Below are 100,167 nucleotides of genomic sequence, written 5' to 3'. Positions count from 1 at the left end.
TCTGCTTTACTCCGTGTGCCTGAGCCGAGGGAAGGGGTCCTTCACGCGCCGTAGGTACACCCTTGGCCAGAACGACCCCAATCACTCACGACTTGAACAGGTAATCTTCCACCGGAAAACTCCCCGCCTCCTTGATGGCATTCAGCGTCGAGGACGGGCGGAGCAGGGTCGCCTCCCCGTGCGGGTTGAAGTAGTAGCTGTTCGCCGGGGCGCAGTTCCCGAGTGTGAAGATCGAGTCGCCGAGGCGTTCGGTCATCCGGTCAAGGAACGCGTCGTTGGCCTCCTGCGTGACCTCGAAACCGGTCGCGCCACGCCGCCGCATCGCGCCGAAGAGCCGGTCCATATGCCGCATCTGCGTCTCGATAGTGGTGAAGTAGGACAGCCCAGAGTAGGAATACGGGCTGTTGAGTGAGATGAAGTTGGGGAACTTCGGAATCGCGACGCCTTCGTAGGCCTGGAACCGGCTTTCCCGCCACCACTTCCCGAGATCGCGTCCGTCGCGCCCGATGATCTCGATCGCCGGAAAGTTGGCTTCCCACAGATCGAATCCGGTCGCCAGCACCAAGACGTCGATGTCCCGCCGCTCGCCGTCGGTGGTCTCGATCCCGGTCTCGTCGATCTTCGCGATGGACGTCGTCTCCAGCCGCACGTGGTCCTTGGTGAACGCCGGGTAGTACTCGTTGGAGAACGTCGGGCGCTTGCAGCCGAAGGAGTAGCGCGGCGTCAAGGCGGCACGCAGTCCCGGATCACGCACCTGACGGCGCAAATGCGCTTGGCACCACAGCCTTCCCAGCCGGTTCGCCAGCGGCAGCTGCTTGTAGTGCAGCACGCCGGTCACCATCATCAGTTCCAGCAGTGCGGTCCCGGTGAGCCGGGCGGCCCGCTGCGTGAGCGGGATCGCGGCGAACGCGCGCCGGACCGCCTTGGGCACCGGGAAGTCCAGTTTCGGGCTGACCCAGATCGGGGTCCGCTGGTACACGGTGAGTTCCCGGGCGACCTTCGTGATCTCGGGGATCAACTGCACCGCCGTCGCGCCGGTGCCGATCACCGCCACCCGCTTGCCCGCGAGGTCGTAGCCGTCGTCCCAGGCGGTGGTGTGGATGACCTTGCCGCCGAAGGTGTCGATCCCGGCGATGTCGGGTTTCTTGGGCTGGGAAAGGAATCCGGTCGCGGTGAGGAGGTACTTCGCGGTGACAGGACCATCTCCGGCGCGGGACACCGTCCAGTGCGCGTTCACCTCGTCCCAGACAGCGCCGGTGACGACGGTGCCGAAACGCATGTAGCGCCGCAGCCGGTACTTGTCCGCGACATGCTCCGCGTAGCGCTTGAGTTCCGCGCCCGGGGCGAACAGCCGCGACCAATGCGGGTTCGGCTCGAACGAGTACGAGTAGGTCGCCGACGGGATGTCGACGGCCAGCCCGGGATAGCGGTTCACATGCCAGGTGCCGCCGAGATCGGACTCGCGTTCGAGGATCAGCAGGTTGTCGTAGCCGAGCCGGTTCAGCTGGATCGCCGCGCCCATCCCGCCGAAACCGGCTCCGACGACGACGGCGTCGTACTGCGCGTTCATGCCTTTTCCTCCCGGTGGGTGTCCTGGTCGAGACGGGCGCGGTAGGCCGCGCGATCCGGTGAATCGGGGCGAAGGGCCCGGTCGTCCCGCATCAGGCGGCGGAACGCGTTGAGCGCGGGTTCGGGTGTCACGGCCGCGATGTTCGCGAGCGTGCCGACGTAACCGGGCACGGCGATCTCCGCGGCACGTGTGTGGACGGAAGCCACGACGGCGTCGGCGATCCGGCCCGGTTTCACCTTCGGGATCGGCCGCATGTCCAGCCCCGACGCGAGTGCGGTGTCGACCGCCGACGGCAGCACGGCGGAGACGCTGACGCCGTGCGGCGCGTACTCCAGCCGCGTCGCCGCGGTCAGCCCGACGACGGCGAACTTGCTGGCGTTGTAGATCGCGAGGCCCTTGACGGGGAACTTCCCGGCCAGCGACGCGACGTTGACGACATGGCCGCGGCCACGCTCCAGCATGCCGGGCAGGGCCAGCCGCATCCCGTGGACGACGCCGAACACGTTGACCTCCATGGTCGCCCGGTTCAGCGCGTCGGAGAGATCGAGGAAACCGCCGTTGGGCATGATCCCAGCGTTGTTGACCAGTACCGAGAGCGGCCCGTTCGCCTGTTCCGCGTCGCCGAGGAAGGCGGCGAAGGAGGCCTGATCGGCGACGTCGAGATGATGCGCCGTCCCGCCGATGTCCGAGGCGGTGCGTTTGGCCGCTTCGAGGTCGAGGTCGCCAATGGACACGCGGGCGCCGCGGGCGGCCATGCGTTCCGCGGTCGCGCGGCCGATGCCCTGCCCGGCGCCGGTGATCGCGACATGCGCCCCGTCGAGGTCGAGGACCGGGTACTTGCTCATGCGCGTACTCCCTCTCGTTCGAAGGCACCGGCGACCAGGTCCGGCGCCGTCCTCAGCGCGGTGGCGAGCACCTGCTCCCGCCGCCGTCCGTCCATGAAGTTCGCGCCCATTGCGGCGAGGTCGGCCACGCCCGGTTCGATCCGGACCACCCGGACGCCCGCCGCGCGCAGCCGTCGCGTCTCGTCGTCCACACGTCGCGTCATCGCCGTCCGCAACAGCCGTTCCAGCCGGGTCAGGCCTCGCGCGGGTGCCCCGCCTTCGCTGCTCATCGGCGCGATCAGGACGACCTCGCCGACGTCGTGCCCGAGAAGCAGGTCGGCCGACGTCGGGGACACGGTTCCGCCGTCGAGCAGCGGACGTCCGTCCACAACGGACGGCGGGAACCAGCCGGGGATAGCCCACGACGCGGCGATCGCGTCACCGAGCCGGGCGGGTGGCGCGTCCAAGGAACCCAGCGCGACCCGGCCGCCCGCCGGATCCGTGGCCACCAGCCAGGTCGCGGCATGCGGCACCCAGCCGTCGGGCGCCAGCGCGTCGCCGAGATCGCGGAGCCAGCGCGCGTTTCCCCTGCCACGCGGAAGAAGCCCCGCCAGACCAGCCGTCACGTCGACATCCCGGCGCAACGCGGCCCGGACGAGCTTCGCGGCGGGCCACCGCGGATACGGCACCGGCGGGAACCGGTTCGGCACCCGCCGGACGTGCGCGGCGACGACGGGATCGCCCTCGGGCGTCCCGGCCAGCGCGCCGAAGATCGCCTTCGCCGAGATCCCCGCGCCGAGCATGGCCACCGCTTCGGCGCCAGCCGAGGTCCCGACCAGGACGTCCGCCGTGCGCGGGTCCCAGCCCGCCTTGGCGTGCAGCGCGTCGAGGACCGCGGCGGTCCAGGCGAACCCCAGGGTGCCGCCGCAGCCGAGCACCAACGCCCTTGCGGAATGACGTGTCATTTCCGGAACGGTATGTCATTTGAACGGTCCGGGCAATAAGCTGACCGGCATGACGACGGAGACCCCGGTCAGCAGGGCCGCACGGAAGAAGCAGGAACTACGGCGCGAGATCGTCGAGACCGCGTTCGACTGCTTCGCCGAACGCGGCTACCACGCGACCGGTATCGCCGACATCGCCGCGCGGCTGGGCATCGGGCACGGCACCTTCTACCGGTACTTCCAGAACAAGCGGGACATCGTCGACCACGTCATCACCGACCTGGTCGAGAAGGTGGTCGCCTCCCTCGCCGCGGACAACGCGCCGGACGCGGTCAGCAGCCTGGCCGAGTACCGCAGGCAGAGTGCGCGGATCGGTGACGCGCTCGCCCGGATCTTCGGCAGCGACCCGCGGATGGCCCGCTTCCTGCTGCTCGAAGCGGCCGGTATCGACGCCGAGATGCGGGAACGTGTGCTGGACTTCCACGAGACCGCCGCGGACTTGACCGCCGGCTACCTCCACCACGGGGTCCGGCTCGGCTACCTGCACGCGGATCTGGACGTCGACGCGACCGCGCGGGCGATCAACGGGATGATCCTCGCGTCGGTCATCTCCGGGCTGCGTGACCCGTCACCGGATGGGCAGGCGGCGATGAGCAGGGCTGTCCGCCGCGTCATGTACGACGGGATAGCGACCCCTCGGTAAGGAACCGGCCGGCCGGTCCGGTTGCGACGCACCAGTAAGCGGGGACCCGGCGAAACTGGTGGCCGGATTCCATGGAACCGCCCCCGGCTCCAGGGGTCTAGCAACGAAAACGCAGACTCGCACCGACGAAAACGAACGTCAGCGCTCACGCAGGGTGTGGCTGGGCGACTCGCCGAAGGCCTGGCGGTAGTGCGCGCTGAACCGGCTGCCGTCGAGGAATCCCCAGTTCGCCGCGACACGGGTGACCGTCGTGCCGTCGCCGGGTCCGCCGTCGCGGAGTTCGGCCCGGACCCGGTCCAGCCGGATCCGGCGCAGATAGGCCATCGGCGTGGTGTCCAGATGCCGCCGGAACGCCAGCTGCAGGGCACGCACCGAAACCCGGCAGGCGCGGGCGATGTCGGCCACGCCGAGGTCGAGGTCCGGATTCGCCTCCATGAACGCGATCCCGCGGCGCACGGCCTCCGGGGCGGCGTCCCGGCGATCGCGGGGACGGTCGTGACCAGCGGCCGCGGTGAAGGTGTCCAGCGCCACAGCGGCCATCAGCCGCCCGGCCGTGCCGAGCACCAGTGGGCCGTGCGCCACCCCCGATTCGGAAAAGAGCCCGGTGACGTACTCGACCGTCTGCCGCCATCGTCGTGCCTTCTCCGCGCTCACCGGCTCGTAGCGCAACCGCTCGATCACGCGGCCGTCCTGGGCCGGATCGATCCCGGAGAACAACGACAGGTCGATACCCGTGATCTGCAGACGCGCGCCGTGCAACCCCGTCCGGTAGCCCTGGCCGGGGTGCGGGCCGACGAAGACGTCACCGGGGACCAGCCTGCGGTCGCTGATGCCGTCGTCGATCTCCAGTTCGCCGCCCAGCACACGCAGCAGCACCAGCCTTCCCAGCGGCTGGACGACGATCTCCGTGGTCAACGTGTTGTGCATGACGTCGAGATGCACGTCCCCGAGGTCGCAGCGGTTGTGCTCGAAACGGTAGTTCTCGACGGTCCCCCGCACCCGCAACCGGTTGTCGCGATACGCCTCGGCGATCAGGGCATGTGCTTGTTCCGGATCGGTGGTCGCGAATTCCGTCACCATCGGCTCGTGCACTCCGACCACGCCTCCTTTCCGTTCGCCTTAACGAAAAGTCCGCCCTCCGGAACGGTACCGCCGTCGGGCGGGCACAACCAGGGCGACTCGGCGTCATCCGGGTGGCCGTTATCATCATCCCGGTTCCGTGACGAGCGAACAGGAGAAGGATGACCACTTTTCCCCGTACCGGCCACGCCGTCGCCGCCGACGGCACCCGGCTGGCCTACCAGTGGCACGGCACGGACAGGCCACTCGTGCTGCTCGCCGGGCAGGCGAACGACCACACCTGGTGGAACCGCACGCGGGGAGATTTCCCGAGCACGATCACCATGGACTACCGAGGCACCGGGGACAGCGACGCACCCGACGTCGCCTATTCCACAACGGGTTTCGCGGCCGACGTGATCGCCGTCCTCGACGACCTCGGCGTCGACGAAGCCGACGTCTACGGCACCTCCATGGGCGGCCGCGTCGCACAATGGGTCGCCGCGCGGTATCCGGAGCGGGTTCGGCGGCTCGTCCTCGGCTGCACCTCCCCCGGCGGCACGCACGGCATCGAACGGACGAACGAGGTCCGGCTCGCACTCGCCCAAAGGCATTCGAGCGAAGCGCGGGAAGCCTTGGAAGACATGATGTACACACCCGCGTGGCGCGCCGCGAACCCCGGTCCGTACACCGTTCTCGGCGCCCACGGGATGCCGCCGCACGCCGTTCGCGGGCATCTGGTGGCGAGCAATGGTCACGATGCCTGGGACGCTCTTCCGCGGATCACGGCGCCGACGCTGGTTCTTCATGGTGACGATGACGTGCTGGCTCCACCGGGGAACGCGCCTTTGCTGGCCGGGCGGATTCCCGGAGCGCGAGTGCGGGTTTTCAATGGGGCTCGACATGCTTATTTTGACGAGTGCCGGCCGGAGTCGAGCGCTGTGGTGATGGAGTTCTTGGGTTAGGGTTGGGCGGCTTGTAGAGGTCGGAAGGGCGGGGCGGCCGCGTCGGCAGCCCAGTGGATCTTGGTCGTCAGCCCTCCCCCCGCAGGGCCATGGAAGACCGCGCATGAGCGGTTGCGGAAGTGGACCGCGGACGGGACGTGGGATCGGATCCTGGAGCACGTGATCGTCAAGGACGACTCGTTGGGGACGTTGGAGAACAACGTCGCGTTGGCGGGGAATGCCTCGGGCGCTCCCGGGGACTGACCACCAAGCTCCACTTGGCCGTCGACGCGGCGGGCCCGCCGTTCCGGAACCTCGACGTGGACGGACAGAAAGTACGGGTCGCGCGGGTGCTCGCAGATAAGGCCTACCGCGCCGAAATAATCCTTCACCTCCAATGAAGATCCCCAGGACACACTCCAGTCGGGCTCGTTGCGTTTCCTCTTCGTGGCAATTCGCTGACAGTCGGAACTTTGGCTCAACTGTCCGGGATTTCGGATTTCTTTTCCGAAGCAAGATCTCAGGTCCGGTTTCTGTCGGTGGTCGGCGGTAGGTTGGTCGCGTGAACAACTCACAGGCAACCATTGCCACCCTCAAGGAAATCATCGATCCGACTCACATGAAGGAGCTCAATGCCTCACTCAATTCCTTGGGCGCCAACGACTGCATGCTCGTCGCGCAGGAAGTCACCTCCGCGCTCGCGCGACTTGAAGCCGCCCGGTACCGGGCCTTGTCGCGGTTGAGCGAGTTACGTGGCGGCGTACGCAGTGTCATACAAGAGGTCGCCCTTGCTCTGTCCCTTGTGGACGGTATCGCTGGTTCCCTCGTCGCGACCGGTGCGGCGCTGACATCGCGACTGCCGCGAACGTTGTCGTTGCTGGACCGCGGTTCTCTGAGCGGTTTCTCCGCACAGAAGGTCGCCGAGGCGACGGCCTGGCTCTCCGATGAGGACTCACTGACGGCCGACGAGGTGCTGGAGTCGCGGTTGTCGGGCAAGAACAGCACTCAGGTGCGCAAGGCCGCGAGCTATGCCGCGGCCAGGACCGACCCGGCCGGGGCCGCTCGGCGGACTACCCAACGTCGCGAAGGCCGTCGATTGTCTGTCGTGCAAGGAGATTCGGGGGTCGCCTCGATCGAGGTCATCGATGGACAGGTCGAGAAGGTCACCGCGGCGTGGGAGCGAATCAACCGAGAGGCCCGGACCCTTCGAGACGGAGGTGACTCGCGGACGATGGATCAGCTTCGCGCCGACATCGCCTTGGATTTGTTACTCGGCGGCAAAGGTGGTGCGACAGAACGAGCCGAGGTTTTCCTCTACATGGACATGTTCACCTACCTGGGGCTTAACGACGATCCGGTGAAGATGGCCGGACACGGCCACCTCCCCGCCGCATTGGGCCGCCACATCGCCACCGGGCCGAACACAGTTCTACGGCGGATCATCACCGACCCTTTGAGCGGTCAGGTCCAGGATCTGGGGCGGACCCGGTATCGCCCGGATGCGGCGACAGCCGAGTTCGTCCGAGTGCGTGATCGCGAGTGCCGAAGACCCGGCTGCGGTAGCGCCGCCCAATCCTGCGAACTGGATCATTCGATCCCCTGGCAGTTCCAGGGCGAAACCAACGTCGCCGATCTGGTCACCTACTGCAAGCGAGACCACCGGCTGAAGGACGAACCGGGGTGGACCTATCACCTCGAACCGGACGGCACCTTGAGAATCACGACGCCGACCGGACAGACCTACCTCAGCGAGCCGCCGCCGCTGCACGGCCCTCGATCGGAACCGCCTTTCTGACCGCATTGCCGCGAAACGGCGACGGGTCCGGAGTTGGAGATCCTGCCGCCGCGCCCGACCTAGCATCATCAGCACAACAATGGGAGCGGGCGTCGATCCGCCGGCAACTCACCATCGGTCCTGAGCGCGAAAGGCCCGCAGCGTGGGTGAGCCGTGCAACGGCGGCAATCGCTCAACCCGCCGGAGAGAATTCCGGGTCAAGCAGCCCCTCAGTACCGTTCTCGAGCTGCTTGGCGATATCCGTCGACCGGGGAAGCATGGTCCCTTCGTACGCCGCGACGCCCTCGGCGATCGTGGTGGAACCGGCCAGTGCGAGGGCGAGTTCGCTGGCGTCGAGCATGGCCAGGTTGACGCCGACCCCGAGTGGCGGCATGAGGTGGGCGGCGTCGCCGAGCAGAGTGACATGGGGCGAGTGCTCCCACGTATGCGGCACGGGCAGGACGTACAGGGGGCGATCGACGTAGGGGCCGTCGTTGTCGGTGATCATCCGGAGCATCAGTGGCGACCATGCCGAGAAGGCGTCGAGCAGCCGGGCGCGGACGTCCGCGGTGTCGCCGGCGCCGATCCAGTCCGCGGGCAGGCGCTGGATGAGGTAGACGCGGATGTGGTCACCGCTGTTGCGCTGGGCGAACAGGCAGCGGTCGCCGTCGGCGGCGGTGGCACTGCCCTGGCCGACGAGGGCGGCGAGGTCGGGGTGCGCGTTCTCGACGTCGTCGAACCAGGCCTCCAGGAAGGTGATCCCGGCGTAGTACGGCACGGCGGCCGACACCGCCGGGCGGACTCGCGACCACGCGCCGTCGGCACCGATGACGAGGTCCGTCTCGACGGTCGTCCCGTCGGTGAAGTGCAACCGGCCCGAGTCGTCGGCCTTCGCCAGGGTGCGGCCCCATTGCACGGTGCCCGGCTCCAGCGAGTCGAGCAGCAGGCCGCGTAGCCGGCCTCGGTCGATTTCGGGTTTGAAGAGTTCGTCCTCGGCTGGGATGTGGTGCACCAGGATCTGTCCGGCCAGGTCCAGTTTGCGCATCTCCTGCCCCTCCGGACGGGCCAGCGCGAGGAACTCGTCGAGCAGACCGGCTTCGCGCAGGGCGAGCTGTCCGTCGTCGGCGTGCAGGTCGAGGGTGCCGCCCTGGTCGCGTGCCCGGGGGTGCGGGTCACGGTCGTAGACGGTCACGGGGATGCCGTGCTTCTGCAGGATGCGGGCGCAGGTGAGGCCACCGGGGCCGGCTCCGATGATGCTGATCCGGGAAGTCATGAACCCATAAAAGCAGAACGAGTAAAAAAGTGCAATGAGTCAACTTAGTGACCATGGCAACCCATGCGGTAGAGTGCGCTCATGGAGACACCAGGCCGCCGTGAACGCAAGAAGGCGGCGACGCGGCAAGCGCTCGCGGACGCCGCGCTGAAGTTGTTCCTGGAGCGGGGCTACGACCAGGTGAGCATCCGGGACATCGCCGAGGAGGCCGACGTCTCCACCACAACGCTGTTCAAGCACTTCCCCGGCAAGGAGGCGCTGGTCTTCGATCAGGACCAGGACCGGGAGGCGCTCTTCATCGCCGTGGTGCGGCAACGCCGTGAAGGGCAGAGCGTCGTCGACGCGTTGCGCGAGCACGTCCTCGACGGCTGGCTCAAGCTCGCGGACCATCCACAGATGGCCGAATACACCGATCTGGTGAACTCGACCCCGGCCCTGCAGACCTACGGGGAACGCATGTGGACCCGGCACACCGCGGCGCTCAGCGCGGCCATCGCCGAAGACGCGGGCGTGGCCCCCGACAACATCTCCTGCCAAGCACTCGCCCGGTTCGTGCTGGACATTCCCGCACTCACCCGGGGCAGGCCGGAACCGCGAAAGGCCGTCGAGGAGATCTTCGACCTCCTCACCCACGGCTGGCGCATGCCCTAGATGGTTGATTCCGTGATAGGAGGCTGGGCCACTCCAACCAGGGGGTCCTGACTAGTTACCCTCATTGCCACTCACGACTCCTGGACCGACTCGCTCGCGGGGGTGTCGCGAAAGGCACTCACGACCCCACGTGCCCAAGGGCGGCCGCGGTGTCTTCAAGGCCCCCTTTGAGACGTTGATCGTCTCAAAGGAGGCCTTCAGGACATGCCCGCGACCAAGGACGGCTGCCAGGTATGGGTCCGGGTGGTCGTGGACGGCACGATTCCGTGAAAATCACGTGAAGCTCTGCGAAGCGCTGTAGCTGCCGTATGTCACGACCGTGGCTCGCACCGAAGGGGCGTGACGATACGGTCAATCGGACAATTCGGCACAACTGGTGTCCCTTTGGACAGTCAAGGGAAGGGTTCCTTCGCGGGGTTGCACTCACGCGATCTTCACGGAATCACTCATCTAGTGGTCGGTTCGGAAGTCCTTCGGGGTCTCGACGGCCCAGCTTCCCGCTGGACGTACGACCGCAAGGCCCGAGTACAACCCGGTACGAGAACCTTCCGGCCGCACGCCCAGCGGAAACCTGGATCCGCCGATACCCACGAAAGACTTCCGAAACCAACCACTTAGTCTTCGTCGCGTAGACGCGAAGCACGCAGCGAACCCGGATGCGCCTTGGCGGCGGGATCATCGCGGGTCTTGAGCAGGCTCGCGACCGTCACCACGACGAGAATGCCGATGATCACCGCGAGGCTGACCGGCGTCGAGATCTCGGGGACGCTGTCGTCGATGTCCACATGCGCCCAATGCAGGATCAGCTTGATCCCGATGAACCCGAGGATCACCGCGAGCCCGGCCGACAGGTACACGAGCCTGTCGAGCAGGCCCTTCACCAGGAAGTACAGCGCACGCAGGCCCAGCAGGGCGAAGGCGTTGGCGGCGAAGACGAGGTACGGCTCGTCGGTGACGCCGAAGACCGCCGGGATCGAGTCCAGCGCGAACAGCAGGTCGATCCCGCCGATGGCGAGCAGCACGACCACCAGTGGCGTGCCGACCCGCTTGCCTTCGAGCCGGGTGAACAGCTTCCCGCCGTCATACTCCTTCGACAGCGGCAGCAGGCGACGCGCGGTCCGCACCACCACGTTGTTCTCGATGTCCGGATCCTCGTCGCGATGCCGGAACAACTGGATCCCGGTGTAGATCAGCAGCAACCCGAACAGCAGGAACATGAAGGAGAACAACGAAAGCAGTGTCGCGCCGAGCGCGATGAAGATCGCGCGCATGATCAGCGCGACGACGATCCCGAACGTGAGCACTTTGTGCTGGTGCTCCTCGGGCACGGCGAAGGTGCTCATGATGATCACGAAGACGAAGAGGTTGTCGACCGACAGGCTCTTCTCCACGATGTAACCCGCGAAGTACTGCTGCCCGAAGTCGCCGCCGTGCGCCAGCGTCAGCCAGACACCGAAAGCCACCGCGACCAGGATGTAGCCGATCGACCAGGCCACCGCCTCGCCGAAGCCGACCTTGTGCGGCCGCACGGCCGCGATGACGAGATCGAGTGCCAGCAGCCCGAGCACCAGTCCGATCGTGACGGTCCAGGTGAGGCCATCGATCTGGAGCATCCGCGCCCTGTCTTTCTTTCGACGGCAGGTGCGCTGATCCTAAGTGGTTGGTTTCGGAAGTGCTTCGTGAGTCTCGGCGGTTCCAGGTTGCCGCTGGGCGTGCGGCCGGAAGGTCCTCGTACCGGGTTGTACTCGGGCCTTTCGGCCGTACGTCCAGCGGGAAGCTGGGCCGTCGAGACCCCGAAGGACTTTCGAAACCGACCACTAAGTGCGGTTTCCCCGGTCCGCATTCGCATGACCCGGCGACGCTTCCAGCAGTTCCGCCAGGACGGTCTTGAGCAGCGGATGCTCCGCGCTCCCCCGCCGGACCGCGGCGAATACGCGACGCAGTGGCGGTTCACCCCGCAAAGGTACGGCGACGGCGCCGGGCACGGCGGTGAAAGCGTTACGCGGCACCAAAGCCACGCCTTCGCCCGCGGCGACGAGGGTGGTGATCGCGTGGAAGTCGTCGGAGACGTGCCGGATCTCCGGATTGGCGCACGCGATCATCAGCACGTCGCGGCAAGGGTTTCCCGGCTTCGGCGCGATCCAGTCGCCGTCGGCGAGTTCGTCGAGGTCCACATCGGACGCTTCCGCCAGCCGGTGCCCGGTGGGCAGCACGACGTCGAAAGGCTCCACGTAGAGCGGGAAGCGGGTGAGCCTGCTTTCATCCGTTCGTGGTGAAAGCCGGTACTCCTCGGTGATCGCCAGATCGATCTCGCCGTCGAGCAGCAGCGGGATACTCGCATGCCCTTCGACGTCCTGCACCCGGACCGAAACCCCGGGCGAGCCGGCACGCAACGCGGCGATCGCGGGGGCGACCACCATGATGATCGCCGACGCGAAACTCGCCAGCCGCACCTGCCCCTGTACCCCGGAATCGAGCGCCGCCAGGGTGGCCCGCGCCCGTTCCAGTTCGGCGGCGACGGCGTTCGCGTGCACCACCATGAGTTCACCGGCGGGGGTCAGCGAAACCCGTCTGCCCCGGCGGCGAAGCAGTTGCTGGCCGCACTCGGCTTCGAGTGCGGCCAGCTGCTGGGAGACCGCGGACGGCGTCAGGTGCAGTGCCTGGCCCGCCGCCGTCACGGTGCCGTGGTCGGCGAGGGCGCGCAGTACCCGCAGCCGTCGCGGATCGATCATCCCTCCATCATGGACCTTGCCGTCACGAAGGCGTCGACCGCACGGTTGACGTCCTCGGCCGAATGGGCCGCCGACATCTGCGTCCGGATCCGTGCCTTACCGTGCGGAACCACCGGGTACGAGAAGCCGACGACGTAGATCCCCTGCTCCAGCAGCAGATCCGCCAGTTTGCCCGCCTTGGCGGCGTCGCCGATCATCACCGGGATGATGGGGTGCTCACCGGGCAGCAGGTCGAAGCCCGCCTCGGTCATCCGGCGGCGGAACAGCTCGGTGTTGGCCCGCAGCCTCCTCAGCAGCTCGCTCGACTCGCCAAGCAGCTCCAGCGTGGCCACCGCGGCGGCGGTGATCGACGGCGCCAGCGAGTTCGAGAACAGGTACGGCCGGGAGCGCTGACGCAGCATCTCGACGATCTCCGCGCGGCCGGAGGTGTAGCCACCGCTCGCGCCGCCCAGCGCCTTGCCGAGGGTGCCGGTCAGCACGTCGACCTTGTCCTGCACGCCGAACAGCTCCGGGGTGCCGCGGCCGGTCGGGCCGGTGAAGCCGACGGCGTGCGAATCGTCCACCATCACCAGCGCGTCGTAACGCTCGGCCAGCGCGCAGATCTCGTCGAGCGGCGCGAGGTAACCGTCCATCGAGAACACGCCGTCGGTGGCGATCATCCGGTATCGCGCGCCGGACGCCTCCTTCAGCCGTGCCTCCAGGTCCGCGACGTCGCGGTTGCGGTAGCGCATCCGCTTCGCCTTGCACAGCCGGACGCCGTCGATGATCGACGCGTGGTTGAGCTCGTCGGAGATGATGACGTCCTGGTCGGTCAGCAGTGTCTCGAACAGGCCGGCGTTGGCGTCGAAGCACGAGCTGTAGAGGATCGTGTCCTCGGTGCCGAGGAACTCCGAGAGCTTCGCCTCCAGTTCCTTGTGCGGCTGCTGCGTCCCGCAGATGAACCGCACCGACGCCATCCCGAAGCCCCAGCGGTCCAAGGCCTCTTGCGCGGCCTTGATCAGCACCGGGTGGTCGGCGAGGCCGAGATAGTTGTTCGCGCAGAAGTTGAGCACGTCACCTTCGGCGACGCTGACCGAAGCCCGTTGCGGCCCCTGGATCACCCGCTCGCCCTTGTACAACCCGGCTTCCCGGATCTCGGCGAGCCCGGCCTTGAGGTCGTCGCGCATCGCGCCGTACATCAGTTCTCCGTCCAATCCAGAATGACCTTGCCGCAACGGCCTTCCCTTGCCGTCGCGAACGCCTTCGCGTGCTCCTTGTACCCGAACCGGTGGGTGATCACCGGCGAGATGTCCAGGCCCGCCTGCAGCAGCACCGACATCGAATACCAGGTCTCGAACATCTCGCGGCCGTAAATCCCCTTGATCTGGATCATCTTCAGCACGACGGCGGCGATGTCCACCGAGACGTCGGAGGCGGGCAGGCCGAGCAGCGCGACGCGGCCGCCGTGGGACATGTTCGCGATCATGTCGCGCAAGGCCTCTGGCCGTCCGCTCATCTCCATGCCGACGTCGAAGCCCTCGGCCATGCCGAGCCGTTCCTGCGCGTCGGCGATGGTCGACGACGAGACGTCCAGCGCGAGGTCGACGCCGACCTTGCGGGCCAGTTCGAGGCGGTGCTCGCTGACGTCGGTGACGACGACGTTGCGCGCGCCGGCGTGGCGGGCGATCGCGGCGGCCATGATGCCGATCGGGCCGGCGCCGGTGACCAGCACGTCCTCGCCGATGACGGGGAACGAGAGCGCGGTGTGCACGGCGTTGCCGAGCGGGTCGAAGATCGCGGCGATGTCGAGGTCGACGTTGGTGCGGTGCACCCAGGCGTTCGTCTCCGGCAGGACGACGTACTGCGCGAACGCGCCGTCGACGTGCACGCCGAGGCCCTTGGTCCGGGCGCACAGGTGACGCCGTCCGGCCTTGCAGTTGCGGCAGCCGCCGCAGACCAGGTGTCCCTCGCCGCTGACCAGGTCACCCACCTTCACCGTGGTCACCGACCGGCCGATCTCGACCACCTCGCCGACGAACTCGTGCCCGATGACCAGCGGCGCCGCGATGGTGCGTGCCGCCCAGTCGTCCCATGAGTCGATGTGCAGATCGGTGCCGCAAATCCCTGCCCGCAGCACGCGGACGGCGACGTCGCCGGGCCCGACGGCCGGGTCCGGCACGTCGGTGAGTTCAAGCCCTGGTGCTCGGTCGGCTTTGACCAATGCCTTCATGGCGCGAAGTCTGGCCTCCGAGGCCTGTGCGGTCCATCGCGAGTTTCTGAAATCCCTCGTTAGCGTGTCTTCACAAGCGCGGCCACCCCTTCGAGCAGCCGGGCCAGCCCGAAGGCGTACGCGTGCTCAGGGTTGTGGGCACCGTTGTGCGCCTCCCCCGCCGACTGGCCGACACGGGCGGCGAGCGGGAAGCGTTCGGGGTCGAAGACCTCGGCGAGCGCCGGGCCCGCCTTCGCCCACCACTGTTCGTCGTCCATCCCGGTGCGGCGGATCGCGCGATCGGCTTCGATCCGGCGGCGCGCGGTCCCCTGGACGTGGTCGTGCACCAGCGTGAGCACGGAATCCATCTCGACGTCGGTGAGGCCGAGGCCGTCGACGACGGCGAGTTCGCGTTCGTACTTCGCGATCGACCGCGGCCCGAGCGGCGGACGGCCGGTGAACACCTGCAGCAGCCACGGATGCCGCAGGCAGAGGTCCCAGTTCACCCGCGCGACCTCGCGCAACCCGTCCACCCAATCGTGCTCGCCGGGTTCGCCGAGTTCCCGCACCGCCTCTCCGTAGACCTTGTCGAGCATCGCTTCGAGCAGTTCCTCACGGGACGCGATGTAGGTGTAGAGCGACATCGTGCCGACGCCGAGGGATTCCGCGACCCGGCGCATGGACAACGTCGCGAGATCCTGGTCGCCGTCGGCGATCTCGACGGCGGCGGCGATGACCTGTTCGCTGGTCAACGTGTGTTTCGGCCCACGCCGCGGTAGCTGCCGGGTGCCCCACAACGTGGCGATCGTCCGAGCCGGATCGCTGCCGTTGATCTCCGTCATGGCGCCATCATAGGCGACTTACTCCGTAACCCGTACGAAGTTTGTGCTATCCTTCTCCGTATGCCATACGAAGAAGCGGCGCTCGAAGCCGTCGACCTGCGCAAGCGGTATCGGGACAAGGTGGCGCTGGACGGGTTCGGGCTCACCGTCGCGGCGGGCACGGTGTGCGGCCTGCTCGGGCCGAACGGCGCCGGGAAGACCACGGCCGTGCGGATCCTGAGCACCCTGTCGCGCCCGGACAGCGGGACGGCCCGCGTCGCGGGACACGACGTGCTCGCCGATCCCCGGTCGGTGCGATACCGGATCGGCCTGGTCGGGCAGAACGCGTCGGTGGACGAAATCCTTACCGGCCGCCAGAACCTCGTGCTGTTCGCGAGGCTCTACCACATGAAGGCCGCGGCGGCGAAACGCCGGGCGGACGAACTCCTCGAACGGTTCGACCTCACCGAAGCCGCGGGAAAACCCGTCGCCGCGTACTCCGGCGGGATGCGACGCCGGCTGGACCTGGCGACCAGCCTGATCCTCTCACCGCCGGTGCTGTTCCTCGACGAACCGACCACCGGACTCGACCCGCGCGCCCGCATCGAGGTCTGGGCGTCGATCAAGAATCTGGTCGGCTCCGGCACGACCGTGCTGCTGACCACGCAATACCTGGAGGAGGCGGATCAACTGGCCGATCAGATCGCGGTCATCGACGCGGGCCGCGTCGTCGCGGCGGGCACGCCGGACGAACTCAAGGCGAAGGTCGGGCCCGACCGCGTCGAAACGATCACCCGCAAACCCACCCTCGACGAGGTCTTTCTGCACCTCACCGGACACGCCACGACCACCGGGGAGCCCGTATGACCGCGATCATGGACACCACCGCCCTCACCGGCCGCATCCTGCTGCACTGGCGGCAACGGCCCGGCTCGATCCTGGTCGGGTTCCTGTTCCCCGTCCTGATGGTGCTGATGTTCGGCTACCTCTTCGGCGGCGCCATGGCCGTTCCCGACGGGGACTACCTGGACTTCCTCATCCCCGGCATGCTCGCGATGACGATGCTGTTCGGGCTGGAGGCGATGGTCGTGGCCGTCACCACGGACACCGCGAAAGGCGTCACCGAACGGATCCGCGCCATGCCGGTCACCACGACCGCGATCCTCGCCGGACGCGGCGTCGCCGATCTGCTCAACGCCGTCGTCGGTCTCGCGGTCATGGTGGTGACCGGCTTGCTGGTGGGGTGGACACCGGAACGCGGCCTCCTGCCGTCACTGGCCGCGTTCGGCTTGCTGCTGTGGCTGCGATTCGCCTTCACGTGGGTCGGCATCTACCTCGGTTTGCTGCTGAAGACGCCGGAGTCGGCCGTCGCCGTGCAGATCCTGGTCTGGCCCGTCGGTTTCCTTTCGAGCGCGTTCGTTTCGCCGTCGACCATGCCGGGCTGGCTCGGCGCGATCAGCACCTGGAATCCCTTGTCCGCCACCGCGACCGCGATCCGGGACCTGTTCGGCAACCCCACCTGGGGCGCCACCGACTGGGCGAGCACGCATTCCGTCACGCTCGCCCTGCTCTGGCCCGCCGTGCTCACGGCGATCTTCCTGCCACTGTCCGCTAGGCGGTACCGCGCGCTGAGCCGGTGAGCTCGGCGGCCGCGGGGACTCCGGGAACGCGGACCGAGACGAAGTCGGGCCGCGGCACGAGTTCGAAGCCGATCGACAGGTACAGGCGGATGGCCGAGGTGTTGGCCGCCGCCGCGTGCATCATCGGGCGCTCGCCGCGCTCCCGGATCCCCGCCGCCACCGCGCGGATCAGGCGGGTCGCGAGTCCCTGGCCGCGATACGCGGGATCGGTGCAGACGGCGCTGATCTCGGTCCAGCCGGGCGGGTGCAGCCGCTCCCCCGCCATCGCGATCAACGCACCGCCACGCCGGATTCCGAGGTATGTCCCCAATTCGATGGTCCGCGGGCGGAACGGTCCCGGTTTGGTCCGCTCGACGAGGTCGAGCATCTCCGGCACGTCGCCGGGCCCCAGCCGGACGGCTTCGGCGTCTTCGCCTGCTTCGAGCGCGACGTCGACCAGCCGGACCCCGGCGATCCTGCCGTGGACCTCCCAGCCCGCCGGGACGGGCAGGGAGTTGTGGACGGTGACCGTTTCGCCCGGACCCGCCAAAGCCGCGACGTCGTCCCAGACGCCGTCGTCCGGTTCGGGTGGCAGGGCGAAGAAGGGAGCGACATCGACCGGATAGCGCAACACCTGGCCGGCGCGTTCGGCGAAACGCGCGTGCGGACCGGTCAGCGATGCCCACACGGGGTCGTCGAAAGGAGTGACCATGACGGCTGCGACATCGCCGGGCGGGTTTTCATTCCCGCTCCCACATCCTGAACACACGTGCGCGACACCGGGTCGGCCGATCACTCTCGAAGGACCGAGGGCGTGCCTGGCAATGACATCCCGGACTTCCGGTGGCCCGGTGCGCTCGGGGTCGAACTCGACGGCGACGGCGCGCATCCGGCGGCGGGTCTCGGCGGCGTACGTGGCCACGCGGACCAACCGGATCGGCCTCGGCGCGACAGCGCACGTGACCACGACCGAGCCGCCGCCTCGGCCTGAGCGATCAGTCACCGAAGACGCCCGGTTCGTGCCTGCGCGACCTCGGAAAAGTGCTGAGTCCTCCGAAGTGATGACGCGGACCCGCGCCGCTTCGAAGATCCTTTCCCTGTGACAGGAAAAACCGGCATCCGGCCGGATGCCGCCCGGGGAATTCTCATCGGCGGGCTCGTGGTGTTCATCGCCGCGCCCGCGCTGCTGCTGGTGACCGGGCACGACACGATCAAGCCGTCCTCGGATTCGGAGAGCGGGCTTTCCCTTTGGGGTGCCCTGATTCCCGTACTGGCCGGACTGCTGCTGGTGCGGGGGATCCCGCCCAAGGCACCCGTACTGCTCCCCGAAACGACCGACCGGCGTGGACTGGGCAGACAGGCGACGGCCTTGGTACTCATCGCCTTCGGCTGGCCGCTGGCGTTGTTCCTGGTGGCCGCGGCGGGATATCAGGCACTGGTCCGTGACGTCTGGGCGCTCGCCAAACCACTCGTGTTCCTGGTGCTTCCACTGGTTCTTCTGCGAACCCTGCGCGACCGGGGAGAACCGGATCCCTTCCGGCTGCGGGCCGCGTGGTGGCCCCGGCGGAGCCGGCAATGGCTCGCGCCGATCCCGGCGGTGCTCGTCTTCGGCTGGCTGTACGTCCTGAGCCCGCTCGCCCCGCCGCTGCCGAGCACCGAGGACTACCCGGATCCGGTGTACCTGGCGGTGGGCGCGACGCTGACCTTCTTCACCGCGAACGTGCTCGAAGAGGTCTTCTTCCGCGGCATGCTGCAAACCCGGCTGGAGGCGCTTTTCGGCCGGTGGCCCGGGATCCTGCTGGCGTCGCTGCTGTTCGCCTGGCTGCATCTCGCCACCCACGGCCAGTCGGGCTCGCCGTGGTCCGGGCTCCCGCTGACCCTCGGCGCGATCGTGGTGTTCCAAGGGATGTTCGGGGTGTTCACCGGCTACCTGTGGTCGCGCTACCGCAACCTGGTGGCGCCGATCGCCGCGCATACGGCGATGAACACCTTGCCACTACTGCTGATGTGACGAGGCGGCCGGTCTTCCTCGGGGGGAAGACCGGCCGCCACAGTGGTTCGGTGCTTACGGGGTTCGGTGCTTACGCGCCGATGGTCGCCGCGTCGATGACGAACCGGTAGCGCACGTCGCTGTGCTCGACCCGGTCGTAGGCCACGTTCACCTGGTCGGCCGAGATCGTCTCGATCTCCGCGCCGATCCCGTGCTCGGCGCAGAAGTCGAGCATCTCCTGGGTCTCGGCGATACCGCCGATCATCGAACCGGCGAGCACCTTGTTTCCGCCGAGCAGCGAGAAAGCGTTGTAGGACAGCGGTTCGCCGGGTGCGCCGACGTTCACCATCGCGCCGCCGACACGCAGCATGCCGAGGTAGGAGTCGACGGGCAGTGTCGCCGAAACGGTGTTGATGATCAGGTCGAAGCGGCCGCGCAGCGTCTGGAACGTCGACGGGTCACCGGTGGCGAAGTAGTCCTTCGCGCCCAGCTTCAGGCCGTCTTCCTGCTTCTTGAGGCTCTGGCTGAGCACGGTGACGTCGGCGCCCATGGCGACCGCGATCTTGACCGCCATATGCCCGAGCCCGCCGAGGCCGACGACCGCGACCTTCTTGCCCGGTCCGGCGCCCCACCGGTTCAGCGGGGAGTAGGTGGTGATGCCCGCGCACAGCAGCGGCGCGGCGACGTCGAGGCCGATCCCCTCCGGGATGCGGCAGACGAACCCGTCCTTCACCACGACCTGGCGGCTGTAGCCGCCGTAGGTGTTCTCGCCGTCGAAGCCGACACCGTTGTAGGTCTGGACATTGCCCTTGAGGCAGAACTGCTCGGTGCCCGCGAGGCAGTATTCGCACTCACCACAGGAATCGACCATGCAGCCGACCCCGACGCGGTCCCCTACCCGGTACTTCGTGACATCGGCGCCGACCGCGGCGACGACGCCGGCGATCTCATGCCCTGGCACCATCGGGAAGATCGCGCTGCCCCAATCCTCTTTCACCTGGTGGATGTCGCTGTGGCAGATCCCCGCGTACGCGATGTCGATCAGGACGTCGTCCGGGCGCAGGTCGCGACGCTCGATCGTCGTCGGCGACAGGGCGGCACCCGGGGACGGCGCGGCGATGGCGTGCGTGGTCGTCGTCATGAAACCCTCCGAGATACTGTGAGACCATGTAAGAGGTCACTTACAACCAGCGTGAGAGGGCTCTTACATATTCCGCGACCGGGACGGTGTGATCCACGACATGGGCGGCAAGTACCACCACGGCGACCTCCGCGCCGAGCTCGTGCGGGTCTCCCTCGACCTGATCGCCGAACAGGGACTGGGCACGTTCTCCGTCGCCGAGGTCGCCAGGCGCGCGAAGGTCAGCCCCGGCGCGCCCTACCGGCACTTTCCCGACAAGGAAAGCCTGATGGCGGCGATCGCGGCCGCCGTCGCGGGCCAACTGGCCGACAGGGTGCACGACGCCATCGAAAGCGAGGACGATCCTGTCACCGCACTCGCCGCGGCCGCCGGCGCGTATACGGCGTACCTGATCGAACGCCGTGCCGGGATGAACATCATCTACTCGGACGGCCTGCAGGGACCGGAGCATGCGGCGCTGCATGAGCAGACCCGGCGCCTGACCGACCAGTTCGTCCTGCTCTGCCTGACCGTCGCCGACCGGCCGCAGGTCGGGCTCGAACTGATGGAGCAGTTGTTCACCCAGGCACACGGCTACGGCACGTTCTATCTCGACGGCGTCTTCACGAAGCAGGGCTACTCCACGGAAGTCGTCGTCCGGAAGTCGGTCGAGGCCGCCCGCGCCGCCATCGAAGGCCGCACGAAAATGTGACGTAATTCACGTCCGATTTGTCCGATTACCGGGGCTCCCCGCGCCGCCAGGATGCAAGGCGCAATCCACTCAAAAGCGAGGAGAAGCGCGTGAGCATCGGGCAAGACGTCGGATCGTGGCGGGAACTGGGCCGCCATACGAGCACCGCGGTGGTACTGGCGGGTGGGGTGCTCGTCGGCGCGATCACCATCTACGTGGCGGCGAGCCTCCTGCCGACGGCGATCCAGGACATCGGCGGACGGCCGCTGTACGCCTGGACCATGACGGCGTTCCTGGTCGCCCAGGTCGTCGCGACCATGCTGGTGGGCCGGGCCCTTTCCCGGTTCGGGGGCAAGGGTTCCTACCTGCTCGGGTTCGGCGTCTTCGCCGCCGGGTCGGTGCTGTGCGCGGTGAGCCCGTCGATGCCGGTCCTGCTGATCGGGCGCGGGGTACAGGGGCTCGGCGCCGGTCTGCTGACCGGTTTGGGTTTCGCGCTGATCCATTCGGCGTTGCCACCCCGGCTGTGGAGCCGGGGAAGCGCGCTGATCTCCGCGATGTTCGGGGTCGGCAACTTCGCGGGCCCGGCGCTCGGCGGGTTCTCGGCCCAATTCGGTTCGTGGCGATCGGCGTTCGCCGTCCTGGCCGTGGCGGCCACCGCGCTGGCGGTCTTCGTGCCGCGGGCACTCCCCCGCGGTGAACGCCCGGCGGAGGCGCCGCCTGTTCCGGTCGTGTCGTTGTCGCTGGTCGTCGGCGCCGCCGGAGCGGTGAGCGTTGCCGGGATCCTCTCGGACGCCGTCGCGATGGCGGCCTTCATCGCACTGGGTCTCGCACTCGTGGCCGCGTTCCTGGTGACGGAGAAACGCGCGGCGGCGAGCGTGCTGCCCGGGTCGGTGTACCGGCCGGGTTCGAGGCTGCGGTGGATCTATCTGACCATCATGGTCCTGGCTTCCGGCGTCGCCGTGGAGACGTTCCTGCCCTTGTTCGGGCAGCGGCTGGGCGGGCTTCCGCCCGCGGCGGCGGGATTCTTCGCCGCCGCCCTGTCACTGGGCTGGTCGGTGAGCCAGCTCGTCAGCGCGTCGGCCAAGAAGGTCCGGCGGCTCGTGCTCGCCGGACCGGCCTGCCTCGCGACCGGGTTCGTCCTGCTGGGTCTGCTGCAGACCGGACAACCGTCGCTGCCGGTCGTTCTCGCCTGGCTGCCGGTGCTCTTCTTCGGTGGCATGGGAATCGGCATCGCGATGCCCCATCTGTCCGTCGCGGCGATGACTTCCGCGCCGGACGGTGAGGGCGGGAAGGCCGCGGCCGCGATCGCGACGATCCTGACGATGTCGACCGCGTTCGGCGCGGCGGTCGCCGGCCTGCTGGTCAATCTCGGCGGGTCTTCGGTGGTCACGTCGGCACGGTGGCTGCTGTTCGGCTTCGCCACCATCTCCGCACTCGGCCTGCTCACCGCGCGCCGCGCGGCCTGAGTCCGGTCAGTCCCGGGAGTGCTCTCCGCGTACCCGCGGGAGCGCTTCCGGGCAACCGCCATCACAGCGGATATGTGCCCAGACGATCTTCCCGCCGCGCACCGGTTCACGCCGGACACCCCACTGCACGGCCACCCCGTCGACGACCAGTAGCCCGCGTCCCCGTGGATCTTCGATCTGGGAAAGGCGAGCCCGTGGCTGTTCGATGCTGACGTCGAAGACCTCGATGCGGACCGCGCAGGGCAATACCCCGCGCCACAGCTGGATGTGACGTGCGCCACCGCCGTGGACATAAGCGTTGCCGACGAGTTCCGTTGCCGCGAGCAGGACGTCGTCGCGGTGACCCTCACCGAGATCGGGAAGGCATCTGACCACCCAGGCACGCATGTCCGGCAACGCCCGCGGCGTCGTGGCCCGCAGGTCCAATACCCAGGTTCCCGGAACCGGATGCTCCGCGATACCGACCATGGAGACATCCCTCCCCTCGCACGCCCTCTCTGCTGAAGTCGCACGAGTGGGTTACCCAGAACGCCCGTCGATCAACCCGCCGGTAGCCGTGGCGACCCGGCACGGACGTCCACGGGCCGGGCAGACCGGCTGAGGCGCCGCAAGCGTTTCATCGGGATTTCATGGCGCCGCCCTACGGTTCCGGGCACGGCTCCGCACCGGCGGACCGGTGGTCCACGAGGAGGCGTGCATGAGCCCGGCGAGCCGGACTCCGTACAACACGATGGTGCCGCGGGACGACCCGCCGAGTCCCGGTGAACTCGCCGGGGTCGTCGGCCCCGGCTGGAGCTGGGCGGCGTTCCACCAGCCGTGGGCCACCGGCCGCCCGTCGCCCAAGTACCGGTGGACGCTTTTCGGGACCGCCGCCGAGGCTGTCGGCGACCTCCGTCGCTGTTTCGACGACGGCAGCGCCGGTTCGCGCGGCGCCCTGTGTTCTTCGGTGCTGCGGCAGCGCGGGGCGCCACGGGAACTAGTGCTGTGCGACGGCGCGGACTGGGCGTACGCCGTCCATGAGGTCCGCGGCGCGGTGCACGTCACCGACGCCGGTGACGCCTACTTCGCGCGCTGGCGGACGAGCATGGAAGGACACCGGTTCACCATCATCAACGCCGGCGTGCCGACCGTCTGGTGAGGTCCAGACCTTCCAGGGCGAGCGTGCGCTGGACGGAATCGCCGTCGGATCCGATCGTGGTGAGCACCCATTCGAACTGCTCCCGCGCGCCCACCGGGTCGCCTGCCGAAAGGTGGACGCGGCCGAGCCGGTTGCGGATCTCGGACTCCATCCCGACGATGGTCTCCTCGGTGACCGCCGTCAGCGCCAGCCGCTGGAGGTCGAAGGCCTTGTCGAGGTTCCCGAGTTCGAGTTCGGCGGTGCCAAGCCGGGCAAGGGTGGTCGCCACCAGCAGGCCGTCCGTGGTCTCCTCGGCCAGTTCGGAAGCACGCCGGAGGTCGAGGGCGGCCTCGGCGAACCTGCCGATCTCAAGCCGGACCGTACCGCTGTGGCACAGCACCCGCGCCAGCATCCCCGCGCTGCCGATCTCCTCGCCCAGTTCGCGGGCACGGCCGAGATGAAGCAGCGCCTCCTCGTGGTCGCCGTTCAGATAAGCCAGATAACCGAGCGCGGACAACGCCCGCTCGGCGAGCCAGCGGTCCCCGACCTCGTCGGCCAGTGCCATCACCCGCCGCATCCCGGCGATCGCGGCGTCGTGCCGTCCGGCGATGAGATCCGCCATGGTGAGGCCGCCCAGCGCCCGCGCCTCCATGCCGCGATCGCCGGAGGACTGACCGGCAAGCAGTGCATCGTCGAACCAGCCGCGCGCCCGATCCAGCTGCCCCTGCATGGCGTAGGCGTAGCCGAGGCAGAACCGCAATGACGAGACCATTCGCTCGTCGGCGGCCTGTTCGGCCAGTGGCAGCGCGACCTGCAGCGCCGTCCGGGATTCGTGGTACCGCTGCTGCCGGGCGAGGTAGTCGACCAGCGCTTCGGCGATCGCGCACGCACTGCCGTCCATGCCGTTCTCGGCCGCTTGGGTGACCACTTCCGGCAGGTCACCCACGGCGTCCAGCCAGGCGGAAGCGTCGCGTTGCCCGGTGAACGGCCCGCCATCGGGCTCGACCGGGAATCGCGCGACACCCCATTCGCTCGCGCGGCGCGCGGCGCTCAGGTACAGGCCGTACACCCGTTCCCGCGCCGCCTCGACGACGTCGGCGGGTTCCTGTCCGGCCAGGCGTCGCGCGTAGACCGCGACCAGATCGTGCAACCGGTAGCGGCCGCTCGCCGGTTCTTGCAGGAGACTGGCGTCGACGAGGCTTTCCAGATGACGTTCGGCTTCGGCGGGCGAGCAGTCCAGCAGGGCGGCCACCGAAAGCCGGTCGAACTCGGGTGTCGGCGACAGCCCCAGCATGCCGAAGCTACGTTGTTCCGCGGGCTTGAGCTGGTCGTATGACAGGCGTAGCGCCACTTCGACGCTGCGGTCCTCGGCGGTGAGTTCGCCGAGCCGCCGCTCGTCGTCCGACATCCGGTCCACCAGATCCTTGAACGTCCACATCGGACGGTTCTGCAACCGGGCGCCGGCGATCCGCAGTGCGAGCGGCAGCCGTCCGCACAGCCCGGCGAGCGCCCGCACGGCGAACCGCTCCCCCTCCGCCCTCGGTGTCCCCACGATCCGGCCGAGCAGCCGTTCCGCGGCTTCAAGCCCCAGCGCGCCAAGGGAAACGCGGCGGTCGGCGTCCAAACCGGACAGACGACGGCGGCTGGTCACCAGCACCCGGCTCCCCGGCCCGGCAGGCAGCAGCGGCCGCACCTGGCCTGCCGATTCGGCGTTGTCGAGCACCACCAGCAACCGCAGCTGGGCGGTCGCCGCGCGCCACGACGCGGCCAGTTCGTCGAGATCGTCCGGCATGGCGCCGTCTTCGACGCCGACCGCGCGCAGCAACCGCCGCAACGCGCGTTCCGGGGTCACCGGCTCGCGGCCTTCGGTGTACCCGTGCAGATCCACGAACAACGCACCGTCCGGATAGGACTCCCGGAGCAGATGGGCCGCCCGTACGGCGAGCGTGGTCTTGCCCGCTCCCGGAACCCCGTCGACGGCGTCGACCGAGACCGTCTCGGCGGAAGAGACTTCGGCGAGCAGCGCGAGTTCGCGGTCCCTGCCTTCGAGTTCGCCGCCGGTGGCGGGCAGTTCGTTGCGGATCCGGCGCGGCGTCTCCCGGCGCTGGGCGACACCGGGCAGCACGTCTTCCCCCCGCAGCACCGCGTCCTGCACCTGCCGCATTTCCTCGCCCGGTTCGACGCCGAGTTGCTCCACCAGCCGCTCGCGGACGTCGGTGAACACCTCCAGTGCCTCCGCCTGGCGCCCGCCGCCGTAGAGGGCGCGCATGAGCAGCGCGGCCAGCGGTTCGCTCGGCGGATCGGCGGACACCAGCGCCGAAAGCTCCCCGATCACTTCGTCGAACCGGCCGAGTTTCAGCTGTGCCCGCAGTTTCCGGCTCAGCAGCAGCAGCCTGCGTTCCTCCAGACGCCGTCGCTCGCCCTGCACGAACGCGCCGGGCAGCCCGGTCAACGGCTCGCCGTGGAAGAGCCCGAGCGCGCAGGCGAAGGTGTCCACCGCGGTGACGAGGTCACCGGACTCCTCCGCTGCGGCTGCTTCGGCGGCGACCTCTTCGAGCCTCGTCACGTCCAGCCGCACGTCACCACTGGCGAACCGGTAGCCACCCCGGTCGGACACGATCACCGAATCGCGGGGCCGCTGCCCGGAGGTGTCAAGGCACTGCCGCAGCCGCCGGACGTAGACCGGCAGCACGTTCGACTCCGGCGGCCGCTCCCACAGCCCGTCGGTGAGTTCGTACTGGCTGACCGTCACGTCCGGGCGCAGCAGCAGCGCGGCCAGCACCGCCTGCTGCCGGAGCGGACCGAGGTCCAGCCGGGTCTCCCCCTGCCAGGCCCGCAACGGGCCGAGCACCTCGAACCGAAGCCGCGAATCCGGCATGGTCCCCTCACCCCCCCTCATAGTCCCCCCAACCCCCCTCATCGTCGTCCCCCCGTCGTTTCGCATGGCTAACCCGGCACCACGATCCCGTTGTCGAACGCGTAGACGATCGCGGCCGCCCTGTCCCGGAGCTGGAGCTTGGTGAAGATCCGGCCGATATGGCTTTTCACGGTCACCTCCGAAATCACCAGCGCCGCGGCGATCTCGGCGTTCGTCAGCCCGCGGCCGATCGCGCGGAGCACGTCTTGTTCCCTCGGTGTCAGCAGTTCGGGTGAGCGGCCCCCGCTGCCGGTCCCGGCGGCCTGCCGGTAGGCGGCGAGCACGCGGGCGGTGACCCCGGGATCGAGCCAGGCGTCACCGGCTGCCACCGCACGCACGGCCCGGATCAGGTCCTCGGCCGGGGAGTCCTTGAGCACGTAGCCCGCGGCACCCGCCCGCAGCGCGTCGGCCAGCAGGCTGTCGTCGTCGAACGTGGTCAGCGCGAGCACCGGCGGGTGACCGCCGGACAGCCGCAGCCGCCTGGTCGCTTCGACGCCCCCGACGTTCTTCATCCGCAGGTCCATCACGACGACGTCGGCCTCGTGCGCGGCCAGCGCGGCAGGCACCTCGGAGCCGTCACCGCATTCGCCCGCGATGACGAACCCGTCGCGGCGCCGCAGGATGCGCCGTAGCCCGGAGCGGGCGAGCTCCTGGTCGTCGACCAGCAGCACCCGGATCTCCTCCGCGGCGGTCACGACCGCACCATCCGCGATCCCGGCACGGTGACCTCCACGATCCACTGCCGTCCCTGCGGCCCGGCGCTGAGCACGGCACCGAGCTGGGTCGCCCTGGCTGCCATCCCCGCCAGCCCCGACCCGTCCTCGGACAAGTGCCTGACCGCGCCGGGAAGGCTGTTGCTCACGGTCAGCTTCGCGCCGGAAGACCCTGCGTGCAGCCAGACCTCGGCGGTGGCGCCGGGAGCGTGTTTGACGACGTTGACGAGTGACTCCTGCACGATCCGGTAGAGACCCAATCCTTCCGAAGCGCCGACGCGGGCGAGATCGCCGTCGTGGGTGTAGCGCACCTCCAGCCCGGCGACGCGGGTGCGCTCGACCAGCGTGGCGATATCCTCCACGCCCGGCAGCGGACTGCTCCCCGAGGGTGCGTCGGCGAGAAGGCCGACCGTGCGGCGGACGTCGGCCATCGCGGACCGGCCAACCTGCTCGGCCTCGGTGAGTGCCTCGATCGCCTCGTCGACGTCGCGATCCTGCTGGAGTGCGCGCCTGGCCCCGGTCAGATGCAGAAGCGTGATACTGAGCGAATGCCCGACGATGTCGTGCACCTCGCGGGCGATGCGCTGCCGCTCGGCCAGCAACGCCTTGTCCCTGGCGGCGTCACGGTTGCCGCGTTCGGCGTCCAGCGCCCGGGTGTACCAGCGGACCACGAGCCCGCCGCTGAGGCCGAGCAGGATCGAGACCATGTACACCGGCCCGCCGATCAGCCCGCCCCAGTTCCCCGCCACGATCAGTACCGCCTCGGCCGCGACGGTGACGACGGCGATCCCCATCGTCGTACGCAGGACACTGCCCGCTTCGGTGGCCGCGACCAGCAGCAGCAACGGCGCGAAATCCGGGAGCGCGGGCTCGATGAGCAGGACCGAGGCCGCACCGATCAGCGCCGCCATCCGCACCCACGGCACCACCCAGCCGGTGAAGACCCAGACCAGCGGTGTGGCGAGCGCGAACAGCCCGGCCAGCGCGATCGGCTTCGGCGGCAGGAGTGCGTCCCGCTGCACCAGCGCGACCACGGCGAACACGAGGCTCAGCAGGGTCGAGCACGACGGCACCCACCAAGGCAGCGTCAACCCGGCCCGGGTGAGACTGACCTGCACCCGCGCCCGGAACCGGTCGCGCACGATCTCCAGCACGACCTCAGCCTAGGAAGTACCCCGGCGCGCGTCATCGTGCGGCGGGCGGCACCGGTCTCCGCCCACGGTAGGAGGCCGGTGAGCACGGGCCGATGAAATCCGGATGAAACGACGGTGGCTCATCCCTGGCTGAGCCCGGCCCACTTCAGCTTCTCCTGCTCGCGCTTGGGCAGACCGGCGACGACGAGGTCGTAGGAGTCCTCGATCATCTCCCGGACGAAGTCGCCGGTCAGCGAGCCGTCCAGTTCGACGGTGTTCCAGTGCTGCTTGTTCAGGTGATAGCCGGGGGTGATCGCCGGATGCTCGGACCGCAGCCGGACCGCCAGTTCGGGGTCGCATTTGAGGCTGATCCGCAGCGGTTTCGCCTTGAGCGGGCTGAGCGCGAAAACCTTGCCCGCCACCTTGAACACGCTGGTGCCCTCGTCGAAGGGGAACTCCACACGGGCGCCGGGGAATCCAAGGCAGATCTTCTCGAGAGCGGCGGGCTTCATGGCGATCAGCCTAACCGCCGGGTCGGACAGAAACCTGTCCTGTCCTGCGCATTGACCGGCTGTCGGTGATTCACCGACGATGGAGGGAATCATGCCGACTGGGTGGAGGCAAGACTGACATGCGTGTGAAGAACCTTGTGGTGGCGGGGATCCTGTTACTGGGCGTGGTGCCGGGTGCCGCCGCGGCGGCTCCGGTGAGCCAGGTGGAGAGCGCCGGGACGAACGGCTGGGTCGGTACTTGGGCGGCGGCACCCGCGGCCGGGGTCGCCGGGACCGGCAACGGCTATCCGAACTTCTCGATCCGCAACATCGTGCACACCAGCGCCGGCGGACGCGAGGTGCGCGTGCGGCTGTCCAACGCGTTCGGCGGCACCCCGGTGCTGTTCGGGCGGGTCACCGTCGCGGTCGCCGCCGGCCCGGACACCGCACAGGCGGTCCCCGGAACGATGCGCACGCTGACCTTCGGCGGCGACAAGGAGGTCACCGTCCCGCCGGGAGCCGACATCGTCAGCGACGGCGCCGCGCTGTCCGTGCCGAGGGACGGCGATCTGCTGGTGACCACGTACACGCCGACGCCGTCCGGGCCGGTCACCTACCACCCGCTCACCATGCAGAACTCCTACTTCACCCGCGACGGCGACAAAGCCGCCGACGAGTCCGCGGCGGCGTTCCCGGAGAAGACCACGGTGTGGCATTACGTGTCCGGAGTGGACGTCCGCGGGCCGGGGCTGCAGGGCAGCGTCGTGGCGATCGGCGACTCGATCACCGACGGCGCCGTCTCGACCTGGGGCGCCAACCTGCGCTGGCCCGATCAGCTCGCCGACAAGATCAGCGCGCGCATGGGGGTGCTCAACGCCGGGATCAGCGGCAACCGGCTGCTGCTCGACGGCGGCACCTACGGCGTGAACGCGCTCGCGCGGCTCGATCGCGACGTGCTCAACCAGTCCGGAGTGCGGACGGCGATCGTGTTCGAGGGCATCAACGATATCCAGCAGACCCCGCACCAGGCCGATCCGGACAAGATCATCTCGGCGCTCAAGCAGATCGCGACGAGGGCGCACGACCGCGGTCTGCGAGTGCTCGGCGCGACGATCACGCCGTGGAAGGGCTGGGGGTCCTATACCCCTGAGCTGGAGGAGACCCGGCAGGCGGTCAACCGGTTCATCCGGAGCAGCAGGCTCTTCGATGGGTTCATCGACTTCGACGCGGTGATCCGCGATCCCGCCGATCCGCGGCGGATCAAGCCCGAGTACGACTCCGGCGATCACCTTCACCCCGGCGACAAGGGATTCACGGCCATGGCCGACGCCGTCCCGCTTCACCGGCTGAAGTAGCGATATTGAGGGCTGCGCGAGACCGTCGGGTGGGGCACGATGGGCTGATGGCGATCAGGAATGGCTAGCGGCGACAGCGGTACCCGCGCGACGGCTCGATTGGTCCGGTTCGCCGAGCACGACGCACGCGCGGAAGCGCTCCGGGCTCAGCTGGCGGACCTCCACGGCACGATCCGGCTGGCGAAGCGGACGTCGAACCTGTTCCGGTCACGGGCCGCGACGAGCACACCGGGCCTGGACGTCTCGGGGTTCACGCACGTGCTCGACGTCGATCCGCTGGCGCGGACGGCCGACGTCGAAGGCATGGTCACCTACGAGCAGCTGGTGGACGCGACCCTGCCCCACGGGCTGATGCCGCTGGTCGTACCGCAGCTCAAGACGATCACGCTGGGTGGCGCTGTCACCGGGCTCGGCATCGAGTCGTCGTCGTTCCGCAACGGTCTCGTGCACGAATCGGTGCTGGAGATGGAATTGCTCACCGGCGACGGCCGGATCGTCGTCGCCGGGCCGGACAACGAGCACAGCGACCTGTTCCACGGCTTCCCCAATTCGTACGGGACGCTCGGCTACGCGCTGCGGCTGAAGATCGAGCTGGAGCCGGTCAAGCCGTACGTGCGGCTCGACCATGTCCGGTACGACAACACCGAGGAGTACTTCGCGGCGCTCGACGAGGTCTGTCGCGAAGGGTCGGCCGACTTCGTGGACGGGACGGTCTTCGGGCCGGGCGAGCAGTATCTGACCTTGGGTACGTTCACCACTTCCGCGCCCGTGACCAGCGATTACACCTGGCTCGACATTTACTACAAGTCGATCCGCGAACGCGCGACCGACTTCCTGAGCGTGCGGGACTACCTGTGGCGCTGGGATACGGACTGGTTCTGGTGCTCACGCGCGTTCGGCGTGCAGAGCAGGCTCCCCCGGCTGCTGCTGGGCCGGAAGCTGCTCCGGTCGTCGTTCTACTGGAAACTGGTGGCGCTCGACCGCCGGACCGGGTTCGCCGCGAAGCTCCTCAAGCTGCGCGGGCTCCCTCCGGAAGAGACCGTCGTCCAGGACATCGAGGTGCCGCTGTCGCGTGCCGCGGAGTTCCTGGACTTCTTCCGCCGCGAGATCCCGATCAGCCCGATCTGGGTCTGCCCGCTGAAGCAACGACCGGGCGGCCTGAACTCGCCACTGTACGAAATGGACCCCGAGACGCTCTACGTCAACTTCGGGTTCTGGTCCGCGGTGCCACTGGACCCAGGCGAGGAACCCGATACACACAATCGGCTGATCGAGGCCGAAGTGACCCGACTCGGCGGGCGAAAATCGCTGTACTCCGACAGCTTCTATGAGGAAGAAGAGTTCTGGCGGCTGTACAACGGTGACGCCTACCGCAAACTGAAGACGGCATACGACCCGGACGGCCGCCTGCTCGATCTGTACGCGAAATGCGTGCGGCGGCGGTGATCCGGTCCGGGAAGAGTAGAGAGACGAACATGACTGAGACGACGCCCGTCGGGAAGATCTTCGAGCGGTTGCTCGGTCCGAGCGCCGAAGTGTCCATTACCGCTTACGACGGCAGCACGAGTGGTCCGGCCGACGCCCCGGTGTCGATCCAGGTGCGCTCACCGCTGGCGCTGACGTACCTGATGTCGTCACCGGGAGACCTCGGGCTGGCACGCGCCTATGTCGCAGGCACCCTCGATGTGGACGGTGACCTGTATTCGGCGCTGCGCGCACTGGTGGCGCAGGTCGACCAGCTCAGCTCCGCGGACCGTTTGTGGCTGCTGCGGAAACTCGGCCGCACACATCTGCGCCGCGTCGCCCCACCCGCCGAGGAACTGCCGAGCCGCTTCAAACGCGGCCTCGACGGGCTGCGGCATTCCAAGGCGCGGGACAGCAGCGCGATCGCGAACCACTACGACGTCTCGAACCGGTTCTACGAACTGGTTCTCGGCCCGTCGATGGCCTACACGTGCGCTGCCTATCCGTCCGCCGACGCCTCGCTGGAAGAGGCGCAGGCACACAAATTCGACCTGGTGTGCCGGAAACTCGACCTCAAACCGGGGATGCGGCTGCTGGACGTCGGCTGTGGCTGGGGCGGGATGGTCGAGCACGCTGTCGCGCACTACGGCGTCGAGGCGCTGGGCGTCACCCTCTCGCGTGAACAAGCGCAGTGGGCGCAGAAGGACATCGTCACCAAGGGCCTCGCGGACCGCGCCGAGGTGCGGCACCTCGACTACCGCGACGTCACCGAAACCGATTTCGACGCGGTGTCGTCGATCGGGCTCACCGAACATATCGGCGCCCGGAACCTGCCGTCGTACTTCCGTTTCCTCGCCGGGAAACTGAAGCCGCACGGGCGGCTGCTGAACCACTGCATCACCAATCCGGACAGGTCGGTGGCGCACCGTTCGCGCGGGTTCATCGACCGGTACGTGTTCCCCGACGGCGAACTGGAATCCGTCGGCGAGATCGCCACCGCGATGCACGACAGCGGGCTGGAGGTGCGGCACTCGGAGAACCTCCGCGAGCACTACGCCACCACCCTCGGCGCCTGGTGCGCCAACCTCGACGAGAACTGGGACGAGGCCGTCGCCGAGGCGGGCGCCGGGCGGAGCCGGGTCTGGGCGCTGTACATGGCCGCGTGCCGGCTCGCCTTCGAGCGGCGGGAGATCGAACTGCACCAGGTGCTCGGGGTCAAGGTCGGACCGGACGGGGACTCGGGGATGCCGTTGCGGCCGGATTGGGGTGTCTAGCGGTCAGGCCCTAGTGACGGAAGGCTTCGGCGAGCCACCACGAACCGCCGTCGTCGGCGATCTTGGCGTCGATGACGAGTGGCGCGTCCCGTGGCCCGCCGAGCCATTCCGGCACGGCGGCCAGGTCCTCGGCTGACCGCACGGTGATCCCGGTGCAGCCGAAGCCCCGGCCGATCGCCGCGATGTCGGTGTCGGGGAACCGGACCGTGGTCATGTCGGCGTCGCCGAAGTGGTGGATCTCAGCGCCGTACGCAGCGTCGTTGTAGACGATGACGACGAGCGGGATTTTCAGGCGCACGGCGGTTTCCAGCTCGGAGAGGGCCAGGTGGAAACCGCCGTCGCCGACGCCGAGTACCGGTAGACGGCCGGGCTGGGCCAAGGCCGCCCCGATCGCCGTGCCGAGGCCGAGCCCGATGCTCTGGAACGCTTGAGTGAAGCAGAATCCGTTCTCGTCGGGGACGGACAGGTACGCGCTCGGGTAGCCCATGAAGTTGCCTGAGTCGACCGAGACGACTCGTTCCGACGGCAGGATCTCGTCGAGACGGCGGCTGAGTGTGCGGGGATCGATCCGTCCGCCGCCGGAGAGGTCGTTATACGGGACGTCGTTCCACCTTGTCGTGGAGATTCGTGGTCTCTCGGCGTGGTGGCCGCGCCTGCTGAGTTCAGCGTGGACGTCGGCGGCGGTGCTGCCGACGTCACCGACGACGCCGAGGTCGATCGGCCGGTGCGCGCCGAGTGCGGCCTCGTCGACGTCGACCTGGGCAAGGCGAACGTCGGGGCCGAGGAGCCTGCCGTGGCGGGTGGTCCACCCGTTCAGCGCACAACCCCAGCCGACCACGAGGTCGGCGCCGCCGATGAGGTCCGCCGCTCGTGGCGACGAGAAGCCACCCGAGATCCCGATCGAGAAGGGATCATCGTGGAAGAGGCCGTGTGCCACTGCCGAGGTCGCCAGCAGCGCACCGGAGACCTCGGCCAGTTCGCGAAGAGCGGCCGAGCTCGCCCGTGCGCCGCGTCCGGCGACGAACACCGGCCGCTTTGCTTCGGCGAGAAGGCCGGCAAGTTCCGAGACGGCTTCGGCGGCGGGCCGGATCGGCGCCGGACCGGCGATTTTCGGTACCGGCGCGGCCTCCGGTGCCTGCTGGGCCTGGACGTCGAGCGGAAGGTTGAGCAGGACGGTCCGGCGCTGCCGCACTGCCGTCCGGTAGGCGCGAACGGTGTCCGCGACCGCGGTGAGCGCGCTGTGGATCCGCTCGGGCACGGCGCCGACAGCCGTGGCCAGTGCGTCTTGATCGACGCGAAAGTTGGACAGCACGGCTGAAGCGGCGGTGTCCGCGGCCAGCACGATCATCGGCGTGCGGCTCTTCGCGGCTTCGGTGATCCCGGTGATCGCGTTGGTCAGGCCGCAGCCCTGATGGACACTCAGCACCGAGACGCGGCCGCTCATCCGCGCGTACGCGTCGGCCATACTCGCCGCGCCACCCTCGTGTCGTGCGGCGACGAACCGGACCCCGCCCGCCCGCAACGCGTTGGTGGCCTCGAAGTTACCGCTGCCCACGACGCCGAACGCCGCACCCGCACCGAGTTCGGCGAGGGTGCGGCCGACCAGTTCCGCGACGTTCATCCCCGTTCGACCAGCGCGTACACCCGGGCGGGGCTACCGGACCCGCCGACGATCGGAAGCGGGCTGACCACCAGCAACACGCCGGTGGGTGGGAGACTTGCCAGGTTCTGAAGCTGGGTCAAGCCGTGCTTTCCAGCACCCAGAAGGAGTTCGTGGCACGGGAACATCGGCTCCAGAGCAGGAGCCTGTCCCGCGTCGGTGCCCACGGTCTCCACCCCGAACCCGGTGATGGGCGCCTCCTCCGCGAGCCAGCGGGCGCAGTCCGCCGAGACTCCCGGCGTATGCGGGCCGTTCTCGTCGTTGTTGAGGAAGGCTTCCTGGTCGTGTGACCGGACGTCCCAGCCCGTCCGGTAGAGCAACCAGCCGCCGTCGGGCAACGGCCCGTGCTCACGCTCCCACTCGCGGACGTCGTCGATGGACAGCAGGAAATCCGGATCCTCGGCCGCACGGGCCGACGCGTCGAACACCACCGCCGGCGCGACCAGCGTCCGCAGCGGCACCTGCGAGACGTCGTGACCGTCCTTTCCGGACACCCAGTGCACCGGGACGTCGAGGTGGGTGCCGGTGTGCTCGCCGGTGTGGATGTTGTTCCAGTACCAGCGCGGACCACGCTCGTCGTAGCGGCTGATCTCCTCCAGACCGAACGGGATCGTGTTGGCGAACGGCTCCGGCAACTGGAGGATCGGCGTGCTCGCGCTCAACGGCGCGGTGAGGTCGACGACCTCGATCGCGCCGGTGGTGATCGCGGAACTCAGCTGGGCCAACAACGGCATGCCTGCCTCCCGGTGCGACTGGTGTGTCCGCGATCACCTTAGGCGAGTTCCGGGGCTCAAGTACTGGCGCCGTGCTCGCCTGAGGTACAGGAAGGCCCCCTTCCTTGCGCCTAGGTACAGGAAGGGGGCCTTCATGTACTTACGGAAGGTGTGAAGGTCGAGTTCCCTCGGTCGCCTGCCCTCACCCTTCCAACATCGCCAGGTCCAGGCCCTGCAACCGGTCCCGGTCGGCGACGACGTCGATCTCGGTGATCTTCCCGTCCTCGAACGTGAACGCGAGCACCACCGAAGGACGTCCTTCGTCGGCCATCACGAGGCCGACGCCGCCGTTCACCAGGGCGAGTTGCGTGATCTGGGCTCGCACGGAGGCCGCGGCCGCGCCGCGAGCCACCACACCGGCGCCCTGGAGGAAGATCGGCGTGGGTGAAGGGCCGGCGGCCTTGTCTGCGCGCAGGACGACGTCGGGGTGGAGTAGTTCGAGGAGCGCTTCGAAGTCGCCGCCCCTGGCCGCGGCCAGATAGGCGTCGACGACCTGGCGGCGTCGGGCGAGGTCCGGTTCCGTGGCGGCGGAGCGGCCTTGCACCCGGCGGCGGGCGCGGCTCGCGAGTTGTCGCGCGGCGGCCGGGGTGCGGTCGATCAGCGGAGCGATGTCGTCGAACGGCACGGCGAACATGTCGTGCAGGACGAACGCGAGCCGTTCGGCGGGCGCCAGCGTTTCCAGTACTACCAGCATCGCGAGTCCGATCGAGTCGGTGAGAACGGCATCGCGGGCTGGATCGGCGGAGGAGTCGACGGGCTCGGAGGCCACGGCGTCGAGCGGCTCCTCCCGCCGGTGGTCGCGGGAGCGGAGCACGTTCAGGCAGACCCGCGCCACCACGGTGGTCAGCCAGCCGCCGAGGTTCTCGATCTCCCCCGCGTCGGTCCGGTTGAGCCGCAACCACGTGTCCTGGACGGCGTCTTCGGCCTCACTGGCCGAACCCAGCATCCGGTAGGCCACCGCACGCAGCCGCGTCCGGTGCTCTTCGAACCGTTCCGCCAGCCGATCCCGCTCGTCCACCGCACTCCTCGTTCCCGCAGAACCCCCGGGTATATCTAACGACCTCCGGCGTGCCGGGCCCCGTCCGGGCGGGAGTCCATGTCAGACTCCCGGGCGATGTACACCCCGTCCGATCTCGCCGACCTGCTCGAATGCGAGCACCGCAGCGTCCTGAACCAGGCGCTGGCCGCCGATCTTCCGGGGGCGCCCCGGCCGGGCTCGGGGCCGGATCAGCTGGCGGTCACGCACGGGCGCGCGCACGAAGCCGCGACGCTGGACAAGCTGCGCGGCGAGAAGAGCGCCGTCGTCGAGATCGACGAACGCGACCCCGTCGTCGCGGCGAAGGCCACCGAAGAAGCCCTGCGCGCCGGTGCCCCGGTGATCTACCAGGCCGTCTTCCACGACGGCGAGTTCTCCGGCCGCGCAGACTTCCTGATGCGGGACGACGAAGGCCGCTACGAGGTTTACGACACGAAGCTGGCCAGGCACGCGAAGCCCGCGGCGGTGGTCCAGCTGACCGCGTACGCCGACGCCCTGCGCCGCGCCGGGTGGCCGTCCGGACCTCGAATGCACCTGTTGCTGGGCGACCACACCACCCGCTCGTTCCGCGTCGACGACTTCCTGCCGCTGGTGGACCGGCTTCGCGCCCGGCTGCGGGACCGGCCGCCCACGCTACCCGTTCCGCTCTGGGCCGACGAACGCCCCGCTTGCGGCGGCTGCTCCTACGCCCAGCACTGCGCGAGCGCCCGCGAGGCCGACCGTGACCTTTCGCTCGTCGCGGGCATGCGCGGGGACCAGCGGCGCAAATTCGTCACCGCCGGGCTCGGCACCATCGACGCGCTCGCCGAGGCCACGCCGGAAGACCGGCCGCGCGACATCTCGGTGACGTCGTTCACCACGTTGCGCGCGCAGGCCGCGATTCAGGTCCGCCAGGACGCCACCGGCGAGATCGCCTACGAGGTCATCGATCCGGACGCGCTGGCCGCACTGCCGCCGTCCGCGCCCGGCGACGTCTTCTTCGACATGGAAGGCGATCCGTACGCGCTGGCGGGCGAGGGGCTCGAATACCTTTTCGGCGCTGTCACGGCTGAGGAAAGCACGCTGTTCACGCCGTTTTGGGCGCACAACCGGGCACAGGAGAAGCGGGCCTTCGAGGACTTCGTCGACTTCGCCACCGAAAGGCTCGCGGAACATCCCGGTTCGCACATCTATCACTACGCCCCGTACGAGGTCACCGCGATCAAACGGCTCGCGGCCGTGCACGGGACCCGCGAGGACGCCGTCGACCACCTGCTGCGCAGTGGCGGACTCGTTGACCTGTATGCCGTGGTGCGTAAGGCACTCCGGGTCTCGCAGCGGTCGTACTCCATCAAGTATCTCGAACCGCTGTACATGCCCGAGGCCCGCGACGGCGAGGTGAAGACGGCCGTTTCGAGCATCGAGGCCTACGAGGAATACCTGACGCTCAGCGCTTCCGGCGAGACCGAGCACGCGGATGAAGTGCTGCGCGGGATCAGCGACTACAACGAATACGACTGCGTCTCGACGCTGCGGTTGTTCGAGTTCCTGCACAAAGTCCGTGCCGAGAAAGGGATCGCGCTCGCGGAGCCACCGGAAGAGTCCGATGTGGACGCTCTGCTGCGCGAGACCGAAGAGGACGTCGCCGCGCAGAAACGTGCCGAACGCGCGGCGCGGCTGGCCGCTTTGGTCGATCCGCTGCTGGACGGCCTGCCCGACGATCCGGCCGAGTTCACCGGCGAGGATCGCGCCCGCGCGCTGCTGGCCGCGTCCGTCGGTTACCACCGCCGCGAGACGAATCCGGCGTGGTGGGAGTACTTCCGCCAGCTCGCCGCCCCGCTCGGCGATCTGGAGACCGACAACGCCTGCACCGTCCCGATCGCACTGGAAGCCGGGGAGTGGGTGCCGCCCTCGGGCCGCGTCCGCAAAGCCAAACGATCGCTGGTGCTCCGCTGTGACCCGGACCGGCCACATCCCTTCGCGCCCGGCGACGACGTCCGCCTGCGCTACGGGGCCGCCGCGCGGGACGCCAAGGTCGTCTCCGCCACCGCCGTCGAACTGACCCTGGAGGAGAGCAGCGCCCCCGACGAGACCACCGCCGACCGGCCGGTCGCGGTCCTGCCCGGCAGTCCGGTGCGCCCCTCCCCCAAGGACGACGCCGTCGCGGACCTCGCCCGGCTCGTCGTCGACGCGCTGCCGGTGCTTCCCGCTCACCCCGGCGTCGACCTGCTCCGCCGCACGACGCCCCGGCTGCGCGACGACCAGACCCTGCCTGAACCAGGCGCCGACCTGGTGAACACCGTGATCGACGCGGTCGAGAAGCTGGACGGCTCCGCTCTGGCCGTCCAGGGACCGCCGGGCGCGGGCAAGACCTACCTCGCGGGCAGGCTGATCGCGAAGCTCGTCCGCGCGGGCAAGACGATCGCGGTCACGTCGACCAGTCACAAGGCTGTCGAGAACGTACTCTCGGCCGCGCTGAAGAACGCGCCGGATCTGCCGTGCGCGAAACGGGCCAAGCGGACGCCGGATCCGGCAGCGCCCTGGGAGCAGCCGAAGACCAACCCCGCGCTGGTGAAATGGCGTGAGGAGCACGACACCGGACATCTGGTCGGCGGTACCGCGTGGACGTTCGCGAACGCCGCGATCCGCGAAGAGCCGTTCGACCTGCTGATCATCGACGAAGCAGGCCAGTTCGCCCTCGCCGACGCGCTCGCGGTGTCGATGTGCGCCAAGAACCTCCTGTTGCTGGGCGATCCACAGCAGTTGCCGCAGGTCGTACAGGGCACGCATCCCGCCGGCGCCGAGGCCTCCGCGCTCGGGCATCTGATCGGCGAGGCCGACATCATCCCGGCCGAACTCGGCTACTTCCTCGACGAAACCCGCCGGATGCACCCGGCCGTCTGCACGCCGGTTTCGCGGCTGTCCTACGCGGGGCGCCTGCACTCGCATCCGTCGGCGGCCGAGCGCGCGATCGACGGTGTCGAGGCGGGCCTGTACCTCGCCGAGGTCGACCACCACGGCAACACGACACGGTCCGTCGAGGAGGCGGACGCCGTCACTGCCCTGGTCGGCGAGCTCCACGGCCGCGCCTGGACCGACCACGGCGAGCCCCGGCCGCTCGCCGACGAGGACATCCTGGTCGTCGCGCCGTACAACCTGCAGGCCCGCGTCGTCGCGCGTGCACTGGACCAGGCCGGGTATCCCGGCGTCCGGGTGGGCACGGTCGACCGGTTCCAGGGACAGGAGGCGCCGGTGGTGATCACCACGATGACCTCGTCGTCGGCGATCGATCTGCCCCGTGGGCTGGACTTCCTGCTCTCCCGCAACCGCCTGAACGTGGCGCTCTCGCGGGCGCAGGCTTTGGCCGTCGTGGTCTGCTCGCCGCGGCTGGTGGAGGCCGACATCCGCACGGTCGACCAGATGCGCCTGGTCTCGGGAATGCTCGGATTGATGACCGAAGCCGTGCCTTGGCGACCACGCTGAGCCCATGGACTACGTCGGCCAGGTGCCCGCCCCGCCGCTCGATCACGAACCCCGACGAACAGATTCGCCAGACACGCCCTAGGCCGCTCGTCGAGGCTATGGTCGAAGGGAGCACGAAGGACGGAGCAGACGTTGAGCGAGAACAGTCCGGAAAAGAACCCGGCGGTGATCGACGCCGAGATCGTCGAGGAGGCCCCTTCGGCCCCCGTCGAGGTCCCGGACCCGGACTACAGCGAATCCGGGGTGCCCTCGTTCGATCACGTGCGCGACCGGATCGAGCAGCGGTACACGACGTCGCTGGGCTCGACCGAGCTCGCCGGGATCGGTGGCAAGGAGGACGTGGCCTCCCTGGACAAGAAGATCGCCGACCGGGACAAGGCCGCGAAGGACAAGCTGGCCGAGATTCGCCGCGCCATGCGGGAGCAGTGAGCGGCTAGGGCGTGTCTGGCAAATCTGTTCGATGGGGTTCGCGCCCAGGCGGTCCCCATCGAACAGATTTGCCAGACACGCCCTAGCCCAGTGCTTCGAGGGCGGCTGCCGTCCAGTGCGGCGAACCCGCCTTGACGGCGATGGCGTACGCCTGCCGGTAGTGCCCGGCGGCCTCCTCGTGACGGCCGAGGGCGGCGGCCAGGTCGCCGAGGTGGTGCGCGACCGGCCGGAGGGTGAGCATCCCGCTGCCTGCCCCGGCGATCTCACCGGCGGCGGGCAGGAGTTCGGCGTAGAGGCGTTCCATCGTCGCCCGGTCACCGAGGTCGATCGCGACGACGGCACGCAGGCAGGTCCGGGCTTCGTACAGCAGGTCGCGGGGCGGGTCCTCGATCAGCGGTATCGCTTCCGGCGGCAGCCCACGCTGGATCCGGTCGCAGCACAGGGCGAGCGCGAGGATCCCGTTGTCCACTCCGGACATCGCGGTCCCGGCGAGCCCGGCCGCCGCGGTGCGGTAGGCGGCCTCCCCGCCGGCGCCGGTCATCGCGGTGCGCGTCGCGCGATACCACCGGGTGAACACGCCGACGAGCGGATTGCCGTGTTCGTCGCCGAGTTCGTCCGCCGACGCGGCGTGCCGATCCGCGGCGGCGAAGTCCGCGAGAGCGCTCTTCGCCTGCATGAGCACCAGATGCCCGAGGATCTCGAAGGTCACCAACCCATGGCGTGCGGCCAGATCGACGAGTTCCGCACCGATTTCGGCCCGTAGCGGCGCCAGTCCGGCGCGCTCGAAGGACTGCAGGAACCGGGCGTTGAGCGCGAACGCCAGCAACGCCGGGTCGCCGAGCCGTCGCGCGAGTGCTTCGGCTTCCCGCGACGCTTCCCTGGCGCGTTCCCCGCCCGCGTTCCGCAGTTCGACCGCGAGTGTGGCCAGCAACCGGCATCGTTCGGCCACCCGATCGGCCGGCAACGCGGTGAGGGTCCGTTCGACGGCGTCCGCGATCCGGGTGGCGAGCGCGGGGTCGTCGCTCTCGGTCCAGAGCGCGGGGACGTCGAAGGCACCGATCACCCGCGCGGTCAGGACGGGATCGGCCTGCTTTTCGGCCAGTTCCAGCGCTTCGGCCCGGTGCAGCCGGGCCTGGCCGAGGCCACCCGACACGGCCGACGCGCGTGCCTTGCCCATGATCAGCTCCAGCCGCGTTTCGACGCCGTCCGCTCCGGACCGGTCGTATGCGGTGAGCGCGGCCTCCCAGAGCCGAGCGGCTTCGCTTGCGGCGAAACGACTTTCGGCTTGTTCGGCGGCGGCACGCGCGTAATGCGCGGCACGGTCGGCGTGTGCTTCGGAGAGCACGAAATGGTGCGCCAAGGCGTCGATGTCGTCCGGACGCAGGCTTTCCAGCGCTTCGGCGATCTTGCCGTGTTCGCGGGCCCGGCGGGAGCGGGAAAGGTCGTGGTAGAGCGTGTCCCGCACGAGAGCGTGCGCGAACCGGAAGCGGCGGGGCGCGGGTTCGGTCAGGAAACCATGCCGGGCGGCGATTTCGACCGCGTCCAGCGCGGCTTCCCCGGCGACGGCTTCCAGTAACTCCAGCTCGACGTCGGTGCCGATCACCGCTGCCCGCCGCACCACGTCCCGGGCGGCCTCCGGCAGGCCATGGACCCGGTGGCGGACGACGTCGCGGACGCCCGGTGGCACCGCGTCCAGTGCGGCGGCGCCCTCGGCGGCCAGCAGACGGGCGAGTTCCCGGACGAAGAAGGCATTCCCGCCGCTGCGGCGGTGGATCACCGCGGCGGTCCGCTGGTCGACGTCCTCGCCGGTCGTCGCGTGGACCAGTGCCGCGACTTCGGCCGGTGCCAGTCCGCCGAGGTAAATCCGCACCGGTTCGCCGCGTGCGGCCCGGCCGAGGAAACCGGCCAGTGGCAGGGGAAGGTCGGTGGCCCGGTAGGTCGCGACGATCAGGATCGGCCCGCCGACCGGCTCGGCGAGTACCGACGTCAGCAACGCCAGCGTCTCCTCCCCCGCCCACTGAAGATCGTCGAGTACCAGCAGGAGCGGCGTGGCGGCGACCAGGTAGGACGTGACGGCCTGATGCCATCGCCACCGAGCCGTCGCCTGGTCCTCGGTGGGCGCGGGGCCGTATCCGGCGTCCGCCAGCGTGGTCAGGATCCGGCTCCATGCCCAGGCGGGCGGCAGGCCCTCGTCGTCGGGGTTGTTCCCCCAGGCCGTGGTCCAGCCGCGTGCGGCGAGCCGGGCGGTGCACGCCTCCGCGAGCGCGGTCTTCCCCACGCCGGGATCGCCCGAGATCAGCACCAGCCCGGACCGGGTCGCGGCTTCCTCCAGCGTTGCCAGTTCCACGTCGCGCCCGACCAGCGGCCGCGCGGCCGGTTTCGGCGCGGAAGGCGCCAGCCGGGGTGCCTGCGCGAGGATGCCGGCCTCCAGTTCACGCAGGCCCGCACCCGGGTCGACACCGAGTTCGTCGGCCAGCGTCCGCCGTGCGGTGCTGAGCACGGCCAGCGCGTCACCCTGACGGCCGGAGCGATAGAGCGCGAGTGCCAGCAGCCGGGAACCGTTCTCGCGCAACGGATACTCACGCACCTGGGGTGCCAGGCCGGGCACCGCCTCGGCCGCCCGGCCCAAGGCAAGGAGCGCCTCGGCACGGAGTTCCCGTGCGAGCAGACGAAGTTCCTTCAACCGGACGACTTCGCCACGCGCCCAGCCCTCCTCGGCGAATTCGGCATACGCGGGCCCACGCCACAGAGCGAGCGCTTCGTCCACTTGCGACAGTGCGGTATCCGGCCGATGGGTGTCGATCAGCGCCCGGCATGCGGTGACAGCGTCCTCGAAGTCCCAGGCGTCGACGGAGTCCGCGCGCAAGGCGTAGCCGCGGGCGACCGTGACGAGCAGCCGCGCGGGTTCGCGGGGCGCGCGGTCCGGCTCCAGCGCCCGGCGCAAGGCACCCACGAAGGTCTGGACGGCGCCGACCGCTCCCTCGGGTGGCCGCTCCCAGAGGTCGTCGACCAGGCATTCCACCGGCACGACGCGGCCACGGGCGATCAGCAGCCTCGCCAGCACCGCGCGGTGCCGCGGGCCCTTGAGCGCGACGTCGCCGCGTTCGTCCCCGGCCACGAGCGGGCCGAGCACCCCGAACCGCATCGCCACCTCCTGGACCGACTGACAGCGATCATCGTGCCCGGCCCGCTCAGCAGGCGCTGACCGGGCGCTGATTCGGGCCGGGAACGCTGGTGACGACCTCGAAACGAGCGGAAAGGCACTCATGCGCATCACCGGATTCGACTACCAGCGCGTCCCCGTGGCGGACGGCGTGGCACTGAACGTGGCCGTCGGCGGGACCGGCAGCCCGATCGTGCTGCTGCACGGCTTCCCCGAGACGCACCTCATGTGGCGGCACGTAGCGGCGGATCTGGCGGCCGACCACACCGTACTCTGCCCTGACCTGCGGGGATACGGTGCGAGCGACAAGCCTGCGGACACCGGCTCGACGTACTCGAAGCGTTCGATGGCGGCCGACGTCGTCGCCGTCGCGAAAGCCTTCGGCCACGACCGGTTCGCCCTCGCCGGACACGACCGCGGCGCGCTGGTCGCGCTGCGGGCCGGACTCGACCACCCGGACGCGGTGAGCCAGCTCGCGATCCTCGACGTGCTGCCGACACTGGACATGTGGGACGTACTGCACGGCGCCAGCGCGGCCGTGGGCTTCCACCTCTACCTGATGGCGCAGCCGCCCGGCCTGCCGGAACAGCTGATCGGCGCCGCACCCGACGCGTTCTTCGGCCACTTCCTCGACGCCTGGATCCAGCGGGGTGACGCGATCCCCGCCGACGTCCGGGCGGCGTACCTGGAGGCGTCGCGGAACGCGGTGACGTCGATCGTCGCCGACTACCGCGCGTCCGCCGGTATCGACGTCGAGCACGACGCGGCGGACCGCGCCGCGGGCAACCGGCTCGCCATGCCGCTGACCGTCCTCCAGCAGGACTGGGGCGCGGCACTCGGCTACGACGCCGTCGCGCTCTGGGAGGCGTGGGCGACGGACCTAAACCACCGGACGGTCACGTCGGGGCACTTCATGGCCGAAGAGTCGCCATCCGAGGTGGTGAAAGCGCTGCGGGACCTGCTCACGCGCTGACGCGTCCATCGGCATGGGCCGGGTGGCGCAATCCGTACCCCCACCCGCCGCAACCTGACAGGCATTCGTGTTTAGCCGGCGCCATCCGGGGGTAGGCGGGGATTCGGACTTCCAGCATCACCGACGAGGGGCCCGACATGAAATCCAGCAGACGACCGGCAACCACCGTTGCCCGCGATCTGTTGTCCCTCACCAGGTCCGGTGAAGCCGACCGGCTCGCCACCGCCCTGGTGTCCACCGCTTCCTCTCCCCATTGCGAACCGGCGTTCGGCGACATCGTCGAACGGCTGGTCGACACGTTTTCGCTGGCGACGAAGGACCGCCGTCGCTCGCTGAACATCCAGGAGCCGTTCCGGCTGCGGCTGCGGGACCCCGCGGGCGCGACCGTGCCGCCGGACCGGCTCGATCCCGGCGTGCGGGCGATCGCCCGCGCGATCGCGGCCAATATCCGCGACGACCGGGCCGCTTGCGCCGACGGGATCGACGAGGCCTGCGAGAACACCGATCTCGCCCAGCGGATCCGGGTACTCGCGCATTGCCTCGTCTGGACCACCGACCTCCTCCGGACCGACGACACCTCCTATCCCCCGGTGCTCTCCTGCTTGAAGGGATCCACCCCCCGATCGTCCACAGTAGACATTGCGCGGTTCGGATGACTTCCCGCCGGACGTGTGGACAGCCCTTGCGCGACACGGCAAGCTGGATAACCGCGCACGAAGTCCAAGTCCCCGATGACGGGCGCACAAACGCGGCCAGCCCCCGAATCGAGGAGTGCCGACTTGGACGAGGTAGCGCCATCGACGGTCCCCGCGGACTCCCGCGCCGCCGCGACGGCGGGGCGGTTGCCCAACCCGGACAGCAGGCTGGTCCGAGCGGCCGTCGCCGGTGATCCGGATGCGGTCCGGGAACTGGCCCGTTTCCTTTCACCACACGTGTTCCGTTACTGCGCGGGCAGGGTCGGCCGCGGCGGAACGGGTGCTTGCGACGCACAGGACTGTGCGCAGGAGGTGCTGCAGGCGGTCTTGATCGCGTTGCCCCGCTACCGGTACCGCCCGGATCGGTTCCTCGCGTTCGTCTTCGGGATCGCCGGGCACAAGATCGCCGATCTCCACCGGCGCCGCTCGCGCGAACCGGTCGCCTGCGTCCCGGAGATCGCCGACGGCCTGACCGGCTGGGCTCGCCCCGACCCTGACGACCTCGAACGGCTGGAGCACCGGATGCAGGCCGGGGTGCTGCTGGCCAGGCTGCCGATGCCGCATCGGCAGGTGCTCGCGCTCCGGTTCGTGTTCGGCCTTTCGGCGGAGGAGACGGCCGAGCGGCTCGGGCTGCCGAGCGCCGGCGCGGTCCGCGTGGCCCAGTTCCGGGCTTTGGCGCGACTTCGTTTCCTGCTCACCGAACGGAACGCCCGGTACACGGCCGATGTCCCGGACACCGGAAAACCCGCCGCACCGGAGCTCGTCCCGGTCTAGCACCGTCCACTTCGGACCGGGGCGGGAAAACGGCCTGGTTGTCAGACACGCTCACCACCCGAAACCGGCCTTTCGTCGCATCGTGATAAAAAACGGCCGGAGGACGAGTACGTCGCGCTGGAAGCGGTCCGGCCGGCCGACTCGAGGTAATCACCTCAGCGGCGGATCGAACTTGCCGCTGATCGTGTCCATCTTCGTTCCCACCGGCGGGAAGTCCGTCAGGAAGCCGGGCTTCATCCGGAAGTCCATGAACGCCTGCAGGTCGGGGGTGAGGCCCTTGTATTCGGCGTTGAGGACGACGTGGTCCCGGATACCGCGCTCTTCCGGGTTGACCGCGTCCTTCCACTTGACGTTGTCGCTGGCGGTGACCGAATAGTCCACCTTCAAACCCTGGGTCTCTTGGCGGAATTCCGCCGGGGTCTTGTTGATGCCCAGATCCCGGAGCTTGCGCTCCAACTCCGCGTCCCGCATCTTGCCGACGGATTCCTTCACCTGGTTGATCTTGATGTCGGCTTCCTTGAGCTTCCCTTCGAAGTTGCCCGACATCTGCGCGTTCGCCTTGCGGGACAGGATGGTCATGTTGTCCGCGGTGCCGGAGCCGCCGAGCTTCTGGTTCTGCAGGTGCCCCTTGATGAAGTAGCCGTTGGGATGGTCGGGCTTGTACCCGATCTTGTCGTTCGGGTCGGCCGACCGGAGCTTGTCGAGCTCGGCCCGCAGCCGCGGGTCGTAGTTCGCGTGTCCCTTGCGGTTGAGCGCGTCGGAGTCGGTGAGGTGGTTGCCCGCGGGCTCTGTCCCGCCGGGGTACTCGCCCTTCCCGGATCCGTCGAGTGTCCCCTTGCCCTCCTTGCCGCCGCCCTCCATGACCGGCCGGTCGGAGTTCCCGTGCGGTTTGTTGTCCTTGCCGGTGAGCGGGGGCTCCCACCTGCTCAAGTTGGGTTTCTTGGCGGAACCCGTGCCGTTGCCCGCGTTCCCCAGGTTCGGGTTCTGGTTCGCCGGCTTCCGCTTGGCGCCCGCGCACGGGGCCGGGGCGTTGAAGGTGGCGTCGTCGTCGAGGTAGGCGTACGGGTCGTCGGCGTAGCTGGCGGGTGCCTTGCCCGAGTTCCTGGTCAGCCCGAGCGGGTCGGCTTCGAGGAACGGGTCTCCGACGTAGGTCTCCGGATTCGGCGCCGGGGTCAGGCCGAGCGGGTCCGGCGAGATGTACCGGGCGTTGGCCGGGTCGTAGTAGCGGAAGACGTTGTAGTACAGGCCGGTTTCCGGGTCGTGGTATTGGCCGGGGAACCGCAGCGGCGTCTCCGGCCGGGCGCCGGGCACGGTGAGCCCCCAGACGCTCGTCCGGATCGGGCCGGCCGTGCCGGTGGCCGGGCTGACCAGTTCGGTCGGGGTGCCGATCTCGTCGGTGATCACCGCGAAGACCTCGGTGCGGCCGTCGGGCAGGGTGCGTGCCTGCGCCACCACCCGATCCTCGTCCGGATGGTGGATCCAGGTCAGGGTCTCCACCAGCGCGCCACCGAAGCTGTGCCGGGCTTCGACGAGACTGTTGCCGTCCCACTCGAAGTCGACCCGTTCGACGACCACACCCGCGGGGTCGAACCGTTCCTTGGCCACGCGCCGGTCCAGCGCGTCGTAGCGGTACCGCCACCGGGTGCCGTCCGGGGTGCGCACGGCGACCAGATGGTCGTGCGCGTCCCAGCCGAACACCCAGGTCAGCTCGGTCCCGTCCGGAGCGGGCAGGGTCCGCCGGACCAGCCTGCCCTGCGCGTCATGGGCGTAACGCACCGCGCCCGCCGCGAGAAGCACGCCATCGACGTACTGACGCGGCCCGGACTCGGGTCCGGTCCCCGGCGAGGACGAGGCCAGATTGCCGAGCACGTCGTAGGCGTAGCGCTCGGCGGTGCCGTGATGAAGCGCGGCGGTGACGCGGCCCGCGTTGTCGAACTCGTACCGCACTCCGCCCGCCGGATCCTCCCGGGCGGCGATGCTGCCGTCCGGGCGCCGGTGGTAGCGCTTGACCCCGGCCGGCGTGTGCTGCGCGACGAGCCTGCCCGCCGGGTCGAACTCCTGTCGCAGCACCGGATTCGGCCCGGCGGAGAGGTCGACCGTGCGGCCGTCCGCGTCCTGGCGCAGGATCAGCTCGGTGTCCGCGATCCGCAGTGTTTCCGCGCCGTCCCTGGTCTGTCCCCATTGGACGTCCACTCCGGACGGAGTACGCCTGGTCTTCGCACCGTCGCCGTAGCCGTAGACGGTGGACCCGGCCGCGGTGGTCTGGAGCGTGACCCGGCCCGCGTCGTCATGTGCCAGCTCGAGGAACCCGTCCGGGCCGGTGGCACGCACGAGGCGACCGACCGGGTCGTAACGGTAGGTCTCGGTACCCGCCGGGCTGATCCGCTCGATCGGGTTACCCAGCGGGTCGTACCGCCACTCCACGGTTTCCCCGGCCGGACCGGTGAGCCGGACCCGCCGTCCCACGGCGTCGTATTCGCACCGCGTGACCCGGCCGGCGAAATCCTGCTGGGTGAGCAGCCGTCCTTCGGCGTCGTAGGTGTAGTGCCAGGTCTGCCCGGCGGGATTGGTCACGGCGACGAGCCGCAGCTCGGTGTCGTAGCGCCAGGTGGTGCGGGTCCCGGCGGTGTCGATCGTGGCGGTGATCGTGTCCATCGGGCCGTTCTCGGTGCGGGTCACCCGGCCGAGTTCGTCGGTGTGGGAGGTTTCCTCGTTCTCGCCGTCGAACGTCCACTGCTGCCGGATCCCGTTGGGGGCGACGACTTCCCGCAGGGAGCCTTCGACCGTCCACGCGTACGCGGTCCGGCCGCCCGCCCCTTCGATCGCACGCGGCCGTCCGAACAGGTCGACCTCGATGCGGGGCCCGGGGCCGTCCGGGGCGGGCTCCTCGCCGTCCGTGTCCTCGAGGTGCTGGTCCTCGGTCACGCCGAGCGGGTCGGTGTAGGGATCCGGCACGTTCGGGGCCGTGTAGCGGCGCCGGAACACCTGCTCGCCGTCGGCCACCTCGATCACCAGCTCGGTGTGGGTCCATTCCGTGATCAGTACCCGGGACCCGTCCGGGCGGAGCACCGAAAGGAGCCGCCAGTCCGCGTCGTGCTCGAACTCGGTCCGCCTGCCGAGGGGATCGGTGCGGGAGAGCAGTTCGTCGCGCGGACCGTACTCGCTGCGGGTCACGCCGCCGAGCCTGTCGGTCAGTGCCGCGATGTTCCCGTTCTCGTCGAACTCGTACACCGAGCGCCGTCCGAAGGAGTCGGTGACGGTGGTGCTCCGCTCGCCGAAGCTGAGCGCGGTGTCGAGGTAACCCTGGTCGCCGATGCCCCGCACACAGCGGCCGCTCTCGTCGTAGACGTAGCGGTACCAGGCGCCGATATGGTCGGTCCAGCCGGTGAGCCGCCCCTCGGCGTCGTGGCTGTAACGCGCCGGGCGGGGCGAGGAGTTGGTGCGGACGCTGAGATGCCCGTGCGTGTCGTAGTCGTACCGCGCGACGAGCACTTCGGCGGCTTCGGACAACGCGCGGATCGCGCGGATCCGGCCGTCGGCGACGTCGAAGGCGATCCGGGCGCCACCGGAATGCGTGAGCACGGAAGGCGCGTCGTGCTCATCGCGGTCCAGCTCGACGTATGACCCGTTTTCGGCGCGGATGTCCTTGAGCAGGAACAGATTCGGGTCCCCGCCCGCCGGGGCGAACCGGCGTTCGGTGCCGCGCCCGGGATCCGACAGGAAGTACACGGCACCTTCGCCGCGCAGCCGGCGCGGCGGGCCGTGCAGTGCCACGGCCTCCGCCCCCGGCGCGGGGACCGGGAACCTCAGGATCATCGCGTCGGAGGCGTAGTAGGTGACGGTCCCGTTCGCGATGATCAGCCGTTCGTCCACCAGCGACGTCCATGAGGCCCCGAACCAGCGCCCGCCCCGGTAGGACGAAACGTGGTTGCGGACGACGAGCTGCCCGAGCGGCCCCGGCACGACCAGATCGCTCTCGGTGACCAGGACGTCGCCGCTCTGGACGTCGATCGGGTCGCCGCTGCCGTCCTTGCAGCCCGGTTCCTTGGTCTCCTTCGGGTCCCGTTTGCCACCGCCACCGCCGCCCTTCGCGCCGGAAGTCGTGGTCGAGTCGTTCTTCGGTGGCCCGTCGGGACCACGCGTCGTGTCACCGGGCGGGTCGTTCTTCGGCGGCGGGGGCTGCTCGCCGGGCGTTTTGGGCGGCGGGTCGCCCTTCGGCGTCGAATGGTCACCCGAGGGCGTGGTGGAGCCGTCCCCGTCCCCGTCCTTGGGCGGCGGGCCCTTCGGCTTCGTGTCCAGGTCTTTCGGCTTGCCCGCCGGCTTGACCTTGCCGCCCTTGATGTTCTTCAACGCCTTCGCGGCGTCGGCGAACAGGTCACCGGCCTTCTTCAGCAACGGGACCAGCGCTTTGAGCGCTTTGATCAGTTTCGTGGTGAGGTTGGCGATCTTCGACGCCGTCTTCGCCACCGCCGCCACCACCTGCGGCACCACCCAGGTCAGCCCGATCCCGAGGGTGAACACCACCTGCAACGCCCATGAGATCAGGTGCCCGATGAGTTCGGCGATGATGTCGCGCACCAGTGCCCGCACCGCGGCGACGACTTCACCGGCGGTCTTCACCCCCGACGAGGCGCCTTCGGAGCCTTTCTGCGCCGACTGGATCACCGTGGCGGTGTCGGTCGTCTGCTTGCGGTAGGCGTCGGCGGCTTCGCCCTTCCACTCCGCCAGGTCCTTCTTGACCGCGGCCGTCAGCTCCTCGCTGACCTCGCCCAGTTCCTTGGCCACGTTCGCCCAGGTCTGCGACTGCGCCTGGATCTCGTCCGCGTTGCCCGCCAGCGCGTCCAAGGCCTCCTTGAGCGGCCCGACGTGCTCCATCAGCCAGGCCACCCCGGCCGCCAGGATCGCCCCGAACGGGTCCAGCGCCATCGACAGCGCGTCCAGCGCTGTCCCGACCGCGCCCATCGCGACACTCGCCCAGTCCCCGGACTCGATCGCCGACTTCAGCCCGTCCGCGCTCTCCAGCAGCGAAACGCCGGTGAACCACTTCGTCGAATCCTCGGTGGGCGCGATCAGCGGGTTGGACACGGTGACTTGCCTCACTTCGGAAACGATCAGGACGGGAGACGACAACCTTGTCATTCAACCATCGAGACCAGTAGCGGGCTCAGAGGCTCGCTCACGATCGCCGTTGTCAGGGGTGCCGCTCCGGCGCCATGTCCGCGTCGATGATCTCGCGAGGTCCAGGAGTGTGCCCGAGACCGGGCCGCACGGAATCGCCCCAACCCCAGCCTTCCCGGGGCCACGGGTCGTCGGTTGCCGGGGACCGTGTGGATTCCGGCTCACCCAACGCGCCTGAATCCACACAGTCCCGCACGAAAGGCCCAGTCACCAACAGCCAGTGCCCGAAAGGTCCAGTCACGAACACCAAGCACCCCATTCTGTCGGTGCCCGCCAGCAAGCTGTCCCCGTGCGAAGAGGACAGTGGGCCCGCCATCCGCTGTTCACTGGAACCAGAACCGGTGATCAAGCGGTGATGGCCGTCAAGCAACTCGAAGGTATCGGCGTACCGCGCGCCACGATCTGGCGACGCTGCCACCCCGGAGGGACGTGGCGACTGCTGCTGCCCGGTGTCGTCCTGCTCGGAAACGGTGAGCCGACCGAAGAACAGAAGGTACAGGCCGCCCCTCCTCCATGCCGGAAAAGGCTCGATCCTGACCGGCGTACGTGCTTTGGAGCGCTACGGCCTGCGCAATCTTCCCAAGACCGACGAGGTCCATCTCCTCGTCCCGGCGGAACGGTCGGTCGCCGACAGCGGTTTCGTCCACATCGAACGGTCACGCCGTATGCCAAGACCACGTATAAGGTCCGGCGTCCCGGCAGCGCCGGTGCCCCGAGCCGTGCTCGACGCGGCACGCAGGACACCTCGCCAGGACGCCGTCACGGCGATGATGGCCGAGGCGGTCCAGCGGGGTTTCTGCCTGCCGTTGATGCTCGCCGACGAACTCGACGAAGCTCGCCGGGGAAGTGGCGCAAGAAGTGCGCTCCTGCCGATCCTCGGCGGCGCGCGCTCAGTCGCCGAGGCCGATGCCTGGCGGCTCTGGCAACGATCCGACCTCCCCGATTTCCAGTGGAACGTCAACACTTTCGATACCGAAGGCCACTACATCGCCAAACCGGACGGCTGGTGCGACGAACTCGCGTTCGCCTGGGAAGTCGATTCCCTCGGCTACCACGCGGGCGACGAGGGCTTCCGTGACACGCTCGTCCGCAACGCCCGGTACGCCGCCGCCGGGATCGTCGTTCTCCAGACCCTCCCGTCGCGTCTGCGCTCCGAGCCGGACAAGGTCGCGGCCGAACTCCGGGCCGCACTGGACAGCGCGCGGCTAAGACCCAGGCCTGACGTCCACGTCAGGTGACTCCAGTCCCTTGAACCAGGGCACGCACATCGTCACCATCGCCGCGGCAGCATTCCGCCCAATACAGCCAAAGGTCCGATCAGTACCACCGGAACCACCGCCCCTGAACCCGCTTCGACGGAAACCCGCCTGCGACGCGACGGCCACAGGACACCGGCCAGGACGGCGAGGATCGCGATGGCACCGATCAGCAGGCCGGAGCGGTACTTCCAGTCCGGGCCGAATTCGAGCTGGACGACACCGCCGGAGCCGGCGGGCAGGATCCACGCCTGCTGCCAGCCGTCCACGCCTCGGGCCTACCCGCATATGCATGCCTCCGACGTGCGGTGCGGGACTTGGGATGCTGCCCAATCCGCCCGTGCGCCAGACACGAGCTAACCGAAGTACCTGCCGGTCCCGATGTCGGCACCGGCGGCCTGCCACCAGCCGGCGTCGCCCGCGCTGTCGATCCCCTCGGCGATCACCATCGCGCCCGCTGTGTTCGCGATCTCGATGAGGTTCCGCAGTGAGCGTGCGGCCAGTGGTTCCGTCCGCCGCTCCGCAAGGCGCGGCGCGATCCGGACCGTCTTCACCGGCACGTCCACGAGGCAGACGACATCGCTGGCCGCGCCGAAGTCCCGTAGTTCGGCGTCCACCCCGATCTCGGCGAGAAGATGCAGGTTGTCGACCGTCTCCCCGAGTTCGTCGAGCACGGCGCCCGCCGGGAAGCCCAGTCTCAGCCGTGATGGCCCCAGCTCCGTTTCGGCGAGCACACGCCGCATCATCCCGACGAGATCCGGATCCGCGGCCTGATGCGGAGTCAGTCCCACGACCATCGGGAGCCGGTCGTCCGCCTCCTCGCACGCGGTGCGGATGAGCCATTCACCGAGCGGGACGATGAGGCCGGTCTCGTCGGCGAACCGCACGCAGGTGTCGTGCCCGATCCGGCCGTGGCGGGGATGGTTCCATCCGAGTCGCGCCTCGATACCCGCGGGCGTGCTGTCCGCCAGCCACGTCAGCGGCCGGAAGCCGATCTCGACCTCGCCGGTCTCCCAGGCACCCGCCATCGACACGGCAAGGCCGAACTCGTGCCGTTCCCTGGTGTCGAGCGTGGAATCGGACAGCGCCCACTGCCGGTAGCCGTTGGCCTGCGCCCGGCGCAGCGTCATACCGGAGACGCGCAGCAGTTCGGTCGGCTCGATGTCTCTCGGCGGCCGGTGCACCACCCCGACACACGCGGAGACCGCCACACCGCTCCCGCCTTCCAGGTAGACCGGTTCGGACAGCTCCTGGTTGATCATGCCGATGACGGTGGCCACATCCGGGCTGGTGGCGGTGTTCTGGATGAGGATGCCGAACTCGTCACCGCCGATCCGGGCGACGAGCGCCTCCTCCCCGCCCACCACGGCCCGCAGCTTCGCGGCGACGTTCTTCAGCAGGTCGTCACTCGGTTTCTGGCCGAGCCCGCCCGCGATCAGGGAGAACCCGTCGAGGTCGAGGTGGTAGACGGTGACGCCGAACGCCGGGTCCGCGTGCCGTAGTGCCCGCTCCAGGCGGGTTCTGAAGAACTGCCGGTTCGGGAGGCCGGTCAACGGGTCGTGCAGTGCCTGGCGGCTCAGCTGCCGCTGGAGCAGTGCCACGTCGGTATCGCCGTCGACCAGCGTGATCAACTGCTGCGCCGCACCGGCCGGATCACGGATAACGGCGCCGGTGAAGGCGGCCCACATCGTGTCGCCGTCTTCACCGACGAGTCTTCGCGACAGTTCGAGCCGCTGGCTCTCGCCTTCGAGCAGCTTCCGGTAGCTCTCGCGCAGGCCGTCGGCGTCTTCGAGGTGGACCAGGTCGTAGAGGTTGAGCCCGACCAGGTCGGCGACCGGCCGGTTCAGCAGCTCCGCCAGCGCCGGGTTCACGCGCTGGATGCGGCCGTCGACCCTGGTGACGGCCACCCCGGTCGCGGAACCGGCGAACAGCTGCTCGAAACGCGCCTGCGTGAGTACCAGCTCGCGCCGCGTCTCGCGTTCGAGGGTGACCAGCGTACGGCTCAGATCTTCTTGCTGCGTCTGGATGCTCTCACGCAAAGCCTCGCCGTAACCGGACGCGAGCGCGCCGAGCACCTGCAACACCCGTTCGGGAAGCGACTTCACGTTCTGCAACTCCGGCTCGTGCAAAAGCCCCTTACCGAGTACCTCCATCGTGCGACGCAGACTGTCCGGCCCGACGCACCTGAGCGCGACGAGCCGCGCGCCGACCTCGGTGGCCTGCGCGGACTCGGTGTCGTCACTCAGCACCGCCGCGAACACGTCGTCCAGCAGCGCGGCGAAATGCTCCTCGACTTGGGCGTGGGTATACGGAAGATACGCCGTACTCGTGACAAGGTAAGCCCACTTGCGAGCGAGAGTGGCCCTCGTCGGTGCGGCATTCTTCTTCTTGGGCGAAGCGGAGGAGGCGGTTCTCTTCGGGGCGTTCGGCGACGCGGAGTACTCGGCGTCGCCGGGAAATGGGGCAGTCACGTCTGCCGGTCCTGGGGTCGTTTTCGCATTTCGTGGTGGAGGAGCATCCCCCACGATTCTCGGGGCATACTTACGGTTTATCGGTCACCCAATCGGGTGGTAACCCTATGGTACTGCAACTCCCACCTTATCCCGGAGCCATACGCGGGTGGCATCCCGATAGGCGGACGCGTTGCGATGCAATGCCAGCGAATGTCCGGCACCGGGCAGAACATACGTGGAGAGGTCGGCTTCAGGCCGGTAATACGGCGCTTCCGACGGCCGCAACGTCTGCCCGCTTGAACAGTTCCGAAGCGCGAAGACGCCACAGAACAGGATGTCCTTCTCGCCGACCGCCTGGAAAACGGGTACCCGGATCGCCTTGGTCGCGGGCAGTACGATGCCGAACACGGCGACGGTTCCCATTCCCGGTACCGATACCTGGTCCTTGGTGGCCTCATCCGCGGCGATGACGCCCGGGTCGGCGTTTTCCGTCGCGTAGAACAGTCCGGTACGCGCTCCCGGGTTCGTCGTGAAATACAGCGGATCGCTGCCGAGGGAACCGAGCTGGTCATCGGCGAACGCGGGCCGCAACCCGAAAAGCACGCCGAGGGTCAGTGCAGGAACCGACGGCAGATGCGTCATACCGGTGAGGATCACGCCGTCGACGTCCTGATACGTCGACGCCTCGGCCGCGACGATGCCGGAGCCGACCGAATGTCCGACGATCACGACCTTTTCGAACGGCACCCCGCCGGCCCGGCCTGCCCGCAGATGCCCGATCACCTCGTGCATCGACCGCGCCAGCACCGGCAGCAGAAGCGGAAGGCTGAGCGGTTTACTGCTCCCGCCCGACCCGAGCTGATCCGCGGCGAAGGTCGCATAGCCGTTCTTGGCCATGTCGCGCTGGTACGAGTAGCGATCCGGGTCGTAAGGAAAGTCCCAGTAGGCGCTGTTGTAGGTGCCGCCGTGCACCAGCAACTGGACGGCCTTGGGCGCCGGGCCCTCCGGCAGGCAGAACCGGCCGTGCACGGTGGCTTGTTCGCCGAGCGGACCGGTGACCGGCAGGTCCAGGTCGGAACAGCGGACGTCGACGGCCTCGGCGGGCGCGGCGACCAGGAAACCACCGAGCAGTACGCAGCAGACAGCCATCGCCGTGGCCAGTTTGTACGGCATTCGCACAGAACCCTCTCCGGAATCGGAACGCGCGGAAGGAGGATGAACCCTACACCCGGTAATCGAACACGTACCGTCAGCCCGGATTTCGCCGCACCGCGGTCATCGGCAACCGGTTCGGCTGCATCGTCGCTTTGATCTTGGGAAAGACCTGCACCCCCGGTACCGGCACCAGCCGCCACTTCGCACCGATCGTCGCCGCCACCAAGGCGATCTCCGTCGGCGCGAACTGATGGCCGGGGCACAGCCGGGCGCCGGCGCCGAACGGGATGAACGCGCCCTTCGGCAGCGCGGCTGCCCGCTCCGGCTCCCAGCGATCCGGGTCGAATCGCCCGGGATCGGGGAACCAGCGTGGATCGCGGTGCAGCGTGTGCTGGCTGACCGCGACCTCGGTACCGGCGGGAATCCGCACCCCGCCGAGTTCGACGTCCTCCCGTGCCCGCCGCATCAGGATCACCGGCGGCGTGCGGCGGACGACCTCGCTGATGATCCGCTGGGTGTAGACCAGTCGCGGCAGGTGCTCGAACCGCGCGGGACCACCGGCCAGCACCTCGTCGATCTCGGCGTGGAACCGGCGCTCGATCTGCGGCTGTGCGCCGATTTCGTGGAAGAACCACGCCAGCGCGACGGCCGTGGTCTCGGCACCGGTGGTGAGGATCGTGATGACCTCGTCCTCCACCTGACGGTCGGTCATCTCCTCGCCGGTCTCGTCGTCCTTGGCCAGCAACAACATCGACAGCAGGTCACCGTGGTCGCCGCCCTTTTCGCGGGCCTTGAGGACGGCGTCGCCGATGACCCGCCGCAGACGCGCGGCCGCGGCGTCGAACTCGCGGTTCGCCGCGATCGGCAACCGTTCCACGAACTTCGGCGAGAAGGCCCGGACCATGACGTACTTCAGCATGATCGGGATCGACTTCTGGATCTCCGAAAGCGCGTCGTCGCCGAGTTCGGTGGAAAACAACGTGCGCCCGGAGATGGTCAGCGCGAGATCCTGCATCCGCCGGTCGAATTCCACCACCTCGCCCGGTTTCCACGAATCGGCAAGGTCTACAGCGAGCTTCGTCATCGTCGTCTCGGCGTAGAGCGCGATCCGGCTTCGCTGGAACGCGGGCAGCATCATCCGCCGTTGCCGCTGGTTGAAGGCACCGTTGGAGGTCGCGAGGCCGTCGCCGAACAACGGCCGCATTTTGTCGAACACAATGCCTTTGTCGAACTTCCCCGCGTCGGCGGCGAGGAGTTGCCAGGCCAGTTCCGGTGTGGTGACCAGATAAACCGGCATCGGGCCGAAGTCCAGCCGGACGACGTCACCGTGCGATCGCAGTGACGACAGCAGTTTGAGCGGATCGCGGAGCATCGGCACGGTATGGCCGAGCAGCGGCCAGCGGCCGGGTGCGACGGGGACCTCCGGACGTGGTGCCATCGTGCTCGCTCCCGTGCCTAGGCCGTGTGACGCGGTCACTTTAGGACCGCCGAGTCGCGGCAAGGGTGCCGCCGCCGCACATCCACACGAACGGACGATGGCAACCCGCTCTCCGTTACCCGCTAGAATCCTGTGCCCCAACGGATTCCCACGGAACGGCGGCGACGACGGTGACTTCGAACCTGAGCTGGGTCCCCCCAGAGGTCGACACGAACGTCCCGAACCCGGCCCGGGTCTACGACTACTGGCTCGACGGCGACCACAACTTCCAGGCCGACCGTGACCTTGGCGATCAGGTACTGAAGATCATGCCCGGCGTCCGCGACGCCGCGCGCCTCAACCGCGCCTTCCTGCGCCGCGCCGCACTGCATATGGTCGAAGCGGGCGTGCGGCAGTTCCTTGACATCGGCTCCGGCATCCCGACCGTCGGCAACCTGCACGAGATCGTCCAGCGGGCCGATCCGTCCTGCCGGGTCGTCTACGTCGACCGCGAATCGGTCGCCGTGGCGCATGCGAAACTGCTGCTGCGCGACAACGATCGGTGCGCGGCGCTCCAGGCCGACCTGCGCGACGTCAACGACATCCTCAACGCGCCGGAGACAAGGGAACTGCTGGACCTCGACCGGCCGGTCGGCGTGTTCATGTTGCTGCTGCTGCATTTCGTGCCGGACGCGTGGGAACCGCACACGATTCTGGCCCGGTACCGCGAACGGATCGCCCCCGGCAGCTTCCTCGCGCTCTCCCACGTCGCGGCCGACGCGGACTCGAGCGGGCTCGACGAAGCCATCGAGGCGTACAAGGGCACCCGCAACGACCCCATCCCCCGGACGCACGACCAGGTGCTGTCGTTCTTCGACGGTTTCGACGTCATCGAGCCCGGCGTGGTCGGCTGCGCGATGTGGAACCCGCAAGGCGCCGGCGACATGTCCGACGATCCGGAGATCAATTCCCTCCCGTACGCCGGGGTGGGCCGGAAACCCTGACGGGGCCGCGCTCCCCCTCGTTACGCGACCCCGTCCTCGCCTGACCAGCCACCGGTCAGGGCAGGACGTCGGTCACGGTGTCCTTGATGACCTGCCACTTACCGTGCTCACGTACCAGCGTCAGGCTGATCGTGTAGTGCCGGTTGATGTTCTGCGACGGCACCTTGTAGTAGGCGTCGAGGATCGCGAAGCCCATCGAGCAGTTCTCGACGACGGTGTGGGTGACCGTCCACGGCATGCTGTACTCGTACGGAACCTTGAACTGTTCCTTGACCACCGGCTCCACGTTGGCGTCGTAGCCGATGAACAGCTGCCCCTTGCGGCCGACGGTGACCATGTTCTGGTGAATGATCGCCCGGTAGCGGGCCTCGTCGCGTTTGTTGAAGCTGTCCATGTCCTCCCATACGGCGCGATCGAAAGCGCGCCGGCAGGACTGCCGCTCCTGCTCCGCCTGCTGCTGCTCGCCGGCGGCCGCCGCGGCGGGCACGCCGATCCCCGCGGCCACCACCGCCGCTCCGGCCAACGCCGCGTAATACCGCTTGCGCATAGGGTTCTCCTCATCACGTCCGGTACTTCGTCCACCAGCAGGTTCGTCCGGCGGCGCATCACAGCTGCATCACTTCCACACCGGCGACGGCACGCGGCCGGTTAACCTCGCGGGAGGGGGTGCGATGGAGTTCCGGGTTTTGGGGCCGGTGCAATGCCGGAGCGGCGCGCGGCCGGTGAAGCTGGCTGGTCCGCGGCAGGAGCGGATCCTGGCCGCGTTGTTGCTCGGCGCGGACCGGGTGGTGTCCGTTTCGCGGCTGGTGGACGTCGTCTGGGACGAGGATCCACCCGCCACGGCCACCCGGCAGATCCGCAATCTCACCACCGCCCTGAAACGGGCCTTGGTCGCGGAGGGTGCCCTCGAAGACGTCCTGACCGCCGAGGGGCCGGGCTTCGTGCTGCGGCCACTGACTTTCGATCTGCGCACCTTCGAGGACCACGTCTCGCGTGGCGAGTTCCGTGAGGCGCTCGCGTGCTGGCGCGGCCCCGCACTGTCCGGTGTGGACAGTGCCGCGCTGCGCGGCGAGGCGGACGAACTCGACGAGCGTCGTCTGTCCGTTGTGGAGCGTTGCCTCGACGAGGAGATCTCCGCCGGGGAGGACGCCGTCGCGGAATTGACGGCCTTGGTCGCCGAACACCCGTTCCGGGAGGCGTTCGTCGGACTGCTCATGCGGGCATTGCACCAGCAGGGCAGGCAGGCCGACGCGTTGAACGCGTACCGTCAGGCACAAACCCGGCTGGCGGACGAACTCGGGCTCGATCCCGGGCCGAAACTACGCGAACTCTGCGAGCGGATCCTGCGCGACGAACCGGAGTACGGCAAGATCCGCTGCTTCCTCCCTTACGATGTCCCGGATTTCACCGGCCGGGAGATCGAGATCCGACGCGTTCTCGACGCCGTCCGGCTCGGCCGTCCGGTGGTGGTCGACGGGATGGCCGGGGTCGGCAAGACCTCGCTCGCCGTCCACGCCGCGCACCGGCTCGCCGCCGATTTCCCCGACGGGCAGCTGTTCGTGGACCTGCACGGCCATTCCCCGGCACGCGATCCGCTCCCGCCGGAGGCCGCGCTCGAAGCCCTGCTCGGGCAACTGGACATCCCGGCGAGCCGGTTACCGGGCGGCGAGGACCGGCGGGCCGAACTATGGCGGGCGAGGACGGCCGGGCGATCGCTGCTCGTGGTACTCGACAACGCCGCGAGCGCCGACCAGGTGCGGCCACTCCTGCCCGGTTCCGCGACGGTCGCCCTCGTGGTCACCGGCAGGCGTCGCCTTGCCGCCGTCGACGGCGCCGCCTCGATCAGCCTCGACGTCCTGCCGGACGAAGAGGCGGGTGCGCTGTTCGCCGCCGCGTCGGGCCGTCCGGACGCCGGAGTCGCCGCACTGTGCGGAAATCTGCCGCTGGCCATCCGGATCGCCGCCGCCCGGTTGCAGAATCGTCCACAGTGGACCGTGCAGAACCTTGCCGAGCGGCTGGGTTCCGAACACGACCGGCTCGCCGAGCTCAAGGTCGCCGGACGCGACGTCGCCGCGGCGTTCACCCTGTCCTATCAGGACCTCGACGCCGAACAGCAGCGCATGTTCCGGTTGCTGGGGCGGAATCCCGGCGTCGACTGCACCGTGCCCGCCGCCGCCGCGTTGGCCGGGACGAGCGCGTCCGAAGCCGAACGGCTGCTGGAAGACCTCCTCGACGCTCACCTGCTCAGGCAGCCCGCGCTGGGCCGCTACTCCTTCCACGATTTGATCGCCGAACACGCCCGCAATGCCGCGCACGACGAAGAGGCGGATCCGGCGCTGGGCAGGCTTCTCGATCACTACCGCGACGGCGGCGATGACGGCTGGTACGCGACCGAACGGGCCAACCTCGTCGCGGTGACCCGCCACGCCCTCGACGCCGGTCACGACGACCACGCCTGGCGGATCGCCAAGGACACCGCGGAACATCTCCGGGAGAGCGGCCACCTCGACGAACTGCTCGCCGTGGCACGGACCGGCATCGCCGCCGCCCGCCGGATCGGCGACCCGCACGCGATCCAGCTGAGCCTGGCGAACCTCACGCTCGCGTTCTGGGAGAACGGACGGCTCACCGATGGAATGGACTGCGCCGTCGAGCGCCTCGGCGTCGTCCGAGCTTCCGGCGACCGCGCCACCGAGGCGATCGCACTGTCCAAAGTGGGCGCCCTGCACAGCATGCTCGGCCGCTATCCCGAGGCGATCCGGTTCTATCGCGACGGCCTCGCCGTCGTGGGTAAGGCCACCGACCTCGACGCCGCCGCCACGCTCTGGACCAACCTCAGCAACGCGCAGGAAATCCTCGGCCTGCTGGACGACGCGCTGGTCTCGGCTCGACGGGCGGTAGCGCTGCGCGAGGATCCTCGCGGCACTGTCCTCAGTTCGGCCCAGCTCGGCCTGGTCCTCGCCCGGCTCGGCCGGTTCGACGAGGCGTTCGAGGTCACCGAACGCTCGATCCGTGCTTCACGGGACCTTGGCTACTTGTTCGGCGAGGCATGGAGCCGGATCGACCACGCCGACGCCCTGCTGCTGGCCCATCGGCCCGCCGAGGCACGCGAGCACGCCGAACACGCGTGCGCGATCCTCGCCCGGCTCAACCATCCGTTGCTGCTGACCATGGCGGCCAACAGCGTGGGCACCGCCTGCCTCGCGCTCGGCGAGGCGACGACGAGCCTGGCGCGGCACCGCCTCGCACTCGAAACGGCGAGACGGATCGGCTATCGCCTGCAGGAGGCCCGCGCTCTCGCCGGGATCGGCCAGGCCCGCGCCGCACTCGGCGAAGAGGCCGACGCCGAGTTCCGGGCGGCCCGGGAGCACTACACCGCGCTGGGCCTGCCCGCCGAGCCGCTGAAGGTCGTCACCTGAGGAACTCGGTGAGCGGCCCGCGCAGGGCGTCCGGCTGGTGGAGGACGCCGTGGTCCTGCCCCTCGACGGTGACGTGCCGGGCACCGGGGATCGCGGCGGCGACGGCGCGGGCCGCCGCGCGCAGCCAGGCGTCGCCCTCCCCGCCGTCCATGACCAAGGTGGGTGCGGCGATCTTGGCCAGCCTGCCGTCGGGCAGCCCGTTGCCGGGCCCGCAGAGCGCGAGGTCGTAAGGCAGCGTGTGGGCGAGCCCGGTGAACCAGGCCCAGAACGGGTCGTCCCGCATCCCCTTGACGATCTCGGCCGGGGTGGCCGCCGCCTCGACGAGGAACAGTTCGGCCGCGTCGTCGCGGTTGCCGTCGGCGATCAAGGCACGGACCCGGTCGAAGAGGTCCGCGGCGGGCTTCGGACGGCTGTCGTCGACGACGTAGGGCGGTTCGTACACCGCGAGGCTGGTCATGGCGACGCCCCTGGCAGCGGCCTCCAGGGCGAGCACCGCCCCCGACGAGTGCCCGAACACTGCCGCCGAACCACCGACGTGGTCGATCAGCGCGGCGAGGTCCTCGACTTCACGTTCCACCGAATAGACCGCACCCGGACCGCTGTCACCCCGGCCACGCCGGTCGTAGGCGATCGCGGTGAAGTCCGGGGACAAGGTCGCGGCGAGACCGGCGACGGTCGTCCGGTCGTTGAACGCGCCGCCGACCAGGATCACCGGCGTGCCGTCGCCGGTGCGCTCGAAGGCGATCGGGGTGCCGTCGGCCGAGGTCACGGTCGCGAGCGAGGTGGTCATCTGGTCCTCCACAGGTTCGGTCGACTCTAACTTTCGCCCGTGGGTCGGAGCCGATGACCACCGCTCGACATCACGTCCGGAGTTCGCCGAGAACTCCTGGTGCTCGGTCACCACGTCGTCCGGGACGGCCATCGCGGCGCGGCACCGCACTCACGTGCTCAGGCACGCAACTCGCGTGCTTAAAGGCGGAACTCGCGTGCTCAAACACGGAACTCGCGTGCTCAGGCACGCAACTCGCGTGCTTGAAGACGGAACTCGCGTGCTCAGACTCCGCACACCTGGACGCGGGCTGACCTTTCGGGAGCCCTGCACGCTTTCGGGGTTGCGTGCCTTCGGGCCTGCGTGCCTTCGGGGGCGGCCCACTCTGGCCAGGGATGTCATAAGGGGTCCCCATAGGACGAATTTCGTCCCATGGGGACCCCTTATGACACACCGCGGCCCCGACATCCACAGGAGTTCCGAGTTCCGCCTCCAGGCACGCGAGTTCCGCCTTCCAGCACGCGAGTTCCGCCTTCCAGCACGCGAGTTCCGCGCTCAAGCACGCGAGTCACGTCTTTGCCCTGGCCAACTACCCCGCGAACGACCCATCGCGACCGGCCGCGAGTTCATCAGCCGAGCGAGACCACCTGTGTGGCCCCGAAAGTGCCCGTCACGGGCACCTCGACAGTCTTGCGCCGGACCGTCACCCGGATGACGTCCTGTTTCTGCGTCGGATCCGAAACAGCCAGCTGCCAGCCGTTCCGCACCCGGCCCAGTGCCACGGACGCCGGACCGGACACCGACACCTCGTCGACCGAACCGGCCGCGAAGAAGTTCGCCAGCAGTGTCGCGTCCCACAGCCGGATGGCCTGCACGGCCGCGGTGTTGGCCCGCACCCGCCAGGCCAGCGCCGAGGCGACCGTTTGGAGTACCGAGGCCGTCGGCAAGACGGCGTAGGCGTAGCTCGCGCCCGACGGGTTGACGCCGTGCTCGATCACCAGCTTTTGGTAGCGCCGGGTGTAGGGCACCGTGGTGCCCTTGGTGTTGGCGCCCTTGTCGACGTCACGCCAGGTCCCCGTCCGGTCCTCGCGCAGCGCCGTCACCTCGGCGGCGTCAAGCAGGACGTAGCCGCCGACCTTCTCCAGATGCAGCCATCGCTTGCGCCGCAACGACTCCGAGCCACCGACGAGGCGGCCGTCGGCCAGCAGGACGCCGGAGCCGTTCACGCCGAGGTTGCGGTTCTCGATCGTGGTGCGGATCCGCTCGCCCGACGTGTCGGTGATCCCGGCACCGAGACAGACCACTCCCGACGGCGTGAAGAACCATGACTTTTTCGCGGTCAGCGTGCCGTCCTGCGAGACGAAGTCGAGCGCGTGCGCGCCGTGCCGCGCGTCCCAGCGGACGCCGCCGCAGTGGTCCTTGCCGGTGAGCGGCACCTGGCCCAGTGTCGGCGGCGGGCCGCTCTTGGTAGTGGTGCCCGGCAGCAGTGACGGATCGACCGTCGGCCAGTAGGCGTCGGTGAAGTGGCCCTTCGCCTTGGGCAGGAACAGGTACAGCGAGCCGTCACCGGTGTACCAGCCGTGGAGGTTCATCGAGTTGACCGACTCGTACCGCGAGATCCGCGTCGAGGCGACGCCGAGCGAGGCCGACCAGCCCTCGGTGAGGTGCACCATCCGGTCCTGCTGGCCGAAAACGCGATGCGTCGCGACCGTCGGCGTCGGCCGGATCCCGGTCGCCAGCAGCTCCTGCGCGAATTCGATGCCGGGGATGCCGACGAGGTCGGGGCCCGGCGCGAACCGTTCGGGATCGGGGATCTTGAGGTAGGGCGCGAAAGTGTCTTCGGTGATCCACTTCGCCGCGAGCCCGCTGAGTTCTTCCTTGCGCTTGCCGCTCGCCGAGCGCGCCAGCAGCACGACGGCGCCGGTGAGCTGATGCCCGATGTCGTGGGCGGATTCCCCTTGCCGTGAAAGGAACCGGCCGCGGACCGGCTCCATCAGCGCACCCGCGTAAACGAAGGGGGCGAACGTGTCGGACACGAGCGCGTACGCCGAGTCCTTGACGTCGGCGGCCAGTTCGAACTCCGTGCCCTTGGTGACGTGGATGGCAGCCGCGACGGCGGTGAGCAGGACGATCCCGTAGTGGCCGGGGTAGGGCACCGAGTCGTGCTGGATGAAGGAACCGTCCGTGTGGAAGCCGTCGCCCGCGGCGCGGTCGAGTTTCGCGATGACACTGGCCGCTCCCCTGCCCTCGACGTCGGTGAACGCCGCGACCCCGCGCCGGATCCGGTCGCCGTCCCCGAGTATCGCCCCGGAGACGATGGAGATCGTCGACTTGTCCGCGCGGTTGGCGCCGGTCTCGACGACGCTCGGGTTGTTCGTGCGAAGGTTGGGGTTGCCGGAGAACTTCAGCACCGGCTTCAGGTATCTGGCGAGTTCTTCCGGCGTCAGTTCGTCGGCGACCGTCGCGAGGATGTGCAGCAGATAGAGCGGGATGCCGATCTCGTAGGTGTACCAGTTGCCGATCTCGGCGGTCTTCTCGCTGTACTGATCGCTGGTGTACAACAGTTCCAGCGCCGCTTTGAGCCTGCCGAGCACTGCCGCGTCACCCGACAGCGCGCCACCGGGGGTACCCCAGTTGACCGCGATCGCGCGGAGCCGGGCGTACATCGACGTCGTGAAGTCACTGCCCGGACCGAGCGGGAGATCCTTCCACAGTGGACCGCCGCCGACCGTCATGCTGTCGTTGCAGGCCTTCGCGACCCTGTCCAGGTTCGCCAGCGCGGCGGCGCGTTCCGCCGACGGCCGGTTGATCCCGGTCTGCAGTTCGCGGTAACCGGTGACGATGGCGGCCGTGCTCACCGGGACCGAGGACGCTGCTTGAGCGAACGAGGGACGGGCGATCGCGGTCGTGAGCGCGACCGAGGCGGCCGCCGCCGCGCCTCCACGCAGGGCGGTTCTCCGGTCGACATAACCGAATCCGGGCATGACGGTGCCTCCCAAGGGGCCGAAAGACGGAATCTAGGGGCGGCGGCGTGTGCTGGGCCTCGTGAGTGATTTGGGTCGTTAGAACGACCCAAATCACTCACGAGCTTTTCTAGCGTTTTCCGTCGGTCCTGCGGGGCAGGTCCCACGGGTTGTTCTCCTGCAACGGTTCCGGTAGCAGCGCGTCGGGGAAGCCCTGCCAGGCGATCGGCCGCAGGAACCGCTCGATCGCCGCGGTGCCGACCGACGTGCTCGTCGGCGCGGTGGTCGCCGGGTAGGGACCACCGTGCTCCTGTGCCCAGGTGACCGTGACACCGGTCGGCCAGTCGTTCCACAGCAGACGGCCGGCGACGCGGGTCAGCGACGGGAGTACCGGGCGAATCCAGTCCACATCGGACTCTTCACCTTGGATGGTCGCGGTGAGCCCGGGTTCCATCGCGCCGAGCAGGCTGATCAGCTCGTCCTGGTCGGTGTAGGTGACGATCAGCGACGCCGGGCCGAAGCACTCCTCGCGGACGGTGCCGTCGTCCGCCAGGAAATCCTTGCCGGTGGTGGCGAACAGGGTCGCGCCGTGCGAGATGCCTTCCGCGCCCCCGGATTCGGACAATACCTCGACACCGGCCACGTCACGCAGTTTCGCCACACCGTCGGCGAATCCGGTCGCGATGCGCTCGTTGAGCATCGGCTGCGCCGGGATCGCCGAGACGGCCTCACGCAGCACGTCCTCAAGGCCGTGTCCCGCCGGCAGGAACAGCAGCCCCGGCTTCGTGCAGAACTGCCCGGCGCCGAGGCTGAACGAACCCGCGTAACCCTTGGCGATCGCCTCGCCGCGCGCGTCGATCGCCGACTGGGTCACCACGACCGGGTTGACGCTGCCGAGTTCGCCGTAGAACGGGATCGGCGACGGCCGCGAGGTGGCGATGTCGAACAGCGCCCGCCCGCCGGGGACCGAGCCGGTGAAGGACGCCGCCTGGATCCGCGGGTCCTTCAGCGCCGTCACGCCGTTCTGCTGGCCGTGGATGACCGCGAAGATGCCTTCCGGCGCACCGGCCTTGACCAGCGCGTCACGCAGGATCTCGCCGGTTCGCGCCGACAGTTCCGGGTGCCCGGAGTGCGCCTTGAGCACCACGGGGCAGCCCGCGGCGAGCGCCGACGCGGTGTCGCCGCCCGCGACGCTGAACGCGAACGGGAAGTTGCTGGCGGCGAACACCAGCACCGGCCCGATCGGGGTGAGCAGACGGCGGATGTCCGGCCGCGGCCCCATCGGCCACGCGGCGTCCGCGTGATCGACGGTCGCGCCCAGGAACGCCCCGTCGGCCAGCACCTCGGCGAACAAGCGCAGCTGGAACGTCGTGCGCTTCAGTTCTCCCTGCAGACGCGGGGAGGCCGGGAGGTGGGTCTCCTGGTTGGCCAGCGTGATCAGCTCGTCGGCGGACGCGTCGAGGGCGTCCGCCGCCGCGGTCAGCCACTCGGCGCGCTGGGCTGGGGTCGCGACCGCCGCCGTGCCTGCCGCGGCGGCGGCGGCCGCGAGGATCTGTTCGAGCGTGGCGGGCTCTGTTGCCTGGCTCATGGTTTCTTGCTTCTCCCTAAACGAGTTCTTGCGCGGCGCTGGTGGCGGCGATGAGATCCGCCCAGCGCCCCGGACCGGCGAGGCCGAGGTGGTACAGGTGCAGTTCGGTGGCGCCCGCTTTGCCGAGTTCGGTGGTGTAGGCCTCGATGTCGGGCACCGGGCTCGCCGCCACCGCGGTGATGTAGCTGCCGACGGCGACCTTGCGCGGCAGTTTCGCCCGCGCCGTCGCGACGGACTCCCGGCTGGCGTGCCCGGGTACCCAGTTCTGCAGCACCACCGCGTCGACGTCTTCGGGAACCGACGGCGTCAGCCCCGGCAGCGCGCCGGTGACCCACGGGTCCATCGCGCCGTGGAGCACGATCCTCGGCCCGGACGGGATCTTCGCGAGCACGTCGCGCCGGAGCGCGTCGGTCGCCTGCTGCCGGGTGTCGAGCAGGACCTGCCGCAGGGTGGGCATGATCTTGTCCTCGGTGGCCCGGAGGTCACCACTGTCGATCAGCCTCCGGACCTCGGCGCGCAGCTTGCCCAGTGCCTTCGCCGGATCCTTGCCCGCCGCGGCCCAGGACTCCAGGCAGACGTCACAGCAGCAGACCGACAGCAGCCGCGCGACCGCGGGTGACCAGACGCCGTCGGTCTTCTCATGCTGGTGCTGGTGGACGGCGCCGAGCGGGCCGCACGCCTCCAGGATCACCGAGGCGAAGTCAAGCCCCGCGAGGCTTTCCGCGACCACGTTCGCCGCGTACTCACGCACCGCCGGCTGCGCCGGGCACAACGCCCACGGGTATCGCTCGCCGAAACAGTTGCGCACGGTGAAATCGGGGAACTCCGTGCCCAGCTGCGAGTTGTGGGTCAGCACGAGCCACGCGGCGGCCGGGATGCCCGCCTCGTTCAGCAGCCGGACGGCGTCGCTCGCGCTGTCACGGCTCTCGACCCAGTCCGGTTCGGCGGGCCGCAGCTCACCCCAGGCCTCCTCGCGCACCGGCCGGTACAACGCCGCGTGCCGCGCGACGACCGACGTGCGCTCGGGCGCCCAGGGCGTCGCGGCACGGGTGCTGTGGTACGACACCGCGACGGCGACCTCGTCGACGCCGAGTTCGCTCACCCGCTCCACGAACCCGGGATCGTCGAGGACGTCCCAGGGGTAGGCGTATCCGGTGACCTTCACCCAGTCACCACCGCGCCGTGTTCGGTTCGAAGTTTCCGACGAACTTCCGCATATAGGTCACGTCATCCCGTTTGGTCTGTCCACTTCGGACATAGTCTTCATGGGCCCGCGCCAGCGCGTCGGGGTCGAGCTCGACCCCGAGCCCCGGCTTGTCGGGCACCGCGACCGCACCGTCGACGAACTCCAGCGCACCCGGGGCGATGACGTCGGCCGTCTTCCACGGCCAGTGGGTGTCGCAGGCGTAGGTCAGGTGCGGCGTCGCCGCGGCCACATGCACCATAGCGGCCAGGCTGATCCCGAGATGACTGTTCGAATGCATGGAAAGCCCCACGTCGAAGCATTCCGCCGTGGTGGAGAGGGCTTGCGTGTCCCGGAGGCCACCCCAGTAATGATGGTCCGAAAGTATTACGCCGACCGCTCGCTGCCGGAACGCCGGCTCGATGTCCGCGAAGCGCACGACGCACATGTTGGTGGCCAGCGGCATGTTGGCCCTTTCGGCCACCCTCGCCATGCCCTCGATACCCGGCGTCGGATCTTCGAGGTACTCCAGGACGCCGTCGAGGTCTTCGGCGACCCGGATGCCGGTCTCAGGCGTCCAGGCGGCGTTCGGGTCGATGCGCAGCGGGTGGTCAGGGAACGCCTCCGCGAGTGCGCGGATGCCGTCCATCTCCTGGTCCGGGTCGAACGCGCCGCCCTTGAGCTTGATGGAGGAGAAGCCGTACTCCTCGACCATGCGCCGCGCCTCGCCGACGAGCGCCTCCGGAGTGGTCACCTCGCCCCACGAGTCCTCTTCGGCGCCGATGTGGGCCCCGAACTTGTAGAACAGGTACGCGGAGAAGTCGACGGCGTCTCGTGTCTTGCCGCCGAGCAGGTCCACCACCGGCCTGCCGAGGTAGTGGCCCTGCGCGTCGAGCGCGGCCACCTCGAACAGCGAGTACACGCTGGCGACGGTCTTGCTGACGGAGAACCCGCCGGTGAGGCCGTGCGCGTCGGCGAAGACGACCTCGCCGAGGGTGGTGGCGACCTTCCGGCGCAGGCCGGGCAGGTCGAACACGTCCTGTCCCTTGAGTTCCGGCAGCACCTTCCGGACCTGCTCGAGGAAGGCGAGATCACCGTAGGACTCGCCGAGGCCGACCACGCCGTCTTCGCAGATCAGCTGGACGACACCGCGCAGCGCGAAGGGCTCATGCACGCCCATCGCGTTGAGCAGCGGCGGGTCGGCGAAGGCGACCGGGGTCAGGACGACATCGAGAACCTTCATCTTCAGGCACCGGCCTCGACGGATTTGAGGACGGCGAATCCGTCGTCGACGATCTTCTCCAGCCGGGCGATCTGGTCGGCGGTCGGCTCGACCAGCGGCGGCCGGACCGAACCCGCCTTGTCGCCACGCAACCGCGCCGCTGCCTTGACCAGCGACACGGCGAAGCCCTGTCCCTCGTCCCGCAGCGCCACCAGCGGCAGATAGAACCCGGCGAGCAGCGCCTCCATGACCGCGTCGTCGTTCTCGGCGAGCGCGCGGTGGAACCGGGCCGCGATCTCGGGGGCGAAGCAGTGCACGGCCGAGGAGTACCGCGCGACGCCGATCGCGGCGTAGGCGCGCGCCGAGACCTCGGCGGTGGGAAGTCCGTTGAAGAACAGGAAATCCCGGGCACGGTCGCTGTCGACGGAGCGGATCGTGGTGATGATCCGGCTCATCAGTTCGACGTCGCCGAAGCCGTCCTTGAGACCCACCACCGACGGGATGTCGAGCAGTCCGACCGCGGAGTTCGGGGTGAACACGCCGGTGGAGCGGTGGTAGACGATCACCGGGATCGAGGAATCCCCGACGGCGTACCGCACGTGGTCGACCAGACCCGAAGGCGGACCGGTGACCAGGTAGGGCGGCAGGAGGAGGACGCCGTCCGCGCCGCCCGCCTCCGCCGCCGCGATCCCGGCACGGGCCGACGCCGCGCCGCCGCCCGCACCGACCCATACGGGTACACGCCCGGCAACGACCTCACGAGCCTTACGCAGGATCGCCGCGTGCTCGTCCGGGGACAGCGAGCTGAATTCGCCCGTACCGCAGGCGACGAACAGCGCCCCGGCTCCGGCGGCCACATGGCTCTCGACGTTTTCCGCGAACGCGTCGAGGTTGAGTTCCAGCCCCTCGGTGAAGGGTGTCAGCGGGAACGCCAGCAGGCCGTCGAGCTCGACTCGTGCTGATGAGTTCTCGGCGGGAAAACGTGCCTCGAACTTGGTCTCTACCATGGATTTCTCTTTCGTTCTAGCGGTCGGTCCCGGGTTCGGGCCCCGGTCAGGCAGGCACGGTGGTGCCGTCCTTGGTCTTGCTCGGCGTGACGTCGTCGTCACGGTCGATCGTGTCGATGATCTCGTCGGTAGTGGCCTTGCGCTCGGGCATGAGGTAGCCGAGCCCGATGAACAGCACCAGCGAGACCAGGATCGGGGTGGAGACGGTGACCGCGAGCGTGGCCTTGTAGCCGTAGTAGGCGATCGCGTAGGCGAGCAGGCCGCCGGCCCAGGAGATCAGTGCGGCGCGGGAACCGGACCGGCGGAACCACGGGAGCATGCCGAGCAGCAGCGGAACGGAGATCGGGCCCATCAGCGCCGCGACCCAGAGCACCACGATACCCAGCACACCACCGAGTTTCTCGGCCTGCGTGGCCACCGCCATGGTCAGCACGACGAAGACCACCGTCGAAATCCGCGCGGCGAGCAGCCCCTGTGCGTCGGTGAACCTTCTGGCCTTCTTCCACATCACCGGCATCATGTCGCGGGTGATCACCGCGGAGATCGCGTTGGCGTCGGAGGAGACCATCGCCATGGTGTGCGAGAAGATTCCGGCCAGCACCAGCCCGACCAGACCCGGCGGGAGGAAGGTCGTGGTCATGATCGCGTAGGCGTTGTTGGGGTTCGAGATGTTCGGGATCAGCAGCGGGGCGGCGAACATCGGGAACATCATCACCAGCGGCCACACCAGGTACAGGATCGACGACAGCCGCGCGCCGCGCCGGGCTTCGAAAGTGTTCGGCGCGGCCATGTAGCGCTGCGCCAGGTTCCACATACCGCCGTTGTACTCCAGCGTCTTCACCAGCACGTAGACGAGCAACACGACGGTGGTGAACTTGGACGTGGTCGGGTTGAGGTGTGACGGCGGAAGGTCGCCCCAGACGGTCCACAGGCCGGAGACGCCACCCAGCTTGTCGAGTACGACCCACAGCATCACGATCGCGGCGATGGCCTGGATGACGAACTGGCCGAAGTCGGTGAGCGCGTCGGCCCAGAGTCCGCCGACGGTGCAGTAGATCAGCGTGATCGAACCGGTGATGATGATGCCCCAGGTGTAGGGCACGCCCGCGAAGACGTTGAGGATCGTCGCGACCGCGAACCATTTGGCCGCGATGTCGAAGATCTTCAGCAGGCTGCCGCTCCAGGCGAGCGCCTGCTGGGTGGGCACGTTGTAGCGCTTCGCCAGGTACTCCAGCGGTGAGGAGACACCGAGCTTCGACCGCAGGCGGTTCCACCGGGAGGCGAACAGCCAGCTGCCGATACCGACGCCGATACCGATGCTGGCCATGCCCCAGAAGTAAACCGTGATGCCGTCGGTGTAGGCGACGCCCGCGTACGCGACGAAGAGCACCGCGCTGTAGCCGGACATGTGGTGGGAGATCCCGGCCAGCCACCACGGCATCTTCCCGCCGGCCGTGAAGAAGTCGCTGACCGTGTTGACCCGGCTGTGTGACCACAGGCCGATCACCACCATCAGCACGAAGTACGCGGACACCATGATCCAGTCCAGCAAATGCACCGCTGACTCCTTTCCGCGTCCACGTCGATGTACTCCAGCCGTCGGCGGTCGGCTATTCACATCCATGAACGGAGTCTGTTATAGTGATTATGTTCATCTATAAGAACGCTGTTCGGGACGCTAATATGGCCGAGGTCACAAGTCAACGGCCGGATGGAGGAGTGCGGATGCCACAGCAGGAAGCCGCCGTCACGGTGACGAACGGCGCGTCCGCCGCGCCGGAGCCGTCCGGGGTCAAGTCGGCCCGGCGGGCGATCGACCTCATCGAGACCTTCGCCGCGAACGACGTCTGGCTTTCGCTGTCGGATCTCCACGCGCGAACCGGTTTCCCCCGCTCGAGCCTGCACGGGCTGCTGCGCACCCTGCTCGAAGCCGGCTGGCTCGAAGTGGACACCAACACGGCGCGGTACCGCCTCGGTGTCCGGGCGCTGATCTGCGGCACCGCCTACCTCGACCGCGACCCGGTCGTCCCGTTCGCGACGGAGGCGCTGGAGCGGATCCGGGAGAAGACCGGGTTCACCGCGCACTACGCGCGACGCGAGGGCACCGACGTCGTCTATTTGGAGACGCGCGAATCACGGCATTCGACGCACCTCGTGTCCCGCGTCGGCCGCACCCTGCCGACACACGCGACCGCGCTGGGGAAGGCCTTGCTGGCCGAACTGACGCACGACGAGATCGACGGACTCCTGACCGGAGAGCTGTCGGCGCTGACCCCGAACACCATCACCACGGCCGAAGCACTGCACGCCGAGTGCGCGAAGACCCGCGAACGCGGCTACGCGGCGGAGGTCGAGGAAGGCAGCCTCGGTGTCCGGTGCGTCGCGGCCGTGATCCCGTACCGCATCCCCGGCACGGACGCGATCAGTTGCTCCATGCCGGTCACCGAGGTCACCGACGCGGACGCCGAACGCGTCGGCGAACTCCTCGCCGAAATCACCGCGGAACTCGGCCAGCAGCTACGCCGCGCCGGTATCCGCTGATCATTTCCCGTTTCTTCCACTGACAAGGGGCTCCCATGGCAGACCAGCGCGTCCTGATCACCGGCTCGGCTGGCATCGTCGGCACTCTCATGCGGACGCGGCTTCGCCGTTCCGGGCGCGTGCTGCGCCTGCTCGACCTGGCCGCGCAGCCCGAAGCCGCTGGCGGCGAGGACGTCGAGCTGATCACCGCGTCGGTGACCGACCCGGCGGCGATGGCAAAGGCGTGCGAAGGAGTCGACGCGCTGATCCACCTCGGTGGGCACAGTCGCGAGAGCTCGTGGGAAGCGACACTCGATGTCAACATCAACGGCACCCACACCGTCCTCGAAGCCGCGCGCGCGGCCGGGGTCCCGCGCGTCATCCTGGCCTCCAGCAACCACTCCGTCGGCTTCCGCCGCAACGACGAGGCGGGCGAGAACGGCCTCCCCGCCGACTCCACCCCCCGCCCCGACACCTACTACGGCGTCAGCAAAGCGGCCATCGAAGCACTCGGCAGCCTGTACCACTCGCGGTTCGGCATGGACGTGATCGTCATCCGGATCGGCTCCTGCTTCGAAAACCCGCTCGTCCTCGGCCCGCGCGGCCTGACGACCTGGCTCTCCCCCGACGACGGCGCCCGCCTCTTCGAAGCCTGCCTGAGCTACCCCTCCCCCGGCTACCGGCTGATCTGGGGCGTCTCCGACAACACACGCCGGATCTACTCGCTCGCCGAAGCCGAAGAACTGGGCTACAAGTCGCTCGACAACGCGGAGACCTACGCCGACCAGCTGGCGGACAAGCCGGCGCCGACCGGTGCGGCGGCGGAGTACGTCGGCGGGCCGTTCTGCACCGCTCCGCTGGGGGCCCACAACCCGCTCTGAGTCCTAATTCGCTCTCGATTCCCTTGAGGCGTTAGGCAAACGTGGCGTCATCGGTACTGGTGCTCGCGATGTCCTGAAGGACCCCTTTGAGACGTTGAACGTCTCAAAGGGGCCTTCAGGACATGTGCCTTACTCCTCAAGGACCCGAATCGCCACTCACGAGGTGGTCGCTCAGCCCACCGCGACGGACTGGAACGTCACCGGGATCTTCGGCGGCCCCGTCCCGTCACCGGATCCCTTCGCTTCGTCCACGCCACCACGCGCGACCTTGTCCAGCACCTGCAGGCCCGCGTCCGAGATGCTCCCGAACACGGTGTACTCCGGCGGCAGTTGGGCTTCACCGAAGACCATGAAGAACTGGCTGCCGCCCGAGTTCGGCGCCTGTGTCTTCGCCATGGCGAGGACACCGCGGCCGTATTTGAGTTCCGGGAAGACCTCGTCCGGGATGGTGTATCCCGGCCCGCCCATGCCGTTGGCCGCCGGGTCGCCGCACTGGAGCATCTGGAGCCCCGAAGTGCCGAGCCGGTGGCACGAGGTGTCGTCGTAGTAACCCTGCTGCGCCAGCGAAAGGATGTTCGCCACGGTGCACGGCGCGAGCGCGCGGTCCAGGGTCAGCCCGATGTCACCCGCGGTCGTCTTGAGCGTGACGGCCATCGTGCCGGACGCCGGGGTCGGGCCCGCGGCGGGCGGGGTGGCCTTCTTCGGCACCTCGCCGCTGGAACTCGCCGGGTACGCGCACTCGGTCGGATCCGCCAACGGCGTGGTGCGCTTCGGCATCGTAAGCCTGCCCGCGGGGATCTCCACCGGGCTCTGCGTCGGCGTGTCCCGGGCGCTCGACGTCGGCGCCGAGGGCGACGACGCGACCACGCTCTTGCTCTTCGAGTCCGACAGGAAGAACCCCGGCGCCACGAATCCGGTGACCGCCACTACGGCGACCACCACGACGAGTCCCAGCACCCCCAGCCCGACCCACAGCGCAGTCTTGTTCGACGACGGCGGCGGCGGCTGCTGCGCGCCGTACCAGGCCTGCTGCGGATACGGTTGTTGCGGGTAGGGCTGCTGCTGATACTGCTGCCCCTGCGAAGACCCAGGATCGGGTACCTGGTCTTCGGGCTCGCCCGGCTGCGGCGGCTGGGACATCTGTGCTCCTGTCATCCGGCGAAGGAAGTCCAGGAACAGTCTCACGTATCACCACACCAGAAGTCAGGGCATCCCCCACGGCGCGGCGGACCCGTTCGGCGTGACCGGCCGGATTTCGAGGTCGGGCTTGTCGCCCTTGCGATGCACGACGGCCTCTTCGCCGCGCCGCAGGTCGATCTGGACGTCGCCGTTCGCCAGCCGCCGCCACCGTTTCGGCCTGCCCCAGCGGTCGCGGACGGTCAGTTCTCCTTCGAGGTCCGTCCGCGGCACGCACGGCGCCCCGGCCTCGCTCACGACCTTGACCCAGCGCGTCTTCCCTCCCTGCCGGGAGGCGCTGAGCAGGAACGCTCCCTGCGTCCGGAAGTCACGCAGCGCCGCGTCCACCCACTTGGCGGGTACGGCCGGGAACAGCCGGATGACTCCGCCCCAGCTCTGCACGAGCATGTCGTGCAGTGACTGCGCCGCCGAAAGCCGAGTCTCGATGACCGGGCCGGTGAACGTGTAACCCTGCAACGCACCCTCGAAGCCCACCCAGTGATCAAGCGAGGTCTCGATGATCCGCCGGTTCTCCGGCTTCTCCCAGGTGATCTCGTACAGCGGGTACACCTGAAGCAGATGCGAGTAGTGCCGATGCGACTTCGCGAACGGCACTCCCGCGCCGATCATGTATCCGTTGGCATCGGCCGGGTACGGGACCAACGTGGCCAGGCTTCCCGCCACCGCCCGGCAAGCTGGTCGTCGATCCGCAGTTCCACCGCCGACTCCAGCAGGGTCTTGCAGCCCCACCGGAGCAGCGCGAGGTCGTAGTTGCAGTCGGCCGCGTTGACGCCGTACTCCGGGGAGAACGTCGCCGGAAGGTGCAGCGCCCGACCTCCGGGGTCGGGGTCTCCTTGCCGGGGATACCGACCGGGAACCCGGAGTTCGTCCCGGCCGGCCCGTTGAGCACGTTCATGTCGGTCGTACGCGGGATACCCGCCGCATCGTGCTGATACGGCTCGGCGACCTGACTCGTCAGGTTCGCGCGGTACCTGCCGAGAGCGTGACTGACGGCATCGAGTTCGAGGTGGTTCGATCCATGGATGAGCCAGTACTCCAGCTGGACGTTGAGGTTCCACCACGTCGCGAGCCACGGGGTCGGTTCGAGCCATGGCCCGCGGGTCGCCATCACCGGCGCGTCCTCACGCGCGGCCGAGGCGATCTTGTACAGCTGGATCCAATAGAAGCTCTGCAGGCGAGTGTCCGGAATGGACACGAAGCCGTGCCGATAGTAGTCGCGCCACCAGCGGCGATGCTCGATGGTCAGCGTCCCGAACGGTTCCGCCCGGCGGACCGTCTTCACTGCCTCGAGCGCGGCCGTCTTCTTCGGATGCGACCAGGCCACTGACGTGTAGAGCGTGCGCTATGAACCCGACCGCGACGCTGGAACCAGCGGTGACACCAGGCCTTTCCATGCAGGGCCGCGTTCCCCTTCCGTCGGTTCGATCTCGACGGCGAGCGGCGACCGTCCAGTGTGGACGATTGCCCGCAACGACAGGCTGCCCGCGGCCGTGGTGATCGTGCCACGGAGTTCGGCGTTCCACAGGTCCATCCGCCAGTCGATCCCGGTGATGGCACCGACCGGTTCGAGGGTGAAGTAACCGATCGGCAGCCCGAGTAGACCGTTGCCCAGGAACGGTCCCTCGTACCAGGTCTTCGGAATCTCGCGCCAGAACAGGTCGGCGGAGCCGAGGAAACCCGCCCAGTCGAGGCCGCCGAGCGTGAAGTCGTTCTCCACCGCCGAGGCGGACGGCGTGAACCCGGCCGCCGACACTCCGGCCAGCGCTCCCCCGAGCACCGTTCTGCGAGTGATGTCCATCCTTCAGACCTCCTTGTCGCGAATTCAGGCCGGAAGTCCCCACGCCGGAGCGCCGCCGTCGCCGGGCACATCGCGCGGCTCCAAGGCAGGTCGTGCGCCGCGCCGGGTGATCACGGCGGTTCCGCCACGGTTCAGGTGAATCGAGATCGTGCCCGGGCCTTCGGCGCGCCAAGGGAGTTGCCGCCCGCGCGCGTCACGGACCTCGACGTCGCCGGGGATTGCATGCTGGAGCATGAGCGGTTCCCCCGCCTCGCTGCGGACGCGGATCCATTCGGTCGTGCCGTTCCGGCGCGAAGCGTCCACGAGGAAGGCGCCCTCCGCGCGGAGGCTCTCGAAAGACGCGTCCCGCCAGGTCGGCGACACCGACGGGAAGACCTTCAACACGCCGTGATCGCCTTGCAGGAGCATGTCCACAACGGACTGCGCGGCGGTGATGGGGCTTTCGATGGCGAGATTCGAGCCCTCGCGGTACATCGTGTTCGGCGTCAGCTGGGTGTCGGCGACAACTGTACCGTCGAGGAAGATCTTCAAGTACCGCAAGGCTTCTTCGGGTGCGTCCATCACCGAACTCATCGACGACGCGGCCGCGAAGCTGTACCCGTGCCATTTGTCCTGGATGCTCGACCAATGCGCGAAGGTACGGCGCATGACGTCCCGGTCGCCGGGACGGTCCCAGTGCTTTTCGCGCAGCGGGTAGAGCCAGAGCAAATGCGAGAAGTGGCGATGCGAATCGGCGAGCGGGACGCCGTCGCCGATCAGCACTCCCCGGTCGGGATCCTGGTGATACGGCACCAGTTTCTCGCCGATCTCCCGCCACATGGGCACACGCGGATCGTCGATGCGCAGCTTGGCCGCCGATTCGACGAGTGTCCGCGCGGCCCAACGGATCAGCGAAAGGTCGTACGTGCAGTCTGCCGCGTCGGCGTACTCGGGTGACCGCGTCATCGGCAGGTGCAGGAACCCGTCCGGTCCGGTGGCGAGGAAGTGGCGGTAGTAGTTGAGCGCCTTGGCGAGTGTCGGATACAGGACGTCGCGCAGGATGCGGACGTCCATGCTGTGGCGGTACGCGAGCCAGACGTTGTGCAGCCCCCAGATCAGGTTGCCGGTCTGGTCGTTCTTCGTCGCGGGGCCGGGGATCCCGACCGCGCGGGTGCCACCGGGCCGCAGCCGCCAGTCGCCTGGATGCGAGAGGGCGTAGGTGTCGCCGTCCCGGTAAGCGGGAGGTACCGAGAGTTCGAGGTTGGCATGGTCGCGACGAAAGGTCTCGGTGACGGCGTCGAGTTCGGGATGGTTGCTGCTGTTGACGATCGGGTAGGTGACCTGGACATTGAGGTTCCACCACACGGCCGTCCAGCTGTTCCCGGCCTCCGGGAACCACGGCCCCCATTCGGCGACGACCGGACCGTTCGCGCGGGTGGCACACGCGGTCTTGTACAACTGGATCCAGTAGAACCGCTGGACTCGTTTGTCCGGAATGGACACGAAGCTGCGCCGATAGAAAGCGTTCCACCAGCGCCGATGGTCGGCGACCAGCACATCCGGGTCGGTCGCCGAGGCTCTCTGGACCCTGCTGATCGCTTCTCGCGTGTGGGTCGGCTTCGGAAAGCCGTACGCGACCGTGGCCGCCAGCAGCCGCCGCGTACCGACGGTCCGCTCACGCCACGCCGTCGTATACCCGCCGCCCGCGTGCAACGGCTGCTCGCAATACCGGACAGCGCCCGCACTGGCGAGCTTCGGATCGGGATTGGCCGTGTACTCGGGTGGTTTGCGGATCGTCCTGGTCGTCGCCGACTTCAACGGCGTGAACTCCCAGGTCGCGGCGGCTCCGGTGAGCGAAACGAGCAGGAGATCCTGGTCGTTGTGCACCAGCGCGGAGAACCGCGCCGTGCCCTGCGTCGTCGTGATCGTGCCGCCGAGTTCGGCGTTGTAGAGGTCGAGTTCCCAGTCCACCGCCGTGATCGCCCCGGCGAAGGTGAGGGTGAGGTAGCCGATCGGGAGCCGCGAGAGCCCGATGCCCGCTTCCCACTGCCCGCGCTGGTCCTGGACCTGGGAATGGCTGAGCATCACCTTGAGCACGTTCGGCTGCGCACCCGCGTAGAACTGGACGCCGAGGAAGCCGTTGGCGAGGAACGGGCCCTCCTGCCACCCGTTCGGCAAACGCTTCCAGACCATGCGCGCGTCGTCGAGCACCCGCCGGTGGATGTCGCTCCCCGCCTGCGCCGGTGGGGCTCCCCGCACCCACAACCCACCGAGCGCGGCAGTCCCCACCGCGGCCATCAGCATCGAACGCCTGGACAGCTCGACCATGGAACGCCCTCCAGATACATACTACGTTTCGCCTAGATCAAGCCCTGGCGAACGGCATGTTTCCAGACACAGCCGCACTTTGACCACCACGTTCACCCATGCAGCCGCAGATACATCCGACCTATCGGTCAGTTGGTGAGGTAGGCACGCGTAGCTTCAGGTGACGCCTGACCCAGCATCTCGGCGATGTCGTCGAGGTCTGTTCCCTCCCGGAGGAGGTTGACGGCGAAGGTCTTGCGAAGGGTTCGCGCCGACAGTCCCGGCATGCCGATCAAGACCCCGAAGACGGTCACGAGACGATTCACCGTGGCAGGCGGCACGCGGCGACCACAGGTGCCGGAGAAGAGCGCCGGACTCTCGGCGTCACGTTCCCGGAGCCAGGCGTCCAGCACGGGACGAAACTCGGATGGGACCGGTACCGTTCGCTGCCGCCGCCCGCGTACGGTGATCCCCTTCTCGGTCAGGTCTCGCGAATCCAGTGCGGAGAGTTCGGTGGCGCGGAGACCGGTGCAGTACAGAAGATGGAGGATCGCCGCGTCCCTGACCGGCAGCAGCCGCACCGCGGCCGACAGCATTCCGCGCAGTTCGTCGTCGTCCAAGGGCGACAACGTTTCCGCCTCGAACTCCCGCCGATCGCCCGTCGACTTCAGTTTCCACCCGACGAGCGCGCCGAGCGTGGCCCCAGGCCACTTCTGCCACCGCTGTGGCCGGACTTTCAGCAGACTTTCCTCGGCGGACGCGACGCCGTCGATGTCCACCGAACCACGGGCACCATTGAGCACCTGCTGGTCCCGATGCCGATTCAGCCGGTTCACCCGCCGCTTGTGGCGCGGAATGTTCTTGCGCGAAGACTTGTCGTTCTCGCCGTACCTGTTACGGCGATCCTTGGCGTAACTCAGCCGCTTCTTCTCCTGCGGGCTCTTCCGTCCCATCGCCCCTCCCTTGGCTTTGCCGGGATGACGATAGCCAGCCGGCTGGAGCGTCGGCCACCGATTTAGCCGGAGCTCCACGGGACGCCGCGGCGTTGTACGCGGCGACGAGTTCGGCCGCGACCTTGCCGGGCTCGGACCGCAACCGGCTGGGCAGTGTCTGGAGCACGAGGATGCCCTCGGCCGCGTACCTGGCGTTTCTCGCGACTGTCGCCGCGTACTGCCGCTTGCCGAAGTGGAAGTCGTACGAGTCGATTTCCCACGCGAGCCGGACCTTCACGAAGTAGGCGTCGGGGGTCCCGATGTATTCGCCGGTTTCATCTCGAAGCTGATGATTCCAGAGCGGCTCGGGCAGACCGGTCAGCTTCCAGACGGCCATCGCGTCGATCTCGGCCACGGACCGTGCGCCTCTCAGGACGTCACGCAGTACCTCACGGGGCAGGGCACTCCCCCGATCACTGCCGCCCTCGAGCTCCCGGATGAGGACCTCGGGATTCAGGCCACCCCGCTGAACTGCTTCGGTCAGCAAAGCCCGGATCGGGTCGTGCGTGGTGAAGCGACGGCATTGGTCGAGGACAGCCCGGGTGAGCGGTGCCATGGCCACCCCGTCCACGATCACTGACCGCGGCATTCGCGTGGTCCGCTCCACGGTTACGTACCCTGCGCTGCTGATCTGGCACGAGGCGGGCACCAGCAGATGAATCCGTTCAGCCGGGATCCCCGGCCCTTTCAAACCCTGACGACGGCAGGCTTCGATACCTGTGACGATCGCTTCCGGACCTCCGTAGAGAAGCGCGCCTTCGACCACCTGACGGCGAGTCGGCCGCCCCGAGCCGAGCAGTACCACTCCAGGCAGCAACCGCTGCCAGGGCTGCCCAGGCCGGCAACGCCGGTAACAGGTCCTCTTCGAGACACCGAACTCGACCAGTCGCGCGACAGTGATCACGCCGTCCCGGCTCAGCTTGTAAAGGCCCTCGTGATCACGAGCCCATTCCCCAGACCGCACCCCAAGATCATCGGTGGCGGTCCCCTGCTTCCGCCAGCATCACTCTCGCCACCTGTGGACAACTCGCCACATCAGCCCCACTGTGGATAACTCAAGGCCTGCCCCCGATGTGGCATTGGGGACGTTGAACGTCCCCAATGCCACATTGGGCGCACCAAGGAGCTTCAGGGAAGCGGAAGCGGAGGCAGCGCCGGAGCGTCCAGCCAAGCGCCGAAGAACCCACCAAGCGAGCGCCCAGCGAAGCGTTCAGCCAGCGCCACAAAAGCAGCAGTGGTCACCAGACCGTGCCGGTTCTCCACCGCCCAAGCCTTCACCAGCGGGAAGAACACCGCGTCGCCGACGGTACAACGCAAGGCGTGCAACAGAAGACCGCCGCGTTTGTACACCCGCTCGTCGAACATCCGCGCCACCCCGGGGTCGGCGAGGCGCAGGTCGGCAGGCTTCACCTTCATCCGCGCGTGCCACGTCTTCGCCCACGCGTGCGCGCTCTGCCCGCCGGATTCCTCCGACCAGAGCCATTCCGCGTAGGTCGCGAAGCCCTCGTTGAGCCAGATGTGCCGCCAGTCGGCGACGGTCAGGCTGTTGCCGAACCATTGGTGCGCCAGTTCGTGCACGACGAGTCGTTCGTGCGTGCGCCGTCCGTCGACGTGGTTGGCGCCGAAGATCGACATGCCCTGTGCTTCGATCGGGTCGTCGAGGTCGTCGTCGGTGATCACGACGACGTACTCGCCGAACGGGTACGGTCCGAAAAGTCGTTGCAGTACGTCCATGATCCGGCCCTGGCGCCCGAAATCGCGCGCGAAGTTCCGGTGAAGACGCGGCGGGACGGCGGCCCGTTGCGGCACCGTGGCGACCACCGAGTCACCGTCGAGGCTGAGCCGGTACGCCGAGGCCGAAGGGTGCGAGAACCAGCCGGGCCGCGCGCCGGAGACCAGTTCGACGTCGTCGTACCGTCCGATTTGGACACTCATCAGGTAGGTCGGCGTCGGCTCCGTGCGTTCGAAGACCCACTGGGTGGTGCTCGCGCGTTCGTAGCGTGAGACCAGGTTCCCGGTCACGGCAACAAGATAAGGCGACGACGTCGTCAGCGCGACGCGGTAGGTCGCCTTGTCCGCCGGATGGTCGTTGCACGGGAACCACGACGGGGCGCCGACCGGCTGGCTCGCCACCAGGGAGCCGTCGGTCAGTTCGTCCCAGCCGATGTCGCCCCACAGCCCGGAAAGCGGGCGTGGGTTGCCGACGTAGTGGATCTCCGCCAGGAACTCGCTACCGAGTGGCAGCGACTTCGCCGGTTTCACCTGCAGCTTGTGCCCGCGCCGCGTGTACTTCGCGGGTTTCCCGTTGACCAGCACCCGGTTGATCCGGAACTCGCCGAAATCCAGTGTGAACCGCGACAGCGCCTGCGTCGCCTCCGCGGTGATGGCCGCGGAGGCGGAAAGCCGGTTGGGACCGATCTTGTAGTCCAGCTCCAAATCGTAGTGCCGGACCCGGTAACCGCCGTTACCGTGATGGGGCAGATAGGAGTCGCCGGAGGTGTCCGCGCCGGGCAAGGGCTGCGCGGAGGCCTTCGAAATCACCCGCGAAGAACCCCACTTCCCTTACTTCGTCCAGGCCGAGATCGGATTCCCCAGCCAGCGCGAGTCCGCGGGAACCACGTCGCCCCTGGTCACCAGTGACCCCGGTCCGACGGTCGTCCGCGCGCCGATGCTCGCGCCAGGCAGCACGATACCGTGCGGCCCGAGCGTCGCTCCCTCGTGCAGGGTCACCGGCGACATCGTCATGATCCGGTCGTGGAAAAGGTGCGTCTGGACGACACAGCCGCGGTTGATCGTCGCGCCGTCGCCGAGGCTGACGAGGTCCGACTCGGGCAGCCAGTACGTCTCCAGCCAGACACCCTTGCCGATCTTGACGCCCATGGTGCGCAGCCACGCGGCCAGCAACGGCGTGCCGCCCAGCGAACCGACCAGCCACGGGACGGCCAGCGCCTCGACGAAGGTGTCGGCGAGTTCGTTGCGCCAGACGAACGAACTCCACAGCGGGTGGTCGACCGCGCGGAACCGGCCGACCAGCAGCCACTTCATCGCGGTGGCGGTCAGCGCGGCGACGGCACCGGCCGCGAGCAGCAGCGGGCCGCCGAGCAGCAGCGCGACCAGGAAGCCGTACGACCCGGCCAGCGCGAAGATCGCGGCGGCCACCAGCACGGTCAGCGCGACACCGCACATCACCGGAACGATCCGGCACAGCTCGACGAGCGCGCGTGCCGCTTTCAGCCGCAGCGGCGGTGTGTAGGTGCGGCTCGTGTCGGACTCGCCGACCGAACGACGGACCGCCAGCGGCGGCATCCCGAGATACGACGAGCCCTTCTTCGCCTTCAGCGGCGCCGAAGACAGCACGCCGACCAGACCGCGTTTGGGCACCGAACGGCCGGGCGCGGCCATCCCCGAGTTGCCGAGGAACGCCTGCTTGCCGATCCGCGCCGGCGCGACGTGCAGCCAGCCGTGGCCGAGTTCGTAGGTGGCGACCATGGTGTCGTCCGCGAGGAACGCGCCACTGTCCACCTGGGTCATCTTCGGCAGCGCGAGTACGGTGGACGCCTCGACGTTGCGGCCGACCTTCGCCCCGAGCATCCGGAGCCACACCGGGGTGAACAGGCTGGCGTACAAGGGGAACAGCCCCTCACGCGCCATGCCCATCAGCCTTTCGGTCGCCCAGACCTGCCACGCGACGCGGCCGTGCACGGGGTGGTAACCCTCGACCATGCCGACGCTCAGTGAACGGACGCCGACGAGCACGAGCAGGGCGTAGGTCACGAAGTACGCGATGGTGGCGAGCGGCGTGAACACCAGCGCCTGGCCGAGCGCGGCACCCAGCGAAGAAGCACCGGCGATCCCGTACCCGAGCACCGCGAGCGCGGGCAAGGCGGCGACGGCGGGCAGGAGTCCGAGAGCGACCGACGTCGCACCGTAGGCGGAAGACCAGAACCGCGAACGTGGCGGGCGGCTCGGGGGCCACTTCAGCGCGTCCTTGGTGACACGGGCGGCGGGGACGCTGCCGCGGACGGTCGACCCCGGCGCGATCTCCGCGCCCTTGCCGATCCGCGCGCCGGGGAACAGCGTGCTGCGCGCGCCGATCCGCGTGTCGGCGCCGATGCGGATCTTGCCGATGTGCACGAGGTCGCCGTCCACCCAGTGCCCGGTCAGGTCGACCTCGGGTTCGACGGCCGCACCGCGGCCGAGTTTCAGCATGCCGGTGACCGGCGGCGGCGAGTGCAGGTCGACATCCTTGGCGATCCGCGCGCCGAGGGCCTTGGCGTACGTCGTCATCCAGGACGCGCCCGCGACGCTGTCCGCACCGCTGAACTCGGCGAGCTTCTCGGCCGTCCACAGTCGCAAATGGACATTCCCGCCACGCGGATAGCTGCCGGGGCGGATACCGCGCAGCAGCAGCCGCGCGCCGGTCGCGGAGATCGCGATCCGGCCCGCGGGGCTGAACAGCACGACCCACGCGACGGCGATCCACACCCAGTTCAGCGTCGGCGCCCAGGCGAATCCGGCCAGCGACAGGACGTTCGACAGCGTCGCGGCGATCGTCGTCCAGCGCAGGCCGGCCAGTCCCATCAGCGGGATCATCAGCAGCGACTGGATGATCCCTGCCTTGCGCGGGGTCGGCGCGATGTCGCGGCGTTCGGTCTTCTGGCCGCTCAGCGCGTCCAGCATCGACGCCAGCGCGCCGAGCTTCGGGTTGGCGTAGATGTCGTTCACCGACACCTGCGGATGCCGGGTGCGGATCCGCGCGATCAGCTGCGCGGCCGTCAGGCTCCCGCCGCCGTTGGTGAAGAAGTCGGCCTTCGGGTTGCCGACCGAGACACCCAGGATCTCCGCCCAGCCTTCGGCCAGCCAGCTCTCCGTCGGCGACAGGCCCGATTTGGCGGCGTCCACAGTGGACAGCGGCCAGGGCAGCGCGTTGCGGTCGACCTTGCCGGAAGTGCGGGTCGGCAAGTCGCCGACCAGCGCCAGCAGCGGGACGAGCGCGGCGGGCAGCTGCTCACGCAGCCGGGTCGCGGCCTCGTCGTGGTCGAACTTCACACCTTCGGCGGGCACGACGTACCCGACGAGCACCTGGTTTCCCGCCTTGGTGCGGCGGATCGCGGCGGCGGCGCCCTGTACCCCGGGCAGCGCCTGGAGTGCGGCGTCGACCTCGCCGAGTTCGATACGACGGCCGCCGAGTTTGACCTGCTCGTCGAGCCGTCCGAGGAACAGCAGGCCCTCGACCTCGGCGCGGACCATGTCACCACTGCGGTACGCGCGGCGCCAGCCCAGTGACGGCAGCGGCGCGAACTTCTCGGCGTCCTTCTCCGGATCGAGGTAGCGGGCAAGACCGACGCCACCGATGACCAGCTCGCCGGTCTCCCCCATCGCGACCGGCTCGCCTGCCTCGTTGACGACGGCGAGCTGCCAGCCCGCGAGCGGCAGGCCGATCCGGACGGGTCCCTCGCCGGTCATCTGCGCGGCGCAGGCGACGACGGTGGCCTCGGTCGGGCCGTAGGTGTTCCAGACTTCGCGGCCTTCGACGGCGACACGTTCGGCCAGTTCGGGCGGACAGGCCTCGCCACCGAAGATCAGCAGGCGGACGTCTTCGAGTGCGTCGGCAGGCCACAGCGCGGCCAGCGTCGGGACGGTCGAGACAACGGTGATGCCCTGCGCGACCAGCCACGGCCCGAGGTCGACACCGGTACGCACGAGTGAACGCGGCGCCGGGACAAGGCAGGCGCCGTGGCGCCAGGCGAGCCACATCTCTTCGCAGGACGCGTCGAAGGCGACGGAAAGTCCCGCGAGCACGCGGTCGCCGGGGCCGATCGGCTCCTCGGTGAGGAACAGCTCCGCCTCGGCGTCGACGAACGCGGCGGCGGAGGCGTGCGAGACGGCCACGCCCTTCGGCTTGCCGGTCGAACCCGAGGTGAAGATGATCCACGCGTCATCGGCCGGTGTGGGAGAGCCTTCGATACCGCCGGGCGTGCCGAGGACGGTGATCGCGCCGCCGTCGGTGACGACGGCCGCGACGTCGGCCTCGCCGAACACCAGGTCCGCGCGCTCGTCCGGGTCGTCCGCGTCGACCGGCACATAGGCGGCGCCGACGGACAGGATGGCGAGGATGGCGACGTACAGCTCGGCCGTGCCGGAGGAGATCCGGACGCCGACGCGGTCGCCGACACCGACACCGTTGGCCGTCAGCTTGCGGCCGTAGGCGTCGATCTCCTCGACGAGCTTGCGGTAGGAAAGTGTGGTCTCGCCGTCTTCGATCGCACCCGCGTTGGGGTGGCGGGCGGCGGTCTCGGCGACGATGTCGATCAGGGTGCGCTCGCCGGCACCGAGGCCGGACCAGAACAAGGCGCGGTCCGCGACGGGGGTGGGTGACGGGGCGACGGTGACGTCGGCGACACAGGCGATCGGCCGGGAATCGGCGGTCAGTGTCATCGAACGTTCACCACGGGCAAACCTGAGCTGGCCAAAACTAAGCTGAGCAAAACTGAACCATGGGCGCGCAAGCCCACCACACCTTTCGCGAAGTGCGTCATTCGGGCTCGCTCTCCGAATGAGGCGCCCGCTAGCAGACCAATGACTTTACCGCAGGTCAACGCCATATCTCGGCAGGATCTCGGCAGAGTGTCGAACCTCACCGGCGGACACGCCGAAACCCGAAGTCATCGGCGTGTCCACCTGGTGAAATATTCACCTACATCGTGAGAAATCAGCGCGATTTCGATTTTCCAGCCGATTTACCCGCCGGTTTACCACCCGTCGCTTTTCCACCGGCCTTGGGCCTTTGCTTCTTTTCCCGTACCCGGATATTCACCCGGACGGGGGTGCCTTCGAAGCCGAATCGCTCACGGAACTTGCGTTCGATGAATCGACGGTAACCCGCTTCGAGGAAACCGGTGGTGAACAGGACCAGTGTCGGCGGCCGGATGCCCGCCTGGGTCGCGAAGAGCACCTTCGGCTGCTTGCCACCGCGCACCGGCGGCGGGGTCGCGGCGATGAGGTCGGCGAGCCAGCCGTTCAGCTGACCGGTCGGGACGCGCTGGTCCCACGACTTCAACGCGGTCCGCAGCGCGGGCGCGAGCTTGCGCACGGAACGCCCGGTGAGCGCGGAGATGTTGACCTTGTCCGCCCACGGCACCCGGACCAGGCCTCGGTCCAGTTCCCGCACCATGGCGTGACGACGGTCCTCGTCGACGAGGTCCCACTTGTTGAACGCGAGGACGCAGGCGCGGCCTGCCTCGACGACCATGGTCAGCACCCGCAGGTCCTGCTCCGAAAGCGGTTCGGCGGCGTCGAGCAGCACGATCGCGACCTCGGCCGCGTCGATCGCGGTCTTGGTCCGCAGCGACGCGTAGTACTCCGCGCCATTGGCCGAGTTGACGCGCTTGCGCAGGCCCGCCGTGTCGACGAACCGCCAGATGTCGCCATCCAATTCGACCAGCGAGTCGACCGGGTCGACCGTGGTACCGGCGACCGAGTCCACGACGGACCGCTCTTCGCCGGAGATCTTGTTCAGCAGGCTGGACTTGCCCACGTTCGGCTTGCCGACCAGCGCGACCCGGCGCGGACCGGCGGTGGCGCGGTCACCGTCACGCGGCATCGACGGCAGTGCCTTCACGATGGCGTCGAGCAGGTCACCCGAACTACGGCCGTGCAACGCGCTGACCGGATGCGGTTCGCCGAGGCCGAGTGACCACAGCGACGCGGTGTCGGCGAGCAGGCGGTCGTCGTCGACCTTGTTGGCGACAAGCAGCACCGGCTTCTTCGAGCGGCGCAGCACCTTCGAGGCGGCCTCGTCGGTCGCGGTCGCGCCGACGCTGGCGTCGATGACCAGCAGTACCGCGTCGGCGGTGGCCATCGCGATCTCGGCCTGCGCGGCGACGGAGGCCTGCAGCCCGGTCGCGTCCGGCTCCCAGCCACCCGTGTCGACCAGGGTGAACCGGCGGCCCGCCCAGAAGGCGTCGTAGGCGACGCGGTCCCTGGTCACGCCGGGGACGTCCTGCACGACCGCCTCGCGACGGCCGAGGATGCGGTTGACCAGGGTTGATTTGCCGACGTTCGGCCTGCCGACGACGGCGAGGACCGGCTGCGCGAGTTGCGCCTCCTCCTCGGCCTCGCCGGCGGCGATCTGCGCGTCGAGCGCGGTGAATTCGGACTCGTCGGACCAGGAGCCGTCGATCTCGCCGACTCCGTCAATCCCCGCCGACGTGTTTCCTCCCGCGGAGGCGGGATCAAACTCAGACATTCGTTACTTCACATTCTGTCGCGTGTCTTGGAGCCCGTGCTCCAAGCGCCATTCGTCCAGTGCCTTCACGAGGTCCGCGAGCGCGAGACGAAGCTGCTCGGTTCCCTCCTCCAGCCCTGTCCTTCCCTTCCCGATAGCGGGAGTGAAAGGTTCGCCGACCATGATGTCGACGCGGGGCCGCCAGCGCCTCTTGGCGCCGGTGGCTTTGTATGTCCCCCGAGTGGCGATCGGGACGACCGTCGCCTTCCCGGCGCGGACCAGGAAGGCCGCGCCGCGCTCGAAGCTTTCGGCGTCACCGAGGCCGCGGGTGCCTTCGGGGAAGATCCCGACGGCACCACCGTCCTCGAGCACCTTGACCGCCATCATCAGCGGTTTGCGGTCCACCGCACCCCGTTTCACCGGGATCTGACCCAGTTTCGGGAAGAACCAGCCGACGAAACCCTTGAAGAGTTCCGCCTTGACCAGGAACGCGGTACGCCGCGAGAACATTCCGAACAGCAGTGCCGGTTCCGCCATCGAGCTGTGGTTGGCCATGAACACCACCGGACCGGACGACGGCACGCGCTCGCGGCCGTGCACCCTGACCCGGAACACCGGCCGGACGAGGAACTTCGAGATCCCCCGGCCGAAGGCGTGCATCGGGCCACTCGCGCCTTCGGGCAGGCCTTTCGCGTTCACCTGGCGACCTCGGCGGGGCAGCCTTCGAGGAGACCGCGGTGCAGCGCCAGTTCCGCCAGCGCGACGATCACCTGGTCGATATTCAGCTGGGAGGTGTCCACCTCGACGGCGTCGTCGGCCGCGCGCAGCGGCGACGCCGCACGGGTGGAGTCGAGGCGGTCACGCCGTTCCACCGCTTCCCGCGCACCATCCACAGTGGACTGGCGGCCGGCGGCGGAGTCCTGCGCGCTGCGGCGCGCGGCCCGGACCTCGGCCGAGGCGGTGAGGAAGACCTTGAGCTGGGCGTCCGGGGAGACGACGGTGCCGATGTCGCGGCCCTCGACGACGATGCCGCCGACCCGGCCGAGCACCTCGTCGATGATCTCCCGCTGGCGCGTGACCAGCAGTTCGCGGACGGCGGGGACCGCCGAAACCGGCGAGACCGCGGTGGTGACGTCCGCGCCGCGGATCTCGGCGGCGACGTCCTCGCCCGCCAGTGTCACGGCCGTTTCGTCAGGGCTGGTGCCGATGCCGAGTTCGGCCTTGACCGCGACGTCGATCACGGCCGCCGCGTCGGCGGGGTCGACCCCGGCGCGCAGGACGGCGAGGGTGACCATGCGGTACATCGCACCGGTGTCGAGGTAGCCGGCGCCGAGTTTCGCCGCGAGCTTCCGCGAGACCGTGGACTTCCCGGTACCGGACGGGCCGTCCATCGCGACCACACCACGCAGGGCTCCCGCCACCGAACACTCCTCAGCTCATCATCGCTCACCTGATCGACGACCATTCTGCCTGGTGGCGAACGGCGTGCCTCAGCCACCCACGGCGAACCTGTCGACGAGCATGCCGATCCGTTCCGCACGCGCTTGCGGAGGCAGCCGTCTGCTGCGTTCGAGGGTGACCAGGCCGTGCAGGGCGGCCCAGAAGGTCTCGGTGTAGAGGGCGGGGTCGTGCGCACCCGCCGCGGGACCCGCGCATTCCAGCAAAGCGCCGAACGCGTCCCGCAGCGGGGCGGGGCTGTCCGGGCTGGCGAAGGTCAGTTCACTGGCGAGAGTGAAGATCGCGTCGTAGAGCGCGGGTTTGCGGTCGGCGAAATCGAAGTAATTCTCGGCAAGCCGCCACAGCGCACTCCGCGAGTCCTCCGCCACCCCGACCCCCTTCCGCAGGTCTATGGCCATTTCGGTGCACCCTTCGAGTGCGGCGGCGGCCATGATCGCGCCCTTTCCGGAGAAGTGGCTGTAGAGCACCGGCTGGCTGTATTCGATCTTCGCCGCCAGCCGCCGGGTGGTGACCGCGTCCCAGCCCTCGTCTTCGGCGATCTCGCGAGCGGTGGTGACGATCAGCTGTTCGCGTTGCGAGCGGTCGCGCTCGCGCCGGGGGTTCATGACCATACGAATATCCTAGCACCGCTAGACAAGCTAGCGGTGCTAGCGCTAGCGTCTGCGATGTTCCTAGCGCTGCTAGCTTTTGGAGTCGGAGACCATGACCCGCATCAAGATCGCTTACCTCCTGTCCGCCGCCCTCGTGCTTTTCGTCCTCTACTTCGGTAGTGGTTACGTGTTCTTCCCGCAGACCCAGACGGGCGGCTTCGGGCTGCCGGTGATGCCGTCGGCCGGCGACCCGATCCTCGCGGTCAAGGGCGTCCGCGACATCGGCACGGCGCTCGTGGTGCTCGCGCTGCTGCTGTTCCGGAACGCCCGCGCGCTGGGCTGGGCATTGCTGGCAATGGCGTTCATCCCGTTCGGTGACATGCTGATCGTGTTGACCCATAACGGGTCCGTGGCCGCCGCGCTCGGTATCCACGGCGCGACCTGCGCCCTGATGGTCGTGATCTCGGCGTTGTTCCTGATCCGACCGGCACGAAACGGACAGTGAGTTACTGTTGACGGCGTGAACGTCGAAGTGACCCCGCTCCCCGGAATAGGCGTCCGCAAGGACTTCGCCACTCGCAACGGCCGCCGCGTAGGCGTGGTGACCCATCGCGATGGACACGTCGAGCTGATCGTGTCCAAAACGGACGATCCGGACGCCTGCCTGGCCTCACTTCCGCTCAGCACCGACGAAGCGGGCGCGCTGGCGAACCTGCTCGGCGCGCCGCAGCTGGTCGCCCAGCTCACCGAGGAACACCGGGACCTGCCGGGGATCAACACCAAGCAGCTCCCGATCAAGTCGTCGTCGCCGTTCGACGGCCGGACACTCGGTGACACCGCCATGCGGACACGGACCAGTGTCTCGGTCGTCGCGGTGATGCGGGCCGGTCAGGTCCACCCCTCCCCCAACCCGGACTTCAACCTCACCGCCGGCGACGTACTCGTCGCGGTCGGGACGTCCGAAGGACTCGAAGCCGCCGTCAAAATCTTGAAGTACGGCTGATCGCGGATGGATCACACCGCACTGTCCTTGATCGAACTCGGGGCGGTCTTCTTCGGGCTGGGCGTGCTGGGGCGCCTCGCCGGGAAGATCGGGATGTCCCCGATCCCGCTCTACCTGATCGGCGGCCTGTGTTTCGGGCAAGGCGGCCTGATCCCGCTCGGCGACATCGGCGATTTCACGCATCTCGCCAGTGAGATCGGCGTCGTCCTCCTGCTGCTCCTGCTGGGCCTGGAGTACTCGGCGGCCGAACTGTTCACCGGGCTCAAACGCTCGTGGATGGCTGGCGTCGTCGACATCGTGCTGAACGCCGCGCCGGGTGCGATCGTCGCGCTGATCCTCGGCTGGGGGCCGATCGGGGCGATCGTGCTGGCGGGCGTCACCTACATCTCGTCGTCCGGGATCATCGCGAAGGTGCTCGGCGACCTGGGGCGGCTCGGTAACCGGGAGACGCCGGTGGTGTTGTCGATCCTGGTGTTCGAAGACCTGGTGATGGCGCTGTACCTGCCGATCCTCACCGCGGTGCTCGGCGGCGTGAGCTTCCTCGGCGGGATGAAGGCGGTCGGGATCTCGCTCATGGTGATCACCGTCGTGCTGGTGATCGCGCTGAAGTTCGGCCGCTACGTCTCCGCGGCCGTGGACAGCCCGGACCGCGAGGTGTTCCTGCTCAAGGTCCTCGGCGCCGCCCTGCTGGTCGCCGGGCTCGCGTCGGCGATGCAGGTGTCGGCCGCGGTCGGCGCGTTCCTGCTCGGCATCGCGATCTCGGGTTCCACCGCCGAGAACGCCACCCACATGCTCGAACCGCTGCGGGATCTCTTCGCGGCCGTGTTCTTCGTCGTGTTCGGGCTCAACACCAACCCCGCGTCCATCCCGCCGGTACTCGGCTGGGCGGTCGTGCTGGCGGTGTCGACGACGCTCACGAAGGTGGCCACCGGCTGGTGGGCCGCGCGTAAACAAGGCATCGGGAAGATGGGCCGGGCTCGCGCCGGAGCCGCCTTGGTCGCGCGAGGCGAGTTCTCGATCGTCATCGCCGGGCTGGCGGTGGCGGCGGGAGCCGTGACCGGCGAACTCGCCGCGCTCGCGACGGCCTACGTCCTGCTGATGGCGGTCCTCGGCCCGACGGCCGCGCGGATCGTCGAGCCGGTGGCCCGCGCACTGCAGCGGAGGCCATTCGGTTCGAAGACCACCGCCTCGCAGACTGGCTGAAGCCGCTCGCTCACTCTGCAAGTGTCATGAAAGGGTCTTTCAGGACGAAATTTGTCCTGAAAGACCCTTTCATGACATTGGCCTAACCGCGCTCAAGCCCCGAAACGGCCGCCGGAGCGAGCTGGACCGGAGCCGCCGGAAGCGAAGCCGGAACCGCCGACGGTCCCGCACCCGAGACCGGCAGAGCCAGCGACGTCTTACCCAGATCCACCGTGATCTTCGGGTACTGCGCCGGGCCACCGATGAACGACCCGTCCGTCCCGCCGATGATCAGCGCGAGCTGATGTCCTTGCGGGACAACGTGATCCGTACTCGCCAGCCGGAACGTCATGGTGTACGGCTGCCCCGGCGTCAGCGGCGACTCCTGGCTCAGCGAGCGGTAGTTGGCCAGATCGGCCCAGCCGCGGCTGATGATGTTCAGCCCGACCGACACCGAGTCGGCGCTCGTGTTCACATAGCAGGCGTCGTTACCCGTAGCGCTCGATCCCCAGCACGACTGTGTCGTCTCGTTCTTGATGCCTTCCTTGGCCCCGGTGTAGTTCCGGATCGTCGCCGGGCCGTAGTCCACCAGGATCGCCGAGAGCCGCGCGGTGGACGTCGACGGCGTCGCGGTCACAGTCACCTTCGCCGTCCCGGACACGTGGAGGTCCTTCGCGAGCGCGCCGGTGCTGAAGAGCACACGTCCGCTGGAGGTCTCCGTCGGCCGCGCCGCCCAGCCGTTCGACGTCTGGCCGGAGGAGTCGGCGAACGACGCCGTGCCCGTCCCCGCGGTCGCGCCCAGTGTGCCGACGCCAGGGGTGCCACCGGACGCGGGGCGCAGGGTGACGGCGCTGCCCGCGGGCCAGGCCGCCTGGTCCACCCAGACGTCCGGAGCGCGTTCCACACTCGCGCCCGGGGTCTTCTCGATCCCGTTGTCGACGCCGAGCAGGTAGTGGTCGAACCACTGGTGCAGGGTGTCCACCCACGCCGAACGCCGGTAATCGAACGGGTCGACGTGCCCGGCCTGCGTCAGCCAGACCTTGCGCTCGACGGTCAGCGCTTCCCACCATTGCCCGAAGTTGATCGTCTTGACGTTGAGGTCGCCGAGGCCGTGCGAAGCGAGCACGCTGGCCTTCACCTTCGACGCGCTCTGTACGTGGTCCCGGTCGAGCCAGAACGCGTTGTAGTCACCGTTCGAGGTCGCGCCCTCGGTGAGCTTCCGGTTCGCCGCGGCGCAGTTCTGGCCGCCGTTGCGCTGGGAAACCGTCTGCGCCAGCCCGGCAGGGCTGCCCTGGCGCAGGCTCGCACCGTCGGAGCGGTAGTAGTCATACCAGGAACTGATCGCGCCGATCGGCACGATGGTCTTGAGCCCGTCGACGCCGGTCGCGGCGACACCGTTGGCAATCGTGCCGTCGTAGGACTTCCCGATCATGCCGACGGCGCCGGTCGACCACGAGGCGAGGGTTTTGGCGGATCCGGTCGCCGTGGTGTAGCCGTTGGCGCGGCCGTTCAGCCAGTCGACGACCTTGCGCGCCGAGGCGACGTCCGACGGCCCGCCGACGTCGGTGCAGCCGCGGGACTTGTTGGTACCGGCCAGGTCCACCAGTACGACGGCGTACCCGCGCGGCACGAAGAAGTTGTCGTAATAGAGCGGGAAGCCGACCGGCCTTCCCGCCGAGTCGTAGGTCTTGAGCTCGCTCTCGTTGCCGCGGCCACAGCACGAGTAGTACGGGCTCGCGTCCATGATGACCGGGACCTTCTTGCCCTGCGCCACCGGTTCCTTCGGGCGGATGATGTCGGCGGCGACCCGGTCCGAGCGGCCGTCGCCGTCCCCGTCGAGCCCGATGTCCACCCAAGCCGTCTCGCGGACGGCCTGGGCGAAGTCGTAGACCGGTTCGCTGCCCCGCGGTTTCGCCACGGCCTGCGGCGCCACGACCACGGCCGCGGCTACCGCCAGAATCCCTGCCAGCACAACTGTTTTCACGGTTGAGCCCTTCTCCGTCGGCTGAAAAGCCCGTCGAGGAGAGCTAAACGCGATGATCACTCGCGCAGTAGAGCGGAAAGTCTTACAGTCAGGCGCGGCCTGTCCGTTGAGGGTGGTGGCGGGGTCCGGGCTTACAGATCGACCGCGCGGTAGAGCGAACCGACCTCACCGCGGTTGAGCCGCCGGACCGAACCCGATCGCTGGGCGCCGAGCTGGACGTCGCCGAGCGCGGTCCGGACCAGTTTGCGCACCGGATGCCCGGTGGCCGCCATCAGCCGCCGCACGATGTGCTTGCGTCCTTCGTGGATGACCAGCTCGATCTGCGTCCGGCCTGCCAGCATGTCCTTGACCCGGAACTGGTCGACCTTGACGATGCCGTCCGACAGCTCGAACCCGGCACGCAGTTCCTTGCCGAGCCCACGCGGGACGATGCCCTCGACCTCGGCGAAGTAGGTCTTCAGCACCTGGAACGACGGGTGCATCAGCCGGTGGCCGAGGTCGCCGTCGTTGGTCATCAGCAGGAGGCCTTCGGTGTTCTCGTCGAGCCTGCCGACGTGCACGATCCCGGGGGTCTCCTCCCACCGGCCACGCAGGTAGTCGCCGACGCACGGGCGGCCGCGGTCGTCGCTCATCGTGCTGTGCACGCCCTTCGGCTTGTTGAGCACGAGGTAGACGAGGTCCTCGCGGACCTGGACGCGGGTGCCGTCGACGTGGATCACGGAGTTGTCCGGATCGACCCGGCGGCCGAGTTCGGTGACCACCTTGCCGTCCACGCTCACGCGGCCGCGCACGATCAGGTCCTCGGCCGCGCGCCGCGAGGCGACGCCGGCCTGCGAAAGGACCTTCTGCAGGCGAATGCCGTCGGGATGGGCGTCAGATGTCATCGATGGTGTCCACTTCGGGTAGCAAAGGAGCGATCGGGGGAAGGTCGGCCAGGGACGACAGTCCCAGTCGCTCCAGGAACAGCTCGGTCGTCACGTACAGCGTGCCAGTGGTTTCGGGGTCGGCCCCGTGTTCTTCGATCAGGCCGCGTGCCAGCAGCGTCCTGATCACCCCGTCCACGTTCACCCCCCGGACCGCGGCGACCCTGGCCCTGGTCACCGGCTGCCGGTAGGCGATCACGGCGAGGCTCTCCAGTGCGGCTCGCGTCAGCTTGGAACGCTGGCCGTCGAGCAGAAGCTTCTCCACGAACGGGGCATAGACGTCCCTAGTGTAGAACCGCCACCCTTCGCCGACTCGGCGCAGGTCGATTCCGCTGGCCCGGTCGGTGAACTTCTGCGCCATCGTGCGCAGCGCCACGACGATACGCGACTCGGGCTGGCCGACGGTCTCGGCGAGCGATTCCTCGTTGATCGGCGAGTCCACGACCAGCAACAACGCCTCAAGGGCGGCTTCGAGCGCCTCGTCGGAGGTGACGTCGGGATAGTCCCCGTCACCCGCGGCGACCAGCCCCTGGTCGGCAGGCGGCTCGGGCTCGGGCTCGGGCACGGGCACCGGCTCCGGCTCGCCCTGTGATTCCGCTTCAGGCTCGCCCTGCGGCTCCGGCAAAGCGTCTTCGGTCTTCTCGGTCTCTTCGGGGCTCACCCGTACTCCTCGTCCTCGACGACGGCGCGGTCGTGTTCGGCCGCCACCGACGCCTCCGCGACGGACCCGCCGGTCCAGCGCACGTGCAGTTCGGCGAGGGCCTCCAGCTGCTCGAACTGGACCGTCGCTTCGCGGTACAGCTCCAGCAGCGCGAGGAACCGCGCCACGATCTCGACGGTGTGCTCGCAGTCCTCGACGAGCTCGCTGAAGGTCGCCTCACCCCGTTCCGCGAGCTTGAGCCGCAGAAACGCGGCATGCTCGCGTACCGAAACCCGGCCCATGTGGATATGCGCGATCGACACCGTCGGCGGTGGCTTCGGCTTGAAGACCGCGACGGCGATCTCAGCGAACTTCGCCGAGTCGACGCCGAGCATCACCTCGGGCAGCAGTCCCATGAACCGGTCTTCGAGCGCCACCGACCGCGGGTACCGCCGCAGCGCGCCGGCCTCCAGCTCGCCGAACAGCGCCGCGACCTGCTTGTACGCCCGGTATTGCAGGACGCGTGCGAACAGCAGGTCCCGTGCTTCGAGCAGGGCCAGGTCGTCTTCGCTCTCCACCTCGGCGGCCGGCAGGAGCCGCGCCGCCTTGAGGTCGAGCAGGGTGGCCGCGATGACCAGGAACTCGGTCGTCTCATCGAGGTTCCAGTCCGTGCCGAGCGCCCGGGTGTAGGCGATGAAATCGTCCGTGACCCGGTGCAGCGCGACTTCGGTGACGTCGAGCCGATGCTGCGAGATCAGCTGGAGCAGCAGATCGAAGGGGCCCTGGAAGTTCGCCAGGTTCACCTTGAACTTGGACGTGCTCAGCTCTTCACTGGCCAGTCCCTCCGGGACCATCCCGCCGTGCACGGTCTCGTGCACGGCGGGGGTCTCGTTCGCGGTGTCCTGCTCGACCGGCTCCGGGCCACGCTCAGCAGCCACGGCCGGGTCGTCCATCAGTTCTCGGTCTCTTTCCCGTCCTCGGTGCCCGCCCGCAAGCGCTGGACGAGTACCGACTCCTCACCGTTCGAGTCGAAATCGGCCAGCAGGACGGCCACCGCCTCGCGGACCAGCCTGCCGCGATCGAGCACGAGCCCGTGCTTCGCCCGGAGGTTCAGCCTGGCCTGCTCCATCGCCAGCAGTTCGTCGCCGGAGACGTAGACGGTGATCTTCGCGTCGTGCTTGGTCCGGCCGGACCCGCTTCGCGCGGCGCGGGTCAGCTGGTCCTTGTGCGCCTGCCCGCCGCCGTTCTCCGTGTCGTGTCCGTCGCCGTTCCCCGTCGAGGGGGCGGGCGGCTCGGCCACGAGCGGGAGATCGAGGGCGGGGCTGGAGGTGATCCTGAAAAGTTCGGACGCTCCGGGCAGGGATGCTCGCCTGCTCACCGAGCGATCACCTCACGGGCCAGCGCGCGATAGGCAGCCGCGCCTGCTGATTTGGGGGCCCACGTCGTGATCGGCTCGCCCGCGACCGTCGTCTCGGGGAACCGCACGGTGCGGTTGATCACCGTGTCGAACACGATGTCGCCGAATGCCTCCACCACTCTCGCCATGACCTCCTTCGAGTGCAGGGTTCTCGGGTCGTACATGGTGGCGAGAATCCCCGTGATGTCCAGTTTGGGGTTGAGGCGTTCCTGCACCTTCTCGATGGTGTCGATCAGGAGCGCTACGCCTCGCAGACTGAAGAACTCGCACTCCAGCGGGATGATCACACCGTCCGCGGCGGTCAGTGCGTTCACCGTCAGCAGGCCTAGCGAGGGCTGGCAGTCGACAAGAACATAGTCGTAGTCGTTGATGACCGGACGAAGCACCCGTAACAAAGTGTGTTCGCGCCCTACCTCTGCGACCAACTGGACCTCGGCCGCGGACAGGTCGATGTTGCTCGGCAGCAGGTCGACGCCGTCCACCCGGGTCTTCCGGATGACGTCGGTGATGCTGACCGACCGCTCCATGATGACGTTGTAGACCGTCTGGTCCAGCTCGTGCGGCTGGATGCCGAGACCGACCGAAAGCGCGCCTTGTGGATCGAAGTCGACCAGCAGTACCCGGCGGCCGCATTCGGCGAGCGCCGCACCGAGGTTGATGGTCGAGGTCGTCTTGCCGACGCCGCCCTTCTGGTTGCACATGGCCATCACCAGTGCGGGGCCGTGCCGTTCCAGGGGCTTCGGTTCGGGAATCTCGCGGAGCGGGCGGCCGGTCGGGCCGATGCCTTCCCGTTCGCGTTCCTGCTGCTTGGTTTCTTTGGCGCGCTTGGCCTTGCGGCCGCGGGAAGAGATCGTGTCCTCCGACGGTTCGTCGCCGTCGTGTTCGGCGGGGGTTGCGATGGTCACCTGGTGGAGGCTCGCCGCGGCCGAACCGGCGGACGCGGACGGCTTCGCCGGTTCGTTCGGTGTCGACATGGCGCGAAATCTCCTCCTCGGCAGGGTCGTCGGCAGCCTATGCTCGATTCACGAATCGAGCCAAAGAGGCTCGCCGGGATCGACGGGGTCGTTTAACCGAGTGCACGCGGATGTGCTGTCGCGTAAACCTCGCGGAGCGTGTTGACCGTGACCAGCGTGTACACCTGGGTGGTGGTCACCGAAGCGTGGCCGAGCAGTTCCTGCACGACACGGACATCGGCGCCGCCTTCGAGCAGATGCGTCGCGAAGGAATGGCGCAACGTGTGCGGGGAAACGCCCGCCGTGATGCCCGCGGATTCCGCCGTGTCCTTGAGAACCTGCCACGCGCTCTGCCGGGAAAGCCTGGAGCCGCGGACGTTCAGGAACAACGCCGGTGTCCCCCGGCCGTGGACGGCGAGCGCGGGCCGCGCCCGGACGAGGTAGGCGTGCACTGCTTCGAGCGCGGGACGGCCGATCGGCACGATCCGCTGTTTGCCGCCCTTGCCGTCGAGCAGCACGGTCCGTTCGGCGTCGTCGATGTCGTCGACGTCGAGTCCGACGGCCTCCGAAATCCGCGCACCGGTCGAATAGAGCAGTTCCAGCAACGTCCGGTCGCGCAGCGGCCGCTCCCCTTCCGGCGGCGGGGTTTCCAGCAGTTTCAGCACGTCGTGTACTGGCAGCGCCTTGGGCAGCCGTTTGGCCGCGGCTGGCGGGCGCACCTCGCGGGCCGGGTCGTTCTCGGTGATGCCGTCCGCGTGCGCGAACTTGTGCAATCCGCGCACCGCGACCAGCGCGCGGGCGGCGGAGGACGCGGCGAGCGGGCGGTGCTCCTCGTCACCCTCGCGCAGTGCCGCGCCGAACGAGGTGACGTGCGCCGGGGTGACGTCGGTGAACCGTTCGACCTCGGCGCCACCGAGATACGCGGTGTACCGGCGCAGATCGCGGGAGTAGCTGTCGAGCGTGTTGCGGGCGGTTCCGCGCTCGACCACCAGATGGTCGAGGTAAGCGGCGACCACCTGGGCGACTTCGGCACCGCCACCTCGTGACACACCGACACTCTAGGACCACCGGGGCTTCTCGTGAGGGTTCGCCGCGCTTTGCCACGTCGTGGATGTGAACGGGATACCGTGGTGGCATGGCCCAGCATCCGGACCCGGAGGAGACGCGTGTCGGCACCGCCGAGCGCGAAGAGGCGGCTCGGCTGCTCGCCGACCACTACAGCCAGGGAAGAATCACGCAAGACGAATATGAAAGCCGCGTCCTGGCCGCGTACGAGGCGATGACGCGCCGCGAACTCCGGCCGCTGTTCCAGGACCTGCCCGCACCGCATCCGGTGTACCTGGCGCCGCGGTTCGAGCCGCCGCCCTTCGCCCAGCCGGTCCACGCCTACCAGCAGCAGGCCGTGGTCATGCCGTACTCGCCGAAATCGAAGATCGCCGCCGGGGTGCTGCAGATAGTGCTGCCGTTCGGGATCGGGCGGTTCTACACCGGGCACGTCGGTCTCGCGTTCGCGCAGCTGGCGGTCGTGGTGTTCAGCTGCGGGATCGGGGTGGTGTGGCCGATGGTCGACGGGATCGTGCTGCTGGCGAACGGCGGCACCGACGCGCAGGGCCGCCGCCTCCGGGACTGAGCCCCTCCCCGGTCGCCGCCCTCCTCTCTCGCCGCCAAACGTCATGAGGGGTGGGCGCCCGGCGAGAATGATGC

Annotated in this window: 80 protein-coding genes and 1 pseudogene; 29 read left to right on the top strand and 52 right to left on the bottom strand. The window is 68.8% G+C overall.

The window, feature by feature from the left end; translation table 11 throughout:
• Window positions 1–85: 85 nt before the first annotated feature.
• Genes AB0M65_RS07620 through AB0M65_RS07610 form a run of 3 tightly spaced genes read right to left on the bottom strand, consistent with a single transcriptional unit; the run spans window position 86 to window position 3,359 of the window.
• On the bottom strand, window positions 86–1,570 hold the full coding sequence (locus tag AB0M65_RS07620) for an NAD(P)/FAD-dependent oxidoreductase (protein WP_364023014.1): 1,485 nt from the start codon (window positions 1,568–1,570) through the stop codon (window positions 86–88).
• A complete protein-coding gene (locus AB0M65_RS07615; protein ID WP_364023011.1) occupies window positions 1,567–2,415 on the bottom strand; it encodes an SDR family oxidoreductase in 849 nt (282 codons plus the stop codon). Before AB0M65_RS07615 ends, AB0M65_RS07620 begins: the two co-directional genes overlap by 4 nt.
• Window positions 2,412–3,359, bottom strand: coding sequence for a patatin-like phospholipase family protein (locus tag AB0M65_RS07610; protein ID WP_364023008.1), 948 nt, complete (start codon window positions 3,357–3,359; stop codon window positions 2,412–2,414). The genes AB0M65_RS07615 and AB0M65_RS07610 overlap by 4 nt, the downstream gene beginning before the upstream one ends.
• 49 nt (window positions 3,360–3,408) lie before the next feature.
• On the opposite strand from AB0M65_RS07610, the gene AB0M65_RS07605 reads away from it, so the two are divergent.
• The gene (locus tag AB0M65_RS07605; protein ID WP_364023005.1) at window positions 3,409–4,041 is read left to right on the top strand and encodes a helix-turn-helix domain-containing protein; all 633 of its coding nucleotides are present in this window, start codon (window positions 3,409–3,411) and stop codon (window positions 4,039–4,041) included.
• 138 nt (window positions 4,042–4,179) lie between these two features.
• Here the strand turns inward: AB0M65_RS07605 and AB0M65_RS07600 are convergent, their stop codons facing one another.
• A complete protein-coding gene (locus AB0M65_RS07600; protein ID WP_364023002.1) occupies window positions 4,180–5,142 on the bottom strand; it encodes a helix-turn-helix transcriptional regulator in 963 nt (320 codons plus the stop codon).
• 140 nt (window positions 5,143–5,282) lie between these two features.
• On the opposite strand from AB0M65_RS07600, the gene AB0M65_RS07595 reads away from it, so the two are divergent.
• From AB0M65_RS07595 to AB0M65_RS07585, 3 genes are all read left to right on the top strand, one after another.
• Window positions 5,283–6,065 (top strand): alpha/beta fold hydrolase, encoded by a 783-nt coding sequence (locus tag AB0M65_RS07595; RefSeq protein WP_364023000.1) that lies wholly within the window; start codon window positions 5,283–5,285, stop codon window positions 6,063–6,065.
• A 111-nt stretch (window positions 6,066–6,176) separates the two neighbouring features.
• Entirely contained in the window at window positions 6,177–6,308 is a 132-nt protein-coding gene (locus AB0M65_RS07590) for a hypothetical protein (protein WP_364022998.1), read from the top strand.
• Between the two features lie 355 nt (window positions 6,309–6,663).
• Window positions 6,664–7,839, top strand: coding sequence for a DUF222 domain-containing protein (locus AB0M65_RS07585; protein ID WP_364022995.1), 1,176 nt, complete (start codon window positions 6,664–6,666; stop codon window positions 7,837–7,839).
• Window positions 7,840–8,011: 172 nt separating this feature from the next.
• Here the strand turns inward: AB0M65_RS07585 and AB0M65_RS07580 are convergent, their stop codons facing one another.
• The gene (locus tag AB0M65_RS07580) at window positions 8,012–9,091 is read right to left on the bottom strand and encodes an NAD(P)/FAD-dependent oxidoreductase (protein WP_364022992.1); all 1,080 of its coding nucleotides are present in this window, start codon (window positions 9,089–9,091) and stop codon (window positions 8,012–8,014) included.
• A gap of 81 nt (window positions 9,092–9,172) precedes the next feature.
• Here AB0M65_RS07580 and AB0M65_RS07575 point away from each other — a divergent pair, with 81 nt between their 5' ends.
• The gene (locus AB0M65_RS07575; RefSeq protein WP_364022989.1) at window positions 9,173–9,742 is read left to right on the top strand and encodes a helix-turn-helix domain-containing protein; all 570 of its coding nucleotides are present in this window, start codon (window positions 9,173–9,175) and stop codon (window positions 9,740–9,742) included.
• A 614-nt stretch (window positions 9,743–10,356) separates the two neighbouring features.
• On the opposite strand, the gene AB0M65_RS07570 is transcribed toward AB0M65_RS07575, so the two are convergent.
• The 5 genes from AB0M65_RS07570 to AB0M65_RS07550 all read right to left on the bottom strand — a co-directional run bounded on the left by AB0M65_RS07570 (window position 10,357) and on the right by AB0M65_RS07550 (window position 15,504).
• A complete protein-coding gene (locus AB0M65_RS07570; protein WP_364022986.1) occupies window positions 10,357–11,355 on the bottom strand; it encodes a TerC/Alx family metal homeostasis membrane protein in 999 nt (332 codons plus the stop codon).
• Between the two features lie 204 nt (window positions 11,356–11,559).
• Window positions 11,560–12,474 (bottom strand): LysR family transcriptional regulator, encoded by a 915-nt coding sequence (locus AB0M65_RS07565; protein ID WP_364022983.1) that lies wholly within the window; start codon window positions 12,472–12,474, stop codon window positions 11,560–11,562.
• The gene (locus tag AB0M65_RS07560) at window positions 12,471–13,652 is read right to left on the bottom strand and encodes a glycine C-acetyltransferase (protein ID WP_364023032.1); all 1,182 of its coding nucleotides are present in this window, start codon (window positions 13,650–13,652) and stop codon (window positions 12,471–12,473) included. The genes AB0M65_RS07565 and AB0M65_RS07560 overlap by 4 nt, the downstream gene beginning before the upstream one ends.
• Window positions 13,652–14,683 (bottom strand): L-threonine 3-dehydrogenase, encoded by a 1,032-nt coding sequence (gene tdh, locus AB0M65_RS07555; RefSeq protein WP_364022981.1) that lies wholly within the window; start codon window positions 14,681–14,683, stop codon window positions 13,652–13,654. The genes AB0M65_RS07560 and tdh overlap by 1 nt, the downstream gene beginning before the upstream one ends.
• Before the next feature lie 59 nt (window positions 14,684–14,742).
• A complete protein-coding gene (locus AB0M65_RS07550; RefSeq protein WP_364022978.1) occupies window positions 14,743–15,504 on the bottom strand; it encodes a TetR/AcrR family transcriptional regulator in 762 nt (253 codons plus the stop codon).
• 60 nt (window positions 15,505–15,564) lie between these two features.
• On the opposite strand from AB0M65_RS07550, the gene AB0M65_RS07545 reads away from it, so the two are divergent.
• Together AB0M65_RS07545 and AB0M65_RS07540 are read left to right on the top strand one after the other, a co-directional pair.
• Entirely contained in the window at window positions 15,565–16,350 is a 786-nt protein-coding gene (locus tag AB0M65_RS07545) for an ATP-binding cassette domain-containing protein (protein ID WP_364022975.1), read from the top strand.
• Window positions 16,347–17,123 (top strand): ABC transporter permease, encoded by a 777-nt coding sequence (locus tag AB0M65_RS07540; protein ID WP_364022972.1) that lies wholly within the window; start codon window positions 16,347–16,349, stop codon window positions 17,121–17,123. Before AB0M65_RS07545 ends, AB0M65_RS07540 begins: the two co-directional genes overlap by 4 nt.
• Here AB0M65_RS07540 and AB0M65_RS07535 read toward each other — a convergent pair.
• Window positions 17,095–17,814 carry a GNAT family N-acetyltransferase gene (locus AB0M65_RS07535; RefSeq protein WP_364022969.1) on the bottom strand — a complete coding sequence of 240 codons (720 nt, stop codon included), beginning with the start codon at window positions 17,812–17,814 and terminating at the stop codon, window positions 17,095–17,097. The two genes, AB0M65_RS07540 and AB0M65_RS07535, sit on opposite strands and share 29 nt — an antisense overlap.
• A gap of 102 nt (window positions 17,815–17,916) precedes the next feature.
• On the opposite strand from AB0M65_RS07535, the gene AB0M65_RS07530 reads away from it, so the two are divergent.
• Window positions 17,917–18,093, top strand: coding sequence for a hypothetical protein (locus AB0M65_RS07530; protein WP_364022966.1), 177 nt, complete (start codon window positions 17,917–17,919; stop codon window positions 18,091–18,093).
• 108 nt (window positions 18,094–18,201) lie between these two features.
• Window positions 18,202–19,113, top strand: coding sequence for a CPBP family intramembrane glutamic endopeptidase (locus tag AB0M65_RS07525; protein ID WP_364022963.1), 912 nt, complete (start codon window positions 18,202–18,204; stop codon window positions 19,111–19,113).
• A gap of 70 nt (window positions 19,114–19,183) precedes the next feature.
• Here AB0M65_RS07525 and AB0M65_RS07520 read toward each other — a convergent pair whose 3' ends face one another.
• The gene (locus AB0M65_RS07520) at window positions 19,184–20,233 is read right to left on the bottom strand and encodes an NAD(P)-dependent alcohol dehydrogenase (RefSeq protein WP_364022960.1); all 1,050 of its coding nucleotides are present in this window, start codon (window positions 20,231–20,233) and stop codon (window positions 19,184–19,186) included.
• Window positions 20,234–20,321: 88 nt separating this feature from the next.
• Between AB0M65_RS07520 and AB0M65_RS07515 the strand changes: the two genes are divergently transcribed.
• Window positions 20,322–20,924 (top strand): TetR/AcrR family transcriptional regulator, encoded by a 603-nt coding sequence (locus AB0M65_RS07515; RefSeq protein WP_364022957.1) that lies wholly within the window; start codon window positions 20,322–20,324, stop codon window positions 20,922–20,924.
• 89 nt (window positions 20,925–21,013) lie between these two features.
• Window positions 21,014–22,369 carry an MFS transporter gene (locus AB0M65_RS07510; protein ID WP_364022954.1) on the top strand — a complete coding sequence of 452 codons (1,356 nt, stop codon included), beginning with the start codon at window positions 21,014–21,016 and terminating at the stop codon, window positions 22,367–22,369.
• Between the two features lie 6 nt (window positions 22,370–22,375).
• Here the strand turns inward: AB0M65_RS07510 and AB0M65_RS07505 are convergent, their stop codons facing one another.
• The gene (locus tag AB0M65_RS07505) at window positions 22,376–22,837 is read right to left on the bottom strand and encodes an ATP-binding protein (RefSeq protein WP_364022951.1); all 462 of its coding nucleotides are present in this window, start codon (window positions 22,835–22,837) and stop codon (window positions 22,376–22,378) included.
• A gap of 229 nt (window positions 22,838–23,066) precedes the next feature.
• On the opposite strand from AB0M65_RS07505, the gene AB0M65_RS07500 reads away from it, so the two are divergent.
• Complete coding sequence (locus AB0M65_RS07500) at window positions 23,067–23,507, top strand: hypothetical protein (protein ID WP_364022948.1); 441 nt, start codon at window positions 23,067–23,069, stop codon at window positions 23,505–23,507.
• Here AB0M65_RS07500 and AB0M65_RS07495 read toward each other — a convergent pair.
• The 4 genes from AB0M65_RS07495 to AB0M65_RS07480 form a co-directional block, all read right to left on the bottom strand.
• Entirely contained in the window at window positions 23,479–26,364 is a 2,886-nt protein-coding gene (locus tag AB0M65_RS07495; RefSeq protein WP_364022945.1) for a BTAD domain-containing putative transcriptional regulator, read from the bottom strand. The two genes, AB0M65_RS07500 and AB0M65_RS07495, sit on opposite strands and share 29 nt — an antisense overlap.
• A gap of 68 nt (window positions 26,365–26,432) precedes the next feature.
• Window positions 26,433–27,098 carry a response regulator transcription factor gene (locus AB0M65_RS07490; RefSeq protein ID WP_364022943.1) on the bottom strand — a complete coding sequence of 222 codons (666 nt, stop codon included), beginning with the start codon at window positions 27,096–27,098 and terminating at the stop codon, window positions 26,433–26,435.
• Window positions 27,095–28,270 (bottom strand): histidine kinase, encoded by a 1,176-nt coding sequence (locus AB0M65_RS07485; protein ID WP_364022940.1) that lies wholly within the window; start codon window positions 28,268–28,270, stop codon window positions 27,095–27,097. Before AB0M65_RS07485 ends, AB0M65_RS07490 begins: the two co-directional genes overlap by 4 nt.
• Window positions 28,271–28,389: 119 nt before the next feature.
• A complete protein-coding gene (locus AB0M65_RS07480) occupies window positions 28,390–28,761 on the bottom strand; it encodes an MmcQ/YjbR family DNA-binding protein (RefSeq protein ID WP_364022937.1) in 372 nt (123 codons plus the stop codon).
• Between the two features lie 119 nt (window positions 28,762–28,880).
• Between AB0M65_RS07480 and AB0M65_RS07475 the strand changes: the two genes are divergently transcribed.
• From AB0M65_RS07475 to AB0M65_RS07465, 3 genes are read left to right on the top strand one after another with little or no spacing between them, the layout of a single operon-like run.
• Entirely contained in the window at window positions 28,881–30,095 is a 1,215-nt protein-coding gene (locus tag AB0M65_RS07475; RefSeq protein WP_364022934.1) for an SGNH/GDSL hydrolase family protein, read from the top strand.
• 60 nt (window positions 30,096–30,155) lie between these two features.
• A complete protein-coding gene (locus tag AB0M65_RS07470) occupies window positions 30,156–31,541 on the top strand; it encodes an FAD-binding oxidoreductase (RefSeq protein ID WP_364022931.1) in 1,386 nt (461 codons plus the stop codon).
• A 29-nt stretch (window positions 31,542–31,570) separates the two neighbouring features.
• A complete protein-coding gene (locus AB0M65_RS07465; protein WP_364022928.1) occupies window positions 31,571–32,833 on the top strand; it encodes a class I SAM-dependent methyltransferase in 1,263 nt (420 codons plus the stop codon).
• A gap of 10 nt (window positions 32,834–32,843) precedes the next feature.
• Here the strand turns inward: AB0M65_RS07465 and AB0M65_RS07460 are convergent, their stop codons facing one another.
• The 3 genes from AB0M65_RS07460 to AB0M65_RS07450 all read right to left on the bottom strand — a co-directional run bounded on the left by AB0M65_RS07460 (window position 32,844) and on the right by AB0M65_RS07450 (window position 36,284).
• Complete coding sequence (locus AB0M65_RS07460) at window positions 32,844–34,454, bottom strand: thiamine pyrophosphate-binding protein (protein ID WP_364022925.1); 1,611 nt, start codon at window positions 34,452–34,454, stop codon at window positions 32,844–32,846.
• Window positions 34,451–35,227 carry a cyclase family protein gene (locus tag AB0M65_RS07455; protein WP_364022922.1) on the bottom strand — a complete coding sequence of 259 codons (777 nt, stop codon included), beginning with the start codon at window positions 35,225–35,227 and terminating at the stop codon, window positions 34,451–34,453. Before AB0M65_RS07455 ends, AB0M65_RS07460 begins: the two co-directional genes overlap by 4 nt.
• 181 nt (window positions 35,228–35,408) lie before the next feature.
• Entirely contained in the window at window positions 35,409–36,284 is an 876-nt protein-coding gene (locus AB0M65_RS07450) for a sigma-70 family RNA polymerase sigma factor (protein ID WP_364022919.1), read from the bottom strand.
• A 96-nt stretch (window positions 36,285–36,380) separates the two neighbouring features.
• On the opposite strand from AB0M65_RS07450, the gene AB0M65_RS07445 reads away from it, so the two are divergent.
• Together AB0M65_RS07445 and AB0M65_RS07440 are read left to right on the top strand one after the other, a co-directional pair.
• Window positions 36,381–39,764 (top strand): TM0106 family RecB-like putative nuclease, encoded by a 3,384-nt coding sequence (locus tag AB0M65_RS07445; protein ID WP_364023029.1) that lies wholly within the window; start codon window positions 36,381–36,383, stop codon window positions 39,762–39,764.
• A gap of 132 nt (window positions 39,765–39,896) precedes the next feature.
• Entirely contained in the window at window positions 39,897–40,193 is a 297-nt protein-coding gene (locus tag AB0M65_RS07440) for a hypothetical protein (protein ID WP_364022917.1), read from the top strand.
• An 82-nt stretch (window positions 40,194–40,275) separates the two neighbouring features.
• On the opposite strand, the gene AB0M65_RS07435 is transcribed toward AB0M65_RS07440, so the two are convergent.
• Window positions 40,276–43,338: a BTAD domain-containing putative transcriptional regulator gene (locus AB0M65_RS07435; RefSeq protein ID WP_364022914.1), complete on the bottom strand. Its 3,063-nt coding sequence runs from the start codon at window positions 43,336–43,338 to the stop codon at window positions 40,276–40,278.
• 121 nt (window positions 43,339–43,459) lie between these two features.
• Here AB0M65_RS07435 and AB0M65_RS07430 point away from each other — a divergent pair, with 121 nt between their 5' ends.
• The 3 genes from AB0M65_RS07430 to AB0M65_RS07420 all read left to right on the top strand — a co-directional run bounded on the left by AB0M65_RS07430 (window position 43,460) and on the right by AB0M65_RS07420 (window position 45,798).
• Window positions 43,460–44,329, top strand: a complete 870-nt coding sequence (locus AB0M65_RS07430; protein WP_364022911.1) for an alpha/beta hydrolase — start codon at window positions 43,460–43,462, stop codon at window positions 44,327–44,329.
• A 137-nt stretch (window positions 44,330–44,466) separates the two neighbouring features.
• On the top strand, window positions 44,467–44,985 hold the full coding sequence (locus tag AB0M65_RS07425; RefSeq protein WP_364022908.1) for a hypothetical protein: 519 nt from the start codon (window positions 44,467–44,469) through the stop codon (window positions 44,983–44,985).
• Window positions 44,986–45,108: 123 nt separating this feature from the next.
• Window positions 45,109–45,798: a sigma-70 family RNA polymerase sigma factor gene (locus AB0M65_RS07420; protein ID WP_364022905.1), complete on the top strand. Its 690-nt coding sequence runs from the start codon at window positions 45,109–45,111 to the stop codon at window positions 45,796–45,798.
• A gap of 150 nt (window positions 45,799–45,948) precedes the next feature.
• On the opposite strand, the gene AB0M65_RS07415 is transcribed toward AB0M65_RS07420, so the two are convergent.
• Window positions 45,949–50,898: an RHS repeat-associated core domain-containing protein gene (locus tag AB0M65_RS07415; RefSeq protein ID WP_364022902.1), complete on the bottom strand. Its 4,950-nt coding sequence runs from the start codon at window positions 50,896–50,898 to the stop codon at window positions 45,949–45,951.
• A 629-nt stretch (window positions 50,899–51,527) separates the two neighbouring features.
• Here AB0M65_RS07415 and AB0M65_RS07410 point away from each other — a divergent pair.
• Entirely contained in the window at window positions 51,528–52,214 is a 687-nt protein-coding gene (locus AB0M65_RS07410; protein WP_364022899.1) for a hypothetical protein, read from the top strand.
• A gap of 32 nt (window positions 52,215–52,246) precedes the next feature.
• On the opposite strand, the gene AB0M65_RS07405 is transcribed toward AB0M65_RS07410, so the two are convergent.
• From AB0M65_RS07405 to AB0M65_RS07390, 4 genes are all read right to left on the bottom strand, one after another.
• The gene (locus tag AB0M65_RS07405; RefSeq protein WP_364022896.1) at window positions 52,247–52,501 is read right to left on the bottom strand and encodes a hypothetical protein; all 255 of its coding nucleotides are present in this window, start codon (window positions 52,499–52,501) and stop codon (window positions 52,247–52,249) included.
• A gap of 87 nt (window positions 52,502–52,588) precedes the next feature.
• Entirely contained in the window at window positions 52,589–54,703 is a 2,115-nt protein-coding gene (locus AB0M65_RS07400) for an EAL domain-containing protein (protein WP_364022893.1), read from the bottom strand.
• A 105-nt stretch (window positions 54,704–54,808) separates the two neighbouring features.
• Window positions 54,809–55,858 (bottom strand): alpha/beta fold hydrolase, encoded by a 1,050-nt coding sequence (locus tag AB0M65_RS07395; RefSeq protein WP_364022891.1) that lies wholly within the window; start codon window positions 55,856–55,858, stop codon window positions 54,809–54,811.
• 76 nt (window positions 55,859–55,934) lie between these two features.
• Window positions 55,935–57,278 (bottom strand): cytochrome P450, encoded by a 1,344-nt coding sequence (locus AB0M65_RS07390; RefSeq protein WP_364022888.1) that lies wholly within the window; start codon window positions 57,276–57,278, stop codon window positions 55,935–55,937.
• A 170-nt stretch (window positions 57,279–57,448) separates the two neighbouring features.
• Here AB0M65_RS07390 and AB0M65_RS07385 point away from each other — a divergent pair, with 170 nt between their 5' ends.
• Window positions 57,449–58,261, top strand: a complete 813-nt coding sequence (locus AB0M65_RS07385) for an SAM-dependent methyltransferase (protein ID WP_364022885.1) — start codon at window positions 57,449–57,451, stop codon at window positions 58,259–58,261.
• Between the two features lie 55 nt (window positions 58,262–58,316).
• Here AB0M65_RS07385 and AB0M65_RS07380 read toward each other — a convergent pair whose 3' ends face one another.
• Window positions 58,317–58,808: a hypothetical protein gene (locus AB0M65_RS07380; RefSeq protein ID WP_364022882.1), complete on the bottom strand. Its 492-nt coding sequence runs from the start codon at window positions 58,806–58,808 to the stop codon at window positions 58,317–58,319.
• 124 nt (window positions 58,809–58,932) lie between these two features.
• Between AB0M65_RS07380 and AB0M65_RS07375 the strand changes: the two genes are divergently transcribed.
• Window positions 58,933–61,680: a BTAD domain-containing putative transcriptional regulator gene (locus AB0M65_RS07375; RefSeq protein ID WP_364022879.1), complete on the top strand. Its 2,748-nt coding sequence runs from the start codon at window positions 58,933–58,935 to the stop codon at window positions 61,678–61,680.
• Here the strand turns inward: AB0M65_RS07375 and AB0M65_RS07370 are convergent.
• The 7 genes from AB0M65_RS07370 to AB0M65_RS07340 all read right to left on the bottom strand — a co-directional run bounded on the left by AB0M65_RS07370 (window position 61,673) and on the right by AB0M65_RS07340 (window position 71,970).
• Window positions 61,673–62,470, bottom strand: a complete 798-nt coding sequence (locus AB0M65_RS07370; protein WP_364022876.1) for an alpha/beta hydrolase — start codon at window positions 62,468–62,470, stop codon at window positions 61,673–61,675. The genes AB0M65_RS07375 and AB0M65_RS07370 overlap by 8 nt on opposite strands.
• A 608-nt stretch (window positions 62,471–63,078) precedes the next feature.
• Window positions 63,079–65,433 carry a polysaccharide lyase 8 family protein gene (locus AB0M65_RS07365; RefSeq protein ID WP_364022873.1) on the bottom strand — a complete coding sequence of 785 codons (2,355 nt, stop codon included), beginning with the start codon at window positions 65,431–65,433 and terminating at the stop codon, window positions 63,079–63,081.
• Between the two features lie 109 nt (window positions 65,434–65,542).
• Window positions 65,543–67,000, bottom strand: a complete 1,458-nt coding sequence (locus AB0M65_RS07360; protein WP_364022870.1) for an aldehyde dehydrogenase (NADP(+)) — start codon at window positions 66,998–67,000, stop codon at window positions 65,543–65,545.
• A gap of 16 nt (window positions 67,001–67,016) precedes the next feature.
• Complete coding sequence (locus AB0M65_RS07355; protein WP_364022867.1) at window positions 67,017–68,165, bottom strand: hypothetical protein; 1,149 nt, start codon at window positions 68,163–68,165, stop codon at window positions 67,017–67,019.
• A 4-nt stretch (window positions 68,166–68,169) separates the two neighbouring features.
• A complete protein-coding gene (locus AB0M65_RS07350; RefSeq protein ID WP_364022864.1) occupies window positions 68,170–69,426 on the bottom strand; it encodes a glucarate dehydratase family protein in 1,257 nt (418 codons plus the stop codon).
• A 2-nt stretch (window positions 69,427–69,428) separates the two neighbouring features.
• Window positions 69,429–70,412, bottom strand: coding sequence for a 5-dehydro-4-deoxyglucarate dehydratase (locus AB0M65_RS07345; protein WP_364022862.1), 984 nt, complete (start codon window positions 70,410–70,412; stop codon window positions 69,429–69,431).
• Window positions 70,413–70,458: 46 nt separating this feature from the next.
• Entirely contained in the window at window positions 70,459–71,970 is a 1,512-nt protein-coding gene (locus AB0M65_RS07340; RefSeq protein ID WP_364022859.1) for a sodium:solute symporter family protein, read from the bottom strand.
• A 167-nt stretch (window positions 71,971–72,137) separates the two neighbouring features.
• On the opposite strand from AB0M65_RS07340, the gene AB0M65_RS07335 reads away from it, so the two are divergent.
• Both AB0M65_RS07335 and AB0M65_RS07330 read left to right on the top strand, forming a co-directional pair.
• A complete protein-coding gene (locus AB0M65_RS07335) occupies window positions 72,138–72,953 on the top strand; it encodes an IclR family transcriptional regulator (protein WP_364022856.1) in 816 nt (271 codons plus the stop codon).
• Between the two features lie 35 nt (window positions 72,954–72,988).
• A complete protein-coding gene (locus tag AB0M65_RS07330; protein WP_364022853.1) occupies window positions 72,989–73,813 on the top strand; it encodes an NAD(P)-dependent oxidoreductase in 825 nt (274 codons plus the stop codon).
• A gap of 171 nt (window positions 73,814–73,984) precedes the next feature.
• Here the strand turns inward: AB0M65_RS07330 and AB0M65_RS07325 are convergent, their stop codons facing one another.
• The 11 genes and pseudogenes from AB0M65_RS07325 to AB0M65_RS07275 form a co-directional block, all read right to left on the bottom strand.
• Window positions 73,985–74,953 carry a peptidylprolyl isomerase gene (locus AB0M65_RS07325; RefSeq protein ID WP_364022850.1) on the bottom strand — a complete coding sequence of 323 codons (969 nt, stop codon included), beginning with the start codon at window positions 74,951–74,953 and terminating at the stop codon, window positions 73,985–73,987.
• A gap of 63 nt (window positions 74,954–75,016) precedes the next feature.
• A pseudogene (locus AB0M65_RS07320) lies at window positions 75,017–76,808 on the bottom strand (glycoside hydrolase family 95-like protein).
• 24 nt (window positions 76,809–76,832) lie between these two features.
• Window positions 76,833–79,115, bottom strand: coding sequence for a glycoside hydrolase family 95-like protein (locus AB0M65_RS07315; protein WP_364022847.1), 2,283 nt, complete (start codon window positions 79,113–79,115; stop codon window positions 76,833–76,835).
• Window positions 79,116–79,243: 128 nt separating this feature from the next.
• Complete coding sequence (locus AB0M65_RS07310; RefSeq protein WP_364022844.1) at window positions 79,244–80,047, bottom strand: tyrosine-type recombinase/integrase; 804 nt, start codon at window positions 80,045–80,047, stop codon at window positions 79,244–79,246.
• Window positions 79,989–80,675, bottom strand: coding sequence for a hypothetical protein (locus AB0M65_RS07305; RefSeq protein WP_364022842.1), 687 nt, complete (start codon window positions 80,673–80,675; stop codon window positions 79,989–79,991). The genes AB0M65_RS07310 and AB0M65_RS07305 overlap by 59 nt, the downstream gene beginning before the upstream one ends.
• A gap of 539 nt (window positions 80,676–81,214) precedes the next feature.
• Window positions 81,215–82,627 (bottom strand): M1 family metallopeptidase, encoded by a 1,413-nt coding sequence (locus tag AB0M65_RS07300; protein WP_364022839.1) that lies wholly within the window; start codon window positions 82,625–82,627, stop codon window positions 81,215–81,217.
• A gap of 21 nt (window positions 82,628–82,648) precedes the next feature.
• Window positions 82,649–86,524: a Pls/PosA family non-ribosomal peptide synthetase gene (locus tag AB0M65_RS07295; RefSeq protein ID WP_364022837.1), complete on the bottom strand. Its 3,876-nt coding sequence runs from the start codon at window positions 86,522–86,524 to the stop codon at window positions 82,649–82,651.
• Between the two features lie 274 nt (window positions 86,525–86,798).
• Entirely contained in the window at window positions 86,799–88,334 is a 1,536-nt protein-coding gene (gene der / locus AB0M65_RS07290) for a ribosome biogenesis GTPase Der (RefSeq protein WP_364022834.1), read from the bottom strand.
• A 3-nt stretch (window positions 88,335–88,337) separates the two neighbouring features.
• The gene (locus AB0M65_RS07285) at window positions 88,338–89,012 is read right to left on the bottom strand and encodes a lysophospholipid acyltransferase family protein (RefSeq protein ID WP_364022831.1); all 675 of its coding nucleotides are present in this window, start codon (window positions 89,010–89,012) and stop codon (window positions 88,338–88,340) included.
• On the bottom strand, window positions 89,009–89,713 hold the full coding sequence (gene cmk, locus AB0M65_RS07280) for a (d)CMP kinase (protein WP_364023026.1): 705 nt from the start codon (window positions 89,711–89,713) through the stop codon (window positions 89,009–89,011). Before cmk ends, AB0M65_RS07285 begins: the two co-directional genes overlap by 4 nt.
• Before the next feature lie 90 nt (window positions 89,714–89,803).
• Entirely contained in the window at window positions 89,804–90,382 is a 579-nt protein-coding gene (locus AB0M65_RS07275) for a TetR/AcrR family transcriptional regulator (protein ID WP_364022829.1), read from the bottom strand.
• 91 nt (window positions 90,383–90,473) lie between these two features.
• Between AB0M65_RS07275 and AB0M65_RS07270 the strand changes: the two genes are divergently transcribed.
• Genes AB0M65_RS07270 through AB0M65_RS07260 form a run of 3 tightly spaced genes read left to right on the top strand, consistent with a single transcriptional unit; the run spans window position 90,474 to window position 92,567 of the window.
• Complete coding sequence (locus AB0M65_RS07270) at window positions 90,474–90,866, top strand: DUF4267 domain-containing protein (protein ID WP_364022826.1); 393 nt, start codon at window positions 90,474–90,476, stop codon at window positions 90,864–90,866.
• A gap of 15 nt (window positions 90,867–90,881) precedes the next feature.
• The gene (locus AB0M65_RS07265) at window positions 90,882–91,364 is read left to right on the top strand and encodes a cation:proton antiporter regulatory subunit (RefSeq protein ID WP_076167978.1); all 483 of its coding nucleotides are present in this window, start codon (window positions 90,882–90,884) and stop codon (window positions 91,362–91,364) included.
• Window positions 91,365–91,370: 6 nt separating this feature from the next.
• The gene (locus tag AB0M65_RS07260) at window positions 91,371–92,567 is read left to right on the top strand and encodes a cation:proton antiporter (RefSeq protein WP_364022823.1); all 1,197 of its coding nucleotides are present in this window, start codon (window positions 91,371–91,373) and stop codon (window positions 92,565–92,567) included.
• 82 nt (window positions 92,568–92,649) lie between these two features.
• On the opposite strand, the gene AB0M65_RS07255 is transcribed toward AB0M65_RS07260, so the two are convergent.
• The 7 genes from AB0M65_RS07255 to xerD all read right to left on the bottom strand — a co-directional run bounded on the left by AB0M65_RS07255 (window position 92,650) and on the right by xerD (window position 99,479).
• On the bottom strand, window positions 92,650–94,518 hold the full coding sequence (locus AB0M65_RS07255) for a Xaa-Pro dipeptidyl-peptidase (protein WP_364023023.1): 1,869 nt from the start codon (window positions 94,516–94,518) through the stop codon (window positions 92,650–92,652).
• Window positions 94,519–94,661: 143 nt separating this feature from the next.
• A complete protein-coding gene (locus AB0M65_RS07250; RefSeq protein WP_364022820.1) occupies window positions 94,662–95,414 on the bottom strand; it encodes a pseudouridine synthase in 753 nt (250 codons plus the stop codon).
• Complete coding sequence (gene scpB, locus AB0M65_RS07245; RefSeq protein WP_364023020.1) at window positions 95,404–96,024, bottom strand: SMC-Scp complex subunit ScpB; 621 nt, start codon at window positions 96,022–96,024, stop codon at window positions 95,404–95,406. The genes AB0M65_RS07250 and scpB overlap by 11 nt, the downstream gene beginning before the upstream one ends.
• Before the next feature lie 86 nt (window positions 96,025–96,110).
• Window positions 96,111–97,046, bottom strand: coding sequence for a segregation/condensation protein A (locus tag AB0M65_RS07240; protein WP_364022817.1), 936 nt, complete (start codon window positions 97,044–97,046; stop codon window positions 96,111–96,113).
• Entirely contained in the window at window positions 97,046–97,471 is a 426-nt protein-coding gene (locus AB0M65_RS07235) for a cobyrinic acid a,c-diamide synthase (RefSeq protein WP_364022814.1), read from the bottom strand. The genes AB0M65_RS07240 and AB0M65_RS07235 overlap by 1 nt, the downstream gene beginning before the upstream one ends.
• Window positions 97,468–98,484 (bottom strand): AAA family ATPase, encoded by a 1,017-nt coding sequence (locus AB0M65_RS07230; protein WP_364022811.1) that lies wholly within the window; start codon window positions 98,482–98,484, stop codon window positions 97,468–97,470. The genes AB0M65_RS07235 and AB0M65_RS07230 overlap by 4 nt, the downstream gene beginning before the upstream one ends.
• A 92-nt stretch (window positions 98,485–98,576) precedes the next feature.
• Window positions 98,577–99,479 carry a site-specific tyrosine recombinase XerD gene (xerD, locus tag AB0M65_RS07225; protein WP_364023017.1) on the bottom strand — a complete coding sequence of 301 codons (903 nt, stop codon included), beginning with the start codon at window positions 99,477–99,479 and terminating at the stop codon, window positions 98,577–98,579.
• 119 nt (window positions 99,480–99,598) lie between these two features.
• Between xerD and AB0M65_RS07220 the strand changes: the two genes are divergently transcribed.
• A complete protein-coding gene (locus AB0M65_RS07220; protein ID WP_364022808.1) occupies window positions 99,599–100,093 on the top strand; it encodes a DUF1707 domain-containing protein in 495 nt (164 codons plus the stop codon).
• Window positions 100,094–100,167 lie beyond the last annotated feature (74 nt).

Source organism: Amycolatopsis sp. NPDC051071 (genome assembly GCF_040682875.1).
In the GTDB taxonomy this organism is placed as follows: domain Bacteria; phylum Actinomycetota; class Actinomycetes; order Mycobacteriales; family Pseudonocardiaceae; genus Amycolatopsis.
Note: the sequence above shows the minus strand (reverse complement) of the source record. Positions and strands in the feature narration are given on the sequence as shown.

What these genes read in the sequence shown, in the direction of transcription:
- AB0M65_RS07580 (WP_364022992.1), bottom strand. Translation starts at nt 9,091, where the DNA reads ATGACTTCCCGGATCAGCATCATCGGAGCCGGCCCCGGTGGCCTCACC.
- AB0M65_RS07475 (WP_364022934.1), top strand. Translation starts at nt 28,881, where the DNA reads ATGCGTGTGAAGAACCTTGTGGTGGCGGGGATCCTGTTACTGGGCGTG.
- AB0M65_RS07270 (WP_364022826.1), top strand. Translation starts at nt 90,474, where the DNA reads ATGACCCGCATCAAGATCGCTTACCTCCTGTCCGCCGCCCTCGTGCTT.
- AB0M65_RS07470 (WP_364022931.1), top strand. Translation starts at nt 30,156, where the DNA reads ATGGCTAGCGGCGACAGCGGTACCCGCGCGACGGCTCGATTGGTCCGG.
- AB0M65_RS07495 (WP_364022945.1), bottom strand. Translation starts at nt 26,364, where the DNA reads ATGCCGGATTCGCGGCTTCGGTTCGAGGTGCTCGGCCCGTTGCGGGCC.
- AB0M65_RS07380 (WP_364022882.1), bottom strand. Translation starts at nt 58,808, where the DNA reads ATGCGCAAGCGGTATTACGCGGCGTTGGCCGGAGCGGCGGTGGTGGCC.
- AB0M65_RS07375 (WP_364022879.1), top strand. Translation starts at nt 58,933, where the DNA reads ATGGAGTTCCGGGTTTTGGGGCCGGTGCAATGCCGGAGCGGCGCGCGG.
- der (WP_364022834.1), bottom strand. Translation starts at nt 88,334, where the DNA reads ATGTCTGAGTTTGATCCCGCCTCCGCGGGAGGAAACACGTCGGCGGGG.
- AB0M65_RS07535 (WP_364022969.1), bottom strand. Translation starts at nt 17,814, where the DNA reads ATGGTCACTCCTTTCGACGACCCCGTGTGGGCATCGCTGACCGGTCCG.
- AB0M65_RS07325 (WP_364022850.1), bottom strand. Translation starts at nt 74,953, where the DNA reads ATGTCCCAGCCGCCGCAGCCGGGCGAGCCCGAAGACCAGGTACCCGAT.
- AB0M65_RS07560 (WP_364023032.1), bottom strand. Translation starts at nt 13,652, where the DNA reads ATGTACGGCGCGATGCGCGACGACCTCAAGGCCGGGCTCGCCGAGATC.
- AB0M65_RS07430 (WP_364022911.1), top strand. Translation starts at nt 43,460, where the DNA reads ATGCGCATCACCGGATTCGACTACCAGCGCGTCCCCGTGGCGGACGGC.
- AB0M65_RS07615 (WP_364023011.1), bottom strand. Translation starts at nt 2,415, where the DNA reads ATGAGCAAGTACCCGGTCCTCGACCTCGACGGGGCGCATGTCGCGATC.
- AB0M65_RS07345 (WP_364022862.1), bottom strand. Translation starts at nt 70,412, where the DNA reads ATGGTAGAGACCAAGTTCGAGGCACGTTTTCCCGCCGAGAACTCATCA.
- AB0M65_RS07240 (WP_364022817.1), bottom strand. Translation starts at nt 97,046, where the DNA reads ATGGACGACCCGGCCGTGGCTGCTGAGCGTGGCCCGGAGCCGGTCGAG.
- AB0M65_RS07550 (WP_364022978.1), bottom strand. Translation starts at nt 15,504, where the DNA reads ATGACGGAGATCAACGGCAGCGATCCGGCTCGGACGATCGCCACGTTG.
- AB0M65_RS07505 (WP_364022951.1), bottom strand. Translation starts at nt 22,837, where the DNA reads ATGGTCGGTATCGCGGAGCATCCGGTTCCGGGAACCTGGGTATTGGAC.
- AB0M65_RS07610 (WP_364023008.1), bottom strand. Translation starts at nt 3,359, where the DNA reads ATGACACGTCATTCCGCAAGGGCGTTGGTGCTCGGCTGCGGCGGCACC.
- AB0M65_RS07570 (WP_364022986.1), bottom strand. Translation starts at nt 11,355, where the DNA reads ATGCTCCAGATCGATGGCCTCACCTGGACCGTCACGATCGGACTGGTG.
- AB0M65_RS07250 (WP_364022820.1), bottom strand. Translation starts at nt 95,414, where the DNA reads ATGACATCTGACGCCCATCCCGACGGCATTCGCCTGCAGAAGGTCCTT.
- AB0M65_RS07370 (WP_364022876.1), bottom strand. Translation starts at nt 62,470, where the DNA reads ATGACCACCTCGCTCGCGACCGTGACCTCGGCCGACGGCACCCCGATC.
- AB0M65_RS07230 (WP_364022811.1), bottom strand. Translation starts at nt 98,484, where the DNA reads ATGTCGACACCGAACGAACCGGCGAAGCCGTCCGCGTCCGCCGGTTCG.
- AB0M65_RS07295 (WP_364022837.1), bottom strand. Translation starts at nt 86,524, where the DNA reads ATGACACTGACCGCCGATTCCCGGCCGATCGCCTGTGTCGCCGACGTC.
- AB0M65_RS07275 (WP_364022829.1), bottom strand. Translation starts at nt 90,382, where the DNA reads ATGGTCATGAACCCCCGGCGCGAGCGCGACCGCTCGCAACGCGAACAG.
- AB0M65_RS07305 (WP_364022842.1), bottom strand. Translation starts at nt 80,675, where the DNA reads ATGCCGCGGTCAGTGATCGTGGACGGGGTGGCCATGGCACCGCTCACC.
- AB0M65_RS07350 (WP_364022864.1), bottom strand. Translation starts at nt 69,426, where the DNA reads ATGAAGGTTCTCGATGTCGTCCTGACCCCGGTCGCCTTCGCCGACCCG.
- AB0M65_RS07310 (WP_364022844.1), bottom strand. Translation starts at nt 80,047, where the DNA reads ATGGGACGGAAGAGCCCGCAGGAGAAGAAGCGGCTGAGTTACGCCAAG.
- AB0M65_RS07435 (WP_364022914.1), bottom strand. Translation starts at nt 43,338, where the DNA reads ATGCGGTTCGGGGTGCTCGGCCCGCTCGTGGCCGGGGACGAACGCGGC.
- AB0M65_RS07335 (WP_364022856.1), top strand. Translation starts at nt 72,138, where the DNA reads ATGCCACAGCAGGAAGCCGCCGTCACGGTGACGAACGGCGCGTCCGCC.
- AB0M65_RS07620 (WP_364023014.1), bottom strand. Translation starts at nt 1,570, where the DNA reads ATGAACGCGCAGTACGACGCCGTCGTCGTCGGAGCCGGTTTCGGCGGG.
- AB0M65_RS07330 (WP_364022853.1), top strand. Translation starts at nt 72,989, where the DNA reads ATGGCAGACCAGCGCGTCCTGATCACCGGCTCGGCTGGCATCGTCGGC.
- tdh (WP_364022981.1), bottom strand. Translation starts at nt 14,683, where the DNA reads ATGAAGGCATTGGTCAAAGCCGACCGAGCACCAGGGCTTGAACTCACC.
- AB0M65_RS07395 (WP_364022891.1), bottom strand. Translation starts at nt 55,858, where the DNA reads ATGCCGTACAAACTGGCCACGGCGATGGCTGTCTGCTGCGTACTGCTC.
- AB0M65_RS07365 (WP_364022873.1), bottom strand. Translation starts at nt 65,433, where the DNA reads ATGCCCGGATTCGGTTATGTCGACCGGAGAACCGCCCTGCGTGGAGGC.
- AB0M65_RS07460 (WP_364022925.1), bottom strand. Translation starts at nt 34,454, where the DNA reads ATGAACGTCGCGGAACTGGTCGGCCGCACCCTCGCCGAACTCGGTGCG.
- AB0M65_RS07585 (WP_364022995.1), top strand. Translation starts at nt 6,664, where the DNA reads ATGAAGGAGCTCAATGCCTCACTCAATTCCTTGGGCGCCAACGACTGC.
- AB0M65_RS07390 (WP_364022888.1), bottom strand. Translation starts at nt 57,278, where the DNA reads ATGGCACCACGTCCGGAGGTCCCCGTCGCACCCGGCCGCTGGCCGCTG.
- AB0M65_RS07540 (WP_364022972.1), top strand. Translation starts at nt 16,347, where the DNA reads ATGACCGCGATCATGGACACCACCGCCCTCACCGGCCGCATCCTGCTG.
- AB0M65_RS07520 (WP_364022960.1), bottom strand. Translation starts at nt 20,233, where the DNA reads ATGACGACGACCACGCACGCCATCGCCGCGCCGTCCCCGGGTGCCGCC.
- AB0M65_RS07445 (WP_364023029.1), top strand. Translation starts at nt 36,381, where the DNA reads ATGTACACCCCGTCCGATCTCGCCGACCTGCTCGAATGCGAGCACCGC.
- AB0M65_RS07595 (WP_364023000.1), top strand. Translation starts at nt 5,283, where the DNA reads ATGACCACTTTTCCCCGTACCGGCCACGCCGTCGCCGCCGACGGCACC.
- AB0M65_RS07315 (WP_364022847.1), bottom strand. Translation starts at nt 79,115, where the DNA reads ATGGTCGAGCTGTCCAGGCGTTCGATGCTGATGGCCGCGGTGGGGACT.
- AB0M65_RS07500 (WP_364022948.1), top strand. Translation starts at nt 23,067, where the DNA reads ATGAGCCCGGCGAGCCGGACTCCGTACAACACGATGGTGCCGCGGGAC.
- AB0M65_RS07455 (WP_364022922.1), bottom strand. Translation starts at nt 35,227, where the DNA reads ATGCCGTTGTTGGCCCAGCTGAGTTCCGCGATCACCACCGGCGCGATC.
- AB0M65_RS07425 (WP_364022908.1), top strand. Translation starts at nt 44,467, where the DNA reads ATGAAATCCAGCAGACGACCGGCAACCACCGTTGCCCGCGATCTGTTG.
- AB0M65_RS07360 (WP_364022870.1), bottom strand. Translation starts at nt 67,000, where the DNA reads ATGAGCCAGGCAACAGAGCCCGCCACGCTCGAACAGATCCTCGCGGCC.
- AB0M65_RS07465 (WP_364022928.1), top strand. Translation starts at nt 31,571, where the DNA reads ATGACTGAGACGACGCCCGTCGGGAAGATCTTCGAGCGGTTGCTCGGT.
- AB0M65_RS07605 (WP_364023005.1), top strand. Translation starts at nt 3,409, where the DNA reads ATGACGACGGAGACCCCGGTCAGCAGGGCCGCACGGAAGAAGCAGGAA.
- AB0M65_RS07260 (WP_364022823.1), top strand. Translation starts at nt 91,371, where the DNA reads ATGGATCACACCGCACTGTCCTTGATCGAACTCGGGGCGGTCTTCTTC.
- AB0M65_RS07575 (WP_364022989.1), top strand. Translation starts at nt 9,173, where the DNA reads ATGGAGACACCAGGCCGCCGTGAACGCAAGAAGGCGGCGACGCGGCAA.
- AB0M65_RS07480 (WP_364022937.1), bottom strand. Translation starts at nt 28,761, where the DNA reads ATGAAGCCCGCCGCTCTCGAGAAGATCTGCCTTGGATTCCCCGGCGCC.
- AB0M65_RS07565 (WP_364022983.1), bottom strand. Translation starts at nt 12,474, where the DNA reads ATGATCGATCCGCGACGGCTGCGGGTACTGCGCGCCCTCGCCGACCAC.
- AB0M65_RS07545 (WP_364022975.1), top strand. Translation starts at nt 15,565, where the DNA reads ATGCCATACGAAGAAGCGGCGCTCGAAGCCGTCGACCTGCGCAAGCGG.
- AB0M65_RS07220 (WP_364022808.1), top strand. Translation starts at nt 99,599, where the DNA reads ATGGCCCAGCATCCGGACCCGGAGGAGACGCGTGTCGGCACCGCCGAG.